The following is an 84534-nucleotide window of genomic DNA, read 5'->3' as shown; positions in this document are numbered from 1 at the left end:
AGAAGGGCGTCCAGGTTTGTCGTCACACACGAGCCAACGGGCGCCCTTCGCCATGGTCGCGGCCAGCATGAACATAGGACTCATTCATCTAGGGGGAGGCTCAGCACGACGATCGGTTGCTCCAAGGGGCCCTGGCAGGCCTAGCCAGGCACCGGCACTCAGCCCCGCAGTTCCGTCAGGAACTCGACCAGGGCGGCGTTCACTTCCTCGGGCCGCTCCTGCTGGGTCCAGTGGCCGCAGCCCGGCAGCACGATCGGCTCCCGGCGCAGGTTGGGCATCAACTCCGGGAGCTTGGCGATGAGTTCGAGCGTCCCGGGGAACGCCGGGACCAAGTCGCGGTCGCCGTACAGGTACAGCGCGGGCGGACTGACGACCGCGCCGTGCCAGGCGGCGGTCAGCTCCCAGTTGCGGTCCAGGTTGCGGTACCAGTTCAGGGCGCCGGTGAAGCCCTTGGCGTAGTTCTTGGTGAGCTCGTCCAGATCTTGTTCGGTGAGCCAGTCCGGCAGTACCTCGGGGTCGGTCATGTCCGCCAGCCAGCCCTGCGCCGGGTCGGTCACCAATGCCTGATCCGGGCGGCCGGCGCCGGGGGCGTCACCGGAGGCGGAGTAGAACAGCTTGCGCAGGGCGGTGCGGGTATCCCGGGCGAACTCGGCGTCGGCGACCCCGGGCTGGTTGAAGTAGTTCCAGTAGAAGCGTCCGCCGAACCGCTCCTGCATGGCCTTGAGCGGCGGGTGCTCTCCGCGGAAGGGTGGCGGCACGCTCAGTCCCGCCACCCCGCGCACCACGTCGGGCCGCAGCAGCGCCGTGTGCCAGGCAACCGGTGCGCCCCAGTCGTGCCCGACGACGAATGCCTGCTTCTCGCCCAGGGCGTGGATCAGTCCGATCACGTCCCCGACGAGGTGGAGGATGCTGTACGCGTCCACGTCCTCCGGATGGTCACTGCGGCCGTATCCGCGCTGATCGGGGGCGACCACACGGAACCCGGCGGCGGCCAGCGGGGCGAACTGATGGCGCCAGGAGTGCCAGGACTCGGGGAAGCCGTGCAGCAGCACGACGAGCGGCCCGGTGCCCTCCTCCGCGATGTGCAGCCGGATACCGTTCACGTCGATCATGCGGTGCTCAACCATGGGCGAACCTCACCTAGTGCGATGTAAGTAGTGGTGAACGAGCTGTAAACCCGTGCCGTCGGGCCCGGAAGAGCCGCGCCCGCCGTGCATTCTCCCCTTCTTCGTCAGCGTGCCCCGCTCGCCGACGTGATCGGCTCACGCCGGCGGCTGATGGCCTACTTCGGCGCCTACCGACCGGTGCGTCCGGAGGCACAGGCGTCTTGCGGAGGCCCAACGTCACCCCGACCCCCTCGCGGTGAAGATCTGGGAAGCGGCGCCCGGTTTGCCCACCGTTCGCCGCATCGAGGCAACACCAAGGAAGGAGATGGCCGGAACGGATGCCAACGGACCAGGTGCACGCGGCGGGAAGTCGTGAGGACCGTGCACGTCCTACCGCTTTGCGGAGCAGGCCACCGGCTGGCCTGCTGCTCCCTTCCGTTGGTCCAGAACGTGGCCGTTGTGTTCCATCAGGAGACAGTGCGCCACGCCCTGGTGAGTGGGCACGACCTTGAGGCGTGGAGCGTGCCCACCGTCCTCCTCCGTGCTCCATTTGGCTCCACTCACCTCCGCCGGCACGCTCACCGCGCCGTTGAGGCCATCGACGTAGTCGTGCCTGACGGACTCCAGGTTGCCTCCTTCAGTCCAGGCTTTGTACGTCACCTCGGAACTCTTGGCACTGTCGGCGCTCTCGGCACCGCAGGCCGTCAGGAGTCCACAGGCAACCACCAGTCCCGCCGTCATGGTGAGGAGCTTGGTAGTCGCTGGTATGGGGAATGAAGGCATGACTTGGTCTCTTTTTCGGTGAGTTCACTTCAATGCGGGTCGGGGAAGGATCGGTCGCCGAAGAGGATTCGGCTTGCCGCAGCCCGGCCGAACGGCGTACGGACAAGGTTGAATGCCACTGCCGCTGTGGTGGGCGTCCGCACATGGGACCATGCCCGGCGCAGCGTGAGCCGTCCGCGGAAGTGGGGGCGGAGTGCGGCTCCGTCGTAGTGGGTCATCGCGTCCGCATTCCCGGTGCGCAGTGCGTCGTTGAGGACCTCGACTGCGAGTTTGGACTGCCGGAGGCACGGGTCCAGGCCGCCGGCGGTGAGTGGGGAGACCGCGCCTGCTGCATCCCCCACGAGAAGCCCGTCGGTGCAGCTGATCCGGCGCAGCAGGCCGCCGACCGGTATGAGGCCTGCGCGCCGCTCCACCGTTCCGTGACGTTCGACGCCGGTCAGTCCGGGCGCTGAGGCGCTGAACCGCTCCATGGCTCGACGAAGACCGTCGGGATAGCGGTTGGCGTAGCCTGCGACTCCGACATGGGCGTGTTGCCCGTCGTTCACTACCCATGCCAGGTAGCCGGGGGCAAGTGAGGGGTCGAGTACGCAGTGGAATGTCGGTGGCTGGTCGCTTCCGGGTAGTTCGAAGACCTCTTCGGCGCCGACGATCAGGTGGTGGTTGCGGTCGAGCGCGAGGTCGCGGGCGACTCGTGAGCGGGCCCCGTCAGCGCCGACAACGAAGCGGGCCCGAACCGTGCTCGGCCCGTGGCGACCGGCCAGGTGGAAGAGGTTGCCCTGTCGGCCGGCGTAGCGCGTGCCCAGTGCCATCCGTACGCCGGCGTCGACCGCGGTGGCGGCGGACGCTTCGTAGAGCGGCGCCATGTCGCCCACCCGGTACTCATCGCGGGGGCTGGTGAGGCTGACCGGCCGGCGCAGGTCAGGAGGGTAGAGGACCACGCGTCGGATCGGTGGTCCGAGGTGGTCAGGGGACAGCGGGAAGTCGTCGAGTGTCTTCCGCACGAAGATTCCGGTGGTGCGGATCGCACCGGCAAGACTGGTTCGGCGTTCGACCAGAAGCACGTCGTGGCCTTGGCGGGCCAGGAGTGTGGCGGTGTTCAGTCCGGCCAGTCCAGCTCCGACCACCAGGACATCGGCCCGGTCTGTTTTTCCGATCCGATAGGAGAGGCGTGCTGTTGTCATGTCTGCCGGCCTCCTTGTGAAGTCCGTCATCGGTACGTTCGGCGCGCGGCAGGCGCCGACCGGCGGCAGGCAGTACGGCGACGGCCCGGGCCGGAAAGGTGACGGTCCGCGCGGCCGCGAGGGTGAGGTATGCGGAGCGTCGTCGTCAGGTCGTCACTCGGGGGCTTGCCAAAGATCAGGCGGAGCGGGTCGGGCAGCAGGGACGGTCGAGGGCGCACCTGGTGAGGGTGTGCGGGCGGCCGGCCACCGCGGCTACGGTCACCGCGGCGGGGATCCAACTGGGGCGGATGCTCCGGATTCGTGCGCGGCCTTGACCCCATCACTGGGGTCCTCGGGCTCGTAGTGCAACAGGTCTCCGGGCTGGCACTCCAGCACTTCGCACAGCGCGGCGAGCGTGGTGAAGCGCACCGCCTTGGCACGGCCGTTCTTGAGCACCGCCAGGTTGGCGGGTGTGATCCCCACCCGGTCCGCCAGTTCGCCCACGGACATCTTCCGCTTGGCCAGCATCACATCGATGTCGACGACGATCGGCATCAGATCACCTCGGCCAGCTCGGCCCCCAGCTGCGACGCCTCGACGTCGCGTACGACGGCCTGCGCGAGCAGCATCCGCAGCACGAGCACGATGAGCGCGACCCCGAAGACCGCCAGGGAAACCCCACCCAACAGGGCCACCACGCCCAGGGACACGATCTGACCCGACGCCAGGACCGCCCCGAGCGCGAGCACCAGGAGGGCGGCCGCCACGAACGCGCCGATCACGCGGTGGACGTAGCGGAATGCGGCGTGGGAGAACACGGTTCCGCGTTGCATCATCGTCACCAGCCGCCACACGGAGACCAGGACGACCTGGACCGTCACGACGCCCAGGCACATGATCACGAGGGCCGGAGTGCGACTGCCCGCAAGGAAGCTCTCCTTCATGGCGCCCGTCAGCATCGCCACCATCACCGCCTGGGCGCACACCGATCCGGCGTGCAGCGCCACCATCACGACGCGCAGCGCGAGCACTGTCAGCTTTCCCAACGCCACTCCCCTCATCGATTTACGATGGAAATCTATTGATTATCGATAGGAACGGCAAGTCGGGTCCGCCGGCGGGATCGGCGTGCCCGGGTTGACCAGGCCGCGGGGCGGGCGCGACCCGGACGACTCCCAGCCGCCACCCCACGTTTCCGTGACCGATGTCGGCGGGCACCATGCCCAGCGCCAGCAGCCCCCCTCCGGCCAGGGCCAGGCCGGAGGGGGGCCACGATGCGGAAGCCGTACCGGGCGGCGAGCCGGCTCGCGGCAGGCGTCACAACAAGTCGGGTGCACTCTCCTGGGCGGGTTCCTTGGATGCCGGGTGATCTGGACCTCCGGCCGGGGCGGCGGCACGCAGCGCCGCTTCGACCCGGCGGTTGCTGGTCATGGATGCCGTGACGGCCGTCATCGCCAGGAGGAGGACGGCGGCTGCGTAGAGCGGGGTGCGGATGTCGTAGGTGGTGGCCAGCCAGCCGCCGAGGAAGGCCCCGATGGGGGCGGCGCACATGGCCAGCATGCGGGAGGTGGAGGCGACCCGGCCCATGAGGTGGGCCGGGACGATCGCCTGCCGGAGGGAGGGGCCGAGCACCATCGTGGCGCCCATGCCTGCCCCGCAGACGGCGAGCGCCAGCCCGGCCACGTACGGGTTCGGGGCAGCGGCCAGGCCCAGAATGGCAAGCCCTTCGACGGCGGCCGTGCAGGTCAGTGCGGTGCCGGTGCCGAGCCGTCGGCCAAGGTAGGAGGCGATGCCTGCACCGAGCAGACCGCCGGTGGCCTCCGCCGTGAGGAGGAGGCCGAAGCCGTAGGTGTCGATGCCGAGGCGGTCGTGCGCGAAGAGGGCGAGGACGGTCTCCACAGCGAGGAACGCGACGTTCCCGACCGCCGGGCGTAGCGCGAGCCCGAGCAGCAACCGGTCCCGGAAGACGTACGAGGCTCCGGCCCGCGCCTGCCGAAGCAGCGACTCGCGGACCTCCGGCACGGGCCGGGGTATCGCGGGAAGCGACCGTACGAGCAGTGCGGAGAGCATGAACGACACCGTGTCGGCGAGCAGCGGAACCGCCCGCCCGAGCGCGAGCAGCGCACTGCCCGCAGGCGGCCCCGCGAAGCCGGACATGGCGGTCTGGGCGCCGCGCAAGCGCGAGTTGGCTCGCTCCAGGAGTGCGGGCTCGCGGCCGAGCAGATCCGGCAGATAGGCCGTGGCGGCCGTGTCGAAGAAGAGCCCGCCGAGGCCGAGCAGGAAGGCGACGACCGCGAGCAGCGGAATGCTCAGCACGTCGAGCGCGGCCGCTGCCGCCGGTACCGCGAGCAGCACCGCACGCGCCGCGTCCATGACCCACATCGTGCGCCGACGGTCCCAGCGGTCCACCAGCGCACCGCCGAGCACCCCGAAGAGCACCCACGGCAGCGTCCCGGCGGCCGTGACGACGGCGAGCGCCATCGGATCCCGCGTCAACGTCAACCCGATCAGCGGCAGCGCGGCCTGCATCACCCCGTCACCGAGCGAGGAGATCGTCTGAGCGGTCCACAGTCGACCGAACCCGGCCGGCAACTTCCCAACGTTAGAGGTCACTTGGCGCCCCCTTCGGCCTGCTCGCCGGCTGCCGGGTGGAACAGTGCGAAGACGAGTGACGCGTCCGGCAGCGACGGATCGGACAGCTCCCGGTACTCGTCCGCCAGCGCCTCCAGCCGCGCCCCCAGCTGCGCGAACTGCTCCTCCGTGAGCCGCAGATGCGCCATCCGTACGTGCCGCTCGCCATCCGCCGGCGATGCCTCCAGGTCCGCCACCGCATGCCGCATCAGCACATCGGGCTGCCCCGCCCCGGGGTCCGGCAGCTCGATCGACCGTGCGGCCATCGCGTAGTACCGCTCGGTGACCCCCCGCACCTTCCGTGTCCGCACCACCTTCACCAGGCCGGCCCGCTCCAGCAGCCGCACGTGATAGCTGGAACTCCCCTTCGCAAGGCCAACCCGCTCGGCGATCTGCGTAATCGTCGCCGGCTCGAAGCGGAGCACGGCCATGATCCGGTGACGCGTGAGATTGGAGACGGCGCGCAGCTGCTCCTCAGTGGTGACGTGAAACGTCTCGGGAAGATCATCTGTAGGCATGCGAGCAATGGTCAACGATTCTTGACCATTGAGCAAGGGGTTTTCCCGCGGACGTCCAGAAGCTGCTGTCCGGCGCGCCACTCGGCGCGAGGGTGGTCACCGCGTCGTGGCCCGTGCCGGGCCCCCCATCCTGGCCCGAGCCTGCCCGGAACCGAGCGGCCCGGCGAGCGAGTGAGTACGCCCAACAACTCCCCTTGCTGGAACCGGCCTTCGAGGAACATGCAGGGGCCATGCGGCCCTCCGTGTTCCGGCCCCCAGCGGGCCTTCACATCCTGAGATGGATGGATGAGCACGCTGCACGCTCCCTAAGCACCCCTCGCAGCAGCCCGAGATCTTTACGGACTGTCGCCAGAGCGGTCTGGCCCGAGGAAATCAGGCAGGCGGCGCGCCGCCGCGCCATGCTCAACTGCCCGGCGCCTTCCGCTGCGTCCGCCAGATCAGCGACCCCGCAGACGGCTACAACTCACCTGAAAGTACAGGGAGTTCAGCAGTTCCTCAGCAACGTCCGAGCAGCGGTATGACACCCCCCGGAAGGCTCCTCACGAACAAAGAGGCTACAAGATCGCCTGTCGGAGCGGACTGCCAAAGATGGCCCGGGCGTCATCACCAGATATGACAGTGGCGCCGGGCCGCGGGTGGCCGGCCGTGCCGGATGGCCGCCGAGCGGTGGCGGGCAGGGGTGGGGCGTGGTCCGCTGGCCTCATGCGCGTGCGGACCGGCAAGGCTGTGTCCGCCTTCTAAGTGACCTGCGAGCGGGAAAGAGCAGACACCCATGGCTACCGAATCCACCTCCAGCAGTCAGCATCAGAACGTGCGGCCCGAAGAGGCAGTCGAGCTCCTCACGCACCTCCCCGACTTGGAGCAGGCGCTCGCCTTCTACCACCAGCACCTGGCGCCCCCGACCGCGATCGACCTCTCCGTGGCGGAGAACGTCCTCGTCTACCAGGACTCCATGCAGAAGCTGGTGTTCGATTACACCCGTCTGCTGCCCGAGCAGTACATCAACTATTTCTCCCCCTACGGCACACCGGCCCTCCGCAGGCAGGTGGCCAAGCTTCTGACCAGGGCGTTCGGCGCCACGGTGGCTGCGGACGATGTCTTCGGTACGGCGGGTGTCGCCTCGGCGCTGGAGTGCCTGGCCTTTGCCCTCAAGGACAAGCCGAGAGGCTCGGAGTCCGGGCCCCCGCCGCTGGTCGACGGGGACGCGGTGCTGCTGCCCGCACCGTTCTGGCAGGGGTTCAGCTGGTCCTTCGAACAGCGGCCCAAACTGACCTGTGTCCCGGTGAACCTTCCCACTTCGGGCCCCAAGCGCTTCCAGCTCACCCTCGACCTGATCAAGGACCAGTACGAGGCGACGCGAAAGCGGACCGGCAAGGCGCCGCGGCTGCTGGTCCTCACCAACCCGCACAACCCCTTGGGCGTGAACTACCCCAAGGAGCTGCTGGAGCAGATCTACGCCTGGGCACTCGACCACACGGACATGCACATCGTTTCCGACGAGATCTACTGCCACTCCCAACTGCCCAAGATCACAGTGCCGTTCACCAGCGCCGTTGCACTGAGCGCCTACGCGAAGTCTCCGGAGCGGGTGCACGTCGTCTGGGGCTTCGCCAAGGACTTCGGGCTCTCCGGTCTCCGCACCGGTTTCCTCGTCTCCAAGTACGGGCCGGTGCAGCGCGCCATGCTCGGAACGCACGACGTGGCGGAGAAGCGCCACCCGATGTCCTGGTTCACTCCGTTCGACTCCCTGAAGCACTTCGTCATCGGCGCGGTCCTGACCACCACCGTCAACGGCAGCTCGGAGCTGTACACGACCTATGCGATGAAGCGCTACCCCGGGCTCCTTGACGCCAGCTTCACCAAGGTCAAGGCCCGGCTGGACGCGAACAAGATCCCGTACGTCCACGAGCCCCAGAGCAACGCCGCACAGTTCTTCTGGCTCGACCTCACCAGTTGGCTGGGCAAGCGCCCGCCGAAGAGCGGCGACGAGGTCAGTGAAGTGCTGCCCCTCAAGGCTCACGACCTGGACCCCAACGAGGTCTTCCTCTTCCACTACCTCGCCGGCCCCGCCGCCGAAGTCACCCTTCTCCCCGGAGGCGTGATGTCCTGCCCCGCCCCTGGCTTCTTCCGCCTCTGCTACACCGCCCGCCAGCCCGACGAGGTCTGCACGGCCGTCGACCGGGTGGCCAAGGCACTGGGCAGACTGGGAAACAAGGGATAGCCCGGCAATCCGCGTCCGAGCGCCCCTGAAGCGAACCGTCGACCGGCCCGCCGACGTCCCACCGGTCCGCGGCCACCTCGACTACGTCCCGGCCATGTCCCGCTACGCCCCAGCCATGTCATCCACCGGCAACACCACGGCACGGCGCCGCTGGCTACAACGTCGCCCTGGCCCTCGAAATCGTGCCCAGGGGCGGTACGAAGGGCTGCCTAGGGTCCGTCTTCCAACGGATCACGCCCAGGCGCCGGGCCGAAGACTGCCGGGTCCACATAATCGGGCCCAGGCACGCCCTTGCGTCGCATCGCAATCCCGGTCAGCGCCTCGAAGATGGCCCGGCGGGCGTTCATCGTCGTGGTGTAGCCGGGATCGAGGTGAGGCGCGACTTCGACGATATCCATGCCCACGACCGGCGTCTCGTGACAGATCCGGCGGATGGCCGGCAACAGTTCGCGGTTGGTCAGACCGGGCGGCTCCGGCGTGCCGGTACCGGGCGCGAAGGCAGGGTCCAGCACGTCGATGTCCAGCGACACGAACAAGTATTCCGGCCCGTCCAGTGCCTCTTCGATGGCGTCTTGAAGGACTACGTGGAATCCGCGGCGGTCGATCTCAGCCATGAAGTGCGTGCGCAAGCCGTGGTCACGCATCCAGCCGAACAGTTCGGCGTCGGGTGCGATTGCACTGCGCAGGCCGATCTGGATGAAGTTGCGTCCGGGGATATGTTCGTCCTCGATCAACCGGCGGATCGGTGTCGCGTGCGAGGCGAGATGACCGAGCAGGTCGTGGGAGCAATCCGGATGCGCATCGAAGTGGAGGACCCCGACCTTGCCTGCCCCATGCACATCCGCCACGGCCGCGACATCCGGCCACAGGATCGAGTGGTCCCCGCCGAGCACGATAGGGATTGCGCCGGTCCCGGCGATCTCTCGGACGAGAGTACGGATCGGTTCCATGGAATTGTCGATACTGAAGGGGTCGACCGCGGCATCGCCGTAGTCGACCACCGTCAATTCCTCGAACGGCTTGATGCGTGTGCTGGGATTGACCAGCATCTGCGGTGTGTGGGGCAGGATCCGCTCGTCAGAGCGGATGGCGCGCGGCCCGTAAGCCGCCCCCCGGTGTCCGGTGGACATGTCCACCGGCGCTCCCAGGACCGCCACATCGACATGACCGGCACGCAGATCGTCCGGGTTGAGGCACAGCGGCAGCCCGAAGATCGTGGCGATCCCGGCGTAGGCCGGTACGAATGCGTATCTCTGCACATTGATCGGTCCGGGCTCGCGCCGCGGGTCGGACGAACGGTCGACTTCCCACTTCCAGGCGTCCGGCGGTACACCTTCCACATCCAGCCCCTCTCGGCCTCACCCGGATAGTCGCCCGGTGGAGCAGGCACCCCGCTGGCGCCCGCAGCATCACTCAATCCGACCGGCCGTCATGACGATGGGTACGCCGACGCAACAGGCGGCAGCAGTCAGCCATTCGGACCGGTGATCACGACACGCGCAGCCGGGATGGACAGGACTATGGAAACGAAGGCCGAACTGAGCGCATTGAACACCCCACCGACTTTTTTCAGCCGGTGTCGGCGGCGTGCTGGTGAGCGCGAACGAGGGTGGAGTCGATCTGTACCAGCACCAGTCCATGTCATCGGCCGCATCGGCGCGGGCCTGGATCTGCTACGGAGAGCGGGTGAACACGCCGTCCAGGGCGTAACGGCGGAAAAGTGATCTTTGCAGACGGACCCTAGTGCCGTGCCCGCTTGGTTCGCCCGGCTGGACGATCAAGGCCATGGTGAGGAGCGGTTGGCCTTCCTACTCGGGTGCCTTGCCCGCTATGGACCTCAACGCGTTCGCGTCGCCGGCACGGCACATACTTCGCCCCCACCGACTGCGGGTGCCATGGCGGCACAGGTTCGCCGGATTGGCCAGGCGACGGCTTTGAGAGGGGGGAGGGACATCGGAACGAGGACCGGTGCTAAAAGATGGTTGCATGTGGGTTCAGCGAGTGATCGAACTGACCGGGTGGGAGCCGCTCGGGATCTCCGTCGACTGGGCGGCGATCGAAGCAGAACTGGGAGTTCCGCTGCCGGCTGACTACAAGGAGCTCTACGAGGCGTTCGGCGGCGGCGTCTTCAGTGATTCCGTCTACTTTCTGGGGCGCGACGAGGGCATCTCGTTCGACCTCCTGAGACAGTGGCGGGTCTCCCTGTCCGTCGACCAGGACAACACGTCCAAAGACCTCTCCGCCGCCGATCCCTACGCAACCTACGTGCCGGGCGGCAAGGGACTGGTTGAGTGGGGCTCCACCGAATGGGCCGACGAATACTGCTGGCTCATCGATGCCAACCAGCCGGGCGATTACCCCATCCTCGCGCGGTCCCACGACGTCGGCGGATGGCACCGGTACGACATCTCCACCTCCGAATTCCTCTACCGCATCCTCGCCGATGCCGATTTCCAACCCTTCGGGATCGCGCAGTACCACCTCGGCACGACGTTCACCCCCGGCTCCGGCGACCCCATGGACGTCCGGCCGCTGTGACAAGCGGCTGGCCGTCCCCCGTCCTTCGACACGACAGCGCCGTCGGTTCCCATCAAGGCCCGTGCGCCAGGCAATCACCAACTTCCTCCGAAACGGTCACCAAGCACTGCCCCTACAGATCAACGAAGCCGACACACGCGTGCGCCGATGCCGGTTGCGTGATCTTGGGCTTCACTGAGGCGATACGCCCACGCCGGTTCGCGCCGAGCGTGGTGGCCCCTGCCCTGATTGCTGCTGTCTCCAACAACAACCGATGTCGATTGGTCGCCAACCATGTGGACCGAAGTGGTCACTGCCCTGCCCGCCACGACCGCCTTCCAGGCTCCTGCATCGGAGTCGTCGCTGCTCCGCTGCGCCACGGTCCTCGGTCATCCCATGCCCGCTGACCTCGCTGCCCTACTCCGCGAGAGCAACGGCATCGAAGGTGAGTACGGCGCCGAGCTCATCTGGTCTGCCGAGCGCATCGTCTCCGAGAACCAGAGTCTCCGCCAGGACAGTGAGCTCGCCACCCTGTACATGCCGTTCGACCCACTGCTTTTCTTCGCGGACGCGGGGAACGGAGACTTGTTCGCGCTCCTCGCCAAGATCGACCGGCCGGATGTCTTCGTCTGGAACCACGAGGACGACAGCCGCACCTGGGTGGCGCCGAGTCTGGGCAAGTACCTCGAATGGTGGCTGACAGGGCAGATCGAGCTCTAAGGACCGCTAACAGAATGGACAGCTCTCCGATCCGCGCGCGGTAAGGCAAGGCGAGCGCGGAAGAAGATCACTACTCTGCATGGGTGCTCTCCTACGACGAGTTGACTTCACCAGAGCGTGAGCTGTGGGATGCGTTTCCCGAGGGACGCTGCGTGGACCTGTGCACGGGTGTGCCTGAGGAAGACCGGGTGGCCGAAGGTGGACAGTGGGGCCCCGAGCGGACGGTTCGGGCCGCCGTGATCGTGGCGCTCCTCCAGGGCGCGAACACCGCGCAGCCGGGCGCTGTCGCGTGCCTGAGGCTCGCCGGGGCGCGGATATCCGGGCACGTCAACCTGGCTGGCGCGCACATCGCTCACGCTCTCTGGCTTGAGGACTGCTGGTTCGAGGAGGGCGTGGACCTCTCCGGAGCGTCGACCCAGTCGATTGCGATCGTGGGCAGCCGAGTACCGGGCGTGGAAGCCGGCTTGATCCGTATCGAGGGACGCATCGACCTGCGGCGCTCTCGCCTGGAAAGCGGCTCCGCCTCGCCCTTCCACCGAAGGGTCACCGCCTTGTCGCTCATCAACGCCCACGTGAGCGGCGCCGTGAACCTCAACGGCGCCGAAATCATCGCACCCGAGGAATGGGCAGTGTCCGCCGGCGGACTGGTCGCCGAGGGCGGCGTCTACTGCCAGGACGGATTTGTCGCGCACGGTGAAGTCCGTCTCATGGGAGCACAGCTGCCAGGCGGACTGCACATGCGGGGCGCACGCCTGGTGGGTTCCGGCCAGCGCGGGGTGGCGATCGCCCTGGATAACACCGTGGCCTCGACCCTCAACTTCTCCGGCGGGTTCATCGCGAACGGAACCATACGGCTGCGGGGTGCCCGGATCTCGGACAACCTGACCTTTGAAGGAGCCGTCCTGAACGGGCCGCCTGGCGGCCACGGCCCGTCATTGGTCGCCTTGCTGATGCAGGCCGTCGACTTCGACTTCACCCTTGCCCGGCCACCGTCCGGCGCCGTGGACCTGCGGGGCGCACAGGTCTCCTTCCTTCACGATAACGGCCACAGTTGGCCGGACGTGGTGGAGTTGGACGGCTTCGTCTACGGCTCCATCAAGGTGGACGAGGCTGGCGAGCGGCGAGAGGCAGTAGGGCGCCAGGACTCCGTGGCCCGCCGTCTGGCGTGGATTCGACGCAGCCCGGGCTACAGCCCCCAGCCCTATGAGCAGTTGGCAAGTTGGTATCGGAAGGCGGGCCACGACGACGACGCCCGGCGCGTACTCCTGGCCAAACAGCGCCATCGGCGACAAACTCTGTCCCCGGCCGCGCGTGGGTGGGGGCACCTGCTGGATGCGACCGTCGGTTATGGCTACCGCCCCTGGCTGGCCGGCGTCTGGCTCCTCGCGCTGACCTTGCTGGGCACGCTGTCCTTCGGCACGCACTCCCCCAACCCCGTCCAACGAGGACAAGGCTCCCCGTTTCAGCCCCTCGTCTACACACTCGACCTGCTGATCCCCATCGGCGGTCTGGGTCAGCGCACGGCTTGGTACTGGTCGAACGGCGGCCTCCAGTGGCTGGCCTACCTACTGATCGCCTTCGGCTGGGTGCTGACGACCGCCGTCATCGCGGGTGTCACCCGCACCCTGCAGAAAAACTAGCGGTCGACAGCTGAGCTCAGGCGTCGCCAGCAGATCAGCGCGCATCCGAGGGTGAGGAACGCTTCGTGGATGTCGTCGCGTTTCCCCCAGCTGATCCGCAGCGGGCGGAACCAGTGCAGGTGGGCGAACGCACGCTCCGCGACCCAGCGTTGGTTGCCCAGGCCAGAGCCGTGCTCGGTACTGCGGCGGGCGATCAGCGGTTTCACGCCGAGAGACCAGACCAGGCGGCGGTACTTGTCGTGGTCGTGGCCACGGTCGCCCAGCACCACGTCCGGCCGGCTCCGGAGAAGTCCAGGGCGTTCGCGCTGCGGAGCTTGGCGAGGAGGACCTCGTGAAGCCGGGGACACACTCCGGCCTCGGTCCACCCTGCAAGGCGGCGCCACCAGGTCATGCCCGAGCCGAAGCCGAGGTCGGGCGGCAAGTGTTCCCAGGCGATTCCGGTGTGCAGGACGAACAGGATGCCCTGGAACACGATCCGGCCCGGATGCCGCTTGCGTCCCGGATGCCGCGGCCGACGCTCGACCTTGGGCAGCAGCGGGTCGATCACCGCCCACAACTCGTAGGCGACTTCCCATGGCTTCGGCCGAGCCACTACGCACCCGCGGATCATCAGTCCCGGAGTGATCCAACCACCTTGGAGTCGACCGACACGAGCCAGTCGATGTCCCCGGGCCGCGTCCACCCTGGCCTGGGTTGCCTGGATCATCCGCTCGGATGTGCCGTCCAAAGCCCATCGCCGGAACCGGGTGTGCAGCGTGGCCCACGGACCGTACCGCTCGGGCACGTCCTGCCAAGCGGCTCCGGTACGGAACTTCCCCCCACACGATCCCATTGAGCACGGTGCGGCCGTCCGACCGCTTCCGACCACGCAAGGACTCGGACAGCAGGGACTGGACGTACTCCCCCTCGGTATACGGCAGTTCATGGCGGTATGCCACTCAACCAAGATTCACAACGCAAGATCATTTGAGGCATCGCCTAGAGCGGAGGGAAGGCGATCACGTTTCCGGGCACCTTTCCGGGCACGCTTCCCCATGTTGCCGTTCGCGGGGACCTCTCCCCACGTTGAGTTCCGTGCGTGACAGTTCTGCGTGACTGCCGTGGAACTGACGCCAGACCAAAATTGCAAGCAGGGTGGAGGAAGAAACGACCTGCGTGGCCAAGCCACCACCGCAGTCACACAGAGATCATCACCACAGCGCATGGACTTTGGGCTGGGCCGGCCGTTCGTAGGGTCGCTGAGGGGCTGTGGCGACCTGGGGGAATTCTTAGTCCACTTGGCCCCAAGCGATGACGGTAAAGCCATCTGTTCCACCTCGTCGTGCTTCCATGCCGTCACGGAGGTGTTGACATGACGGCTGAAGGCAGACAGCAGGACAGCTACCCGCACGCAGGTGCGCCGCGGCGGCGGGTGCTGGCCGCGGCCGCCCTGGCTCCGATGCTGGCCGGGGCACCGTCCCCCGCTCGGGCCCTGCCCACAGGGATGGCCGAGGCGAACGGCCACGGCCTGATCAAGCCAGTGTCCACAGCTCGGTCGCACTGGAAGAGCGTGGCCAAGACGCTGGGCCGGGCAGGCGATATGAAGCGAAAGATGATGTACCACACCGCCTTCCCACGCCGGGACCTGCGGGTGCACTCCCGTCACGTCGCCGTCAAACCGGAGCTCGCCCTCGGCTCGCACGTGTCCTTCGTACGCTACGCCGACAAGAGCACGATGGTGATGGGTGACGTGGTGGTCACCGAGCACGAACTGCAGCCGTTCATCGATGTTCTGCACGAGCACAAGATCGGGCTGACAGCGATCCACAAGCATCTCCTCTCCCAAAGCCCCCATATCTGGTGGATCCATATCCATGCGCATGGTCACCACCCGATGGCTGTGGCCCGCGGTCTCCGCGCAGCGTTCAACCTCACCGGCACCCCGGCCCCGCTGCCGTCGACCCGGCGACAGCGCGTCGACCTGGACACCGAAGGAATCGATGCCGCGCTGGGTGCGAAGGGCTCCGTCGACGACGGCATCTACAAGTGCATCTTCGTCCGCCGCGAGACCATCACCGACGGCAGACTGGTGCTTCCCCCCGGTCTGGGGTCGACCAGTGCGTTCAACTTCCAGCCGCTCGGCGGAGGTCGAGCCGCGATCAGTGGTGACTGCGCCATGATCGCCAAGGAAGTCCAGCACGTTCTGGCGGCCCTGCGGCGTGCCGGGGCCGAGCTCGTTGAGCTGCACAACCACGGTTTGACGGACGAACCTCGCCTGTTCTTCGTCCACTTCTGGGCCGTTGGCGATGGCGTCAGGCTCGCCCGGGCCCTGCGCCCAGCGGTGGACGCAACCAACGTGGTGCCCGCCGGCTGAACACCGTGCAGACAGCAGTCTCGACCTGGCGGAGCGTGCCTGGGGCGGTGTCTTCCGCTGGTGACCTGAGTCGGAGACCGGATGTCGCCTTCGAGTGCCTGGGCGGAGCGGCACACGCCACACTTGAGTTTCTTCTGCGTGAGTGCGGCGAACCAACGCTCCGAGCGTTCGCGGTACAGCTCACACAACCCTGCCTGCTTCCGCTTGCCCGTACGGCACCGTCTGGAGACTCACGCGCTCATCAGGCTTGCGTCCGTCGCCCCGCCGGTGGTCGCGTTGAGCACGTCGGCGTCTCCGGCCGGGCGGCGTTCTGACCGCAGACGCACCGTGGAATGAGCTGGTGCTGTGACCGGATAGGTTAAGTGGGCAGCGCCGCCGCACCAGAGCACGGCCGTTGCTATGCCGGCCAGCGCCTTCGCCGTGTAGCAGCTACCTCAGGCAGGGTCGCCCTGCCGTGTGAGCCACTTGGTCAGCGAACCGACGCCCGATCCTCACCCGGGACGGACGCAGCCCGGTCTTCGGGCTTTGAGACACAGCCGGCGGTGACAGCCAGGGTGCGCAGGACGGTCGTGCCCGCGAGTACGACCGAGGAGACCGGCCGTCCCAGCCATCGCGTCAGATCGCCTCGTAGGTGGGGATCGACCTCGACGGTCACCCGGATGTATCTGTTCTGCAGCGTGGTGACATTGGCGGGCCGGGGTGACGAGACGTCCTGCTCACGCCGCAATGCAGCACGGTAGCTTTCCTTGCGCTGGCTCATACCTCATCCTGACGCTTGATCAGTTCCTCTGCGAAGTCCATGTATGCCGAGCCCTTGGCCTGGACCGGGTTCCCGAAGGACTGGGCGTACAGGTCGAGCCGAGCGATCTGGGTCTCCAGCACCTCAAAACCCCGTTCGGTGAGTGCCTCGCGAGCGTCCGCATCGGGCCCGGTGCGCGTGGCATCGGGTCGGTTGGTGCGATTGAGCAGGACCGCCGTGCGGGCCGGCTCGCTGCGCAGGGACTGCACGTCCGCCATCTCGCCGAGGATGGGCGCCATCCGGTCCAGTTCGATGGGGGCGGGGGTCACGGGCACGATCCACTCGCCCGCGTATCTCATGATGCTGCGGGCGATGCGGGGATGGTCCTCCAGCTGAGGGGCATCGAGCACGACGGCCTGCCGGTTGCCGAGGAAGTCGTTCACGCGACGGTGGACGTCCCCCACCGGCAGCGCGATCACCGGGAACGGGAAACCGTCGGCCAGCTCGCTCCAGCGCAGCGCGGAGGCGGCCGGGTCACCGTCGACGAGCAGCGGTGACAGTCCCGACTCATGAAGGGCGTGGGCCAGCCAGACAGCACTCGTCGTCTTTCCGACGCCCGGCTTGAGGTTCACAAAAGCGCAGCTCAATGGCACAAGATCTGACAGTAAGGGGCACGAGTGCTCATTCTCGGGCGGCGCGAGGACGTGGCTTCGTGGTTCACCCGCAAGCAGGGAGAAACGTCGGACGCCCCGTGGCGGTCGCGGCCGACCGTGTGCACCACCGGTTGCATTGTTGCCGCCGGCTCGGGTTCCCCTCTCCCAGCGCTGGAAGGCGTAGCCGCGCCAGGCGGTCGGACGCCGACCGGATGACCGCACGAGGTGCTCCGGTACGCCGACCGGTCGCTTCCCGGAGGTCCGGGCCGTCGACGCGGCCCTGGACGCCATGCGCGCGGGTGCTGGCCCTCCCATGCCAGCCCGCCCCCGCCAGGCATGTGAAGGAACCCGACTTCGCCAGGCATGTGCATGATCCACCACTGCGCGCGCGGGCTGAGCCACCCGGGGCTGCGGCAACCACGTCCCCGCCGATGCCGGTCGCCGCGCGGGACGCAGCGGCATGCCTTGCCAGCTCCCGAACCCCACGGGGTAAATATGGACCATGACCGGACATTCAGGGCGCTTTCGGCGTTGGTTGAACCGTGCGCCCAGCCGTTCCGATTTCCGGGGCGTCTCCTCCACTGAGAGCGATCCGGACGACCGGCAGGGCGAACACCCTGTGGGGACCGGGGGCTCGCGGGGCCTGCGGGCCTGGTTGACGACGCGCAGCGTCGCCCGGGAGGTCTTCCTGCTCCAGCTGGTGCTCGTGGTTCTGCTCATCGCGGCGGCGGTGCTGGCCATCGTCGTCCAGACGCAGCGGGACATCATGACCGACGCCCGGCACCGGACGCTCGCCGCCGCTGAGTCCTTCGCGAACTCCTGGGGGCTTCAGAACGCGCTGAACAGCGACGATCCGACCGCCAAGCTCCAGCCCCGGGCCGAGGCGGCCCGCAAGGCAGCCGGCGTCGACGCCCTCATCGTGTACAAACTCGATGGGATCACCCTCACCCACAGCGACCCGCGGCAGATCGGCAAACACGTCATCGGCCCCTATGCCGAAGCCGCCCGGGGCAAGCCCTTCACCAGGACCTTCCAGGGCGCCCTGGGCCTCTCCGTGATCTCTGCGGCCCCCGTCAAGGACTCCTCGGGCCGGGTCATCGCCATCGTCTCCGCACCGGTCACGGTGGAGAACGTACAGAAATCGGTGAACCGGCAGCTGCCCCTCTTCCTGGGCACCGCAGTGGGGGCGCTGGCGCTCGCCGGAGGCGGCGCGGGGCTGGTGAGCCGCCGGCTGCGGCGGCAGACCCACGGTCTGGGGCCGACCGAGATGACCCGGATGTACGAGCATCACGATGCGGTCCTCCACGCGGTCCGGGAGGGCGTCCTCATCGTCGGCCGCGGCGGGCGGCTACTGCTGGCCAACGACGAGGCACGGCGGCTCCTGGACCTGCCGCCGGACGCGGAGGGACACCACGTCGGCGACCTGGGCCTGGACACTCGCACCGTCGACCTCCTGACGTCGGACCGGGCCGCCACCGACGAGGTGCACCTGGCCCAGGACCGCCTGCTGGCCCTCAACAAGCGGTCCACCGCCCCTTACGGAGCCCATCACGGGAGCGTGGTGACCCTGCGCGACACCACGGAACTGAGGTGGCTGACCGGGCGTGCCGAGAGGGCGCGGGAGCGATTGCGGCTGCTGTACGACGCCGGGGTACGCATCGGCTCCACACTGAATGTCGAACGCACCGCCGCGGCGCTGGCACAGGTGGCGGTCCCCCGGTTCGCCGACATCGTCGCCGTCAAGCTGCATGACCCGGTCCTGCAGGGCGAGGAGCCCGCCGCGGCCGGTACCAAGCTGCACCGGGCGGCCCTCGCGGGCCTGGCCGCGGACCATCCGCTCCACCCCGCCGGCGAGCTGATGGGGTTCGTCCCGGGCACCCCGGTGGCGGCGGGTGTGGACCAGGGCCGCTCCATGGCCGTACCGGACCTGGCCGGCGCTTCCGAATGGAAGTCCCAGAACCCGGAACGCGCCCGACGCATCCTGGAACACGGGGTGCACTCCTTGATGGTCGTACCGCTGCTCGCCCGGGGCGTAGTGCTGGGAGCGGTGGACTTCTGGCGGTCGGGAAGCTCCCCTCCGTTCGACGACGAGGACCTGTCCTTCGCCGAGGAACTGGCGGGGCGGGCCGCCGTGGGGATCGACAATGCCCGGCGCTACACCCGTGAACGCACCATGGCGATGACGCTGCAGCGCAGCCTGATGCCCCGCGGTCTGCCCGAGCAGGACGCCCTGGAGGTGGCGCACCGCTACCTCCCCGCGCAAGCGGGCGTGGGCGGCGACTGGTTCGACGTCATCCCGCTGCCCGGCGCCCGGGTCGCGCTGGTCATCGGGGACGTCGTCGGACACGGCCTGCACGCCGCCGCCACCATGGGCCGGCTGCGCATCGCCGTGCACAACTTCTCGGCCCTGGACCTCTCCCCCGACGAGCTGCTGGGCCACCTGGACGAGCTGGTGACCCGCATCGACATCCAGGACGAGGACACCGAGGCGGGGCCAGCCATCACCGGCGCCACCTGCCTGTACGTCGTGTACGACTTCGTCTCCGGACGGGTCACCGCGGCCACGGCCGGCCATCTGCCGCCGGCCGTGGCCTACCCCGACGGCAGGGTGGAGTTCCTGCACCCCCCGGTCTCACCGCCGCTGGGGCTGAGCGGCGGCCTGCCCTTCGAGCCCACTGAGCTGTCACTGCCGGAGGGGTCCCGTCTGGTGCTCTACACCGACGGGCTGGTCGAGGACCGCAGCCGCGACCTCGACGAGGGGCTGGAAGCGCTGCGTGCGGCCCTCGCCGAACCGGACCGTACGCCGGCGGAGACCTGCGCCACCGTCATGCAAGCGCTGCTGCCGACCAGGTCCGCCGACGACGTCGCGTTGCTGGTGGCCCGGACCCGGCGGCTGGACCCGGCACGGGTCGCCGAGTGGGACGTGGCCCGCGACCCGGCGGCCGTCGGCCCGGTCCGCAATGCCTGCGTCCGGCAGGTGACGGACTGGGGTCTGGAGGACCTCGCCTTCAGCACCGAACTCATCCTCAGCGAACTGATCACGAACGCCGTTCGCTACGGCTCCGAGCCCATCCACGTGCGGCTCCTGCACACCCGGACCCTGATCTGTGAAGTCTCCGACGGCAGCAGTACCTCCCCGCACGTCCGCCAGGCGAAGGACACCGACGAAGAAGGCCGCGGCCTCTTCCTCGTCGCGCAGTTCGCCGAACAGTGGGGCACCCGCTACTCCCCCAGGGGCAAGACGATCTGGGCCGCTCAGGCGGTCGCTCCCGACGCCCCGCCTCCGGACGAAGAGCCGGGCGAGCACCTCCCCGGCCGTCGAGGGCACAGCGGGGAGGGGTAAGGCCGTGGCCTGGCGGCCGCGCCCGGGGACGAGGGTGGTGCTCGTCGGTGCCTGGCTACCCGCGTGGCACCTGCTCGCCGCGGTGACCTGGCCCGATCACCGTCGTGGCCGAGCTCCGCAAGGGGAGCGGAGTACTCTGGTTCGGACCATTGCTGAAGAGAGAAACGTCAGACAGTGGCATGTCGCCTCGGTGTGGCGCCGGGACCGCCCGCATGCCAAGTCGTCGACGGCCCCGCGGGAGTGCCGAGGACACCCGCGCAACGAGCCTCTCAGGCCCCTCGGTGTACCGCCCCACCTCCGGGTGTTGCGCCGTTGGTGGTCGGGCCGCCGTACCGGCCGTGCTGCGACCGCACCCCTCGTGGCCGGCGCTGTCTGCTCCGCCGGCCACCGGCGGACCCCCCACCCCGCATTCCTGGAGGCGTCGTGGCAACACACCATCGGGTCCGCACAGGCGCTGTCGTCTGTTGTCTGGGACTCGCGGCGCTCGGGCTGAGTGCCTGCCAGGGAGAGGGAACCACCCGGCCGGTCGCGCCGGCCCGGGCCCAGTCCGCTGCGGATGCGGGCGGCACGGCCGCGCTGGTCAAGGCCGCCAAGCAGGAGGGCAGGCTCAACGCGATCGCGCTGCCGCGGCCGTGGGCCAACTACGAAGGGCTGATCAACGGCTTCGAGAAGAAGTACCGCATCAAGGTCGTCGTCGACAATCCGTACGGCCACAGCCAGCAGGAGATCGACGCGGTCAAGCGCTACCGCGGGCAGGAGCGTGCGCCCGACGTGCTCGACCTCGGGGACTCCTTCGCCCAGTTGGCGGCGCGCCAGAACCTGTTGGCCCCTTACCGGGTCGCGCAGTTCGACCAGATTCCACCGGAACAGAAGGATCCCAAGGCTCGCTGGTACAACAACTACGGTGGGTACATCTCCATCGGCTGTGACGCCACCCGCGTCCGGACCTGCCCCGACTCCTTCGCGGATCTGCTCCGGCCGGAGTACAAGGGCCTGGTCGCGATCCACGGCGAACCCACGATCGCGGGTTCGGCCTTCGCCGCCGTGTACGCGGCGGCACTCGCCAACGGAGGGTCATTCTCCGACATCCAGCCAGGCATCGACTTCTTCGCCCGGCTCGACAAGATCGGCAACTACAACCGGACCGACCCCAACCCGGCCGCCATCGCCCAGGGCAAGACACCGATCAGCATCGAGTGGGACTACCTCAACCTGCAGCACGTCGACCAGCTCCGCGGGAAGGGCGTGGACTGGAAGGTCTCCATCCCGTTCGACGGCAGCTTCTCGCAGTACTACGCACAGGCGATCAACAAGCACGCCCCCCACCCGGCCGCGGCGCGACTGTGGGAGGAGTACCTCTTCAGTCCGGAGGGTCAGAACCTCCGCCTCGTGGACTACGCCCGCCCGGTACTGATGGACGTCATGGCGAAGAACGGCACCCTCGACAAGGCCCTGGCCTCACGGCTGCCGACGGTCGAGGGCACACCGCAGTTCCCGACCGAGGCCCAACTCAACAAGGCGTTGCGCACCGTCCGTCACAACTGGCCCCAGGCCGTCGGCGACTGATCCGTCCTCGCCGGGCCCGGTGCGGACGCTGACGAACACGACGCCGTCCGTGCTGTCGCCGCATGATTGATCGCGTGACTGGCTGATCCACCTGCGGAGCCAGGGCGTGACCGGTGCCTGGGTCTCTCCGCTCAGCGCGGCCCTGCCGTCGCACCCAGCTGTGGGCCGGAAGGCGGTAAGGCCGCCGTGATCCGTCACTCGGGCCGCCAGGGCCAGTGCGCCGGCCAGCAGCAGCTCGGCGATGGCCCCCTCCGCGGTACGTGATCTGCGCTCCCTGTTGGGTCCGGCTGATGGCGGTGTGCATTGTGGACGAAGAATCCGCCGTACATCGCCTGGGCGATCAGAACGGGGACGGCGATCGTCAGGCCCAGGTTCACCAGCCGGGAACGCACACCGGGCCGGTCGGGCGCGGGGTCGGGGGCGGCGCTGGCGTCGGCGGGGTCCACGGAGCGCAATCGCGGCCGGGTTCTTTGGGCTCGCGGACCGAGGACGGCGGGTGAGGGTTGCGATTGGCTCGGGGTGTGGGCGGCAGACGCCGCCCCCTGGCCCGGCCGTCGGGTGCCGGTCCCTGGTGCCCCTGTGCGCCCGGTCCGGTCGAGCCGTTCCGAACGAGACCTGTGAGGCGTGCGTGGACGAGGATGAGATCGTCGGTGGCTGGAGCCTGGTGCACTGTTCGGTCGAGCGGGCCGGGAAGACGTCCCGGCCGCTGGGCGAGCGGCCCGGCGGGATGCTGTTGTACACCCACGACGGCTGGATGAGCGCGCTGCTGACGACCGATCCGGCCATGGCCCGGGCGGAAGCGGCGACCGGGGCCGGAGTGTCCGGCGGGACCGTGGCGTATGCCGGGCGCTGGGAGCGGACGCCGGACGGGTCGGTGCGCCATCACGTCGCCGCGAGCCACTACGGGCCTTGGGTGGGGACCACCCTGCAGCGCGCCGTCCACAGCGGGCCCGACGAACTGCTGCTGACGGCCTCCACCGACGAGGGAGCCCGCCAGCACCTGCGGTGGCGCAGAGCCCGGGCGTGAGCTCCACGGGTGCCCGTGGCCGCCTTTCCTCTTACCGCGCCGCCGCACCGACGGCGCACACCCCCCACTCCCCTTCCCCCCTTTTCCTTCCGGAGGTGGTGCGCCATGCGCACAGCAAATCTCGGTGACCGTCTGGTACTTGTCCACGACGACGGGGTGGTGGACGTCGAGAAGGTCAGTGACGGCCGCTTCCCGTCCGACCCGCAGGCCGTCTACGACCACTGGGAGGAGTTCACCGCCTGGGCCCGGACGCCCGCCCCACAGGAGGCCGAGCGCGTCCCGCTGGCGGACCACCTGCTCGGTGCTCCCGTTCCGCGCCCGCGCCAGGTGTTCGCCGTCGGGCTGAACTACGCCGACCACATCGAGGAGTCCGGCCTCGACACCCCTGCGCAGCCGGCCGTGTTCACCAAGTACCCGACGTCGCTGGCCGGTCCGTACGACACGGTGGAACTGCCCAGCACGATGGTGGACTGGGAGGTCGAGCTGGTCGCAGTCATCGGCGCCCGCGCCCACCGGGTGCGCGCGGAGGACGCCTGGCAGCACGTCGCCGGGCTCACTGTGGGCCAGGACCTGTCGGAGCGCCGTATCCAACTCCAGGGACCGGCACCGCAGTTCGCGCTCGGCAAGTCGTTCCCCGGGTTCAGTCCGACCGGGCCGGTCATGGTCACGCCCGATGAGTTCGACGACCCCGACGACCTGGCGCTCGGCTGCGCCGTCGACGGGGAGACGATGCAGGACTCCCGCACCGGCCGGATGGTCTTCCCGGTCGCCCAGCAAATCGCCTGGCTCTCCGCCATCTGCCCACTGCTGCCCGGCGACCTGGTCTTCACCGGTACCCCTGCGGGCGTCGGAGGCGCCCGCGAGCCACGCCGCTTCCTGGCCCCCGGCGAGCAACTGCACAGCTGGATCGACGGCATCGGCGTGCTGCGTAACCGAATGGTCGCCGGGCCCGGTTATCCCGACGGCCCCAGTCTCTGATCCCGACCGACCTCCCCGCCCTCCCCTGTTTCGAGGAGCTGTCATGCCCTTGCACCGTCTCGCCCGGATCACGATGGGCGTGCCCGACGTCGATACCACGCACGACTACTACGCCGACTTCGGGCTCACCGCCCTGGGCCGCGGGCGCTTCGCCTCGGCCGACGGCGGCGAGCAGCTGAAGATCGTGCCCGCCGCCCGTCGCCGACTGGAAGAACTGGTCATCGCGGTCGATGACGCCGATGACCTGGGCCGTATCGGCACCGCACTGGACCGGCTGGAGATGCCCTACGTCCGCGACGGGCACTGTCTGCGCGCGGTGGATCCGGGGACGGAGGTGACCGTCACCGTCGAGGTCCAGCCCCGTCTCGTGCAGCCGGCCGCCGAGCCGGTGCCGCACAACGGGCCCGGTCGTGTCGAGCGGCCCGACGGCCGGGCACCGGCGGTACTGCGCGAGGGCCCGGTCCGGCCGCGCCGCCTGGGGCATGTGGTGCTCGGCTCGACCGACCAGCCCGCCTCGCAGCGGTTCTTCACCGAGGGCCTGGGCTTCAAGATCAGTGACCTGGTCCCAGGTGCCGCCTTCCTCCGTTGCTCCACCGATCACCACAACGTCTTGGTGCAGCAGGCCCCGATCCCCTTCCTGCACCACTCCTCCTGGCAGGTCGATGACGTCGACGAGGTCGGGCGCGGCGCGACGCGCATGCTGGAGGGCCACCCCGAACGCCATGTCTGGGGCCTGGGCCGCCACCACGTGGGCTCGAACTTCTTCTGGTACCTCAAGGACCCGGCCGGCAACTTCTCCGAGTACTTCGCCGACATGGACTGCATCGTCGACGACCAGCTGTGGACGCCCCGGGTGTGGGAGGACGCCCGCTCGCTCTACAACTGGGGTCCGCCGGTCCCGCCCTCCTTCCTCCATCCCGAGGACCTCGCCGCGCTGATGACCGGCGCCCACGACGCGAGCTGACGAACCGCCAGGATCGAGGACACCATGAACGAGCAGCACAAGGACACCGGGCCGGGTGCTGGGACGGACACCGCCCAGGGCCCCGTCCCCGCCACCGGAGCCCCCAGAGTCACCGGCGACGACGTGTACGACGTACTTGTCGTCGGCGCCGGACCAGTTGGACTGACCACCGCGATCCGGCTCGGCGCACAGGGATGGCGGGTCGGCCTCGTCGAACGCTGGCCCAGGCCCTACCCACTGCCCCGGGCAGTGGTCTTCGACCACGAGGTCGCCCGCATCCTGGCCTCACTGGGCCTCGCGGACGACCTGGCCGCCTTCAGTGAACCGGCCGCGGACTACGAATGGCGCAACCGCAAGGGCGAGACCCTCCTGCGGCTGGCCTTCGAGGACACCGGCCACTCCGGCTGGCCGGCCATGAACATCTTCACCCAGCCGCAGCTGGAGGCCGCCCTGGAGGCACAGGCCCGCCGCACCGCGGGAGTCGAGGTGCTGCGCGGCTGGGAGGCCGTGGACCTCACCGAGAGCGCGCACGGAGTCTCGCTGACCGTGGCGGAGAGCGCCGGGGATGAGCCGGTGATACGTGGCGGTGTGCGCAGACATCGCAGGCTGCGCGCGCAGTACGTCGTCGGCTGCGACGGTGCCAACAGCTTCGTCCGCTCCCGGATGACGACGGCGATGACCGACCGCGGCTTCCAGCACGACTGGCTGGTCCTGGATGTCATCCCGCACGACCGGGGCCGGGACTTCGTCCCACGCAATCTCCAGGTCTGCGACCCCTTCCGGCCCACCACCGCCGTCTCCGGCGGGCCCGGCCGCCGGCGCTGGGAGTTCATGCTGCTTCCCGGGGAGTCGGCCGCGGAGTTCGGCAGCGCACAGAGCGCCTGGCGGCTCCTGGCCGACTGGGACCTGCACCCGGGCAACGCCACTCTGGAGCGGCACACCGTCTACACCTTCCGGGCCCGCTGGGCCGACAACTGGCGCGCGGGCCGGCTGCTCCTGGCCGGCGACGCCGCCCACCAGATGCCGCCCTTCGCCGGGCAGGGCATGTGCTCAGGCATCCGCGACGCCGCCAACCTCGCCTGGAAACTGGACCTCGTGCTCGCCGGCCACGCCGACGCCACCCTGCTGGACACCTACACCACCGAACGCTCCCAGCACCTGCGGCACGCCATCGAACTCTCCGTCTTCCTGGGCGGCATCATCTGCGAGCCCGACCCCGCCGCCGCGGAGATGCGGGACGCGCGGATGCTCGCCGACCGGCGGGCCGGGCGGGATCCGCTGGCGGACATGCCCCCGCAGCGCCTCACCGGAGGACTGCTGCAGCACGGAGCGGACGGCGCCCCGCAGGCCCCCGCCGGACAGCTCGACTGCCAGGGCCGGGTGCGCTTCCGCGGCCGCACCGGACTGTTCGACCAGGTCGTCGGCACCGGCTTCACCCTGCTGGCCACCGAGGACCCGCGCACCGTGCTCGACGACGAGGCGCTCGGCTGGTGTGAGCGGCTCGGCATCCGCCTCCTGCGGCTCACCGACCACCCGGCGGCGGCCGGCCCCGCCGACGTCATCGACCTCGACGGCACCTACCGCGCCCACCTGGAGCACTGCGGCCAGGAAGCCCTGCTGCTGCGTCCGGACCACTATGTCTTCGGCGGAGCGTCCCGCACGGAGCAGATGCCCGGACTGGTGGCGGCACTACGGCGAGCGCTCGACACCTCGTCCGCCGCCGCGGTGGCCGCCCGGTGAGGTGACGCCCTTCCTCCGGTCCGCACCCGGAGGGAGGGCCGGGCCCCTGGACAGGAGGTGGCGGTGATAGGGGTGGGGCAGGCGCGAGGACACGGTGCGGTCACCGGGCTCCCGCCCCACGCACCCGAAGGGCGACACTCATGACACGTCAGTGGCTCCGACAGCTCCGCCCGGACCCGGACCGCCCGTACCAGGACCCGGCGATTCCACCGGCCGCCGTGATCGCCACGGCCGCGGTCCTCGGGCCCGATCCGGTCCGGTGGGCGCTGCAGACCGCCGATGCCATGGCCGCGGAGGTCCTGGAGCAGGTTCCCGAACACGGCGGCGGCCCGGCGCCGCTTGCCACCCTGCGGCGCTCGACCGAGTCAACGGTCCTGGCGGCCCTGCGCCTCCTTTTCGCCGAAGGCTCCGGCAACGGCGACGCACTGCCCGAGGAAGCCCTGGAGAGCTGCCGCGAGTTCGCACGCCGGGGTCTCCCGCTCGACCGGGTCCTGCGCGGGGTGCGGCTCGGCCACGCCGGACTGACCCGGGAACTGACCTCGGCCGTCGAGCGGTACGTCCCGGCGGGCGAACGGCTCACCGAGCTGCGCCGGATCACCGAGGAACTCTTCTCCCACGCCGACACCCACGCCAGCCTGATCGCCGAGTCCTACCTCGCCGAGCGGGACCGCTGGCGCGGCAGCGACGAAGCGGCCCGCCGCGCGACGATCGACGACCTGCTGGCCGCCCGCCCGGTGGACCCGGAAGCCGCGACCCGACGGCTGCGCTACGACGTCGCCCGTACGCATCTGGCCGCCGTGCTGTGGTGCGACCGCACCGACGACCCGCTGCCCGCAGCGGAAAGGCTCCAGCACACGGCAACCGCGCTCGCCCGCACACTCGGCACCGGCCACCCGCTGACGATCCCCGCCACTGCGGACACCGCCTGGCTGTGGCTGCACGCCCCCGACGACCTCACAGGCCTGACCGGCCGTGTGCGGACCGGATGCGACCGCGCCCCGGGTGTCCGCCTCGCCCTCGGCCCGCCCGCCCACGGCACGGCCGGCCTGCGCCGCAGCCACTACGGCGCACGCGAGGCGGAACGCGTCGCCCGGCTCGCCCCCGGCGACTGGCTGACCGACTACCGCGAGGTACGCCTGGTCGCCCTGGCCACCACCGACCCCGAGCACGCCCGCTGGTTCGTGCACGACCTCCTCGGCCCGCTGGCCTCCGACGGCTCCCGCATGCGCGAACTGCGCGAGACCCTCCGCGTGTACCTCGCCGGGGAACGCAGCCTGAGAGCCGCCGCCGGCACCCTCCACGTAGCCCGCAACACCGTCACCTACCGGGTCAAACGCGCCGAGGAACTCCTGCCCGCCTCGACCACCGCAGGCAGCACACTGGAACTGCGCCTCGCCCTGGAGATCGCCCGAGCCGAGCTCGGCTGACGGCGTCCCTGGACGCCCCCGAGGGCTACCCGAGGGCGTGCGCGAGTGCCTCGTCCAGCACTTCCCGCGGGGCCGAGGACGTCGGGGCGACGGCCGTGCGAGCGGGGCCGGGCCGCCGGCCGCCTGGCGACCGCCGGGAAGGTGACAGGATCGGTTCCATGAGCACCGAGACAGACTGGGTGTACCGGGTGGAGGAGCCGCACGGCTCCGAGGGCTGGCGCCCCTACGGCGACCGTCCCGAGCGGTGGCGAGGGACCGTCACCACCGACGATCCCAACGAGGACGCCGAGTACGTCGCCGCCCTCGTCGTGACCGACCTGGTGTCCGAGTGGGACAGCCGCGGCGCCGAGCAGAAGCACGTGCGCGTGATCGTCTGGCAGCACGGGGAAGGCGCCGGCCCCGAGGACGCGGCTTTCACGGTCGAGATCCAGCCGGACATCGACGGAGAGTGATGCCCCTGCCCGCGGATCCGGCACAGGGCGGGACGGGACACCAGTGCGTTGCATGCTGCGTACGCGGCGCCCGACTCTGTCAGCGGCGACAAGGGATGAGAGCCCCACGTAATAGAGCCCCCGCTGTGACCGGCCCGCTACCTGCAGGCGCGGACCAGCAGGCCCACCGCCCCATGCCTACGCAGCGCAGGCGGCCTCCAGACCACGCCCGGCACGGATCCTTCACTACGTCAGGTCGTCCCGCGCCGACCGGCGGTAGCCTCGGGCCTTATGAGTTGGCTGCCTGACGACTTCGTCCACCCCGTCCACGTGCCCGTGCCTGACACCGCGCTTCACCTACGGCCGATCCGGGAAGCGGACACCGCGATCGACTACCCCGCCGTGATGGGCTCCCGAGAGCGCCTGTGGGAAATCTTCGGCCCGGCCTGGGGTTGGCCCCAGGAGACGATGACTTATGAAGAGGACCGCATCGACCTGCTGCGGCACGAGAAGGAGATAGCCGCCCACCAGTCGTTCAACTACGCGCTGCTGAACGAGGACGAAACGGCGATCCTCGGCTGCGTCTACGTCGACCCGCCCGAGCGCACCGGCTCCGACGGAGAGGTCTCCTGGTGGGTGGTGGACGACCTCGTCGGCGGTGAAGCGGAGCGCGCGCTCGACGCGTTCGTGCCGCAGTGGATCGCCGCCGACTGGCCCTTCCAGCAGCCCCGTTATCTGGGCCGCGACATTACCTGGCAGGACTGGCTCGCGTTGCCGCGCGCCTCGTGACATGGGTGCGGCGGTGCCTGAATCACGGCATTGAAGACCGTCTGATCGTTGTGTGGATGTGCCGTTCGCAACATTGACGTCGCCGCGTAACTCGGAAACCGAAACGCCCCGTATGAAGAGGACGGCATGACGATGTTGACCACACCTCTGTGCCGGCAACTGGGCATCGAGGTGCCCGTGGTGCAAGCGCCCATCGGATCCGCGGTCACCACCGAACTGGTGGCTGCGGTGGCCAACGCGGGAGGACTCGGCACCCTTGCTCTGACCTGGGTCACCGCCGACGAGGCGGTGCGCCGGATCCGGCAGGTTCGGCGGATGACACCGAGGCCCTTCGCGGCGAACCTGGTCTTGGATTTCCCCGTAGACGAGCTTCTCGACGCCTGCCTGGCGGAAAGCGTTCCGGTGATCTCGACGTTCTGGGGCGATCCCTCGGCGGTCGCCGAACGCACACACTCGGCCGATGCCCTGCACCTCCACACGGTCGGTTCCGTCGCCGAGGCCGAACTCGCCGTGGCCGCAGGCGTCGACGTGATCGTGGCCCAAGGGTGTGAAGCAGGCGGCCACGTCCGCGGGGAGGTCACCACGATGGCGCTCGTGCCCGCGGTCGTGGACGCTGTGCACCCGGTGCCCGTCATCGCGGCCGGCGGCATCGCCGTCGGGCGGGGCCTCGCCGCCGCACTGGCCCTCGGGGCCCAGGCCGGATGGCTGGGCACCCGCTTCCTGACGGCGTCCGAGGCGGCCACGCACCAGGTCTACCGTCAAGCCGTGATCCGGGCCGCGCCGCAGGACGCGGTGCTCACGCGGTGTTTCGACGGCGGCTGGCCCAACGCCCCGCATCGTGCGCTGCGCAACTCCACGCTCCGCGCCTGGGAGGCCGCGGGCCGTCCGGCCGCTCCGAACCGCCCCGGCGAGGGCGCCGTGGTGGCCCGGAGCGCCGACGGAGGGGCCTGGTCGCGTTACGACGACATGGTCCCCGCGCCCGGCATGTCGGGCGACGTGGAGGCTCTCGCCCTCTACGCGGGCCAGAGCGCCGGGCTCGTCCATGACGTCGCCCCGGCGGGCCGCATCGTGGCGGACGTCGCCGCGGATGCCGCGGCCCTCATGAGGCAGCCGCAGACCACCTGACACGGTCGGCACCCCGCCCACCACATCGCTCCGGCGGTGAGCCACGCTGCGGGATCGCCGGCGGACTCACCACCCCCGTCCTCCGAACGGACCGGCGACGAGCCCGAACCCCGCCACCGGCCCGTACCACCGGACAGGGCCTACTAGTGCAGCGTCTTCAGCGCCGCCGCGTCGTACGGCTTGAGCTCCTCGAACCGGTTGGCCAGCACCTTCGCCGCCCACTCCGGGTCCTGGAGGAGGGCGCGGCCGATGGCGACCATGTCGAACTCGTCGCGCTCCAGCCGGTCGAGGAGGTTGTCGATGCCCCGCACCGGGGCGCCCTGTCCCGCGAAGGAGCGGAGGAAGTCACCGTCGAGGCCGACCGAGCCGACGGTGATGGTGGGCCGTCCGGTGAGCTTCTTGCTCCAGCCCGCCAGGTTCAGGTCCGAGCCGTCGAACTCCGGGAGCCAGTAGCGGCGGGTGGAGGCGTGGAAGGCGTCGACACCGGCCGCGGCCAGCGGGGTCAGGATCGCTTCCAGCTCCTCGGGGGTCTCGGCGAGGCGGGCGGTGTAGTCCTGCTGCTTCCACTGCGAGTAGCGGAAGATCACCGGGAACTCGGCGGACACCCGCTCGCGGACCGCGGCGACGATCTCCGCGCCGAACTTCGTGCGGGCCACCGGGTCGCCGCCGTACGCGTCCGTGCGGCGGTTCGTGCCCGCCCAGAGGAACTGGTCGACGAGGTAGCCGTGGGCGCCGTGGATCTCCACGCCGTCGAAGCCGATGCGCTCGGCGTCCGCGGCGGCCTGCGCGAACGCGGCGACGACGTCGTCCAGGTCCTGCTGGGTCATCGCCCTGCCGGTGGGCTCGGCGCCCGCGGTGACCAGGCCGGACGGGCCAACGGCCGGAGCGTCGGCGAAGGGCGGCTCGCCCTGGTTCCGGACCATGCCGATGTGCCACAGCTGCGGCACGATCGTGCCGCCCGCCTCATGCACGGCGTCGACGACCTTCGTCCAACCCGCCAGCTGCTGCTCGCCGTGGAACCGCGGCACCCGGTCGCTCTGTCCCGCCGACTCGTGGCCGACGTAGGTCCCCTCGGTGACGATCAGCCCCACACCCGCGGCGGCGCGGCGGGCGTAGTACGACCGCACATCCTCGCCGGGAACGCCGTCCGGGGAGAACATGCGCGTCATCGGCGCCATCGCGATGCGGTTCGGGACGGTCAGGCCGTTGAGCGTGACGGGCCGGGACAGGATCTCGGCCGCGCGGGAGGCGGCGGACGCGGTGTCGGTCACAGGGACTCCTTCTAGGTACCAGGCGGTATGTGCACATGCACTCAATGCATTGCAGGCGTCAACCTTGACCCCCGGCGACGGCATTCCGCCCGCCCGGCCGCCTGCCCTGTGATTCCGGCCACGTACCCGAGGCAGACCTCCGGATGCGGGACCGCTGAAACCGGGCCGAGGCAAGGGGAGGCCGGAGGACCGGGAGCGCCCTCACGTGTGATCACCGACGAACGGCTCTCGGCCGGCAGCAGACAAGGCGTCCGCCCTGTCGGACCCCGGACCAGCGAGAGAGGGCGTTGTCAGCTCTGCCCGCTAGGTTGATCGCATGACACACGTAGCGGGCAAGTTCGAGCGTGTCCGGCCGCAGCGCTTCCACGAGACCGTCGGTCTGGAGGACTGGCGTGTCCTGAGTGAGGGAGCCTGCGCGTACTTCCGCACCGGGTCGTTGGCCGTCGGCGCGAGGCTCGTTCAGGCGATCAGCGAACTGTCAGGCGTCGGGGCCGGGCACCCCGACGTCGATGTGCGATACGACGGCGTGACCGTGCGGCTGATCACGCTCACCGACGACTTCTACGGGCTGAGCGAGCGGGACGTCCAACTCGCCCGGCAGGTCTCGGCCGTGGCACACACCCTCAACATCCCGGCGGACCCGTCCGCCGTGCAGACCGTCCAGGTCACCATTGATGCCCTTGCCGGCCCAGATGTGGTGCGGTTCTGGCGTGCGCTGCTCGGCTATGCCGATCGGGCGAACAGCCCTGAGGATCTGATCGACCCGGAGCGCCGCGGAGCTCCGTTCTACTTCCAGCAGATGGACACACCACGCCCTCAGCGCAACCGGATGCACGTCGACGTCTGGGTGCCCTACGACCAGGCCGAAGCGCGCATAGCGGCAGCCATCGCGGCTGGCGGCCGTCTGCTGAGCGATGCCCATGCTCCCTCGCACTGGGTGCTGGCCGACCCGGAAGGCAACGAAGCCTGTATCGGGACCGCCGGCTGGACCGGCCCGGAACCCGCTCGGCGGTGAACGCCCCCACCAGGCCGGCGACGGCTCGTTAGGCCTGCGCTTCGGTGTGGGCATCTCCAGCGGGTCTTCTACGGGCCGAACCGTTCGGGCAGGTCACGCCACTGCACACCGGTCCGCACCCGGCTCACCAACGACCGCTCCCTTACGGGTGGGCAGCGCGATAGACGTTCGCTGCGCGTTGTGCCGAGGGTCGGCGCTGCGCGAAGACCTGCTGGACGCGGGCATCGGAGCGGGGCAGCTTAGTGCCACCCTGCAGGATCGATCCGGGAACTTCGAAGTTGTAAAGGACCTCGTCGCAGGCATCGTTGACGGTCACCGTCGACCTCATCAGGACGGCCCGGACTCCGCTGAAGTGGTTACGGAGCTCGGTATCCAGGTAGTCGATCTGGGCATCCATGTTGAACACCGCGCGCGCCCCGAGCCCGCCCCCGCCGAACGGATGCGTGAACAACCCTGCGCGTCGGCCCCCTGATGTCCACTGGGCCAAGCCGATACCGGGAAGCGCAGGGCCCACGTTCTGGGCCGGGTTGCGGTTCATGATGTCGTCCGCTTCGTGGTCCACGACTACGCCCGCGAAGTTCTTCGATCGCATCGGGGTTTCGGCGGCGCTTCCCTCCACGCGCGGAGGGATCACACCGGACTCGGCGACGAGGTTGCCCAGCAGCCCGGCCGCCCCGTTCACCGGGTACCCGTAGTGGTCAACGAGTCGTTCCATCACGTAGAGAAGCCGCTGGTCCAGGGAGAATTTTTCCCAGGACCAAACCTCGCTCCAGTTGACGATGGCATCTAGGTCGCTTTGGAATTCCTCTGGGAGCGCAGGCCAGAAACGCGAGATCTCGGTGGGCCCGACATCGACCGAATCGCTGCCGATGTTGTACCGCAGATAGCGGTCATCCTTGAAGAAGTAGGCATGACCATCCCCCCAGTTGATGATTGTGTCCAGCTTGCTCTGGAACTCTGCCGGGAGCGCGGGCCAGAAACGGGAGACTTCGGTGGGACCGACGTCTACCGAATCGCTCTTGATGTTGTACCGCAGGTAGCGGTCGCCTTTGAAGAAGTAGGCGTGACCGTCTCCCCAGTTGATCGTGGCATCGAGATCACTCTGGAACTCGGCCGGAAGCGCAGGCCAGAAACGGGAGATTTCCGTAGGTCCGACGTCTACCGAATCGCTGCCGATGTCGTACCGCAGATAACGGTCATCCTTGAAGAAGTAGGCATGACCATCCCCCCAGTTGATCGTGGCATCGAGATCACTCTGAAACTCCTCCGGCAAGGCAGGCCAGAAACGGGAGATCTCGGTGGGCCCGACATCGACCGAGTCACTGTCGATGTTGTACCGCAGATAGCGGTCTGCCCTGAAGAAATAGGCCAGTCTGTCACTCATGATTCTCCGATCAGAGCCGCCGGCTGGACGACCGGCCGACAAGCCAGCGGCCCGCCCGAACCGGCCCCGTATGAACGCGCCAGTCAGGGACCTCGTCGATCACGAGGTCTGCTCCCGCCAGTACCACTGCGGATGCTCGGACTCGCCCTGATGCGGCCTCGCACGTCCACGGCAGAACAGGTCGTCGCGGACCGGAGTGCCTCGCTCAGGGGCCCCAGGAGAGCACCCCGCTCGGGTGCCCCATTCGAGTGTGCGCGCCCCGCCGTCATCGTGCACCCTGGCAGTAAGAGGGTCCTTACCAGGACGTTCGCGCCGGTTGGGCGCGGCTGAGCGCCGGCTCCACGGATCGGTCATCAGCTCACAGGCCCGGGCCGTCCACACCCCGGGGCACACGAGGGCGTGTGTCGGGAAACCCGCTCCGACCTGCTCTCCCCGGCGGGACCTGAGCCTTCTACCCAGTTCAGTGACGCACCGGCTGGCGGCTGCGCTCCGTATCCCGTCCCGCGCGTGGCAAACACCCACAGAGAGGTGTCCGAGCGATGGTCACAGCACCAGTGCTATGGAACAACAGCAAGGCCTACCTGTTCGACGGCGGCAACTACTACCGCTACGACGTGGCCACCGACAAGGTTGATCCGGGCTATCCGAAACCGATTTCCAGCGGCTGGCCCGGCCTGTTCACGTCCCGGGTCGACGCCGGTGTGGTGTGGAACAACGGCAAGGCGTACTTCTTCCGCGGCTCGGAATACGTCCGCTACGACATCGCTGCCGACAAAGTCGACCCCGACTACCCCAAGCCGATCTCCAACGGCTGGCCCGGCCTCTTCACGGACCGGATCGACACCAGCGTGGTGTGGAACAACGGCAAGGCCTACTTCTTCCGCGGCTCGGAATACGTCCGCTACGACATCGCCGGGGACAAAGTCGACCCGGGCTACCCCAAGCCGATCTCCGGCGCTTGGCCCGGTCTTTGGACGTCCGACCTCGACGGTGGCGTGGTGTGGAACATCGGCAAGGCGTACTTCTTCCGCGGCTCGGAGTACATGCGCTACGACATCGCCGGGGACAAGGTCGACCCCGGCTACCCGAAGACGATCTCCAGCGGCTGGCCGGGCCTTCCGTAGGTGCGCTCGTCACCTCCTCCGGCTGTCCCACCAACCGCGGCGACGGCCCCAGCGCACCAGGGGGGGGCAGGCTGCCGGCCGCCGGTATCCGATGGCCACGCCGCTACCGTGGCCTCATGCCCCACAACACGTTCTGGACCGTGCCCGCCGATCGCCCCACCACCGGCAGCGGCACCCGCTACGAACTGACCGTGCTCCTCCCGCCGTTCGACGTCGATGCGGCCGACCTTCCGCCCAACGGCGCCGCCAAGGCCGCCGAATTCGCCCGGTCGCTCGACACCGTCGATGACGTGATCGAAGACCTCGGCCCCCGCAAGCAGAACGACACCTTCACCGTCTCCACCCGGGCCGAACTGGACGTGGTGCAGGTGGGGATGTGGGGGAACCTCATGTCGATCTCCGACCCGGCATTCGTCGATGATGGCAACGACATGCCGCTTCTCGCCGAGGCGAACCGGCTGCGCGAGCGCTTCCCCGACGCGCGGATCGTGGGACGGGTGGAGGTCCACTGCGGCGCCGAGCACACCGAAGACCTCGTGTGGCTGCCGGACGGCACGATGTTCCACGCCTGCGGCTGGCCCGGCGATGAGCCGTTCGTGGTCGTCGGCGACCCGCAAGCCGTGATGGCTGCCCTCGGCATCACCACGGAAACCCTGGAAGACCTCGACGTGTTCTTCGACCTGGACGACGAGCCGAACCAGAACGATTGGGGCGCCCTCGCAACCGCGTGCCTCCGGGACGCGGACCCGTGGGGAAGCTCTGTCCTGGACGCCTCGTCACTGCGGGTGCGGCACAGCGAGGACGCTACCAGTCACATGGAATCGCTGTACTTCATCAGCGGCTGATCGGCCGTCAACTATGCGAGATATTCCGGCGGGTGGCACCGGAGGCTCGCCGTCGTGGCCTCAGGGCAGCGGACGGCGCAGGCATGGTGACCGGGAGGCGCCGGCGGTGCTCGTGTTCGGAGCCACGTCTGGATGCTGGGATGTACCTGGCAGCAGTTGCCGTCCGCGTCGTTCGGCCCGTCCGGAGCGAGGGTCCACCGGCGCTGTGCCGAGTGGACGAAGGCGCGGGTCTGTGCCCAGCTCCATTGCCTGGCCCTTGAGGAGCTCGGCTTCCGCGGTGAGTTGGACTGGTTCCGTTGCTGCTCGAAGGCGGCCATCATCGCCCCGTAGGTCTGCTGCCCGCGGGCTGGGCATTCCGGACTGGCCAGGTACCGGACGTTCTTCTCACGGTGCCGCCTTCGCACCTCGTGCCACCGGCGGCCCACTCCCAGCCTGGATTGTGGGCGCGATGCGTATCGCCTCGGCGCCCACCACCGGGTCAGAGACCGCGAGCGCGACGACGCGACGCTCTCTTCCCGGCCGCCAAAAACACGCATCAGGCTCCTGCGGGCACCGCCACTGAGCTGCCAAAGCCATCAAGCCATCAGACCATCAAGCCACCGGTGGCCGGCCCGGCACTTCGTCCTCCTCGGCCGCTATGGGCGTCCGAGGAGTTGGCTGCCGGCCGTGTTGTCGGTGCGGGCGGTGAAGTAGTCGGTGAACGCCTGGATGAATTCGTCTTCGGTGATGCGGCCGTCTCCATCGTGGTCGAGCTGGCGGAAGCCGTGGTTGAGCTCGGCGGGGTGGACCCGGGAGCCGCCGAAGATCGTGCGGTACTCATCGGCGCACAGGTGTCCGCTACCGTCGGAGTCCGCAGCGTGGAAGATCGCCCGCAGCGCGATATGCAACCCCTGCTCCAGATAGCCCGGCCCGGCGTCGATCCCGGTGAGCATGGCGGTGACGAACTCCTCGCAGGTGACCTGTCCGTCCTTGTCAGCATCCATGCCGGCCCGCAGGTGCTGCCACCAGGTCTCAAAGGCGGCATAGACGGAGGCTTCACGCTCAGGGGTGAGTTCGAGCGGCCAGCACACGTTGTGCGCCATGGCCTGCAAATCGGTGGAGCTGATGCGGCCGTCGCCGGTCTGGTCGAGGACCTGGCGGAAGAACGTCCGCAGACGCGCCGGGCGGCCGTCGGCACCCTTGCGGCGGCGTGGTGCGGGAAGCCGGACAGGGCTTTCCTCCGGCGGAGAAGGACGATCGGTGGAGGCGGTACGAGGCTGCGTAGTTGAGGAGTTGCCCGTCAGTGGGGTGCGGTAGCGACGGTGCTCGGGCAGCGCATTCATCAGCACGCGCATGCCACGATGCAGGACGAAGGACAGCAGGGCCGCGCGGCGGGTGCGGGGCAAGTCGAAGCGCACGCGGAAGGCTTCCGGCAGGTCCGCGATGGTCAGCGCACCGATCACGTGGGCGGCCACCGTGCGCACAAGCGGCCAGGCCGGCTTCAGGTGACCGAGGCGGCGGGGTGCGGGTGCTTCACGGAGCATGTCGAAGAGCAGGTAGCGCACGGGTTCGCTGTATTCGAGACGCTCGCGGATCGTACGTTCCATATACGCGGGCACGTCCGCGGCCGTGGTCGGGAACAGGTCCTCGGAGAGGCCGAACTCGCTACATACCGCACGGAATTCTCCGTACATCTGATCCAGTTCAGGCGGCGCCAGCGGGCGTCCGGACAGTTCCCGCATCGCCGTCATGCACTCGTACAAGGTGACCAGCACCCACACCCGAACCGCCGGGTCCAACGCCGTGAACGGCCTGCCTTGGTCGTCGGTCCCGGCCAGACGGCGGTGCGTGCGCTCAAGACGGGCAACCTCACGGCGTAGCCCTTCACGGTCGGCGAAGAACAGCCGCTTCCCGCTGTCCATGGTGTGCTCAATGCGCCGCCATGGGTGCGCGCGGTAGGTGGAGAAGTTGGCCATGCCGGCGGCGACCGCCGGATCCGCGGTCTGCAGAACCAGCAGTCGCCACGCCACCAACCCGATCCGCCACTCCCCCAACGTGCGGCGCAGCAGCGAATCAGGACCAGGAAGATCAGCGGTAGCCAAGGGGACGTCTCCTCAAGCACGTGTACCGGAATGAGCAGGGGATGCCGAAGAGCGATCATCCGGCTATCCGCCCAGCCCAACGGTCCTACCGGAATCCGGGAGCGGCCAGGTTCCCGAATTCACCCATCCGAGACACGCCACAGGGCCGCAGGGCCACAGGGCCACAGAATCGGTCGATTCAGACACGGCCTTCTGCCGGGCCGTCTCTACCCAGGCACGACTTTCCGAGCAGAGCGGCCTCTTCTGGGAGCCGCGAGCGTCCGGTGGGAATTCACACAACTCAGGACGGGGGAGGCGACGAACACCCTGCGCAACCCCTGTCGTGAAGGGAACGCTTCCAGGTCCTCTCTCCAGACCTTCTTGAACAAGCAAGGCAACCAAGGAACTTGGGCATACGCCCTGGTTCCGGCAAGGTTGCGGTGGACGTGGCCGGGTGTTGCTCGCGGGCCCGTTGACGGAAGTCGCCTGGTCAGTGGCGCTGGCCACCCAGACCGCCAACGTCCGCTCGATGCGCCTCCCGGCGTAGTTGGGTTTCACTGAGGTGGAGCCGTTCGAGGCCAACGGCACCGAGCAGTGGTGCGGCGAATGCTCCCCGTTCGGCAGCCCGCTGACCGCTCTCCCCCATCGAGACGGATACTTAGCGGGCTGCGTGGACTCGCCTTCCGTACCAGCCTTTCCCACCTTCAGAACGCCGACCGGCGCCGGCGTCAGCCCTGCGGCAGTCGGGGATGTTGATCGTCCTTCGGAGCCTCCAGGGCGGCTGCTTCCTTCCGCGCAACCTGTGGGTGTGCCTGCCGAGCGTGCTGGTGGCGTTGTGCCCAGCGGACGGCGAGTGGTGCTGCCAAACCCGTCAGGGTGAACAGCGCTCCCGTGGCATACCATCCGGGGCGGCCCCAAGTGATGCAGAGGGAAATGAGCAGGGCCGGGCCGAGGGCTTCGGCCAGCCCGGCGCCGAGGCCGAACACACCGAGGTACTGGCCGGTGGCGTGCTGGGGGGCGAGGGCGAAGGACACTTCGAAGCCCGCGGCGGAGTGCCACAGCTCGCCGATCGTGTGGATCACCATCGCGGCCATGAGCAGCGTGGCGGCGGCCCACGCCGGTATCCCCGCGGACAGGGAGATCAACGAGCAGGAGACGAGAAAGGCCACCCCTGCTCGGCGGTAAGCGGCTCCGCCGGCCGCTGGGGAATCGATGCTGCGGCTGGCTCGTATCTGGAACGCGATGATGATGACGGTGTTGATGAGCATGGTGCCCGAGATGAGCCAGCGCGGGGCGGTGGTGGCGGTGACCAGCCAGAGTGGGACGGCCACCGTGAGCACCTTGAACTGGACGGCCATGATGCCGTCGAGGGCGGTGAGCAGGAGGTAGGGGCGGTCCCGCAGGGCGATCCAGCGGGGTCCGCTGGTGGTGGGGACAGGTTTGACCGGCGGCAGGTGGATCAGGATCGCTGCGGATGCCGCGAAGGCAACCGCGTTGCCGATGACCAGGAGTCGGTAGGCGGGGAGGGTGCCCACCTGGACGGCCCAGCCCGCCAGCAGGGCGCCAAGGGAGATGCCCACGTTCGTCACGGCGCGGAGATAGGCGCGGAATGCCTGCCGTCGGTCCCCTCCGTAGCGCCTGATGAGGGGACTGCGTGCGGCCAATCCGGCCGCTTTGGCGCCCGTGGCCGTGCCTACCGCGAGGGCGAACAGCCAGAAGCTGTCTGCCAGGAGGAAGCCGGCAGTGGCCAGCGCCTGGACGACGAGGGTGAGCGCATAGACACCGCGTGCCCCGTGTCGGTCCGCGAGATGACCAACGGCGATGCCCACGGCCAGCGAGAGGACACCGGCGATACCGAGTCCGAGGCCCACCTGGGTTGCCGGAAGGCGGACGGCCTCGGTGAAGTACAGGACTCCAGCGGTCAGATAGAGGCCACTGCCCACGGTGTAGACGAAGTTCGAGGCGGCGAGGACGCGCTGTGGTCCGGATTCCGGCATCAGGGGCATAAAGCGGCTCCGCATCCTGGGTCGACCGTAAGGACTGGTCACTGGTCTTGCGCTTGTCGAGCGCGGGGTCCGGTTCAGCGCTTCACCTACGAGCTGCGCAAGTCGTGTCGGGAGGCCGGAGGGCCCACTTATCGGGCGATGGCGGGAATGGCGCCGTACACGGCCACAACCAACACCCCACCGTGCCGATTGCCATGCCCGGGAGCGACCGGCGCGGTTGCGGCGCGACGGCGGGAGCGGTCAGCGGGTCTTGAAGGACTTAGGGAGGGCGGCTCTGGCCTCCCAGGTGCCGCTCCCTCAGCACACGGACAGCACCGGGACCGCGTCGTCGCCCTCGGTAGCGACCGAGAGGAACAGCCTGTTCCTTGATGGGGTAGGGGTTGTAGCCGCAGTGGTTGTAGTTGCAGTGGTTGTAGTTGTAGTGGTTATAGATGGTGCGCTTGGCAACGTTGGCTTCGGCGGCGACCTCCCATCGCGCCAATGCCCTGCACGAAGAAGGCGGAGGCGGCCTGAGTGAACGTGGCGATGCCGAGGGCAACCCACCGGTATCGCCACGCGCCGACGGTCAGCCGTCTGCCGTTGCTCTGCATGCCGATCACCTTGATGTAATGGACTTATACGGCTCAACCCTTACGGCACGGACCTCGTGAACCTGGCCGCGGTGCTGGCCAATCGGCGTCCGGTGAGCGCCCAGGGACTCGGCACTCGTGGAGCGCCAGGAGCTCGGCGATCGCTGCCGCGCAGCGGGACTGACGCTGGACACTCCGTCACGCCGCAGCATCTCCGCCGACACCCCACGTACCGGGCGGCAGCGCTACTTCTCTCCCCCCGGTGCGCCAAACCGCTACGCGGTACACCGGCACCGAGCGCGAGCCACACCGTGAACCAGCCGTCATGCAATCCCCCGTTCTCAAGGGACTGTTACAGGAGCAGGCAGGTGGGAGGCAGTTGAACATCGACGCGAAGCTCGCCTACGCTCATGGATCGAGGGCCGAAGTTCTTGCTGCTGCCGGAGGCCGTCGCCTCGCACCGTGTCTGGCCCCGGTCGGTGCTTTGACGCTTCGGCATCGACGGCTTCTTGATGTCCGCGCGAACTGAACGCGGCAGCGGGCGTGGCTCCCAGCGGCTACCAGGTGCGTATCTGAGCCCGGGGCCGCATCAACCAGGCACCTGTCCTGACCCATCGCCGGTTTCGACCTTGGTGACAGTTGGCGTAACGCGGTGACAGCTGTCTCGGCTCGGAACACTGGGCCGCACACGGCCGTGAGCTGCTAGGTTGCACCCGGGCGAACATATATACGGAGGCAGTGCTGTGATCGGGCTGGGAGCGATAGCGGGGATCGCGGTGGTGGAGCTCGGCATGGTGCTGACGCCAGGGCCGAACATGATCTACCTGGTCTCCCGCTCGATCGCCCAGGGCCGCCGCGCGGGGCTGACCTCGCTGGCCGGGGTATGCCTCGGCTTCCTGGTCTACCTCTTCGCGGTGTCCGCCGGTATCGCCACAGCCTTCGCGCTGGTGCCGGAGATCTACCTGACGATCAAGCTGGCCGGAGCGGGTTACCTGCTCTGGCTGGCCTGGAAGGCCGTACGACCGGGCGGCCGATCCGCTTTCGCGACCCAGGAGCTGGCGCAGGACGGGTCCCGCAAGCTCTTTCTGATGGGCTTCCTCACCTGCCTGCTCAATCCCAAGGTCGCCATCCTCTACATCTCGTTGCTTCCGCAGTTCGTCGACCCGGAGCGCGGCCATGTCGGCCTGCAGGGGCTGCTGTTGGGGCTGACCCAGATCGCGGTGGGGGTAGCGGGCAACGCGTTCTTCATCGTGACGGCCGGCTCCGTGGCCGGGTTCTTCGCCAGGCACCCGCTCTGGCAGCGCCTGCACCGCTATGTGATGGGCACGGCGCTGGCGGGCTTCGCTGTCAAGATCGCCACCGAACGAACGGGCGCCGTGGTCGCCCTGCGCTGACAGCTGGGCATGTGCAGGGCGACCACTGCAGGTGAGTTGACTGGTCGGTAGCTGATGCTCCTGCGAGAAGATCTTCGAGACCTCATGCGGCGCCTGTGGATGCACCGGGATATCCGGGACGAAGTCCACGAGGAATTCCTCAAATGGCCCTGTTGCCTGATCACCTACCGATGCTGCCCGAGCACTGTGTTAGCTCCTCTTGGAAGTGCTCTCCATTGGTGAGGTGCCTGCGGAGGAACGGTGTTGCTCCGAGTAGCAGAAGCGCGAAGGCGGTCAGCCGTTGCAGGTACCGGGCTGGGCTGGACTGGGCTGGACTGGACAAAGAGGTCGTCGGCTGGACCGGCCCGGAACGCGCTCGGCTTTGAGCACCGGCACCGCGCCCCAACCAGGACGGCGACGGCTCGTTCGACCTGCGCTTTGGTGTGGGCAAGGCAAGAGGACCACTTCGGTACTCGATGTGGCGCTGCTCGACCTGCCCGGACGTTCAGTTCCAGTGGCCCGCGGCGGCGGTCTCGGTGACGAAGGTTTCGAATGTCCTGGGGGGTCGGCCGAGGGCTCGTTCCACGCCGTCGGAGAGCGCGGCGCCCGTGCCGTTCCGGATGGCCACCAGCAGCCCCGTCAGCAGCCGGGCGACATCGGGTGAGGCGCCGGCGCCGACCTGGCGCTCGACGAAGTCCGCCGGATCCACGTCGACGTGACGGACCGGACGGGCGGTGGCTCGGGCGATGAGGTCGGCCGCCTCACCGAAGCTGATCGCCCGTGGGCCGGTCAGCTCGTAGATCCGGCCGCTGTGGCCGTCTTCGGTCAGTGCCGCCATGGCAACTTCGGCGATGTCCTCGGCGTCGACGAACGGAGTGCGCCCGTCACCCGTGGGCAGGGCCAACGTGCCGGCGAGAATGCCGTGCCGCCAGGGTCCCTCACTGAAGTTCTGCGCGAACCACTGCGGCCGCAGGATGGTCCAGTCGACGCCGGAGGCGCGCACGGCCTGCTCGGCGGCGTGCAGGGGATGGCCGTCCTCGCCCGCGCGTGGGGCGGACAGCAGCACCAGGCGGCGCACGCCCGTGGTGACCGCCTCGTTCACCAACTTCGGTATGCGCGCCTGGTGGTCCGTGCTCCTCGACAGGTTGGGCTCCACGAGGTAGACGGCAGTGACGCCGTCGAGTGCGGGCGTCCAACTCGCCGGGTCGTCGAGGTCGAGGCGGACGTCGCCGCCGGTGCGGGAGGCCGTGCGGACGGACAGGCCGGCGGCCTTGAGGCGCCGGGTGATGCGGCTGCCGGTCTTGCCGGTGCCGCCGAGGACAAGGATGGTCTTCATGCCGTCCAGACAACCCCAGGAGCGCATGGACGATCCATGGGAGAACGTCCCCACTTCCTTTGTGTTCGTCTAGCGTTGGGGCGTGGACGTCCTCAGCGATCTGCTGCACCGGGCCCGGGCCAGGAACGCGATGGTCAGGCAACTGATCCAGCGACCTCCGTGGTCGCTGAGCTTCACCGACCCGCCACCGCTCACGGTCGTGACCACGCTCGCCGGTCATGCGTCGGTGTGCATCGACGACACGGACACCGCACCGGTACGGCTGTCGGCGGGCGACATCGCCCTCATCACCCGCCCCCGCCGGTACACGATCGCCGACGACCCTTCCACCCCGCCCCAGGTCGTGATCCACGGGCGGAGCAAACGCGTCGTCGACCGGTCCACACAAGCGCCGGACACGCAGCGGAGCCTGGCTCCCCGCACCTACGGCGACGGTCTGCCCGGGGCCACGATCATGCTCCGCGGCGCCTACGACCTCAGCGGCGACGTCGGCGACCGCCTCCTCGGCATGCTGCCGCCGCTGGCGGTCGTACCCGCCGGGCCCGCGACCCGGGCGGCACTGGACCTGCTCGCCACTGAGGCCACCCGCGACGAACCCGGTCAGGACGCCGTGCTGGACCGACTGTTGGACCTCTTGCTGGTGCTGGCGTTGCGGGCCTGGTGGGCCGCAGCGGAGGCGGCGCCCGCCTGGTACCAGGCGCTGTCCGATCCGGTGATCGGCGAGGCGCTGCGCCTGCTGCACGAGCATCCAGCCCGCCGGTGGACGGTCGCCGAGCTGGCCGCCCGGGTCGGCACGTCCCGTGCGACCTTCGCCGCCCGCTTCACCGCGCTGGTCGGCGACCCTCCGCTCAGCTACCTCACCAGCTGGCGTATGTCCCTGGCGGCGGACCTGCTGCGGGACGCCGATACGACCGTCGCCGCCGTGGCCCGCGAGGTTGGATACGAGGATCCCTTCGCCTTCAGCGTGGCGTTCAAGCGCAATCGGGGCGTCAGTCCCTCGGTCTGGCGCCGCCGGACTCACTGATACGGCACGAAGAGGTATCCACCCGGGGGCACCCGACGCCCAGCTAGGCAGTTTCGTTGGAATAGTCGGTCGTTGGTCCGGGTCGGGGGTCGGGGGTCCGGGGTCCGGGCTCCGGGTCCGGGGTCCGGGGTGGCATTAACTGATGTGCACTGAGCGCGATTCGTGCACGTGGGAGCAGGCCTTCGCCGCGTTGACGGCCCAGGCCGACGCCAATGAGGACCTGACTTGGGCCGTATCGGTGGACTCAACGATCCTGCGTGCCCACCAGCATGCGGCCGGGGCCCGCAAAAAGGGCCCCGGCCGCAGAGCCAGCAGCTTTCGTCAGAGCCAGTCAGCCCACCGGCACGTCGTTGCCCGTCAGCTGTGCCCGAATGCCGTTCTTGGTCACGGAGATGTCGCGTAGCCGAATGTCGCCCGGCAGGTTGTCCGGCAGCTGGGCGGAGAACTCCATCTGCTGCGCGACCTTGGGCTCCCGGAGCTTCTGCAGGCCCTGGATGAGCGAGGGATCGATGCCGGTGGGCTTGAGCAGCGACGGATGGTCCACGAGCGTGTCCAGTACGGGCCCCTTCATCATCTGCTGCGGAAGGACGTGCTTCCCGGTCGCCTGTTGCAGCTCGTCCTCGTCCATCTTGTCGGCGACCGGTGCAGTCAGCTGCACGCCACCGCCCTTGCCCGGTACGTACGTGAGCACGCCGGGTATCACCACGCGCGTGTCCTGCACGGTCATGCGCAGGCCGCGGTCCCCGGTGCGCCGCAACTGCGCACGTCCCCGGATCTGGGCCTGCTTGTCGCCCACTGGCAGGTCGCCGCTGGCCAGCACCGTGTTCTCCGCGGGGGCGGGCCTCAAGTGGATCTGCGACGCGCCGACTTCGCGGTTCAGGTCCTGGAAGTCCAGCCGAACGTCACCGCGCACCCGGCTCAGCACCGCGCCCTTGACCGAGGACGGCAGGCTGCCGACGATCCGGATGTTGTCCACCGTCCCCTTCACCTGAGCGACGGAGACCGGCCCGGCGTCGACGTCGGGGACGTTGACCTCGACGTGGTCGATGTCGCCCGCGAGCACCTGCCCGATGAACGGGAAGCTGTCGATGTGCACTTCGGGCTCGGCGTGCAGCTTCAGCGCCTTCTGCACCTGCTGCGCCGCCAGGTTCTCCGCGTAGAGCACGGCCCAGCGGTCACCGAGCGCAAGAAACGCAAGAACGACGGCCAGCGTGACGACCACCTTCGCGGTCCTCCGCACGATCCGACGCGGCTGGCGCTCGGCCCGTGGGTGCTCCTTCTCGTCTCCGATGATCGTGTGGTCGTTGCCGGTGCCTGTAAGGGAGTCGGCGCCCACGGTGTGGCCCTGGGCCGACGGCTCGTCCGGGCCCGGGTTGTCCGAGGCCGGTCCGTCCTGGGCAGCACGGCTCGCGGATACCCGCGCCATGGGGTCTGCTGAAGGTTCATTGGAAAGCATCGCCACCATGCGATCACAGCCCGGGTACTCGAACCAAGTCGTGCACAGTCCAAGTTGTGCGCAGTCCAAGTTGTGCGCAGCCCAAGTTGTACGCACTCCAGGTTGTGCACAGTCTTCGAGAGATCACGCCGGTGCCCAAAGGGCCAACCGCATACAGCTGCCTGGCTGTTGGACCAGTGGTGGACCGCTCCCCCGGGCGGCCCGTCAGTCTTTCGGCCTCGCCGGCACCCTGGCGCAGAGGTAGGGACGCGCGAGCAGCAGGCCGGTGCCGGTCATGGCGATGCCGAAGTAGACCGGCGCGAGGTGGAGGAAGTCCAAGTAGTGGATCGCGCCGTGCACTACGACAGCCGGCAGGAAGCCGGCGGCCGCCGCCGCGGCCAGGGTCCAGAAGACCCAGGCTTCACCCCGCCGCCAGCCCCAGGCGCTGAGCAGGACGATCGCCACCGCGGCGGCCATCAGGGCGCCGCCGAACCCCGCGCGGTCGTGGGCGACGAACGGCACAAGCCGAGGGCTCACGGCTTCCAGCGTCTGCGCGCTGGTGCCCAGGAAGGCCAGATCACTCGGCACGAAGACACCGGTCAGACCGACCACCGAGATCACCGCTCCGCCGACGAACAGCCCCGCTCCCGTGACGATCAGCAGCAGCTGGCCGACCAGCGCCCGTCGGCGTTCCGGCTCCGGCCCCTCGGGCGCCAGCCGCCACCGCGGTGCATGCGGGGTCCGCCGGACCGCGGCCACGAACATCGGGAACAGCACGATGACGGTGGCCGTGTGCAGGGGTTCCACGAAGCCGGTGGCCAGGAAGTAGAACAAGGTGGGGAAGCCGATCAGCCCCGAGAGCAGATACACCTCGCGGGCCCAGGGCCAGCCGCGTCTCATCCCGCCCAGGGCAAGGCCGGTGTAGAGGGCGCCGATCGCCACCATCGTGCCGGCCATGGTGATCCGGTCGTGCTGGAGGAAGTGCACGAGGTGGTGGTTGGCGGCATGCAAGTCGTGCAGCGTCATGCCGAGGTAGTCACGGTCGTACCAGAGCAGCACCGGCCCCAGGGTGATTGCCGCGGCGCCGAGTCCGGCGCCCGTCATACCGAGCCCGACGAGCAGTGCCCACCACCAGGCGGGCCAGCGGCGAGGAGCGCGGCCGACGTCCCGCAGCCGCGGAGCGGGCGCGGTGGGCGTGGCCGCCTCGGTGACCCGTGCGAACCAGCCGGGCCCGGCCTCGACGAGCACTCCGGGCCGGGCGAGCACGACGGCCCCCGGCTCCTCGAGCGCGGCGGCCGCGGCGGTGACGGACGGGTCGGACACATGCACCACGTGCGGGTCGCCGCTGCTGGTGAACCCGTCGACATGGGACTTGAGGGCGGCCTCCGCCTCCGGATCGCACACGCGGGCCACGACCGGGATCGAGCGGCCGGCAACGGCCTCGCGTACCGTCTCGACGTCGGCCGCCGAGACGGGAGCCACCTCGACGACACCGGCCCCGAGCGGGTGCATGGCGCGCACCGCCTCGCGGGCGAGCGAGGGCGGGACGGATATGCCGACCCGGACGGTCACGGGCACGCCGGCGATCTCGCCCGCGAGCCGCTCCGGTGGATGGCGGTGGCCGAATCCCCGGGCGATCAGCCGCGCACCGGCCGGACGGGAGCCGATCGACGCCAGCAGCCGCAGTGCGGTTCGCTGTGAACGGCGCCGGCCGACGGCGGCGGCCGCCAAGCCGCGCAGCGGGTGATACGTCCAGTCCGGCATCAGTTGCTCTCGCTCTCCGTCGCGGTCACCGGGTCAACGGGTGCGGTCCAGCTGAGCACCGGCCTCATGGAACGCAGCGTCGCCCCCATCGGCGTCAGCCGGGCGGCCGTGTCGCGCAGCAGCACCGCAGGCGGCCACGACAACTGGCCGATCGCGCCGAGCCGGGCGGAGCGGCGCGCGATGGCCTGCGTCCGCGGGCGGCGCAGCAGGTCGTACGAGCGGAGCGCGGCGGCCACGTCCGGGGTGCCGTCGAGGCAGTGGGCGAGGGTGACCGCGTCCTCAAGTGCCTGGCACGCGCCCTGACCCAGATTGGGGGTCATGGCATGGGCCGCGTCGCCCAGCAGCGCGACCCGGCCGCGGACGAAGGAGGGCAGCGGCGGCAGGTCGTACAGGTCGTGGCGGAGCACCGCGTCCGCGGGGACGGCGGCCAGCAGGGCGGGGACGGGATCCGGCCAGGACCCGAACCTGCGCAGCAGTTCGGCGTGCTCCGACGAGCCGGAGGTCGTTCCCGCCGGCAGCGACGCGGTCGCAAAGCAGTACATCCGGCCGCCCGGCAGTGCCGTGTGGCCGAACCGCTCCCCGCGCCCCCAGGTCGCCGCACCTTCGGCGGGCGGCTCGGCGAGCGGCTCGGTGACCATGCGCCAGGCGGTGTAACCGGCGTACCGGGGGCCGGCCGCGTCGGGCCACAGCGCGCGTCGTACCGCACTGCGCAGTCCGTCGGCGCCGACCACGAGATCGGGCCGGGACGCGCCCCCACGGTGTTCGACGACCAGACTGTGGTCGTCGTCGCGGACCGCGGACACCTCGCTGCCCGACCGCAGGCTGTCGGCAGGCAGCGCCTTGCTGAGCACCCGCAGCAGATCGGCGCGGTGCAGGACCATCAAGGGATGGCCGAAGCGGCGTGCCAGCTCCGCGTTGTCCGTACGGGACAGCCAGCGGCCCCGCCGGTCGCGTACGCCGCCCGTGCCCTCGACGGCACCGTACGCCCGGACGGCGTCGGCCAGGCCGAGCACCTCCAGCGCGTGCAGCGCGTTCGGCCAGAGGGAGATACCGGCGCCGATCTCGGTGAACTCCGGGGCACGTTCCAGCACTTCGACGCGCCAGCCTCGGCGGTGCAGGGCGATGGCAGCCGCGAGGCCGCCGATCCCACCGCCGACGATGGTCGCGGCGCGCTGCGGCATGGGTCCTCGCTCTGAGTTCGGGGGCGCCGCCCCTGGTCACGTGACGGTCGGTCCGGTGCTCTGGCGGCATGCAATGCGACGCAGGCCCGGCTGAGCAGCGCCTCATAGCAACATGTCGACAGAAGCATGTCAACAGCCTGTCAACGTGCCGAGGGGCGCGGACCTGCGTGGGAAGGACTGGCTGGAGCTCCTTCCTCTTTGCTTCGTCGAGATCATGTTGTCGCGCCGACCATACGGTCCCGGATTGGAATCACCACCGGGACCATGCCCGCCACCCTCCCGCACACCCCTTCAACAGCCGCTGAAACTGCCGCTGTAACTGCCGTATCCGCAGACAAGTGAACGCCTCAGCCCACTGCGCATCAGCCCCAACCCCCCATCCATCCGGGCAATATGTCCGGATCACGGCCGGCCTTGTGCAACACGCTTCAACGGCTGTCTCGCAATGATCATGGAGTCCGGGAAAGGCACAAGGGCACGCTGCTGTGCGGCAGCACGCCCTTGTCTGCGGAAGCCGGGGGACCGCGCGCCCAACCTGACGCGACCTCGGCCTCACATACTTGGCGGAGCGGATGGACTCAGGCGGCGTCAGCGCGAACGGCGGTCGCGGCCAGGGTGGTGTAGTTCATCGTGAAGCGTCCGCCCAGGGAGTCGATGGCTTCCCCGACCGCGTCCAGTATCTCGGCCAGCTGATCGGGACGGAGTTGGGTGAGGCCACCGGTGGTGGGTAGCAGGTCCAGCCAATGGTCGCGGGTGTAGGACTGCTCCCGGTCGAATCGCCACTGTTCGGGATCGTTGAACCGTTCGGTCTCGCGGATCTTGTCGGCGACCTTCGCGTATGCCGCCTGGTAGAACTCGAGCGGACGTCGGGCCGGTTGGCCGTTGAGCGGGGAGTCGGGCGCCGCCCGCCGGTAGGCAACGGCGAACGGTTCGGCCACCTCGGCAGGCGGCTCGTAGACGTGCCCGAAGATCGCCAGCCGTCCCCCCGGGCGCAGCACACGTGCCGCTTTCAGGGCGCCGGTGGCCGGATCCACCCAGTGCCATGACTGGGCGGCGATGACCGCGTCGAACGTCCGGCCGGCCGACTGCCAGGCTTCAAATGCCGCCACCTCGACCTGCAGGCCACGGGCTCGCGCGAAGTCGGCCATCCGCGCATCGGGTTCGACGCCGAGCACGGTGCAGCCGGCGGCCTGGAACTGGCGGGCGGCGATGCCGGTGCCGCAGCCGACGTCGAGCACGTCAGGCCCGGGACTTCCGGCGACGATCCGCGCCACCAGTGCCTCGGGGTAGCCGGGTCGGGCTTGGTCGTAGCGTTGCGCGTCCATGCCGAAAGATTCGGCCATCCGCCGGGCCTTGTGCGGCTCCGCCGGAGACGGTTCTGACTGCTCTCGCGGTAAAATGGGCATGCGCCCACCTTAGTGGGCGTGCGCCCACTGGGCAAGAATGCCAGCAGAGTGACGCACGAGAGGATCTGTGAGTGCCGACTGGGGTGCACCTTCGCGACGCGCGACAGCAGCTGTTCGACGCCGCCGAACGCATACTTCTGCGAGACGGCCCGAACGGGCTGACCAGCCGGGCCGTCACCGACGAGGCGGGCTGCGCCAAAGGCGTCCTGCATCGGCACTTCACCGACTTCGACGCCTTCCTCACCGACCTTGTGCTCGACCGGGCCGCGCAGCTTGAGACACAGGCGAGTGCGCTGCGCGAGGCCGCCGGCACCGGCACGGTGGCCGACAACCTCACCACCGCGCTGACCACCCTGTTCGGACCGGTTCCGGTGGCGATCATCCCGCTCATCACCTTCCGGGACGAGCTGCGCGCACGGCTGCGACAAGCCAGGCCCGGAGGCGGCATCGCGATCCTCGCCCAGGCCACGACTGCGATCTCCGCTTATCTGGCCGCCGAGCGTGAACGGGGCCGCATCGCGGCCGACGCCGACATCGACTCACTCACCCTCTCCCTGGTCGGCGGTGGGCATCTCCTGTTTGCAGACCGCGATCCCGGCCCGCCGACCACGGCAACCGTCAACAAGCTCGTGACAGCGGTCATCGCCGATGCCGTCCAACGACGACCGGCCTCAAGGCCGTCCGGCGACTCTGTGATCAGCCTTGAGTGAGGGCGAGGTTGTGCCTGGGGGCGACGCAGCTGGTGGCCCAGAAGAACGCCGTCGCCCTTGAGACGGCAGTACCGCAGGAGCTTCCGGTTCTTCATGCGGGCGCTTTTGCCCGTTGCCTGGCGCCGATGGGGCATGAGGACTCCAGTGTCCTGGTAGCCGCCGTCGGCAAGGACAGTCACCTTGCCGCAGGCATCCGCAATGCCGGACTCGGCGAAGGCGGTGCAGTCGTTCCGTGCCTGACTTGGCCAGTGCGCCCAGCACCTCGCGGGCGGCGGCCATCAGCACCCAACATCGCCCCTTGGTCGGGCCACAATCCCCCGTTGCTGCCGCAGCGTGCGCTCAGAGACTGTCCTGTCGGTTACCGCCCCACCGGGTTGAGGTAGGTGCCCGGGTGGGTGGCGCCGTCCTGCTTGAGGATCTGGCCGCCGAACGGCCACTTCAGGCTGAAGTGCTCCGTCTCGTTCGGCGGTGTGACCAGGAACTTCGCCGGAACGAACTTCTCTTTCTGCGGGGTGGACCTGCCCACCGGGAGCAGGGTGATGCTGAAGTCCACCGTGTCCCCCTGCTCCAGGATCATCTTTTCGGGCTTCTTGGAAGAGCGCGCCAGCGACCAGGTGCCGTCGGTCTCCTGAGCGCCGATCATGTCGACACCGGCGAAGCCGGACAGGGTGCAGGTGCGCTTGCTCTGGTTGGTGAACCAGATGTACGCCTGGGTCTGCTTCTCGGTCTGCTCCATCTCCGGCCGCGCGTCCTCCCCCGTGGCGAAGCCGGCCTTCAGGTCGGCGGTGTGGCAGCGGGTCGGCTCAGCCTTGACGGGGGCGGCCGAGGCCGGGACGGCAGCAGCGGCAGTGCTGGCGACGACGACGGTCGCGAGGACCACGGCAGTCAGCTTGCTCTTCATATCAGGTTCCCCTCGAAGACGAATCGGCACGCGAGGTCAGCGCGCGCCCACACACCTGAAGAGGTGCAATGCCCGGGGAAGGTTCAGTGTGCGCGCCCCTTTCGCGACGGTAAGGGTGCGGGCCGGCCAAACCAGTTCGTGTCCTTGGACAGCGAAGTTGTCGACTGTCTTTGACGGTTGTCGACTGTGAGTTGGTGACCTGGCGAGCTTGTCGCTTGGTACGTGTGACCTGACCTGACACTGCTTGCCGATCAGGGACGACACCACCTGGCCCCGGTGCGCCCAACGCGACAGATGTGTCGCAGGCGTGGGCCCACTTGGATGCACCGAGGTATCGATCACTCCGCTGATCTAGGGTTTTTGCGCTGGTTGGCGTTGAAGCGCGCTTTCTTCTGACGGTTCCCGCACGTGTTCATGTCACACCATTTGCGGGTGCGACTTTGACTGGTGTCGAAGAAGGCGGCTTGGCAGGTTGGTGATGCACACAGGGCCAATTTTCCGTCGCGTTCACCCGCGATGATGCTGATCGCGTCGGCGGCGATCACGCCGAGGGCATCTTCCACGCGGGAAGCCGAGCTGAGCCGCCATTGCCGCTTGCCCTCGGGCGTCAGGATCGCTGCGGCCCGGCCCTGAGCACTGCAGTCATTGATGACTTGGACAGCAGATGCGGGGAGAGCGTCCTGGACCGCGGCCGCTGTCGCGGCGGCGTGAATCGACTCCCTCAGTTCCCGAGCGAGGTCGAGCTGGGCAGGGGTGCAGGAGTCCACGGCGAGGCCGCTCACTGTCAGCCAGTCGACGAGTCGCTGCGGCGTGGGAATGCGCTCCACAGCGTTGCCATGCCGCTCCGACAGAGTCCCCGTGAAGCTGGTCGCCAGCACGGTGCCGAGGCGGAAGTCAGGGTATCCAGCACGCATGGAACCAGCTTAGCCGGTTGCAGTGCGGCTCGAAGAACTGCTAGAACCGTCTTAGCCGGTTCGCTACAGGGCGCAGCCGGTTCCGCGATGGCCAGGAGGTCTCATGCCCCGTCCAACCGGCGACGTGCAAGCATTTGAAGTCCACGCAACCGACGCTGACCTCGACGATCTGCGCGCGCGACTGGCCGCGGCGCGCCTGCCGGAGGCTGAGACGGTCTATCGCGCCGCGCCCGACCCCCGCCGATGGCAGCAGGGCGTTCCTCTCGCCGACCTCGTCGATCTCGCGGACTACTGGCGCACCGGGTACGACTGGCGGTCGTTCGAAGCGCGGCTCAACCAGATCGGCCAGTTCCGCACGACCATTGATGATCTGGGAATCCACTTCCTGCACCGCCGATCCCCGCGCGCGGACGCCACTCCTCTGATCTTGACGCACGGCTGGCCAGGCAGCATTGCCGAGTTCATCGATGTGGTGGACGAGTTGGCAGATCCGAAGAATGCAGACGCGCCGGCATTCCACGTCGTGGCCCCGTCGCTACCCGGCTTCGGATACAGCGACAAGCCGGCCACCACCGGGTGGGGAACCGAAAAGATCGCGGCCGCGTGGGTGGAACTGATGGGAAGGCTCGGCTACAGCAAGTTCGTAGCCCACGGCGGCGACTGGGGAGGCAATATCACCACGGTCATCGGCGGCAGGTTCCCGGCGCAGGTTCTCGGCATCCACACCACGTTCGCGGAGGGGCCGCCCGGGTTGACGACGGACGGGCTGACGGCGGTCGAGCGCAAATGGGCCGAGGAAACCCGCCATTTCTGGCGCCACCGCGCGGCGTACGCGAAGCAGCAGGCGACCCGACCGCAGACCATCGGCTACTCGCTCGTCGACTCACCGGTCGGGCTTCTCGCCTGGATCCTCGACAAGTTCGCCGAGTGGTCGGACACCGAAGACAGCCCGTTCGAGACGATTTCCAGAGACCGCATTCTCGACGACGTCACCCTGTACTGGCTGACCCGGACCGGCGCATCGGCGGCCCGCATCTACTACGAAAGCCACAACTCGCTCGACCCCGAACTTCGGGTCGACGTCCCGTCAGCAATCACGATGTATCCCCGCGACGTCGAGAAGTGTCCGCGCGCCTGGGCACAGGAGCGGTACCGGCAGATCGTCCGATGGCGGGAGCCCGAAACCGGGGGACATTTCCCGTCGCTGGAGGTTCCCGAGCATTTCGTCAAAGATCTGCAAGAGGGCCTCGCGGCAGTGCTGGCCGCTCATCGGTGAACGCGGCCGGGTGCCGGCACTCCATCATCCCACACACCGCGACACGAAGATCGGCAGTCGCTCACCATACGCGACCACAAGAAGTCTCTGCGGGGCCGTGACCGCTTCATTCATGGAGTCGACGAGGCCTGGACGGGATCGATGGCGGTTGGCCGGCGAGGCATCGGCTTGCGCGCGCGGGGTTCGAGGCCGGCCAGGGCGGCTCGGACGGTCTGCCAGGTGACGCTGTGCCGTCTGGCCAGGGCCCTTGAAGAAGGAAGCCCCGCCAACTTCCGCCAACTTCTGCCAACCCCCCTGATCCACTGGGAACTTAACCCTCCCGCCAGTAGCATCCGACCGGCCAACAGCACGCCGCCCAAGCAGCCACCCCCGAAAGGGTCTCCGGCATGCGCTTGACCTCCCGCGTCGCCCCCGCCGCCCTCGCCGTGGCCGCCCTCCTGCTCGGCGTCCTCCCCGCGCAGGCCCAGGCTCACCCCGACCGCTCCCCCGACCGCGCGCCCGACCGGGTCACGGTCGGTGACCGCACCTTCATCGCCGACGGCCAAGGCCGCGCGCTCCAGTGGCGCGGCTTCAACCTCGCCGACAAGAGCAGCCGAGGCACCAACGCGTTCGCCGACATCCACGAGAGCGACCTCAAGGACATGGCCGCCCGGGGTTTCAACCTCGCGCGCCTCGCGTTCTTCTGGGACGACCTCGAACCCGCCCCCGGGCACTACGACCGCGGCTACCTCACCAAGATGCGCCGCATCCTCGACTGGGCCGACCACTACCACATCAAGGTCATCCTCGACGCCCACCAAGACGTATACGGCCCCCACTTCGGCTCCCGCGGCGTCCCCGACTGGGCCACCCGCGACGAGGGGTTGCCGTTCTCGCCGATACCCGACGACTGGTTCTCCGAGTACTTCGAGCCATCCGTACAGGCCTCCTTTGACCACCTGTACAAGGACGCCGACCTCCGCGCCGCGCACGCTCGCATGTGGATGACGGTCGCCTCCGCCCTGGGCAGGCACCCGGCGCTGCTCGGCTACGACCTGATGAATGAGCCGTTCGCGAAGTTCCTCGAAGGCGAAGACCTCCCTGCCGCCGCGGGCCGCTTCGAGGCCACCGAGCTCACCGAGCTGTGGAACCGCCTTGCCCAGGCAATCCGCCTGGTCGACCACCGGCCGTGGGTATTCGTCGAACCAACCGTCATCGTCGGTACCGGCGTCCCGACCAAGCTGGGCCGCATCGACGACCCGCACGCCGGCTACGCACCGCACTTCTACGAGACCGCGATGGAAACCGGCGCCGACTACGACCCCAACGGCACCTTCATCCCCGCCTACGAAGCTGCCATCAGCGACTACCCGACCCGTAACCGCATGCCGGTGATCGTGGGGGAATGGGGCGGCAACCCCTACGTTCCACACGCAAGCCAGTTCGTCACCGACATGACGGCCTCCCTGGACCGCTTCTCCAGTGGCTGGACGTGGTGGCAGTGGTGCCGGGGCGGCGGCTACTGCTTCCTCGACCAGACGGGCGCCGCGAAGCCCAACGCCCAGCTGCTCGTCCAGCCCTACGCGCGGGCCGTCGCGGGCGACCCGCTCACGTTCGCGTACGACCCGGCTACCCGCACCTACACGCTCACCTTCCGCACCCGCGACAACGTAAAGGGGCCCACCCGGATCACCGTGCCCAGGGACACGTACCCACGCGGCTACCGTGTCGATGTCCAAGGCAGCAAGGCCAGTTGGGAACACCACGGCCAGACCGTCACCGTGAGCACCCACGGCAGGGCCGGAGCCACCTACAGGGTCACGATCAGCCCGAGGTAGCCCACTCGATTTCTGTGATGACAAGGCCCTGGCGGAGCAGGCCCGCCACCAGCTGACCAGGCCCCGGACGGCTCTCGTCATGGCCAGGCGGCCGGCCCCGCAGAGTGCACACGTGCGTCACAACGACGGCGGGTAGTCGTCGACGGTCATGGAGTTGTGGAGGCGCGCGCTCTTGGTGGTGAGGCGGAGGAGGGCGCGACCGGGCCCCGCGGGCAGGGCCGAGATCAGGCGGGCGCCCTGGGCCAGTCCACGCACGCCGAGGCGTGAGGTGGGGATCAGGGTCTTCGCCGCGCTCAGCGCGGCCGTGCGGCTGCCGCGCACGTGCTCCGCCATCGCGCGCTCGTAGGCGGGAAAGGCGAGCTCGTGGTCACCGCCCGCCCGCGCCAGCTCACCGGCGAGGACGTACGCGCCTACGACGGCCAGGCTGGTGCTACCGCCGACGACCGGGCCGGGGCTGTAGCCCGCGTCGCCGACGAGCGTCACCCTCCCCCGCGACCAGGTGTCCATGCGGAGCTGGGCGATCGAGTCGAAGTAGAACGCCTGGGTGCGGTCGAGCTCGTCCAGCCAGCGGTCCACGTCAGGGTGCAGGCCGTCGAACGCACCGCGCAGCAACTCCTTCTGCCGGAACACGTCGTCGTGGTGGTGGTCGAGCTCACGCTCGCTCCGGAACAGGAACAACGCCCGCGCGTCGTCGAGGTGCCGCACACCGTACATGCCGGCCGTGCGGCCGACGCCGACGTGCATGAGGAGCTCGCCGTCGAGCCCGGAGCCATTCGGCAGGGTCAACACCCCGAAGTGGGCCCCGATGGAGGTGCTGAAGCGGGACTCGTCGCCGAAGACGAGACGGCGCACGTTGGAGTGCAGCCCGTCCGCGCCGACGACGAGGTCGAAGCGGCGCGGCTCGGCGTTCTCGAACCGCACCTCGCCGTCGGGCGAGATCGCGGTGATCGAATCGCCGAAGATGTACTCGACGTCGTCACGTGCGGCGTCGTAGTAGATCTCGCTGAGGTCGTCGCGCATGATCTCGACGTGCTGGTCGGAGGTGGCACTGAAGATCTTGGAGAGGCCCACCCGGACGGGTCGCCGTGCACCCTCCTGATAGACGGTCATTCGGCTGGTGCCGGTGGCGCGCTCCTCGACGCGCCGGAGCACGCCCATCTTCTCCGAGACGTTGATCGCGGGCCGGAACAGGTCGACCGCGTGGCCGCCGGTCTTGCGCGGGGTCGGCGCGCGCTCGACGACGGTGACACGGAAACCGTGCCTGGTGAGCCAGTACGCCAGCACCGGACCGGCGACGCTGGCGCCGGAGACGAGGATCCGCATGGCACTCCTCCTTGTCATTCAGTCCACCCGTACGGCGTGGATCGCGGTGAAGGCCAGGAGGGGCGTGGCGGTCCGCGGGGGATCCTCGAGTACGGGCGAGTGTCCGAGACCGGGCAGCAACTCGACTTCCGCGCCCGGAACGGCGCGGTAGTCGGCGGCGGAGGAGGACCGCCACCTGCGGTCGTCCTCGCCGAAGAGCACCAGTAGCGGCTTGCCGAGGGCCGTCAGACGGTCCGGGAGTGCCTGCTGCTGCAGGTAGTCACGGGTGGCCTGCATCGTTGCGGTGAAGGTGTGGTGGGTCATGCACCGTACGTCGTCCAGGAGTTCTGGTGGCATCTGGTAGCCCGCGCGGCTGAAAGCGGTGCTCGCGAAGCGGCGGATCTGTTCGTCGGTCGGCGGCCACTGCGCGAGTCCGATGGGGGCGGTCTGCGGTGCGATGAAGGCGTCCAGGCTGGGTCCGGTGTTGATGAGGGCGAGCGCGGTCACCAGGTCCGGTCGCTGTTCGGCGACGGCGGTGGCGACCACGCCGCCGCTGGAATGACCGACGGCCACGGCGCGTTCGACGCCGAGCCGGTCCAGCGCCACGCCGGCCCGGCGTGCCTGGTCCGGAAGCGCGTAGCTGCGATCGGCCGGTTTGGCCGACCGGCCGTGCCCGAGCAGGTCGATCCGGATGACGCGGTGAGACGTGGTCAGCAGCGGAACCAGCGGGTCCCACGAGCGGGTCGAGGATGCGGACCCGTGGATGAGCAGGAGTGCGGGGGCGTCGCGGGGGCCGTCCTGGCACACGTGGATGTCGCCGTCGTCCAGCGACAGGGTCGAGCTCTCGGTGGCTTCGGTGCCGCCCTTCACGTGCGGTCCGCCGTCAGAAACAGTCATGAGCCCACTGTCGCCGCCGCCCCCCGCCGGCGGATTGGACAAATGTTCCCTCATCCGGCTCACGTAGCATGGAGCGGTGCGGACTTTCATGCACGGTGCGGCTGTGTGGGACGTCGCCTGCCCGCAGCGGCCGAGCAGGGTGGCCGGTCTCACCATGGCCGGGTTCCGTGTCCGTAACCTGCCGGCCCTCCGGATGGTCCCGCACCCGGCCGTGACGCTGCTCCTGGAGTTCGGCGCCGGCTCGCCCGTCCTTGACTGTGCCGCCGGGCAGCAGCAGCGGGGAAGCCTCGTCGCCGGGCCCGGGCTGGGGGCCGGAGGCGCGGTCCGGGCGCGGGGAGAGAACCTCGAATGCGTGCAGGTGCGCCTGTCCCCGGTGATCGCACGCGCGGTTCTGGGCGTCTCCCCCGCCGACCTCGACAGCGCCGTCGTCTCCCTGGGCGACCTGTGGGGCCGGGAGGTGTCCCGGATCTGCGAGCAACTGGGCGAGGTCTGGTCATGGCAGGCCCGTTTCGCGTTGACGGACGCGCTGCTCGCCCGCCGGCATGAGGCGGGACCGCCGGTGGACCCGGAGGTGGCCTGGGCCTGGCACCGGATCGTCGCCAGCCGTGGCCTGGCCCGGGTCGACGGACTCGCGGCCGAGGTCGGATGGAGCCGTAAGCGCCTGTGGTCCCGGTTCCGGTCGCAGCTCGGTGTGCCACCCAAGCGTGCTGTGAAGCTGGTCCGCTTCGACCATGCCGCCCACCGCCTGGTCGCGGGTGAAGGCGCGGCCCACGTCGCGGCCGACGCCGGCTACGCCGACCAGTCCCATCTGCACCGAGACGTCATGGCATTCACCGGCGCGACCCCCGCGACCGTGGCCGGCGAGCCGTTTCTCGCGGTTGACGACCTCGCGTGGCCCGACCGTGGAACGCTCACCATGCCTCACGTCCCCAGCGATCCCCGGCTCGGTCGTCGGCCGGAGGTCCGACGGCTACCACTGTGATCGTCGCCGCCGTCACCTGCGCTGACTGCGGATCCGGTGCGCTCAGCGGTAAACCGCGCCGAGCGCCAACCGTACCGGTCGAAGCGCGATGTACCGACCGCAAGGACTCGTCCAGTGCTGTGACCACATAGGTTCGCCGGGTTGGTGGTCGTGGCGGATTGAGGTGCGGGTGAAGTCCATTCCGACCGCTGGCGGTGCGGTGGAAACGATCGTGAAAGTCCGTCCGGACGACGCGAGTTGCACTCAACACCCCTCCCGACTCGCCCCCCCATAGCGTGTGAAGTCCGCGAAAAGGCAGGAATCAGGAAATGCAGGAGGGCGATGTGCCGTGGTCGGCAGGATAGGGGCATGGACCAGGAAGAGATGGGGTCGGGCGGGGCGTGGCCGGTGGTCGTGCGGTTTCCTGTAGAACCGGTGGAGGCCGCTGTGGAGGCGGACGCGATGGACGCCGTGGTGCAGGTCGACACGCTGGCGGTGCGCGGCCCGCTGTTCGGGGTGGCAGCGCAGAGTGTGGAGGCGGAGCAGCGACCGCAGTGGCGGGTGGTGAGCGCAGTGACGGCCGGCTGTCCGCAGACGGCGCGTGACAGCCTGAACTCGCTGCTGTGGTTCCGGGCGAAGGACGATGCCCAGGACAGGGAGGAACGGCGTGCTCTGCTGGCGGCGGTCGCCCGGTTGGAGCGCGAACGCGTCGACGAACTCACCGTGCTCGGGACCCGCTATCGGATCGTGCGTGCCGAGGAGTACGCCGGCCTGGACGCGGACGGCATCGAGCAGCCGCGTCCGACGGATCCGGAGCCGGTCAGGCCCGACTGGGACGATGGCACCACCGAGGCGCCGATCGATTACGGGCTGCTCCTGGACCCCGACGCCCCCATCACCCCAGCCCAAGCCGCGGAGCGCCTGGCGCTGCGCACCTTGGCCTACACCGGCTCCCGGTTCCCCCACGACGTACGCAGTGACTCGCAGCGGGCGGTGGACACCCATCCCGACGTCTTACTGCTGCCTGCGACGTTCGCGGTGGTGGAGCAGGCTGCGGGTGGTGGGTGGATGTCGGCCAGCGCCCTGCACGGCAGTGCGCACGAGGCCCGTAAGACATTGGATTTTTCCCTGACGTGGTGGGAGCCACGCAGACGGGGTCTCGTCCCGGTGGGCGCTCACAGGGATGTCGACGCACGCACCCTGGTCGCCGAAGGTGTCGACCCTGCGGCCTCGGAGCTGGCCCCCTACGCCGAGGCCGCTGACCAGCTCCGCGCCGGCCGGGTCAACCAGCTTGAGGTCGAGGGCACCGTCTACCGGATCGGCCGCACCCGCCGCCTGCTGCGCTGGGGTCCCGACGGCCCCGAAGGGCCACGCCCGTCCGACATCAACAGGCACGGCCCTGAGCGCATCCACCCGGTGCTCGACGAGGACGGCAACATCCTCCCCGAGGACGAAGACAACGAGGCCGAGCCTTCGCTCTTACGGGTCCACAGCCTGCGTGACAGTGAACGGACACCCGCCGCGGCGCAGGCGTAGCCGGCCTCGGCGTAACGGGTGGCTACCCGCTCCCGCTCAGGTGACTGTTGCTTTCGGCGGCGTCTTCGCCCCGTTCAGTTGCTCCGCTGCAACTGCCCGCCCTGCGGCGCTACGAAGACGTGGCGGGGCGGTGGGACGGTGGGGCGGCGCTATCGCGCTGGTGCCGGCGCGGCTTGTTGCCGCGAAGCGAGGGCTTCGACCAGCCAGCAATGCGTGATCCCCAGGTTGGGTCGCCGAGCGGCCGAGATCGTGGCGACGTGTTCCCAGTAACGGCGAAAGAGGGGGATGGTGCTGTGCAGCTGCGCGCCCATGAAGGTGCGGAAGCCGGGTGTGTCGTCCTCGCCACGGGAGCGGGCGCAGGCTCGGGAGAAGTGGTCCAGGGCCTCTCCGGGCTGGGGTGGCAGGCCATCGGCGACCGTGTCGGCGGCGAGCTCGCAGGTGTCGAGGAGTTCTGAGTACAGCGACGCCTTGTCGCGCACGTTGGGGCAGGCCCAGTAGGTGGGGAAGTCCTGGTGACGGGTGAGTGTGTGGAGTTCGGCGTAGGCCAGGACCACTTCCGCGGTGGGGGTCTCCGGAGGTTCCGGAACGGCCTGCGCGGTGATGGCCTCGGCAAGGCGCGCCGGCACGGAGGCGGGAATCGTCTGGTCCCACGCCCCTGCGAGCCGGTCTTGGGCCTCCGGCAGACGCTGAACCTCGGACAACACCTCCAATCGGCGGAGCCGCTCCTGTGCCGAGCAGTTGTCCAGCGCCTCCAAAGTGGCCTGGCGCCAGTGGAGTTCGGTTAATCGGCTCCGCACGAGGCCCATCTCGTCGGCGATGAGGTCGCCGAGGCTGCGTTCGCCGGATGCCAGCCGGGTGATGGTGGAGATCGGGGTGTCCAGCGCGCGCAGCCGCTGGACCAGGCGCAGTTGTTCCAACGCCTCCGGCCCGTAGCGGCGGTGGCCCCCAGCGCTTCGCTCAGCGACGGGCAACAGGCCGACGTCGGAGTAGTACCGGACCGTCTTCACCGGCAGCCCGGTGCGGGCCGCCAGCTGCCCAATGGTCCATGTGACCTCACTCACAGCTACTTGAACCTCCAGTGCACGGGAGCTCTTAGCGTACGAAGTGCCGGTCGGGCACGACCGCCAGAACCGGCCAACGCCTCACCCACCTCAGGTGCTTCACCTGAGAACCGACCAGAGGGGAACACCTCATGCGTATGCGTCACATCGTCGCCGCGGGTGCCGCCGCGACCGCACTCTCGCTCGGTGCCGTACTGCCGGCCTTCGCCGACGATCACGCCCCGGTCGCCGCCGACCAGGCGGCCGCCGCAAAGCGGAAGGTCAAGGTCTACCAGGACGCCAAGTACAAGAGCAGGAACACGACCTTCACCGAAAACATGCGGAACCTGAAGAAGGACGGCTGGAACGACACCATCAGCTCGGCCAAGAACCTGGGCAACCGCACGGTCACGTTCTTCCAGCACAAGAACTACGAGGGCGCCCGCTTCTCCCTGGCACCGGGCGAGAAGGAGCCCCACTTCGGCGACCACTCCGGCATGAGCGACGCGACGAGCTCCGTCAAGTTCCGCTAACAGCGGGTTCCGTCAGTACGGACTGCTGACGGGCGGGGTGCGGCTACGGGGGGCCGCACCCCGCCCCCCTCTCCGCCGACTCACCGCGCACCGCACATCGCACGACGAGAGGCAACCATGTCGCCCTCCCGCGCCCGGGCCACCACCGCGCTCGCACTGCTGCTCCTGGCCACCACCGCCTGCACCGCCGCGGAGCACGGGTCCACGCCCGCCCCACACCCACTGCCTATGTCCCGGCAGGCCAAGCAGCTCCAGCTACCACTGGACGCCTATGCATCCACCGTGGCCGAGACCCACCTCGTGGAAGACGCACAGGACCTCCTCATGCGCCGGTGCATGAACGACCGGGGCATGGAGTGGAAGCTACTGCCCCCGGTAGCCGCCCAGGACATCGAGTCGCAGAACGTCGGCCGGTACGGAGCCGACGAGTCGGAAGCTGCCCGCTACGGATACCACCCGCGCCCCGACCCGCCGTCGGTGGCACGGCGCAACCGGGCCTGGGACGAGCGCGACGCACTCCCCGCCGAGGTTCAGCAAGCAGCCTACGGCCGCTCCGGCAAGGGCGGCTGCCTCAAGACCGCCCAGCACCAACTCGTCGGCGACACCCCGCCACCCGACTACCACGCCTTCAACCAGCTGACTGGCACCGCCCTGGAAACCTCCCGGCGAACTCCCGAGGTACGCAACGCCCTGCGCACATGGCACGCATGCATGGCAAAAGCGGGCTTCAACTACCCGGACCCCTTTGCCGCCGCCGACAGCGAGCGCTGGGAGACGACCGAGCCCACGGTGACCGAACGCGCCACCGCCCGCACAGACGTGGCCTGCCAGAAGTCCGCGAAGCTGGTGGCGGTATGGACAGCGACCGAAACCCGCATCCAACACCGTCTGATTCAGCAGAACTCCGACCGCCTGCACGAGGCGAAGGCCCGCAAGGACCGCTGGCTGGCAGCCGCCCGTCGCGTCCTGGAGCGTTACGGCGGCTGAGGCAACGCCACGGTGCACCTGAGGCGTGCCCGCCACCCGCGGGCCACCAAGATCGATGCCCACCCACCTGAAACACCTCACATGCCCCGGCTTGCGGGGCCGCCTGTGATGATGAGGAGCGTACAGATCCGATCCCGGAGCCATCCGCTTCCGCTTCCGCCTGCGCCGGCGGGCGTACCCGCGTCGGGTGAACAGCTCCGGACGGGTTTTCGACACACCTGCCGGTTGGTCAGTAGCGAAGGGTGGCGGCGACGTGGCCGGACTGGGAGAGGGTGTCGTCGGGTACGAAGGTGACCTGGGCGCCGGTGTCGAGGGAACGCTCGATCACCTCGTCGACGATGTCCTCGCGGGCTCCGGGCTCGTCGGCCTCGGCGGGGACGAGGTGCTCACCATCGGCGCGGACGATGGCGCGGAACTGCTCCTCGACGACCAGGTGGGTGACCCGGCCGTCGCCGGCGGCCTGCCAGACCTCGTCCAGACCGGCGGCGTACTCCTGGCGGCCACGGGCTGCGTCGAGCCGGGCGAGGGCATCGTCGATCTCGCGGTCGGCTTGGGCGCGCAGGGCAGGCGCGACCACCTGGCGGACGGTCTCGGCATCGGCGTGGGCGAGTCCACCGTGCCGGATCTGCTCGGTCGCCTCCTTGGCGATGGATCCGACGGCGTCCAATAGGGCGAGCGCGCTGGTCTCGCCGACCACGTACAGCGGGCGGCGGTCGGTGGCAAGGACCTTGCCGATCTCGGTGTCGGCCTGGCGCAGGAAGGTCTTGGTTTCCTCGTCGCTGAAGGTGCTGGGCGTGCCGCCGGTGCGTTCCTGCCGTTGGGGGTCCGGCGCGTCGGGGGTGCGCACCAGTGGGAAGCCATGGCCGGCCTCTTCGGTGACTCGCTCCTGGTTGCCGCCCCACAGCACGACCCGGTCGGCGGCGATCGCGAGCACCCAACAGGGGCGCTCGGCAGCCTGGGCGGCGACCAGGTTGCGGGTGAGGAAGGTGTCGGACAGGACCACCCGCGCCGGGGCAGTACGCCCGAATGACCAGACCTGGTGCTCGCCGGGTGCGGCGAGGATCGCCAGGCCGTCCTCGGCGTGCACCAGGTCGACCTCAGACACGCCCCGGTCGAGTTGCTCCAGCACGTCGATCCGGTCGGCGCGGGAGACCGCGGGGTCGGCCTGGATTTTTTCCTTCGCCTCGGCCAGCAGTGTGCGCAGCCGGACCGGATCCTCGGCGTTTTCCGGCTCCCGGCGGTGCGTGGGCATCAGGATGGAGACCGCCGGATAGCGCCGAGGCCGACGCAGCTCGGCGAGGACGGTGGGGCTGAGGGTGTGGCGCACGGAGACCCTTCCCGAAGGCGGTCCCGCCTTCTCTGTGTGTACGCACGAAGTCTGCCACTTGTCCCGAATGCCGCAAATGCGAATGCCGTCGTAGAGCACACACGGCAGGTCCTGCGTCCACCGAAAGGGGCAGGTCAGGAAGGTCCGCCGGATGAGCTGGGTGGCCTCGCGTAGCCGCTTGCCGTAGCCGGGCCGCTGCGGCAGGCAGGGGAACACGTCCTCCAGATGGGTGCGGGCACGCCGCCCCACCGCGCCTGGGACGTAAACCCGAGCAGGGCCCGCATCATCGCCGGGGTCACCCGTTCGGCGTCGCTGAGCCGGGGCGCGATGCCCACCGCTGGCCACCACGGGCCGCACTGCGGCGCACCGAGCCCTTCAGCAAGTCGTCGGGCTTCACGTGGGTGCGATCGCGACGGCGTCCAAGGCGTCGTCGTGCGTCACAACTGACGTTGGATGCCCTCGTACCGTCTGCGCGACCGAACCAGGAGACCCGATCACGGTCCGGAGCTGGCGACGGCACGCGGATTGGTCGTATCGAAGTAGACCCAGTTCGCACCCGGGTCGAAGTAGAAGGCGCCGGCATACGTCCCGCCCGTCACCTGACGGTCGAAGGACTCGCTCCGGACCCACCTGCCACTCCTGGGCATGAACTGCACCAGCTTTGCCGGCAGTTGGCTCGGCATCGCGGGCCGAAAACCCCGCTCCGGCGCCCCCACAATGGCGGCAACGCCACCCGCTCTCAGCCGGGCGAAGCCCACCACACGAACATCAGTGGGCCCCGGAACGGACACCCTCGAATCGGTGCCCCGCACGACGCCAAGCCAATGTGGGTTGGAGAGCGGGCCGAGCGCGGCGAACCGACGTTCCAGCGGTTCAGAGTCCGTACGGACTCCGTTGCCCTCTGTGCGTTTCGCAGTGGACGTACACGCCGCGAGTACCACCGCCGCGCCCAGCCCGAGCGCACCCCGACGCCCCAGACCCACCAAGCCGCCCGTCACACGCTCTCCCCCCGCCACCCCCACACCCAAGGCCCTGATCGTAGCGGTCCACTCAAAGCCGCTACCCCTTGGAATCGATCACCTAGTGGCCTCAGCGGGCTGGCCCAACGTCGGCTGTGGGTGAGGTTCGAAACGAGCCCGTCTCGGGGAGGGGCTACCGTTGTGCGGCAGCTTGGCGCAGATGGCGAGTCACATCGCCGACCAGGTTGATGCGGACCCGGCGCTCTACGAAGCGCCACTGACCGTCACGGCGCTCGAAGCGGTCGTGGTATCGACGGCCAGCGATGGGTTGCAGCGGCAGGTCAGGCAGCGCCTGCACCACGGTGACGTACGAACGCGAGACCGCGGCGCCCGCCTGTTCGTCGACCTCGATGGCAACGTTGGTGGTGACATGCTGGGTTCGCGGCGTGCCGTCGGCGTAGACGATCAGGGTGTCCTGGGTCGGCTCAGTCGCCGGAGTAACCCCAGAAGTAAATTTCCTGCGGTTCACCCTCATGGTCGTGGAGCACGGCGCACCGACCGTACCAACGCCAGTAGTCGAATTCCTCGAATCGTGGCACGTGAGCCCGGGTGAGCTTCCGCGTGCCCAAGACGCGCAGCGCCTCCTCCTCGGTCACCCCCTTCAGGGTGCAGTAGTCCGGCTCCTCATCCGGCCCGATGATCCGGAAGATGTCGAGTATCGAGTGCGTCCCCTCGTGCTGGACGAGTTCGTGCTCCCACAGGTCGTCCACGGTCTTCGGCCACGGCACCCGCTCTTCCTCCGGCCTCCAGTCGGCACCAGGACCCCAGTAGTACTCCCGCTCCTCAAAGACCTTCTGTCGCAGCCCCTCGAATGCCCCGACGAGATCCTCCTGATACGGCACGGAATAGTGCCACTCTGACGCGCCCATGCGGTCCCTCTCTCCAGCCTTCCGGAACGGCCGGACGCTAACAGCAGCCACTGACACTCGGGCGTGAAGGGAGCACCAGATGGAAACGGTCTGGCTCAGTGCGAGGTCGTCTCAGCTTCCGTTTCATACAGCCTCACGCAGCTACGTTCACTGCCGTACAGACGGAGCCATCGGCAGGAGCCGCCCGCCCCGGCGCTCGGCCGCCCATGAACGCAGGTGAACGGCCCTGGGCGCACCCCTCACCCCACCAACAGACCTGGAAGGCGTGTGGGGCACCAGGCGGCGCCGACCGCTCTTCTCAAGGAGGATGAGGGGGGTGGGGATCCACGGCCTGCAAACATAGTCCCGAGGTGGCTCCCGGGGACCTTTGTGCCCACCCCCCTTGACCGCGGACCTCGAAGGTTCTCTGACCGGTCTCACTCCACCGGACAAACTAGCAAGCAGCACTGACAACGGCCCGCCACCGAGCGGCGCTTGCTCACCCGGTCCCGGGCCGCTGCTTCAGCAGACGGTCCATGTGGCTCACGCCCTCCCGCTGCGTGTCCTGCACGACGTGCGTGTACGTGTTCATCTTCATCGTGATCGCGATATCGCTGTGCCCGAGGATCTCCCTCACCACGCCCGGAGCGGTACCGGCCGCGGTGAGCAGGGTGGCGCAGCCGTGCCGGGCATCGTGCAGCAGGATCACCTGCAGATCGGCGTTCTTCGCGACCCGGGTGAAGGAGCGGTACAGGTTCCGCAGCTCGATCGGCTTCCCCGTGCGGGTCGTGAACACGTAGCCCGCCTCCTCCCACTTGGCACCGGCCTGACCACGCATGGCAGCCTGCCTCATTCGCTGCCACCGGAGCGGCACGAGGCAGATGGCCGGCAGCGGCAGAGCCTGACGAGCGCAACAAGCACGCGCCGCCCGCTGTCGGCGGGCGGCGCGTCGAGGCGTTGGGCAGCCACCACCATGGGTTGCGCCTCTGAATGGGTTGCGCCTCGGATCCCGGGGCCCAACCGGGCAACGGTGGGCAGGCGAGGAGCCGACCCGATCCGCGGGCTCGCGTACGAGCCCGCTCTCCTTCGGTCACTCACGGACAGCAGGTACGAGAACGCCCCTCTGCCCAAAGACGCTCGCGGGGGCCGCTGTCAGCGCCTGTCGGACTCGGCATGGTGGTGGAACTGGTGGTGATCGGAGCGGATGTCGGCGTTGATGCACGTGTTCCCGACGGCCGGGTTCAGCACACCGATGAAGTTGAGGGTGTTCCCGCAGAGGTTGATCGGGACGGTGATCGGCACCTGGACGACGTTGCCGGAGATGATGCCCGGGGAGCCCACCGCTTGGCCTTGTCCCTCGGAGTTGGCCGAGGCCACGCCGGCCATTCCGGTGACGGCCACCCCGGCAGCGACGGTCGCCACGAGTGCCTTCGCGATATACGACATGCTCTCTAGTCCTTCCACGTATGACGTCAGATCACGCTCCCCACCCATGAGATACGGCTGGGGCCTGATCAACGCGCGGCTGACCGAAATGTCACGTAATGCTCCTACTAACGGCTTAATGCGCGGGGTGCTGTGCTCGTCCACGTGATCGTCCGCGTGCTCGTTCACCTGACCCTCCGCGTGGTCGGCAATCGCTTGATCATGGCCGTTGATCAGGTGCTGGTAAATCAGCGCCGTCCGCGCGGACGAGTCCCCCACACGGTGCATCAGCTCCGGGGTGGTCGCGCCGCCGGTCGCGGCGGGCGTGTTGCCCCGGTGCCGTAGATCGTGGAAGTGCATGCCCGAGAGGCCGGCGGCGCGCAGGGTGGGAACTGGTGAAGACCAAGCAGCGCCGCCCGCCCCACAGCCGTACGTCTGACGCCCGTGACGCGCTTGATCGTGGCAGCGGGAGGAGGCGGCGACGCTGTCACCGCTGCGATGCTGGACACGGCCCTCTACGGTGGCGAAGCTCCGGCGGTGGTTCTCACCTACGCGTGGGGCCGCCTCTTGATCGCCCCGGCCCTGGCCCGAGAGGGCCGGCCCACTTCACCGGCTACGCCCCCTCGCCCAAAGCGTCCAGACGGTTCCCGCGGACGCGACCCCGATTGCTCCCGCGGGCTCGACGCTTCCCCGACTGGCCGCGGAGCTCCCGCGGACCTTCGCGCTCATCGATCCGCACCACGGCACCGAAGGGATGGTTCGCCAACTCGAAGAGCACCTACGTACAGGACTTGGAGCCGGATTCCGTCGACCTCCTGGACGTCGGCGGCGACATCCTCGCCCAGGGCGAGGAAACCGCCGAGTACAAGCTCCTGGCAGATGAGTTGCTGCCGGCCCTGCAGACCCTGCCCCTCGCAGCATCGTGTGATCGCTTCAGCCAGCTGTGCGTGCGAGCGTGCGATCCGCTCATGCCCAGCGCTGCCGCCGGCTCCTCGGCGGGTCCGGGCCGGGTCGCTGCGTCATGTGGCGCCGACCGTCGGCAGGAAGCAGCCGACTTGCTGCAACCGTCCTCGAAGCCGTTTGGCAAACTGCTAAGGAAGTTGGCCATGCGCTACGAACATGACGTCTACTTCCACCGGTGTCCGATCGAAGGGCAAGGCGACACCATGACCACACGACAGGTACGCAAACGGTGTCAGGCGCTCGTCAAGACGCTCGACCTACCCCGGCCGTTTTCCGTCGACGCCTTCGTCAAGGGGCTGTCGGTGCGGCGGGGTCGGCCGATCCGGATCCACACGGTGCCGATCGGAGCCGCCATCAACGCCTGCGGATTGTGGATCGCCACCGCTGCCGACGACAACATCTATGTCGAGGAGAAGACCACCAAGTTCCACCAGGAGCACATCATTCTCCATGAAATCGGGCACATCCTGTGCGAACACGGCCGCAGCGACCAGGAGTTCCACGAGGTGCTCGCCATGCTGTTGCCCAGCATCCGGCCCGAGATGATCAGCCGGCTGCTGGGCCGCAGCAACTACACCAATGAGCAGGAGCAGGAAGCCGAACTCGTCGCCAGCCTGATCTACTCGGCCGCGGGCATCCTCACGCCCTCGCCGTCGACGGGGGTGCGGGGCAAGCTTGAGGCCGCACTCGGGATCCGGGAGTAGGGCCATGAGCACACTTTCCCTCTACGAACTCGGCTCCCGGATCGAGTTGTTCGGCGCGGCCGCGCTGTGGCTGGTGATCATCCTCCGACTGCCTGCCGCCCGCCACTCCCATCAGCAGAAGATGTTGCTGCTCGCCGTGGTCGGGATCGCCGGGTCGATCACCGTCTACCTCGACCCCGTCACCGCGGTGGTGAACCGGTCCCTCACCTTCGCCCAGAGCTGCGGGTTGTTCATGAACGCCTGGGGAGTCCTCAGCTCGGCCCTGATCCTCGATTTCGTCCTCGCGGCGATGTCCCGGCGCCGTCCCTGGCTCATCTACGGCCCCATGATCATCACCATCGTCGCGCTGATCACACTGAACTTCACCATCGCCCCGCACGCCGGCTGCGTCACGACGCAGGCCGTCCCGTGGTACAGCCCCTTCTGGTGGATTCTGGTGGCAGCGCATCTTGTCGGCACGGTCCCCTGCGCGGTGCTGTGTGTGCGCTACGGCCGCCAGGCCCATGACGACCGGTCTTTGCGCACCGGCCTGTTGCTGCTCGCCGCCGGCTTCACCTCGTCCTCCCTGTTCTGGTGCGTCGTGCTGGCCTTCCTCCTGGCCCGCCCCGCCTGGCTGGGCGCACTGTTCCCGTTGAACATCGGCGTCACCGCCTGGCTGATGACCGCAGGGGTCTTCCTGCCCCTGGCGCTGACCATCCGCCGCGCGGCCCGCGACGCACGCGCCCTGTGGTGCCTGAGTCCCCTGTGGCGTGACCTGACCGAGGCCGTCCCGCACGTCACCCTGGAGAGGCCCCACCGGCGGATCCGCGCGGTGGTGGGCAGTCCGCAGGTCATCCGGCTCAGGCTCTACCGCCAGGTCATCGAGATCCTCGACGTCCTGCTCGTCCTGCAGGATTACGTGCGGCCCGAGGTGGTGGAGCGCGCCCGCCGCCACGTCACCGAGCACGGTGTTGCCGAAGAACACCTCGAACCGGCCGTCACCGCGTGCTGGCTGCAGAGCGCCCTTCAAGCCGTGGCGGCCGCGGGCGCTGCCCAACCGAATCCGCTCACGCCGGTCAACCTCAAGGACGACGGGCTCCGCAGCGAGAGCGACTTCCTGCTCGCCGTCCTGCGAGCTCGCACACTTCCCGCGGTCCGCTCTTTCGTCCACTCCACCGCCGCACCCGCACCCGCACCCTCACCCTCGCCCTCGTCTGCGCCCTCGCCCGCCTCCGCCATGCCGGACGGACGCGATCACCCCACCCCGACCAAGACCACCACATAGGCGATATTCATGACACAGCATTCCGCCACCACAGCCCCCTACCGCACCGGCTGGCTGAACAACCAGGCTCCCCACGAACGGGAACGCCTTCAGTCCATCCAGAACAGCGTCGATGCCTACACCATCAAAGTCCTCCAGGAACTTCCCATCGAGGCCTCCGCCAACTGCCTGGAACTCGGTGCGGGCGCCGGCTCCATCGCCTATTGGCTCGCCGCACACTGTCCCCAGGGACGTGTGGTCGCCGTCGACCTCGACACCCGACACCTCGACGCACAGCAGGCCACGAACCTGGAAGTCCAGGAAGCCGACATCACCGCTGAGGACTACGCGCCCGGCAGCTTCGACCTCATCCACGCCCGCTACCTCTTCTGCCACCTCCCCCAGCGCGACGAGGTCATCGCGCGGGCCACCCGCTGGCTCGCCCCAGGCGGATGGCTCGTCATCGAAGAGCCCTACCACCTGCCGGCCGACACCTCACCTTCTCCTCTCGTCCAGCGCGTCCTGGCCGCCTACCAGCGCACGTACCGCGACAACGGCGCAGACATGACGTGGGCACGGAGCCTTCCCTCCCTGCTCGCCCGCAACGCTCTGAGCCAGGTGTCCTTCGCCGGAAACCTCGGCTGCATGGGCGGCGGGAGCGCCAAGGACCGCTGGCTCCCCCTGATCACCCAGGCAGCCCCCGCCATGCTCGCCGACGGCCTCATCACCGAAGCAGACCTGACGGAATTCACCACCCTCCTCAAAGACCCAACGTTCCTCGACATCCCCCAAGTCACCATCGCCGCGTGGGGCCGGCGCCCCGAAGAGGCCGCGAGCACGCACTGAGCCGGCCCCCGACCTGCCTTGGCCTTCCCCCTGCGACACCGGCAGGCCACGGCGTGCCGGAACGCCGCCCTCAACCGACTTCTAGAAGTCGATGCCGTACCTAAAAGTCAATGCCGTACAGGGAGGCCGCGTTGGCCGACGAGAACTGACGGCGTTCCGTGTCTGAGGGGAAGTGCTTCAGGAAGGCATCGATGTCTTCTCTGGTGGGCCGTTGGAAGGGGTAGTCGGTCGAGAAGATCAATCGGTCGACGGAGGTGACGGACAGCGCGTGCTGCAGGAGGGCCGGGTTGAGCATGCCGGAGGTGGTGATGTGGAAATTCGACCGGACGTAGTCCGATACGGAGCGCTGCAAGCCGGCGATGCGGGAAAGGCTGTCGGCCCGGTCGAGCCAGAACAGCAGCATCTCTCCCCAATGGCCGAGCACCACCTGAAGGTCGGGATGACGGTCGAACGTTCCTCGCAGGATCAGCCGGAGCGCCGCGGTTGCGGTGTCCATGTGCCACCCCCAGCCGAAAGTGGCGAGGGCGAGGTCCGTCATGGGATCGAATCCGCGATATGAGGCGTCCCGTACCGCGTTGGAGGGTAGCTGCGGGTGGAGGAACACGGGCTGGCCGAGTCCTGATGCGGCGGCGAAGAAGTCGTCATAGGCGGGGTCGTCGAGGAAAAGGTCGCCTGATCGGCCGTAGACCATGCTGCCCACGTGCCCCATGCCCGCAGCTCTTTCCAGCTCGGCCGCGACGTCCTTCGGTGACGACATGGGAAGAGTGGACAACGACCGGAAACGGGTCGGATTCCGGGCGACGGCCGCGGCAGCCATATCGTTCGCAGCGCGGCTCAGCGCCAGTGCGTCTTTGGGCAGCAGCGGCTGAACTCCCGGCGGCGTCAGGGCGAGGATCGACACGTCGATGCCCTGCGCGTCCATGGCCGCGATGCGGCCGGCTCCCAGGTCTTCCAGACGTTCCTGACTGTCGCCCAACTCGCTCAGGACGAGGCTTTCATCAGGGTGCGGCAGCGCACGTAGGGCGGCCGTCACGTCCGGCATGACCCAGTGTTCTTCGACCGCGATGAGAGGTGTAGTCGTCGTCATCCCTGGCAATCTCCTGTGCGTCGCCCAGGTTCGGCGAAGAGCGATGAGGGGTGGGGGTGAGGATGGTGAGGGGCTGGGGATTTTCGAGTGATAAGGCCGCTGACGGTGCCTGCTGTTCGTCAGGCCGTCCGCGAGGGCCGCCAGGCAGGGGTCACCAGGGCACTGTCCGACCCGAGCGGTCCAGGTAGGCCAGACCGGGCGTGCCCAGTTGGGACAGCAGGACGTCCACCAGCAACGGGACGCTCTCCTCTACGGTGAACGGTGCGTCCGGCCCACCGAGCGCGGTGCGGATCCAGCCCGGCGCCATGAGGACGACGGCGCGCTGGGTCTCGGACTGCCGGATCGCGAAACTGCGCATGAACATGTTCAACGCCGCTTTGCTGCCGCGGTAGACCTCCCGGCCTGCGGTCGTGTTGTTGGTGATGCTGCCCTGCCCGGACGACATCGCTCCGACGAGTCCGGCAGGGGATACGAGGTCTTCGAGCGCCTCGATGACGCGCATGGGGCTGAGAGCGTTGGTGATCATCACCTCGACGAAATCGGCTGTCGTCACCGCGCCGATGGGCGTCCGCTCATTGTTCGTGGTACCCGCGTTGACGAAGAGCAGGTCGAGCCGGCGTTCCGCAAGACGCTCATGCAGGGGCGCAAGATGGTCAGGCTCGTTGATGTCGAGATGCTCGATGGTGACGCGCCCCTCGGCCCGGTCGGCGAGCTCGTGCAGGGGCGTTCGCGCAGAAGTGTCGCGGACCGTGCCGATGACGCTCCAGCCCCTGTCCAGGAATTCGGCCGCCATCGCGTGGCCGAGGCCGCGCGAGGCCCCCACGATGAGGGCGGTCGGCGTTCGCTGCCCTATGACAGTCGATGACATCCGGCGTCATCTCCGTTCCTTACGTCGTGAGCTCACTTGGTGCGTCCCTCGCCGAGACCGCCTCGGGGGCGTCGGACTGTGACGCTGCTGTGGCTCCTCATCGGTACGGGACGAGTCTGTTTGCCGCGCTGCCGCAGGCGCGAGTCAAGCCGGCCCATTCATAGGATTCCTCCTATGGCTGGTGCATCGATGTCTGAATCCTTCGAAATGCAGCCCGACGATGTGTGCATCATTCGGGCCCTGCAGGTCGCTCCCCGGGCCACATTCGCCTCGATGGCGGTCGCGCTCGGCCTCACCGAAAGCGCCGTCAACCGCCGGTACCGGCGCCTGTGCGCCGACGGCGTCATCCGCGTGGCCGGCCTGGTCAACCCGGGAGCGTTGGGACAGAGCAGATGGCTGGTACGACTACGTTGCCGGCCCGGCAGCGTCGCAGCGATCGCCGGCGCACTCGCCAAGCGCGACGATGTCAACTGGGTGGCCGTGGGCGCAGCGGGCTGCGAAGTCACCTGCGCGACCCAGTCACGGACGGACGCGCAGCGCGAAGAACTGCTCGGCCAACGGCTTCCGCGCACCGCGGCGGTGCTCGACATCAACGCCTTCGCCATGCTCCGCCAGTTCATGGGAGGCCGCGGCCACTACTGGGCCGCACTGCACGGCGTGCTGTCCCCGGAGCAGGAAGCCATGCTCGGGAGCGACGGCCCCCCTTTCACGGAGTCCCCGGTCGTCACTGGCGACCCCGTACGCCTCACCGCCGAGGACGAGAAGATGCTCGACGCGCTCGCCGCAGACGGGCGCGCCAGTCTCGTCGACCTCGCCACGGCGGCGGACTCCACGCCGGGCCGCGTGTCCCGCCGCCTTCACGCCCTGCTCCGGCAACGCGTCGTCCACCTCGACGTCGAGATCGCCGCAGCCGCCTTGGGCTATCGCGCGCGGGCGAACCTGTGGCTGCGGGTGCATCCGTCAGCGGTGAAGAACGTCGGACGCACGCTTGCGCAAGAACCAGAGATCGCCTTCGCCGCAGCCATCTCCGGGCCCTACAACATCCACGCCGTCGCACACTGCCGAGACTTCGACGAACTCTTCGAATTCACGTCGGACCGCATCGGTTCCCTGCCCGGCCTGCAGAGCATGGAGGTCTCACCTGTCCTGCAGCACGTCAAGCAGGCGGGCACGCTACTGTCCGGCGATCGCCTCGTCTCGCCCGAGAATCCTCCCGAGGGGCCACGGGACGGTTCGGACCGCTCACCCACGCGCGGCCGGACAGGCAGACGTCCGTGAGACCCAGGCGGCCCGAGGACGACCGGGCCAAGCACGACACCGCTCAGGCAGGCCGCAGTGTCGCGGTGGCGATTTCCAGGAAGTCGCGCAGCAGCCGGTCGCGCCGGTCCGCGGCGACCGCCAGACAGGTCTCGATCGCGGGGGCGTCCGTGACGGGGAGATGGACCAGGTCGGGGCGGGCGTAGGACCGCGCGACGCTCAGCGGGATGAGGGCGATGACGTGCCCGGAGGCGATGAGCTCGAACTTCTCCTCAAGCGACGACGTCCGCCGCCGGGGTACGTCGAGCATCCGCTCACCGTCGAGGTCTGCGGAAGTGAGCTCCGGGCGACCTGCCAGGGGATGTGTCGCGGGCATGCAGGCGACCCTGGGATCGTGACCGATGGGAAGGATACGCAAGCCCGATTCGTCGAACTGCCGCCGCAGATAGCCGACTTGGGCCCGCCCGTCCCGCAGCGGCCGGTCCGGCTCCCACCAGCTTGACGGGATGACGTCGATCTCGACGTCCGCATGGCGCGACGTGAACGCCCGTATCGCCTCCGACACCGGCAACCCCGGAGAGAAGGCGACCACGAGCCGTTGAACGCCCTGATCGACGTCGTGGACGCGGCGGACCGCCGCGGTGACCGATGAAAGGAGCTGCTGCGCCTCCTCGTAGAGCTGTTTGCCGGCTGCGGTCAGCTCCACGCTGCGGGTGGTCCGTAACAGCAGGGTGCACCCCAACTCCTGCTCCAGGGACTTGATTTGGCGGCTGAGCACCGGCTGGGCGATGAAGAGCTGTTCCGCCGCACGGCCGAAGTGCCGGTGCTCGGCCAGCGTGGCGAAGTAGCGGAGTTTGCGCAGATCGAGATCCATGCCCTGAAGGTATCAATCGTCGGGAAGGGTATTGGACGCCGCGAACGAACCGGCCCGAGACTCGACGCATGATCGTCATCACCACTCCCACCGGTCAGATCGGCGGCCGGCTCCTGGAAGTCCTGCTCAACGAGAACCGCACACGCGGCGAAGAGCTGCGCGTCATCGTGCGTGACCCCGGCAAGCTCCCCGACGCGGTCCGCGCCCGGGTCGACGTGGTCACCGGCTCGCACGACGACGCAGACGTCGTCGACCGGGCCTTCACCGGGGCGGACGCCGTCTTCTGGCTGGTTCCCTCAAACACACAGGCGCCGAGCCTGACCGCCATGTACTCCGGATTCACCCAAGCTGCCACGAAGGCCTTCACCACCCATGGCGTCGGACACGTCGTCGGCGTCTCGGCGCTCGGCCGAGGCACCCCCGTCGCCGGCCGGGCCGGGCACGTAACGGCGTCGCTGGCCATGGACGACCTCATCGCGAGTACGGGCGTGGCCTACCGGGCGCTCGCCAACCCCACGTTCCTCGACAACCTGCTGTGGCAGGTGCCCTCGATCCGCGACCACGGCGTGTTCACCGACACCGCCGCCGCCGACCGCAAGACACCGATGGTCGCCACCCGCGACATCGCCGCGGCCGCCGCCGACCTCCTGCTCGACCGCACCTGGACAGGGACCGGCGAAGTCCCGGTACTGGGACCCGAAGACCTTTCGCCCAATGACCTGGCACGCACCATGTCCGACGTGCTCGGCCGCCCGATCCGCTACGAACGGCAGACGTTCGACGACTTGCACAAGGCACTGGCGGGACGAGGCATGAGCGACGCGCTCGTGCAGGGCTACCTCGACATGATGCGGGCCAAGGCCGACGGCCTCGACGACGCAGTGCCGCGCACCCCGCAGACCGCGAGCCCCACCTCCTTCCGCGAGTGGTGCGAGCAGGTCCTCAAGCCGGCGGTCCAGGCATGAGCGCCAAGACCGCCCTCATCGTCGGGGCGTCCCAGGCCCTCGGGCTCGGCCTGGCCACCGAGTACGCCCACCGGGGCTGGGACGTCATCGGCACCGTCCGGGGGGATCGGCGCACCGGCCTCCACGACCTGGCCGAGACATCCCAGGGCCGCGTCACCATCGAGTCGCTGGACATGACCGAGCCGGAGCAGATCGCCGCGTTACGCGAACGCCTGGCGGACCGCACCCTGGACCTGCTGTTCGTCAACGCCGCCATCGCGCGGGACAACGTTCCCGTGGGTGAGGTCCCGACGGAGATGTTCGTCGAGGTCATGGTCACCAATGCACTCAGCCCGATGCGCGTGGTCGAGTCCCTGCGCTCGTTGGTGGCGCCGACCGGGACCATCGGCATCATGTCCTCGCGCCAAGGCAGCCTCACCCTCAACACCAACGGCGGCCACGACGTCTACCGCGCCAGCAAGTCCGCCCTGAACCAGCTGATGCGCAGCTACGCCGCCCGGTACGCCGATGCCGCGCATACGCTGCTGCTCATGTGTCCCGGCCATGTCCGTACCCAACTCGGCGGGCCCGCGGCACCGTTGACCATCGACCAGTCCATCCCTGGTGTGGCGGACGCGATCGACCGCCACAGCGGCGAACCGGGTCTGCAGTTCCTCAACTACCAGGACCAGCCCGTACCCTGGTAATCACCAGGGTCGGCAGGCGAAGTGCATGCGGAATTTCCCTCGTTGCCCAGGGGAACTCATGTGGCATGGAGCGCCACTGTCGGATGCAGACCTGCTCAGCAGTTCGCACTGTAGCGGACACACCCTGGCGGGGTGTGGGTGTCGTCCCACTGGTGTTGCGCGATCACCAGCACCCCGCCGGCCAGGAGAGCTACCAGCAGGTGCGCGATCAGTGTCCAGCGCGCACGGAAGATTCCCGCGAGAACTGCCACGACCAGTACGGCGACCAGCAGCACCCACACCCGCTCCACGTGCGCGAGGCTCGCCGCATCGATCCGCTCCCGGTCACCCTGCGCCGCCCACACCTCCATACCGAGGCCGAACATCCAGTCCAGCACGAGCCACGCTGTCTCCAGCAGGAACAGCGGGATCGCGAGGGCGAGGTCCACGCCCCGACGGGTTCGGTGGGACCAAGGACGCCAACTTCCCGGCGCCGGAAGGGGGTTCGTCATGGCTGCAGGGTGCCGAGTGCGGAGGTGGTGCGCATGAGTAGCCGTACTCAACTCTGAGCTGGCGGAGCGACTGGCGACTGACGACTGGCAAACCCAGCGAGGTTGCCGGCGCCCCCCGGCGACCGGCTCGGGCCGTTCGGCAGTTCAGGCTACGTGTCGGGAGGTCCGCTCAGGCTCGGTGACGTCCTTGCGCGTCATGCCCAAGTAGACGACCAGACCGAGGATGACGGTCAGGAACAGCGCGCTGGTCACCACGGTGCCCAACCCGACGCCGCCGTCGCCCGTCGGCTGGGAGAGGAAGTCGCCGATCGACGCGCCGAGGGGGCGGGTGAGGACGTAGGCGATCCAGAAGCTCCACACCGCATCCAGGCCGAGGGCGAAGTGTGCGAGGGCCACGGCGGCGATGGCCGCCGCGAACAGTACGGCGGACAGCCAGTACCCGAGGTCCATGCGTTCGGAGACCAGGTCACCGGCGGCGGTGCCCAGCGCGAAGGTGAACAGCACCGCCAGCCAGTAGAAGGACTCGCGGCTCGTGGTGTCGATGTGGTGGATGGACAGCGTCCGCTCGCGCCGGTACCAGACGACGAACACCACCGCGAGAACGATGGCGAAGACCGTCGTGCTCGTCTCCAGCGGGACGCCCAGGTTGTCGGTGAGGTTGTCGCTGATCAAGGTGCCGACGACGCTGATCAGAGCCACGGCGAGCCAGTACACGCCCGCCCGGTAGGCCCTCGTACGGAACTGCACCACCAACACCACCGCCAGCAGCGCGCTCATCAGCACCGACACACCGGTCAGGCCGAGGCCGGCCCTTTCGTTCAGCAGATCGGCCGCGGTCTCCCCGACCGTCGTGCACAGCACCTTGATGAACCAGAAGTAGGCGGTGACTTCAGGCACCTTGTTCCAGCGCGGCCGGTGGCGCGCGGTAGCGGCAGCTCCGCCGGTCTCGTGGAGGGTGGAGGTCTCGCATGTCTCATAGGTCATGGGCAGCGACCCTGCCACCGGCCACCTGAACGCATCCTGACTGCCCACGCGGCACCTGGCGCACCGGACGGCCCGGCACCGGCAGCATGGGCGCCGGCCACGGTCAGCCAGCGCTTCCAGCCGTTCATGTGCTGCCAGGCGTCGTCCCAGCTGCTTTCCTTGCCCGGGACCATGTCTTGCTGGTTGCCGTCCCCTCACAGGCGGACGGCACGCCCCCGCGGGCCCCCGACCCGACCACGTCGACCTTTCTTCGGCCATGGTGCGGTCACTTCTTGCGCCGTAGTCGGTCCACCGTTCCCGTGACGAGGGGGTGATCGCGGTCGACGGCTCCGACGACCCGGCGGCCGAGAGTACTGCTCACGCTCGCAGCGGTCGTGGCGTGGGGGCGGTTCGGTCCGTACCCCTTCCAGGCGCGTATCGGGCGGTGATCAATCCGCGAGCATCGCCCTCGCATCGGTCCTGATTCGCCGTACCGCCTTGCGTGAACCGCAGACAACTGGCATATGCACGAGGGGGATTCACACCGTCCGGGGTCCGGTGCGCCCTGATGATCAACGGCACTCTACGCTGCTGCGGACCGACCGCGGAGTCGAGGCGCGGGCGACCGGACCCGTGTTCCGGCGCCGGCCTTCGCGCCATCCGCCAGACGACGGGAAGTGCACGATGAACGACCTGCACGGAGTTGCCGGGGTCCCCATGAGGTGGGTGGGGCCCCTGAAGATTTCGGGGAATGTAGCCACTACGGAGACCGAAGTCCCGCTCGCCACCTATGAGTCACCTCTGTGGCCTTCCGTGGGGCGCGGCGCGAAGATATCCCGGCAGACCGAGCGCGGTATCGTCGCCACCCTCGTCGACGAACGAATGACCCGCTCGGTGCTCGTCGAAGCCGAAGACGCGCAGACCGCGTACGCAGCCGCGCGCCGGATCGACGCGCAGTTCGACGACTTGAACAAGGTCGTGCGCGCCTGCAGCGGATTCGCCGAACTGGTCGGCATCCGGCACGAGATCGCGGCCAACCTGTTGTTCATCCGGTTCGAGTTCACCACCGGCGACGCGTCCGGGCACAACATGGCGACGCTCGCGGCCGACGCGCTCTTGGGGCACATCCTGGAAAACATTCCAGGAGTTTCTTACGGATCGATTTCCGGAAACTACTGCACGGACAAGAAGGCGACCGCCGTCAACGGAATCCTGGGTCGTGGCAAGAATGTGGTAACCGAACTGCTCGTGCCGCGCTCCGTGGTGACCGAAATGCTGCACACCACGGCCGCCAAGGTAGCAGAGCTGAACGTGCGCAAGAATCTGATCGGAACGCTGCTGGCCGGCGGAATACGCTCCGCAAACTCGCACTACGCGAACATGCTGCTCGCCTTCTACCTGGCCACCGGCCAGGACGCGGCAAATATCGTCGAGGGCTCACAGGGTGTGACCGTGGCCGAAGACCGGGAGGGCGACCTCTATTTCTCGTGCACGCTGCCGAACCTGATCGTGGGCACGGTCGGCAACGGCAAGGATCTTGACTTCGTCGAGGCCAATCTGACGCGGCTCGGCTGCCGGGCCGAGCGCGAGCCGGGAGAGAACGCACGCCGACTCGCCGTCATCGCGGCCGCCACGGTGCTGTGCGGCGAACTCTCCACCATGGCAGCGCTGACCAACCCGGGCGAACTCATGCGTGCACACATCGACTTGGAACGCAAGCAGGGTTAGGGCGTGTCCCTAGTCGTGATCAAGATGCGGGACGCCTCTTCCGGCGGCCGTTTGCCAACTGGTGGATGTCCAGCGTGGCGCATGAGGAACTCACGTATGACGAGTGGGAGTTGGGGGTCGCCGGGAGGGGCGAAAAGCGCAGGCCGAGGACGAGGCGGACGAGTCCGACCCGCGTAGACGAGAGCGGCGGCGGATCCGGCGCAGGCGCCGGGTCCGCCTGAGGCCGCCCGGCTCGGGCGTTCGTGCGGCGGGCTCACCAGCAAGGTCGACCTGATCCGCAGGACCCTACGACGTACCTCCAAGCAGCACCACGCGGCTGACATGTCGACACTGAAGGCTTTCTGCACGGCTGCGGCCATAGCGCCGCTCCGGCCAGACCTCACGGCAAGCGGTTGCCCCTGTCTACCAGCTGATTGAGGGGGCCGTCTGTCAGGGTCGCACGCTGGTCCGTCACGACGGGCAGCCGTGACAGCGCCGCGGGCTCGATGAGTTGCGTTTGGCTGAGGACCGATGCCTGGTCCCAGTAGATGTGCTCGCTCGAGATCAAGGAGCCCTCGAAAGTCACGATGGCGATCACGGCGATGCTGACGGGGCGCCCAGTCGGGGCCACCCCCGGAAGGATCCAGGGCACCTGGCTGTCATGGGTGAATGAGATCAGCATTTCATCGACGATGCGGTCGCGTCCCGTGGTGCGGCTCAGTGATGTGATCGTGAAGTCCTGCGGATTGTGTCCTACGAACCAGCGGGCGTAGAAGTCCCGGACGGCCGGCCTGCCGCGGGCGCCCATGGCTGTGGGCACATGGAGCACCTCAGGTGAGTCCGTCATCGTGGCCATGGTCGCATCGACATCGAGCGTGACGAATTCGTTGCTGGTATGGAGCTCCCAGATGCGCTCCAGGTCCTGGGCGGTGGTCATGAGCAACCTCCTCGAGGTCAGACAGCTGGCCGCACCGATCTTTTACCGCGCCGACGCGCGCCTGGCTGAAACACGCCGAGCGGACCAACCATGTTGAGCGGATCGCCCGACGCGAGCCGCGCCCACCTCGCCCGGCCGGCGCCCTTGCGGTCACGGCCGAGGTCTGGCTCCGACGACTACCCCACGGCGGCCGCCCCAGGGCTCTACCGCCAGCCACCCAGGGAGTGTCCTGAGCTGATACTTCTGACGCTGCGGGGCAAAGCCACTCCGGAGGTTTCGACAGCTGGATCGAAGGCCTGGTGCTCGCAGGCGCCGGGCCGCTGGTAGTCCGAGGTTCCCACGTCGGCGGCTGCCACGGTTCGCCTGGCTGCACCCGTCGGTCGAACGCGCGTGCCTGCTGGGCCTGTCGCAGATATTCCGTTGACCGGGGGACGTCCCAGGCAGGAAAGTGTCGCCCTGGGCGGGACCAACGGCATACGGGGGACGGTGAGTGGTGGCTGGCTCGGGCATGACCCATGACCTGCAAGTCAAGGAGTCCTCGTCTGAACTGCCGCTGTGGACAACGGACTTCCGGCTGTTTTTCGCCGCCCGCACCACCTCCCTGCTGGGCGACGCGATGCTCCCCGTCGCGATCACGGCCGCCGTGATCCGGGCGGGATACGGGGCGAGCGGAGTGGGCTATGCGCTGGCCGCGCTCGTAGCCCCGTTCGCAGCACTGATCATCTTCGGTGGGGTGCTGTCCGACCGCTTCGGCGCCCGACGGCTGATGGTCGTCTCGGACACGGCCCGGCTCTGCTTCCAGGCGGTGCTTGCGCTGCTGTTCCTGCTGGGTACGCCGCAGCTGTGGCAGATCCTGGTGCTGCTGGCCCTGGTCGGGGCAGGCAGCGCACTCTTCCAGCCGGGAGTCGCCAGCATCACCCCGCGCATCGCGCAGGACGTGCTGAAGGCCAACGCCACCCTGCGCATTTCGGAGTCCGTGACCGCCGTCATCGGCCCCTCGCTGGCCGGCCTGCTGCTGGTGGTCTCCTCGCCGGCAACGGTGGTCGCCCTCGACGCCTTGACCTATGCGGTCAGCGGCACCTGCCTGCTCCTGCTCCGGTCGGTCCCGATGAGACCGGCCGCGCGGGACGGCGCCTCGTCGTTCCGGGCCGATCTCGTCGAGGGGTGGCGGGAGTTCCGGGCCAGAACCTGGTTGTGGAGCGTCATCGTCGTCTTCATGCTCTGGCAGCTGGCGGGCGCCGGCCCCGCCACGACCCTCGGCAACAGCACGCTGGTCACCGACTACGGAGCACCGACGTTCGGCCTGGTGATGTCGTCCCTCGGCGCGGGAAGCGTGGTGGGCGGCATCGTCGCGATCAGGCTTCGCCCGCGGTATCCCATCCGCGCCGGCGCCCTCTCCATGCCCCTGTGGGCGCTCATGCCGTTGGGGGTCGCTCTCGGTCTTCCCGCGCCGCTCATCGCGGGGTGTTACGGGGTGAGCGGCGTGGGCATGGCGTTCTGGATCGTCATGTTCCACACGAGCGTGCAGACGCATGTCCCGCAGGCCGTCCTCGGCAGAGTGCACGCGTACGACGCGGCCGGCTCGCTGGTGATGAAGCCGGTTGGGCAGGCGGTGGCAGGTCCGTTGGCGGCCGTGGCAGGGACGGCGCCGCTGCTGTGCGTGTCCGCGTCCATGGCGCTCGTCGCCTGCGCCCTGCTGCTGGCAATCCCAGCCGTACGCGGCCTGCAGCGCGCACAGCGCTGAGCCGCCGCCCGTACCCCTCACCGTTGAACTTGAAATCGACGATCAAGGAGGAGAGACATGAAACGCTGCGCGGAGTGCGGTGCGTCCATGGAGTCGCGATCCTGTGACGACCTGTTCCATCTCCTGCTCGCGTTGGACCACGCACGTCAGGCACCGTGGGGGCCGTTGCACGGCGTCTCAGTCTCTTGCTTTCTCTTCCAACATCCCAGTCGGCTTCCCGCCGACGATGGTGCGATGGCCTGGGCGCTCCTGCACGCCTATCTCGAAGGCGGCCTCGATGAAGTGAACCAGCTTGTCGGTCAGGCTCGTCGTGGCAACTCCCATCGCGGGAAGAACACCCCTGCACGAGTTGCCCGCGACGCGAAGCTGCCGACCCGGGACGCGCCGCCATCCCGTTTCGCTGTCACCATCGAAGAGGTCGCCGTCGACGGGACGTTCCCCGCCGAAGAGTTCGCGCAACGCGTCAAGGCATGGGCTGCCGCCACGGTCGACGCATGGAGCCGCGGCGCGTGACCCCAAGACCGTGAGCCCACCTAGGGCTCAGTGAACGGAGAGCCCGCCGTCGACGAAGATCGCCTGCCCGGTGACGTAACCGGATGCCCGGCTGGCCAGGAAAACCGCCGCTCCGGCGAAGTCTTCGGCCAGGCCGTTGCGCCCGACCATCGTGCGTGCGGCCAGCGCTGCCACCTGCTCCGGGTCGGACGACAAGCGTGCGTTGAGCGGGGTCATGACGAATCCGGGCACCAGCGTGTTGCAGGTGACGCCGTGCGGCGACCACGCCTCAGCCTGCGAGCGGGCCAACGACTCCAGTGCGCCCTTGGAGACCCCGTAGGCGCCGCTCTGGACGAACGCCCGGTGCGCCTGCTGGGAGGTGATGTGGATGATTCGCCCGAAGCCCCGCTCGGCCATGCCAGGCCCGAACCGCTGGCCCAACAAGTAGGGCGCCTCCAGGTTCACGGCCATCGTGACGTCCCACACCTCCTCGCCCAGCTCGCCCATCGGCGGCCGCAGGTTGATCCCTGCGCTGTTGACGAGAATGTCGGGCTCACCGAACACCTCGGCTGCCCGCTCCGCCGCCGCGCGCACTCCGTCGCGGGTGCTCAGGTCGGCGCTCACCCAGGCCGCCCGGCAGCCGTTCGCCGTGAGCTCATCGACCGTGGCGGCCAGTTCCGACTCCTTGCGTGCCACGATCACCACGCTCGCCCCCGCTCGTGCGAGAGCCTCAGCGATCGCTCGGCCGATACCGGAACTGCCGCCCGTCACCACGGCGACCCGGCTGTCCAGCGAGAACAGTTCGGAGAGGTAGCTTTGCGAGATCATGCCCGCACCCTAGACGGCGCGTCCACCGGCCGGTGGTGGGCTTGACCCGGTCAGCTGTCGGTGTTGTCCTGCTAGGAGATGTCTTCAAATGTCACGCCCACATCAGGAGCGAGGCGAGGGTGACGGCGGCCTGGTAGGACTCGGTGGTCTTGTCGTAGCGAG

At 68.8% G+C, this 84534-nt stretch carries 71 protein-coding genes and 5 pseudogenes; 38 read left to right on the top strand and 38 right to left on the bottom strand.

Translation table 11 applies throughout. The annotated features are described in order from the left end of the window. Positions 1-158: 158 nt before the first annotated feature. The 6 genes from ACGF4C_RS31950 to ACGF4C_RS31925 form a co-directional block, all read right to left on the bottom strand. Entirely contained in the window at positions 159-1127 is a 969-nt protein-coding gene (locus ACGF4C_RS31950; RefSeq protein WP_393570985.1) for an alpha/beta fold hydrolase, read from the bottom strand. Between the two features lie 791 nt (positions 1128-1918). Then, positions 1919-3070 (bottom strand): FAD-dependent oxidoreductase, encoded by a 1152-nt coding sequence (locus ACGF4C_RS31945; protein WP_393570983.1) that lies wholly within the window; start codon positions 3068-3070, stop codon positions 1919-1921. A gap of 258 nt (positions 3071-3328) precedes the next feature. Further along, positions 3329-3604, bottom strand: a complete 276-nt coding sequence (locus tag ACGF4C_RS31940; RefSeq protein ID WP_393570981.1) for a helix-turn-helix domain-containing protein — start codon at positions 3602-3604, stop codon at positions 3329-3331. Then, entirely contained in the window at positions 3604-4095 is a 492-nt protein-coding gene (locus tag ACGF4C_RS31935; protein ID WP_393570979.1) for a DUF2975 domain-containing protein, read from the bottom strand. The genes ACGF4C_RS31940 and ACGF4C_RS31935 overlap by 1 nt, the downstream gene beginning before the upstream one ends. Positions 4096-4366: 271 nt before the next feature. After that, positions 4367-5662 carry an MFS transporter gene (locus ACGF4C_RS31930; protein ID WP_393570977.1) on the bottom strand — a complete coding sequence of 432 codons (1296 nt, stop codon included), beginning with the start codon at positions 5660-5662 and terminating at the stop codon, positions 4367-4369. Then, on the bottom strand, positions 5659-6198 hold the full coding sequence (locus ACGF4C_RS31925; RefSeq protein WP_393570975.1) for an ArsR/SmtB family transcription factor: 540 nt from the start codon (positions 6196-6198) through the stop codon (positions 5659-5661). The genes ACGF4C_RS31930 and ACGF4C_RS31925 overlap by 4 nt, the downstream gene beginning before the upstream one ends. 772 nt (positions 6199-6970) lie before the next feature. On the opposite strand from ACGF4C_RS31925, the gene ACGF4C_RS31920 reads away from it, so the two are divergent. Then, a complete protein-coding gene (locus tag ACGF4C_RS31920; RefSeq protein WP_393570973.1) occupies positions 6971-8419 on the top strand; it encodes a pyridoxal phosphate-dependent aminotransferase in 1449 nt (482 codons plus the stop codon). 209 nt (positions 8420-8628) lie between these two features. On the opposite strand, the gene ACGF4C_RS31915 is transcribed toward ACGF4C_RS31920, so the two are convergent. Further along, positions 8629-9759 carry an agmatinase family protein gene (locus ACGF4C_RS31915; RefSeq protein WP_393570971.1) on the bottom strand — a complete coding sequence of 377 codons (1131 nt, stop codon included), beginning with the start codon at positions 9757-9759 and terminating at the stop codon, positions 8629-8631. A gap of 661 nt (positions 9760-10420) precedes the next feature. Here ACGF4C_RS31915 and ACGF4C_RS31910 point away from each other — a divergent pair. The 3 genes from ACGF4C_RS31910 (at position 10421) to ACGF4C_RS31900 (ending at position 13296) form a co-directional block, all read left to right on the top strand. Then, positions 10421-10957, top strand: a complete 537-nt coding sequence (locus ACGF4C_RS31910) for an SMI1/KNR4 family protein (protein WP_393570969.1) — start codon at positions 10421-10423, stop codon at positions 10955-10957. Positions 10958-11230: 273 nt separating this feature from the next. Continuing rightward, complete coding sequence (locus ACGF4C_RS31905) at positions 11231-11656, top strand: SMI1/KNR4 family protein (protein ID WP_393570967.1); 426 nt, start codon at positions 11231-11233, stop codon at positions 11654-11656. An 83-nt stretch (positions 11657-11739) separates the two neighbouring features. Next, complete coding sequence (locus tag ACGF4C_RS31900) at positions 11740-13296, top strand: oxidoreductase (RefSeq protein ID WP_393570965.1); 1557 nt, start codon at positions 11740-11742, stop codon at positions 13294-13296. Here the strand turns inward: ACGF4C_RS31900 and ACGF4C_RS31895 are convergent. Beyond that, a pseudogene (locus ACGF4C_RS31895) lies at positions 13293-13906 on the bottom strand (transposase). The gene ACGF4C_RS31900 and the pseudogene ACGF4C_RS31895 overlap by 4 nt on opposite strands. Before the next feature lie 105 nt (positions 13907-14011). Further along, a pseudogene (locus ACGF4C_RS31890) lies at positions 14012-14128 on the bottom strand (transposase); the annotation flags it as partial. 519 nt (positions 14129-14647) lie between these two features. On the opposite strand from ACGF4C_RS31890, the gene ACGF4C_RS31885 reads away from it, so the two are divergent. Further along, on the top strand, positions 14648-15649 hold the full coding sequence (locus ACGF4C_RS31885; protein WP_393570963.1) for a DUF1259 domain-containing protein: 1002 nt from the start codon (positions 14648-14650) through the stop codon (positions 15647-15649). Positions 15650-16118: 469 nt separating this feature from the next. Here the strand turns inward: ACGF4C_RS31885 and ACGF4C_RS31880 are convergent, their stop codons facing one another. Together ACGF4C_RS31880 and ACGF4C_RS31875 are read right to left on the bottom strand one after the other, a co-directional pair. Then, positions 16119-16409, bottom strand: coding sequence for a hypothetical protein (locus tag ACGF4C_RS31880; protein WP_393570961.1), 291 nt, complete (start codon positions 16407-16409; stop codon positions 16119-16121). Then, positions 16406-17020, bottom strand: coding sequence for a hypothetical protein (locus ACGF4C_RS31875; RefSeq protein ID WP_393570959.1), 615 nt, complete (start codon positions 17018-17020; stop codon positions 16406-16408). The genes ACGF4C_RS31880 and ACGF4C_RS31875 overlap by 4 nt, the downstream gene beginning before the upstream one ends. Positions 17021-17696: 676 nt before the next feature. On the opposite strand from ACGF4C_RS31875, the gene ACGF4C_RS31870 reads away from it, so the two are divergent. The 10 genes from ACGF4C_RS31870 (at position 17697) to ACGF4C_RS31825 (ending at position 30431) form a co-directional block, all read left to right on the top strand. Beyond that, complete coding sequence (locus ACGF4C_RS31870) at positions 17697-20384, top strand: SpoIIE family protein phosphatase (protein WP_393570957.1); 2688 nt, start codon at positions 17697-17699, stop codon at positions 20382-20384. Positions 20385-20807: 423 nt separating this feature from the next. Continuing rightward, positions 20808-21950, top strand: coding sequence for an ABC transporter substrate-binding protein (locus ACGF4C_RS31865; protein WP_393570955.1), 1143 nt, complete (start codon positions 20808-20810; stop codon positions 21948-21950). 628 nt (positions 21951-22578) lie between these two features. Continuing rightward, positions 22579-22977, top strand: coding sequence for a lipocalin-like domain-containing protein (locus tag ACGF4C_RS31860; RefSeq protein ID WP_393570953.1), 399 nt, complete (start codon positions 22579-22581; stop codon positions 22975-22977). A 105-nt stretch (positions 22978-23082) separates the two neighbouring features. Then, a complete protein-coding gene (locus ACGF4C_RS31855; protein WP_393570951.1) occupies positions 23083-23955 on the top strand; it encodes a fumarylacetoacetate hydrolase family protein in 873 nt (290 codons plus the stop codon). Positions 23956-23998: 43 nt separating this feature from the next. Beyond that, positions 23999-24919, top strand: a complete 921-nt coding sequence (locus ACGF4C_RS31850) for a VOC family protein (protein WP_393570949.1) — start codon at positions 23999-24001, stop codon at positions 24917-24919. Between the two features lie 24 nt (positions 24920-24943). Then, a complete protein-coding gene (locus ACGF4C_RS31845) occupies positions 24944-26659 on the top strand; it encodes a bifunctional 3-(3-hydroxy-phenyl)propionate/3-hydroxycinnamic acid hydroxylase (protein WP_393570947.1) in 1716 nt (571 codons plus the stop codon). A gap of 140 nt (positions 26660-26799) precedes the next feature. Beyond that, on the top strand, positions 26800-28086 hold the full coding sequence (locus ACGF4C_RS31840; RefSeq protein WP_393570945.1) for a PucR family transcriptional regulator: 1287 nt from the start codon (positions 26800-26802) through the stop codon (positions 28084-28086). 158 nt (positions 28087-28244) lie between these two features. Then, complete coding sequence (locus ACGF4C_RS31835; RefSeq protein WP_393570943.1) at positions 28245-28538, top strand: hypothetical protein; 294 nt, start codon at positions 28245-28247, stop codon at positions 28536-28538. Between the two features lie 270 nt (positions 28539-28808). After that, positions 28809-29306, top strand: a complete 498-nt coding sequence (locus ACGF4C_RS31830; RefSeq protein ID WP_393570941.1) for a GNAT family N-acetyltransferase — start codon at positions 28809-28811, stop codon at positions 29304-29306. A gap of 132 nt (positions 29307-29438) precedes the next feature. After that, the gene (locus ACGF4C_RS31825; protein ID WP_393570939.1) at positions 29439-30431 is read left to right on the top strand and encodes an NAD(P)H-dependent flavin oxidoreductase; all 993 of its coding nucleotides are present in this window, start codon (positions 29439-29441) and stop codon (positions 30429-30431) included. A 143-nt stretch (positions 30432-30574) separates the two neighbouring features. Here the strand turns inward: ACGF4C_RS31825 and ACGF4C_RS31820 are convergent, their stop codons facing one another. Further along, positions 30575-31702 (bottom strand): NADH:flavin oxidoreductase, encoded by a 1128-nt coding sequence (locus ACGF4C_RS31820; protein WP_393570937.1) that lies wholly within the window; start codon positions 31700-31702, stop codon positions 30575-30577. A gap of 316 nt (positions 31703-32018) precedes the next feature. On the opposite strand from ACGF4C_RS31820, the gene ACGF4C_RS31815 reads away from it, so the two are divergent. Further along, the gene (locus ACGF4C_RS31815; protein WP_393570935.1) at positions 32019-32717 is read left to right on the top strand and encodes a VOC family protein; all 699 of its coding nucleotides are present in this window, start codon (positions 32019-32021) and stop codon (positions 32715-32717) included. Between the two features lie 142 nt (positions 32718-32859). Here the strand turns inward: ACGF4C_RS31815 and ACGF4C_RS31810 are convergent, their stop codons facing one another. Continuing rightward, the gene (locus tag ACGF4C_RS31810; protein ID WP_393570933.1) at positions 32860-34101 is read right to left on the bottom strand and encodes a phage tail tip lysozyme; all 1242 of its coding nucleotides are present in this window, start codon (positions 34099-34101) and stop codon (positions 32860-32862) included. A 539-nt stretch (positions 34102-34640) separates the two neighbouring features. On the opposite strand from ACGF4C_RS31810, the gene ACGF4C_RS31805 reads away from it, so the two are divergent. From ACGF4C_RS31805 to ACGF4C_RS31795, 3 genes are all read left to right on the top strand, one after another. Next, the gene (locus ACGF4C_RS31805; protein ID WP_393570931.1) at positions 34641-35225 is read left to right on the top strand and encodes a hemopexin repeat-containing protein; all 585 of its coding nucleotides are present in this window, start codon (positions 34641-34643) and stop codon (positions 35223-35225) included. Between the two features lie 116 nt (positions 35226-35341). Next, on the top strand, positions 35342-36070 hold the full coding sequence (locus ACGF4C_RS31800; RefSeq protein ID WP_393570929.1) for a DUF6333 family protein: 729 nt from the start codon (positions 35342-35344) through the stop codon (positions 36068-36070). Between the two features lie 132 nt (positions 36071-36202). Continuing rightward, positions 36203-36400, top strand: coding sequence for a hypothetical protein (locus ACGF4C_RS31795; RefSeq protein ID WP_393570927.1), 198 nt, complete (start codon positions 36203-36205; stop codon positions 36398-36400). A gap of 305 nt (positions 36401-36705) precedes the next feature. Here ACGF4C_RS31795 and ACGF4C_RS31790 read toward each other — a convergent pair whose 3' ends face one another. Next, on the bottom strand, positions 36706-38151 hold the full coding sequence (locus ACGF4C_RS31790) for an oxygenase MpaB family protein (RefSeq protein WP_393570925.1): 1446 nt from the start codon (positions 38149-38151) through the stop codon (positions 36706-36708). Between the two features lie 707 nt (positions 38152-38858). Then, a complete protein-coding gene (locus ACGF4C_RS31785) occupies positions 38859-40136 on the bottom strand; it encodes an MFS transporter (RefSeq protein WP_393570923.1) in 1278 nt (425 codons plus the stop codon). Positions 40137-41448: 1312 nt separating this feature from the next. Here ACGF4C_RS31785 and ACGF4C_RS31780 point away from each other — a divergent pair. Then, a complete protein-coding gene (locus ACGF4C_RS31780; RefSeq protein WP_393570921.1) occupies positions 41449-42099 on the top strand; it encodes a LysE family translocator in 651 nt (216 codons plus the stop codon). A gap of 484 nt (positions 42100-42583) precedes the next feature. Here the strand turns inward: ACGF4C_RS31780 and ACGF4C_RS31775 are convergent, their stop codons facing one another. Next, positions 42584-43414, bottom strand: coding sequence for an SDR family oxidoreductase (locus tag ACGF4C_RS31775; protein WP_393570919.1), 831 nt, complete (start codon positions 43412-43414; stop codon positions 42584-42586). An 82-nt stretch (positions 43415-43496) separates the two neighbouring features. Here ACGF4C_RS31775 and ACGF4C_RS31770 point away from each other — a divergent pair, with 82 nt between their 5' ends. Further along, positions 43497-44438, top strand: coding sequence for a cupin domain-containing protein (locus ACGF4C_RS31770; RefSeq protein WP_393570917.1), 942 nt, complete (start codon positions 43497-43499; stop codon positions 44436-44438). A gap of 226 nt (positions 44439-44664) precedes the next feature. After that, positions 44665-44733 (top strand): annotated as a pseudogene (locus ACGF4C_RS31765) (transposase); the annotation flags it as partial. Between the two features lie 36 nt (positions 44734-44769). Here ACGF4C_RS31765 and ACGF4C_RS31760 read toward each other — a convergent pair. From ACGF4C_RS31760 to ACGF4C_RS31745, 4 genes are all read right to left on the bottom strand, one after another. Next, complete coding sequence (locus ACGF4C_RS31760; RefSeq protein WP_393570915.1) at positions 44770-45894, bottom strand: DUF2993 domain-containing protein; 1125 nt, start codon at positions 45892-45894, stop codon at positions 44770-44772. A gap of 204 nt (positions 45895-46098) precedes the next feature. Continuing rightward, the gene (locus ACGF4C_RS31755; RefSeq protein ID WP_393570913.1) at positions 46099-47637 is read right to left on the bottom strand and encodes a hypothetical protein; all 1539 of its coding nucleotides are present in this window, start codon (positions 47635-47637) and stop codon (positions 46099-46101) included. Beyond that, entirely contained in the window at positions 47637-48818 is a 1182-nt protein-coding gene (locus tag ACGF4C_RS31750) for an FAD-dependent monooxygenase (protein ID WP_393570911.1), read from the bottom strand. Before ACGF4C_RS31750 ends, ACGF4C_RS31755 begins: the two co-directional genes overlap by 1 nt. A 578-nt stretch (positions 48819-49396) precedes the next feature. After that, entirely contained in the window at positions 49397-50224 is an 828-nt protein-coding gene (locus ACGF4C_RS31745; protein ID WP_393570909.1) for a class I SAM-dependent methyltransferase, read from the bottom strand. A 71-nt stretch (positions 50225-50295) separates the two neighbouring features. Here ACGF4C_RS31745 and ACGF4C_RS31740 point away from each other — a divergent pair, with 71 nt between their 5' ends. Next, positions 50296-50934, top strand: coding sequence for a TetR/AcrR family transcriptional regulator (locus tag ACGF4C_RS31740; protein WP_393570907.1), 639 nt, complete (start codon positions 50296-50298; stop codon positions 50932-50934). A gap of 358 nt (positions 50935-51292) precedes the next feature. Here ACGF4C_RS31740 and ACGF4C_RS31735 read toward each other — a convergent pair whose 3' ends face one another. Together ACGF4C_RS31735 and ACGF4C_RS31730 are read right to left on the bottom strand one after the other, a co-directional pair. Further along, complete coding sequence (locus tag ACGF4C_RS31735; protein WP_393570905.1) at positions 51293-51835, bottom strand: DUF4232 domain-containing protein; 543 nt, start codon at positions 51833-51835, stop codon at positions 51293-51295. Between the two features lie 338 nt (positions 51836-52173). Next, entirely contained in the window at positions 52174-52749 is a 576-nt protein-coding gene (locus tag ACGF4C_RS31730) for a CGNR zinc finger domain-containing protein (protein WP_393570903.1), read from the bottom strand. Positions 52750-52852: 103 nt separating this feature from the next. On the opposite strand from ACGF4C_RS31730, the gene ACGF4C_RS31725 reads away from it, so the two are divergent. After that, positions 52853-54025 (top strand): epoxide hydrolase family protein, encoded by a 1173-nt coding sequence (locus tag ACGF4C_RS31725; protein ID WP_393570901.1) that lies wholly within the window; start codon positions 52853-52855, stop codon positions 54023-54025. A 386-nt stretch (positions 54026-54411) separates the two neighbouring features. Then, positions 54412-55842, top strand: a complete 1431-nt coding sequence (locus ACGF4C_RS31720) for a cellulase family glycosylhydrolase (RefSeq protein ID WP_393570899.1) — start codon at positions 54412-54414, stop codon at positions 55840-55842. A 117-nt stretch (positions 55843-55959) separates the two neighbouring features. On the opposite strand, the gene ACGF4C_RS31715 is transcribed toward ACGF4C_RS31720, so the two are convergent. Both ACGF4C_RS31715 and ACGF4C_RS31710 read right to left on the bottom strand, forming a co-directional pair. After that, entirely contained in the window at positions 55960-57165 is a 1206-nt protein-coding gene (locus ACGF4C_RS31715) for an FAD-dependent monooxygenase (RefSeq protein WP_393570897.1), read from the bottom strand. An 18-nt stretch (positions 57166-57183) separates the two neighbouring features. Then, positions 57184-58041, bottom strand: coding sequence for an alpha/beta fold hydrolase (locus ACGF4C_RS31710; RefSeq protein ID WP_393570895.1), 858 nt, complete (start codon positions 58039-58041; stop codon positions 57184-57186). A gap of 76 nt (positions 58042-58117) precedes the next feature. Here ACGF4C_RS31710 and ACGF4C_RS31705 point away from each other — a divergent pair, with 76 nt between their 5' ends. Together ACGF4C_RS31705 and ACGF4C_RS31700 are read left to right on the top strand one after the other, a co-directional pair. After that, positions 58118-59023 carry a helix-turn-helix domain-containing protein gene (locus ACGF4C_RS31705; RefSeq protein WP_393570893.1) on the top strand — a complete coding sequence of 302 codons (906 nt, stop codon included), beginning with the start codon at positions 58118-58120 and terminating at the stop codon, positions 59021-59023. Positions 59024-59371: 348 nt separating this feature from the next. Next, a complete protein-coding gene (locus ACGF4C_RS31700) occupies positions 59372-60538 on the top strand; it encodes a DUF5954 family protein (protein WP_393570891.1) in 1167 nt (388 codons plus the stop codon). A 149-nt stretch (positions 60539-60687) separates the two neighbouring features. Here ACGF4C_RS31700 and ACGF4C_RS31695 read toward each other — a convergent pair whose 3' ends face one another. Then, positions 60688-61599: a MerR family transcriptional regulator gene (locus tag ACGF4C_RS31695; RefSeq protein WP_393570889.1), complete on the bottom strand. Its 912-nt coding sequence runs from the start codon at positions 61597-61599 to the stop codon at positions 60688-60690. Positions 61600-61730: 131 nt separating this feature from the next. Between ACGF4C_RS31695 and ACGF4C_RS31690 the strand changes: the two genes are divergently transcribed. Further along, entirely contained in the window at positions 61731-62111 is a 381-nt protein-coding gene (locus ACGF4C_RS31690) for a peptidase inhibitor family I36 protein (RefSeq protein WP_393570887.1), read from the top strand. Between the two features lie 117 nt (positions 62112-62228). After that, the gene (locus ACGF4C_RS31685; RefSeq protein ID WP_393570885.1) at positions 62229-63098 is read left to right on the top strand and encodes a hypothetical protein; all 870 of its coding nucleotides are present in this window, start codon (positions 62229-62231) and stop codon (positions 63096-63098) included. A gap of 229 nt (positions 63099-63327) precedes the next feature. Here ACGF4C_RS31685 and ACGF4C_RS31680 read toward each other — a convergent pair whose 3' ends face one another. From ACGF4C_RS31680 to ACGF4C_RS31655, 6 genes and pseudogenes are all read right to left on the bottom strand, one after another. Then, the gene (locus ACGF4C_RS31680) at positions 63328-64425 is read right to left on the bottom strand and encodes a chemotaxis protein (protein WP_393570883.1); all 1098 of its coding nucleotides are present in this window, start codon (positions 64423-64425) and stop codon (positions 63328-63330) included. 494 nt (positions 64426-64919) lie between these two features. Then, positions 64920-65108: a hypothetical protein gene (locus ACGF4C_RS31675; RefSeq protein WP_393570881.1), complete on the bottom strand. Its 189-nt coding sequence runs from the start codon at positions 65106-65108 to the stop codon at positions 64920-64922. Positions 65109-65577: 469 nt separating this feature from the next. Next, positions 65578-65913, bottom strand: coding sequence for a nuclear transport factor 2 family protein (locus ACGF4C_RS31670; protein ID WP_393570879.1), 336 nt, complete (start codon positions 65911-65913; stop codon positions 65578-65580). Next, a complete protein-coding gene (locus ACGF4C_RS31665; protein WP_393570877.1) occupies positions 65870-66313 on the bottom strand; it encodes a hypothetical protein in 444 nt (147 codons plus the stop codon). The genes ACGF4C_RS31670 and ACGF4C_RS31665 overlap by 44 nt, the downstream gene beginning before the upstream one ends. Positions 66314-66791: 478 nt before the next feature. Further along, positions 66792-67199, bottom strand: a pseudogene (locus ACGF4C_RS31660) (tyrosine-type recombinase/integrase); the annotation flags it as partial. A 245-nt stretch (positions 67200-67444) separates the two neighbouring features. After that, the gene (locus ACGF4C_RS31655; RefSeq protein WP_393570875.1) at positions 67445-68077 is read right to left on the bottom strand and encodes a chaplin family protein; all 633 of its coding nucleotides are present in this window, start codon (positions 68075-68077) and stop codon (positions 67445-67447) included. A 138-nt stretch (positions 68078-68215) separates the two neighbouring features. Here ACGF4C_RS31655 and ACGF4C_RS31650 point away from each other — a divergent pair. The 3 genes and pseudogenes from ACGF4C_RS31650 to ACGF4C_RS31640 all read left to right on the top strand — a co-directional run. Continuing rightward, positions 68216-68643: pseudogene (locus tag ACGF4C_RS31650) on the top strand (DUF1152 domain-containing protein); the annotation flags it as partial. Between the two features lie 745 nt (positions 68644-69388). Continuing rightward, positions 69389-70648, top strand: coding sequence for an MAB_1171c family putative transporter (locus ACGF4C_RS31645; protein ID WP_393570873.1), 1260 nt, complete (start codon positions 69389-69391; stop codon positions 70646-70648). A gap of 9 nt (positions 70649-70657) precedes the next feature. Continuing rightward, positions 70658-71473 carry a class I SAM-dependent methyltransferase gene (locus tag ACGF4C_RS31640; RefSeq protein WP_393570871.1) on the top strand — a complete coding sequence of 272 codons (816 nt, stop codon included), beginning with the start codon at positions 70658-70660 and terminating at the stop codon, positions 71471-71473. A gap of 100 nt (positions 71474-71573) precedes the next feature. Here the strand turns inward: ACGF4C_RS31640 and ACGF4C_RS31635 are convergent, their stop codons facing one another. Both ACGF4C_RS31635 and ACGF4C_RS31630 read right to left on the bottom strand, forming a co-directional pair. After that, positions 71574-72560, bottom strand: coding sequence for an amidohydrolase family protein (locus ACGF4C_RS31635; RefSeq protein ID WP_393570869.1), 987 nt, complete (start codon positions 72558-72560; stop codon positions 71574-71576). Between the two features lie 151 nt (positions 72561-72711). Beyond that, positions 72712-73428 carry an SDR family NAD(P)-dependent oxidoreductase gene (locus ACGF4C_RS31630; protein WP_393570867.1) on the bottom strand — a complete coding sequence of 239 codons (717 nt, stop codon included), beginning with the start codon at positions 73426-73428 and terminating at the stop codon, positions 72712-72714. Positions 73429-73617: 189 nt separating this feature from the next. On the opposite strand from ACGF4C_RS31630, the gene ACGF4C_RS31625 reads away from it, so the two are divergent. Then, positions 73618-74706, top strand: coding sequence for an Lrp/AsnC family transcriptional regulator (locus tag ACGF4C_RS31625; RefSeq protein ID WP_393570865.1), 1089 nt, complete (start codon positions 73618-73620; stop codon positions 74704-74706). A 43-nt stretch (positions 74707-74749) separates the two neighbouring features. Here the strand turns inward: ACGF4C_RS31625 and ACGF4C_RS31620 are convergent, their stop codons facing one another. Beyond that, positions 74750-75559 carry a LysR family transcriptional regulator gene (locus tag ACGF4C_RS31620; protein ID WP_393570863.1) on the bottom strand — a complete coding sequence of 270 codons (810 nt, stop codon included), beginning with the start codon at positions 75557-75559 and terminating at the stop codon, positions 74750-74752. 68 nt (positions 75560-75627) lie between these two features. Here ACGF4C_RS31620 and ACGF4C_RS31615 point away from each other — a divergent pair, with 68 nt between their 5' ends. Together ACGF4C_RS31615 and ACGF4C_RS31610 are read left to right on the top strand one after the other, a co-directional pair. Then, positions 75628-76524 carry an NAD(P)H-binding protein gene (locus ACGF4C_RS31615; protein ID WP_393570861.1) on the top strand — a complete coding sequence of 299 codons (897 nt, stop codon included), beginning with the start codon at positions 75628-75630 and terminating at the stop codon, positions 76522-76524. Beyond that, the gene (locus ACGF4C_RS31610) at positions 76521-77210 is read left to right on the top strand and encodes an SDR family NAD(P)-dependent oxidoreductase (protein WP_393570859.1); all 690 of its coding nucleotides are present in this window, start codon (positions 76521-76523) and stop codon (positions 77208-77210) included. The genes ACGF4C_RS31615 and ACGF4C_RS31610 overlap by 4 nt, the downstream gene beginning before the upstream one ends. Positions 77211-77305: 95 nt before the next feature. On the opposite strand, the gene ACGF4C_RS31605 is transcribed toward ACGF4C_RS31610, so the two are convergent. Next, positions 77306-77701: a DUF6234 family protein gene (locus ACGF4C_RS31605; RefSeq protein ID WP_393570857.1), complete on the bottom strand. Its 396-nt coding sequence runs from the start codon at positions 77699-77701 to the stop codon at positions 77306-77308. Between the two features lie 144 nt (positions 77702-77845). Next, positions 77846-78685 carry a hypothetical protein gene (locus ACGF4C_RS31600; protein ID WP_393570855.1) on the bottom strand — a complete coding sequence of 280 codons (840 nt, stop codon included), beginning with the start codon at positions 78683-78685 and terminating at the stop codon, positions 77846-77848. A 663-nt stretch (positions 78686-79348) separates the two neighbouring features. Between ACGF4C_RS31600 and ACGF4C_RS31595 the strand changes: the two genes are divergently transcribed. Then, a complete protein-coding gene (locus ACGF4C_RS31595) occupies positions 79349-80392 on the top strand; it encodes a hydroxymethylglutaryl-CoA reductase (protein ID WP_393570853.1) in 1044 nt (347 codons plus the stop codon). A 379-nt stretch (positions 80393-80771) separates the two neighbouring features. Here ACGF4C_RS31595 and ACGF4C_RS31590 read toward each other — a convergent pair whose 3' ends face one another. Beyond that, positions 80772-81308, bottom strand: coding sequence for a nuclear transport factor 2 family protein (locus ACGF4C_RS31590; protein WP_388637184.1), 537 nt, complete (start codon positions 81306-81308; stop codon positions 80772-80774). A gap of 508 nt (positions 81309-81816) precedes the next feature. On the opposite strand from ACGF4C_RS31590, the gene ACGF4C_RS31585 reads away from it, so the two are divergent. After that, positions 81817-83052 carry an MFS transporter gene (locus ACGF4C_RS31585; protein ID WP_393570850.1) on the top strand — a complete coding sequence of 412 codons (1236 nt, stop codon included), beginning with the start codon at positions 81817-81819 and terminating at the stop codon, positions 83050-83052. Positions 83053-83109: 57 nt separating this feature from the next. Next, on the top strand, positions 83110-83565 hold the full coding sequence (locus tag ACGF4C_RS31580; protein WP_393570848.1) for a DUF5946 family protein: 456 nt from the start codon (positions 83110-83112) through the stop codon (positions 83563-83565). 27 nt (positions 83566-83592) lie between these two features. Here the strand turns inward: ACGF4C_RS31580 and ACGF4C_RS31575 are convergent, their stop codons facing one another. Continuing rightward, positions 83593-84372 carry an SDR family NAD(P)-dependent oxidoreductase gene (locus tag ACGF4C_RS31575; RefSeq protein ID WP_393570846.1) on the bottom strand — a complete coding sequence of 260 codons (780 nt, stop codon included), beginning with the start codon at positions 84370-84372 and terminating at the stop codon, positions 83593-83595. Positions 84373-84534: the final 162 nt, after the last annotated feature.

Origin of the sequence: Streptomyces sp. NPDC048197, from assembly GCF_043202395.1 — a bacterium.
GTDB classification, from domain to species: domain Bacteria; phylum Actinomycetota; class Actinomycetes; order Streptomycetales; family Streptomycetaceae; genus Streptomyces; species Streptomyces siderophoricus.
This window is presented reverse-complemented; position numbering and strand designations above follow the sequence as displayed.

Bases quoted from the DNA above. Each gene is read 5' to 3' on its own strand.
- ACGF4C_RS31725 (WP_393570901.1), top strand. From the start codon at position 52,853: ATGCCCCGTCCAACCGGCGACGTGCAAGCATTTGAAGTCCACGCAACC.
- ACGF4C_RS31675 (WP_393570881.1), bottom strand. From the start codon at position 65,108: ATGCCGAGCCAACTGCCGGCAAAGCTGGTGCAGTTCATGCCCAGGAGT.
- ACGF4C_RS31880 (WP_393570961.1), bottom strand. From the start codon at position 16,409: ATGAGCCAGCGCAAGGAAAGCTACCGTGCTGCATTGCGGCGTGAGCAG.
- ACGF4C_RS31690 (WP_393570887.1), top strand. From the start codon at position 61,731: ATGCGTATGCGTCACATCGTCGCCGCGGGTGCCGCCGCGACCGCACTC.
- ACGF4C_RS31640 (WP_393570871.1), top strand. From the start codon at position 70,658: ATGACACAGCATTCCGCCACCACAGCCCCCTACCGCACCGGCTGGCTG.
- ACGF4C_RS31845 (WP_393570947.1), top strand. From the start codon at position 24,944: ATGAACGAGCAGCACAAGGACACCGGGCCGGGTGCTGGGACGGACACC.
- ACGF4C_RS31710 (WP_393570895.1), bottom strand. From the start codon at position 58,041: ATGACTGTTTCTGACGGCGGACCGCACGTGAAGGGCGGCACCGAAGCC.
- ACGF4C_RS31585 (WP_393570850.1), top strand. From the start codon at position 81,817: ATGACCCATGACCTGCAAGTCAAGGAGTCCTCGTCTGAACTGCCGCTG.
- ACGF4C_RS31785 (WP_393570923.1), bottom strand. From the start codon at position 40,136: ATGCCCCTGATGCCGGAATCCGGACCACAGCGCGTCCTCGCCGCCTCG.
- ACGF4C_RS31840 (WP_393570945.1), top strand. From the start codon at position 26,800: ATGACACGTCAGTGGCTCCGACAGCTCCGCCCGGACCCGGACCGCCCG.
- ACGF4C_RS31580 (WP_393570848.1), top strand. From the start codon at position 83,110: ATGAAACGCTGCGCGGAGTGCGGTGCGTCCATGGAGTCGCGATCCTGT.
- ACGF4C_RS31905 (WP_393570967.1), top strand. From the start codon at position 11,231: ATGTGGACCGAAGTGGTCACTGCCCTGCCCGCCACGACCGCCTTCCAG.
- ACGF4C_RS31720 (WP_393570899.1), top strand. From the start codon at position 54,412: ATGCGCTTGACCTCCCGCGTCGCCCCCGCCGCCCTCGCCGTGGCCGCC.
- ACGF4C_RS31635 (WP_393570869.1), bottom strand. From the start codon at position 72,560: ATGACGACGACTACACCTCTCATCGCGGTCGAAGAACACTGGGTCATG.
- ACGF4C_RS31810 (WP_393570933.1), bottom strand. From the start codon at position 34,101: ATGAGTGACAGACTGGCCTATTTCTTCAGGGCAGACCGCTATCTGCGG.
- ACGF4C_RS31715 (WP_393570897.1), bottom strand. From the start codon at position 57,165: ATGCGGATCCTCGTCTCCGGCGCCAGCGTCGCCGGTCCGGTGCTGGCG.
- ACGF4C_RS31730 (WP_393570903.1), bottom strand. From the start codon at position 52,749: ATGCGTGCTGGATACCCTGACTTCCGCCTCGGCACCGTGCTGGCGACC.
- ACGF4C_RS31605 (WP_393570857.1), bottom strand. From the start codon at position 77,701: ATGACGAACCCCCTTCCGGCGCCGGGAAGTTGGCGTCCTTGGTCCCAC.
- ACGF4C_RS31945 (WP_393570983.1), bottom strand. From the start codon at position 3,070: ATGACAACAGCACGCCTCTCCTATCGGATCGGAAAAACAGACCGGGCC.
- ACGF4C_RS31855 (WP_393570951.1), top strand. From the start codon at position 23,083: ATGCGCACAGCAAATCTCGGTGACCGTCTGGTACTTGTCCACGACGAC.
- ACGF4C_RS31700 (WP_393570891.1), top strand. From the start codon at position 59,372: ATGGACCAGGAAGAGATGGGGTCGGGCGGGGCGTGGCCGGTGGTCGTG.
- ACGF4C_RS31665 (WP_393570877.1), bottom strand. From the start codon at position 66,313: ATGGGCGCGTCAGAGTGGCACTATTCCGTGCCGTATCAGGAGGATCTC.
- ACGF4C_RS31655 (WP_393570875.1), bottom strand. From the start codon at position 68,077: ATGCACTTCCACGATCTACGGCACCGGGGCAACACGCCCGCCGCGACC.
- ACGF4C_RS31760 (WP_393570915.1), bottom strand. From the start codon at position 45,894: ATGCTTTCCAATGAACCTTCAGCAGACCCCATGGCGCGGGTATCCGCG.
- ACGF4C_RS31950 (WP_393570985.1), bottom strand. From the start codon at position 1,127: ATGGTTGAGCACCGCATGATCGACGTGAACGGTATCCGGCTGCACATC.
- ACGF4C_RS31925 (WP_393570975.1), bottom strand. From the start codon at position 6,198: ATGCCTACAGATGATCTTCCCGAGACGTTTCACGTCACCACTGAGGAG.
- ACGF4C_RS31825 (WP_393570939.1), top strand. From the start codon at position 29,439: ATGTTGACCACACCTCTGTGCCGGCAACTGGGCATCGAGGTGCCCGTG.
- ACGF4C_RS31830 (WP_393570941.1), top strand. From the start codon at position 28,809: ATGAGTTGGCTGCCTGACGACTTCGTCCACCCCGTCCACGTGCCCGTG.
- ACGF4C_RS31940 (WP_393570981.1), bottom strand. From the start codon at position 3,604: ATGCCGATCGTCGTCGACATCGATGTGATGCTGGCCAAGCGGAAGATG.
- ACGF4C_RS31620 (WP_393570863.1), bottom strand. From the start codon at position 75,559: ATGGATCTCGATCTGCGCAAACTCCGCTACTTCGCCACGCTGGCCGAG.
- ACGF4C_RS31850 (WP_393570949.1), top strand. From the start codon at position 23,999: ATGCCCTTGCACCGTCTCGCCCGGATCACGATGGGCGTGCCCGACGTC.
- ACGF4C_RS31590 (WP_388637184.1), bottom strand. From the start codon at position 81,308: ATGACCACCGCCCAGGACCTGGAGCGCATCTGGGAGCTCCATACCAGC.
- ACGF4C_RS31610 (WP_393570859.1), top strand. From the start codon at position 76,521: ATGAGCGCCAAGACCGCCCTCATCGTCGGGGCGTCCCAGGCCCTCGGG.
- ACGF4C_RS31745 (WP_393570909.1), bottom strand. From the start codon at position 50,224: ATGCCCATTTTACCGCGAGAGCAGTCAGAACCGTCTCCGGCGGAGCCG.
- ACGF4C_RS31625 (WP_393570865.1), top strand. From the start codon at position 73,618: ATGTCTGAATCCTTCGAAATGCAGCCCGACGATGTGTGCATCATTCGG.
- ACGF4C_RS31630 (WP_393570867.1), bottom strand. From the start codon at position 73,428: ATGTCATCGACTGTCATAGGGCAGCGAACGCCGACCGCCCTCATCGTG.
- ACGF4C_RS31835 (WP_393570943.1), top strand. From the start codon at position 28,245: ATGAGCACCGAGACAGACTGGGTGTACCGGGTGGAGGAGCCGCACGGC.
- ACGF4C_RS31750 (WP_393570911.1), bottom strand. From the start codon at position 48,818: ATGCCGCAGCGCGCCGCGACCATCGTCGGCGGTGGGATCGGCGGCCTC.
- ACGF4C_RS31755 (WP_393570913.1), bottom strand. From the start codon at position 47,637: ATGCCGGACTGGACGTATCACCCGCTGCGCGGCTTGGCGGCCGCCGCC.
- ACGF4C_RS31735 (WP_393570905.1), bottom strand. From the start codon at position 51,835: ATGAAGAGCAAGCTGACTGCCGTGGTCCTCGCGACCGTCGTCGTCGCC.
- ACGF4C_RS31920 (WP_393570973.1), top strand. From the start codon at position 6,971: ATGGCTACCGAATCCACCTCCAGCAGTCAGCATCAGAACGTGCGGCCC.
- ACGF4C_RS31685 (WP_393570885.1), top strand. From the start codon at position 62,229: ATGTCGCCCTCCCGCGCCCGGGCCACCACCGCGCTCGCACTGCTGCTC.
- ACGF4C_RS31575 (WP_393570846.1), bottom strand. From the start codon at position 84,372: ATGATCTCGCAAAGCTACCTCTCCGAACTGTTCTCGCTGGACAGCCGG.
- ACGF4C_RS31800 (WP_393570929.1), top strand. From the start codon at position 35,342: ATGCCCCACAACACGTTCTGGACCGTGCCCGCCGATCGCCCCACCACC.
- ACGF4C_RS31600 (WP_393570855.1), bottom strand. From the start codon at position 78,685: ATGACCTATGAGACATGCGAGACCTCCACCCTCCACGAGACCGGCGGA.
- ACGF4C_RS31805 (WP_393570931.1), top strand. From the start codon at position 34,641: ATGGTCACAGCACCAGTGCTATGGAACAACAGCAAGGCCTACCTGTTC.
- ACGF4C_RS31595 (WP_393570853.1), top strand. From the start codon at position 79,349: ATGAACGACCTGCACGGAGTTGCCGGGGTCCCCATGAGGTGGGTGGGG.
- ACGF4C_RS31795 (WP_393570927.1), top strand. From the start codon at position 36,203: ATGCTGGGATGTACCTGGCAGCAGTTGCCGTCCGCGTCGTTCGGCCCG.
- ACGF4C_RS31775 (WP_393570919.1), bottom strand. From the start codon at position 43,414: ATGAAGACCATCCTTGTCCTCGGCGGCACCGGCAAGACCGGCAGCCGC.
- ACGF4C_RS31815 (WP_393570935.1), top strand. From the start codon at position 32,019: ATGACACACGTAGCGGGCAAGTTCGAGCGTGTCCGGCCGCAGCGCTTC.
- ACGF4C_RS31885 (WP_393570963.1), top strand. From the start codon at position 14,648: ATGACGGCTGAAGGCAGACAGCAGGACAGCTACCCGCACGCAGGTGCG.
- ACGF4C_RS31645 (WP_393570873.1), top strand. From the start codon at position 69,389: ATGAGCACACTTTCCCTCTACGAACTCGGCTCCCGGATCGAGTTGTTC.
- ACGF4C_RS31615 (WP_393570861.1), top strand. From the start codon at position 75,628: ATGATCGTCATCACCACTCCCACCGGTCAGATCGGCGGCCGGCTCCTG.